Source organism: Rhizobium phaseoli, from assembly GCF_003985125.1.
GTDB classification, from domain to species: domain Bacteria; phylum Pseudomonadota; class Alphaproteobacteria; order Rhizobiales; family Rhizobiaceae; genus Rhizobium; species Rhizobium phaseoli.
In genome coordinates this window covers 112,235-222,827 of record NZ_ML133567.1, presented here as the reverse complement: position 1 = coordinate 222,827, position 110,593 = coordinate 112,235, and the positions used below count along the sequence as shown (strand labels likewise).

General features: G+C 62.1%; 113 protein-coding genes, 3 pseudogenes and 1 riboswitch (1 of these 117 only partly in view). Of the genes and pseudogenes, 72 read left to right on the top strand and 44 right to left on the bottom strand.

Annotation, left to right across the window (positions count from 1 at the left end; genetic code table 11):
• The 8 genes from EFD56_RS06710 to ffh all read right to left on the bottom strand — a co-directional run.
• Window positions 1-344 carry the 5' portion of an amino acid ABC transporter permease gene (locus EFD56_RS06710; protein ID WP_126904978.1) on the bottom strand. Its footprint begins 472 nt before the window's first position, so only the first 344 of its 816 coding nucleotides appear in the window; its start codon is at window positions 342-344; its stop codon lies off the left edge, out of view.
• 16 nt (window positions 345-360) lie between these two features.
• Window positions 361-1,158: a basic amino acid ABC transporter substrate-binding protein gene (locus EFD56_RS06705; RefSeq protein WP_096477767.1), complete on the bottom strand. Its 798-nt coding sequence runs from the start codon at window positions 1,156-1,158 to the stop codon at window positions 361-363.
• A 137-nt stretch (window positions 1,159-1,295) separates the two neighbouring features.
• The gene (gene rplS / locus EFD56_RS06700) at window positions 1,296-1,832 is read right to left on the bottom strand and encodes a 50S ribosomal protein L19 (protein ID WP_012485544.1); all 537 of its coding nucleotides are present in this window, start codon (window positions 1,830-1,832) and stop codon (window positions 1,296-1,298) included.
• Between the two features lie 212 nt (window positions 1,833-2,044).
• Window positions 2,045-2,746 carry a tRNA (guanosine(37)-N1)-methyltransferase TrmD gene (gene trmD / locus EFD56_RS06695; protein WP_126904977.1) on the bottom strand — a complete coding sequence of 234 codons (702 nt, stop codon included), beginning with the start codon at window positions 2,744-2,746 and terminating at the stop codon, window positions 2,045-2,047.
• Window positions 2,746-3,315: a ribosome maturation factor RimM gene (gene rimM, locus EFD56_RS06690; protein ID WP_085743719.1), complete on the bottom strand. Its 570-nt coding sequence runs from the start codon at window positions 3,313-3,315 to the stop codon at window positions 2,746-2,748. Before rimM ends, trmD begins: the two co-directional genes overlap by 1 nt.
• 113 nt (window positions 3,316-3,428) lie before the next feature.
• The gene (gene rpsP, locus EFD56_RS06685) at window positions 3,429-3,800 is read right to left on the bottom strand and encodes a 30S ribosomal protein S16 (protein ID WP_037116834.1); all 372 of its coding nucleotides are present in this window, start codon (window positions 3,798-3,800) and stop codon (window positions 3,429-3,431) included.
• 48 nt (window positions 3,801-3,848) lie between these two features.
• Window positions 3,849-4,169, bottom strand: a complete 321-nt coding sequence (locus tag EFD56_RS06680; protein ID WP_037116837.1) for a chorismate mutase — start codon at window positions 4,167-4,169, stop codon at window positions 3,849-3,851.
• Window positions 4,170-4,185: 16 nt separating this feature from the next.
• Window positions 4,186-5,763 carry a signal recognition particle protein gene (gene ffh, locus EFD56_RS06675; protein ID WP_126904976.1) on the bottom strand — a complete coding sequence of 526 codons (1,578 nt, stop codon included), beginning with the start codon at window positions 5,761-5,763 and terminating at the stop codon, window positions 4,186-4,188.
• Window positions 5,764-6,162: 399 nt separating this feature from the next.
• Between ffh and EFD56_RS06670 the strand changes: the two genes are divergently transcribed.
• The 6 genes from EFD56_RS06670 (at window position 6,163) to EFD56_RS06645 (ending at window position 11,557) form a co-directional block, all read left to right on the top strand.
• Window positions 6,163-6,387 (top strand): hypothetical protein, encoded by a 225-nt coding sequence (locus tag EFD56_RS06670; RefSeq protein WP_183818503.1) that lies wholly within the window; start codon window positions 6,163-6,165, stop codon window positions 6,385-6,387.
• Between the two features lie 112 nt (window positions 6,388-6,499).
• Window positions 6,500-7,405, top strand: coding sequence for a diaminopimelate epimerase (gene dapF, locus EFD56_RS06665; protein WP_126904975.1), 906 nt, complete (start codon window positions 6,500-6,502; stop codon window positions 7,403-7,405).
• Window positions 7,402-8,673, top strand: a complete 1,272-nt coding sequence (gene mtaB, locus EFD56_RS06660) for a tRNA (N(6)-L-threonylcarbamoyladenosine(37)-C(2))-methylthiotransferase MtaB (RefSeq protein ID WP_126904974.1) — start codon at window positions 7,402-7,404, stop codon at window positions 8,671-8,673. Before dapF ends, mtaB begins: the two co-directional genes overlap by 4 nt.
• A 16-nt stretch (window positions 8,674-8,689) precedes the next feature.
• On the top strand, window positions 8,690-10,252 hold the full coding sequence (gene ftsY / locus EFD56_RS06655; protein ID WP_126904973.1) for a signal recognition particle-docking protein FtsY: 1,563 nt from the start codon (window positions 8,690-8,692) through the stop codon (window positions 10,250-10,252).
• Window positions 10,253-10,328: 76 nt separating this feature from the next.
• Entirely contained in the window at window positions 10,329-10,973 is a 645-nt protein-coding gene (locus EFD56_RS06650; protein ID WP_126904972.1) for a septation protein A, read from the top strand.
• Entirely contained in the window at window positions 10,970-11,557 is a 588-nt protein-coding gene (locus EFD56_RS06645; RefSeq protein ID WP_064819207.1) for a DUF2585 domain-containing protein, read from the top strand. The genes EFD56_RS06650 and EFD56_RS06645 overlap by 4 nt, the downstream gene beginning before the upstream one ends.
• A gap of 39 nt (window positions 11,558-11,596) precedes the next feature.
• Here the strand turns inward: EFD56_RS06645 and EFD56_RS06640 are convergent, their stop codons facing one another.
• Genes EFD56_RS06640 through ccmA form a run of 5 tightly spaced genes read right to left on the bottom strand, consistent with a single transcriptional unit; the run spans window position 11,597 to window position 14,485 of the window.
• Entirely contained in the window at window positions 11,597-12,205 is a 609-nt protein-coding gene (locus EFD56_RS06640; RefSeq protein WP_126904971.1) for a DsbE family thiol:disulfide interchange protein, read from the bottom strand.
• Window positions 12,202-12,369: a heme exporter protein CcmD gene (ccmD, locus tag EFD56_RS06635; RefSeq protein ID WP_010013142.1), complete on the bottom strand. Its 168-nt coding sequence runs from the start codon at window positions 12,367-12,369 to the stop codon at window positions 12,202-12,204. Before ccmD ends, EFD56_RS06640 begins: the two co-directional genes overlap by 4 nt.
• 3 nt (window positions 12,370-12,372) lie before the next feature.
• A complete protein-coding gene (locus EFD56_RS06630; RefSeq protein ID WP_126904970.1) occupies window positions 12,373-13,134 on the bottom strand; it encodes a heme ABC transporter permease in 762 nt (253 codons plus the stop codon).
• Between the two features lie 47 nt (window positions 13,135-13,181).
• Complete coding sequence (gene ccmB / locus EFD56_RS06625) at window positions 13,182-13,841, bottom strand: heme exporter protein CcmB (RefSeq protein WP_012485530.1); 660 nt, start codon at window positions 13,839-13,841, stop codon at window positions 13,182-13,184.
• Window positions 13,838-14,485: a heme ABC exporter ATP-binding protein CcmA gene (gene ccmA, locus EFD56_RS06620; protein WP_126904969.1), complete on the bottom strand. Its 648-nt coding sequence runs from the start codon at window positions 14,483-14,485 to the stop codon at window positions 13,838-13,840. The genes ccmB and ccmA overlap by 4 nt, the downstream gene beginning before the upstream one ends.
• A gap of 262 nt (window positions 14,486-14,747) precedes the next feature.
• Here ccmA and acnA point away from each other — a divergent pair, with 262 nt between their 5' ends.
• The 3 genes from acnA to EFD56_RS06605 all read left to right on the top strand — a co-directional run bounded on the left by acnA (window position 14,748) and on the right by EFD56_RS06605 (window position 19,105).
• A complete protein-coding gene (gene acnA / locus EFD56_RS06615; protein WP_126904968.1) occupies window positions 14,748-17,438 on the top strand; it encodes an aconitate hydratase AcnA in 2,691 nt (896 codons plus the stop codon).
• Between the two features lie 234 nt (window positions 17,439-17,672).
• Window positions 17,673-18,413 (top strand): DUF1223 domain-containing protein, encoded by a 741-nt coding sequence (locus tag EFD56_RS06610; protein WP_004676869.1) that lies wholly within the window; start codon window positions 17,673-17,675, stop codon window positions 18,411-18,413.
• 290 nt (window positions 18,414-18,703) lie between these two features.
• Window positions 18,704-19,105, top strand: coding sequence for a DUF2794 domain-containing protein (locus EFD56_RS06605; protein WP_010011188.1), 402 nt, complete (start codon window positions 18,704-18,706; stop codon window positions 19,103-19,105).
• 6 nt (window positions 19,106-19,111) lie between these two features.
• On the opposite strand, the gene EFD56_RS06600 is transcribed toward EFD56_RS06605, so the two are convergent.
• The 4 genes from EFD56_RS06600 to EFD56_RS06585 all read right to left on the bottom strand — a co-directional run bounded on the left by EFD56_RS06600 (window position 19,112) and on the right by EFD56_RS06585 (window position 23,933).
• Window positions 19,112-19,669 (bottom strand): GNAT family N-acetyltransferase, encoded by a 558-nt coding sequence (locus tag EFD56_RS06600; protein WP_037142128.1) that lies wholly within the window; start codon window positions 19,667-19,669, stop codon window positions 19,112-19,114.
• 108 nt (window positions 19,670-19,777) lie between these two features.
• Complete coding sequence (locus EFD56_RS06595; RefSeq protein WP_004676875.1) at window positions 19,778-20,506, bottom strand: Bax inhibitor-1/YccA family protein; 729 nt, start codon at window positions 20,504-20,506, stop codon at window positions 19,778-19,780.
• Between the two features lie 179 nt (window positions 20,507-20,685).
• Window positions 20,686-23,229, bottom strand: coding sequence for an ABC transporter permease (locus tag EFD56_RS06590; RefSeq protein ID WP_126904967.1), 2,544 nt, complete (start codon window positions 23,227-23,229; stop codon window positions 20,686-20,688).
• Complete coding sequence (locus EFD56_RS06585; protein WP_012485524.1) at window positions 23,226-23,933, bottom strand: ABC transporter ATP-binding protein; 708 nt, start codon at window positions 23,931-23,933, stop codon at window positions 23,226-23,228. The genes EFD56_RS06590 and EFD56_RS06585 overlap by 4 nt, the downstream gene beginning before the upstream one ends.
• Before the next feature lie 72 nt (window positions 23,934-24,005).
• On the opposite strand from EFD56_RS06585, the gene EFD56_RS06580 reads away from it, so the two are divergent.
• Both EFD56_RS06580 and thpR read left to right on the top strand, forming a co-directional pair.
• Window positions 24,006-24,650, top strand: a complete 645-nt coding sequence (locus EFD56_RS06580; RefSeq protein WP_016736341.1) for an arylesterase — start codon at window positions 24,006-24,008, stop codon at window positions 24,648-24,650.
• Between the two features lie 68 nt (window positions 24,651-24,718).
• Window positions 24,719-25,312, top strand: a complete 594-nt coding sequence (gene thpR / locus EFD56_RS06575) for an RNA 2',3'-cyclic phosphodiesterase (protein WP_004676889.1) — start codon at window positions 24,719-24,721, stop codon at window positions 25,310-25,312.
• Here the strand turns inward: thpR and EFD56_RS06570 are convergent.
• On the bottom strand, window positions 25,219-25,719 hold the full coding sequence (locus tag EFD56_RS06570; protein WP_126904966.1) for a low molecular weight protein-tyrosine-phosphatase: 501 nt from the start codon (window positions 25,717-25,719) through the stop codon (window positions 25,219-25,221). The two genes, thpR and EFD56_RS06570, sit on opposite strands and share 94 nt — an antisense overlap.
• A gap of 35 nt (window positions 25,720-25,754) precedes the next feature.
• On the opposite strand from EFD56_RS06570, the gene EFD56_RS06565 reads away from it, so the two are divergent.
• Together EFD56_RS06565 and EFD56_RS06560 are read left to right on the top strand one after the other, a co-directional pair.
• Entirely contained in the window at window positions 25,755-26,057 is a 303-nt protein-coding gene (locus EFD56_RS06565; RefSeq protein ID WP_085743448.1) for a 4a-hydroxytetrahydrobiopterin dehydratase, read from the top strand.
• 93 nt (window positions 26,058-26,150) lie between these two features.
• The gene (locus EFD56_RS06560; protein ID WP_010024490.1) at window positions 26,151-26,543 is read left to right on the top strand and encodes a YkvA family protein; all 393 of its coding nucleotides are present in this window, start codon (window positions 26,151-26,153) and stop codon (window positions 26,541-26,543) included.
• Window positions 26,544-26,559: 16 nt separating this feature from the next.
• Here EFD56_RS06560 and EFD56_RS06555 read toward each other — a convergent pair whose 3' ends face one another.
• Window positions 26,560-27,120 carry a sigma-70 family RNA polymerase sigma factor gene (locus tag EFD56_RS06555; RefSeq protein WP_126905033.1) on the bottom strand — a complete coding sequence of 187 codons (561 nt, stop codon included), beginning with the start codon at window positions 27,118-27,120 and terminating at the stop codon, window positions 26,560-26,562.
• Window positions 27,121-27,455: 335 nt separating this feature from the next.
• Between EFD56_RS06555 and EFD56_RS06545 the strand changes: the two genes are divergently transcribed.
• The 5 genes from EFD56_RS06545 to EFD56_RS06525 all read left to right on the top strand — a co-directional run bounded on the left by EFD56_RS06545 (window position 27,456) and on the right by EFD56_RS06525 (window position 32,284).
• Complete coding sequence (locus tag EFD56_RS06545; RefSeq protein ID WP_012485519.1) at window positions 27,456-27,968, top strand: invasion associated locus B family protein; 513 nt, start codon at window positions 27,456-27,458, stop codon at window positions 27,966-27,968.
• Window positions 27,969-28,216: 248 nt separating this feature from the next.
• The gene (rlmN, locus tag EFD56_RS06540; protein ID WP_085743446.1) at window positions 28,217-29,446 is read left to right on the top strand and encodes a dual-specificity RNA methyltransferase RlmN; all 1,230 of its coding nucleotides are present in this window, start codon (window positions 28,217-28,219) and stop codon (window positions 29,444-29,446) included.
• A gap of 93 nt (window positions 29,447-29,539) precedes the next feature.
• Window positions 29,540-30,493 carry an ABC transporter substrate-binding protein gene (locus tag EFD56_RS06535; protein ID WP_085743445.1) on the top strand — a complete coding sequence of 318 codons (954 nt, stop codon included), beginning with the start codon at window positions 29,540-29,542 and terminating at the stop codon, window positions 30,491-30,493.
• 121 nt (window positions 30,494-30,614) lie between these two features.
• Window positions 30,615-31,493: an ABC transporter permease gene (locus EFD56_RS06530; protein ID WP_037116868.1), complete on the top strand. Its 879-nt coding sequence runs from the start codon at window positions 30,615-30,617 to the stop codon at window positions 31,491-31,493.
• Window positions 31,490-32,284 carry an ABC transporter ATP-binding protein gene (locus tag EFD56_RS06525; protein ID WP_037116869.1) on the top strand — a complete coding sequence of 265 codons (795 nt, stop codon included), beginning with the start codon at window positions 31,490-31,492 and terminating at the stop codon, window positions 32,282-32,284. Before EFD56_RS06530 ends, EFD56_RS06525 begins: the two co-directional genes overlap by 4 nt.
• A 31-nt stretch (window positions 32,285-32,315) precedes the next feature.
• On the opposite strand, the gene EFD56_RS06520 is transcribed toward EFD56_RS06525, so the two are convergent.
• Together EFD56_RS06520 and EFD56_RS06515 are read right to left on the bottom strand one after the other, a co-directional pair.
• Complete coding sequence (locus EFD56_RS06520) at window positions 32,316-32,957, bottom strand: LysE family translocator (protein WP_037143903.1); 642 nt, start codon at window positions 32,955-32,957, stop codon at window positions 32,316-32,318.
• 160 nt (window positions 32,958-33,117) lie between these two features.
• Entirely contained in the window at window positions 33,118-33,969 is an 852-nt protein-coding gene (locus EFD56_RS06515) for an SDR family NAD(P)-dependent oxidoreductase (RefSeq protein ID WP_085743718.1), read from the bottom strand.
• A gap of 175 nt (window positions 33,970-34,144) precedes the next feature.
• On the opposite strand from EFD56_RS06515, the gene EFD56_RS06510 reads away from it, so the two are divergent.
• Both EFD56_RS06510 and EFD56_RS06505 read left to right on the top strand, forming a co-directional pair.
• The gene (locus tag EFD56_RS06510) at window positions 34,145-35,368 is read left to right on the top strand and encodes an argininosuccinate synthase (protein WP_004679222.1); all 1,224 of its coding nucleotides are present in this window, start codon (window positions 34,145-34,147) and stop codon (window positions 35,366-35,368) included.
• A 343-nt stretch (window positions 35,369-35,711) separates the two neighbouring features.
• Window positions 35,712-37,010: a mechanosensitive ion channel family protein gene (locus EFD56_RS06505; RefSeq protein WP_085743444.1), complete on the top strand. Its 1,299-nt coding sequence runs from the start codon at window positions 35,712-35,714 to the stop codon at window positions 37,008-37,010.
• A 55-nt stretch (window positions 37,011-37,065) separates the two neighbouring features.
• Here EFD56_RS06505 and EFD56_RS06500 read toward each other — a convergent pair whose 3' ends face one another.
• A complete protein-coding gene (locus tag EFD56_RS06500) occupies window positions 37,066-38,277 on the bottom strand; it encodes an adenylosuccinate synthetase (RefSeq protein ID WP_085743717.1) in 1,212 nt (403 codons plus the stop codon).
• 56 nt (window positions 38,278-38,333) lie between these two features.
• The gene (locus EFD56_RS06495; RefSeq protein WP_085743443.1) at window positions 38,334-39,236 is read right to left on the bottom strand and encodes a hypothetical protein; all 903 of its coding nucleotides are present in this window, start codon (window positions 39,234-39,236) and stop codon (window positions 38,334-38,336) included.
• A 160-nt stretch (window positions 39,237-39,396) separates the two neighbouring features.
• Between EFD56_RS06495 and EFD56_RS06490 the strand changes: the two genes are divergently transcribed.
• Both EFD56_RS06490 and EFD56_RS06485 read left to right on the top strand, forming a co-directional pair.
• Window positions 39,397-40,065: an NUDIX hydrolase gene (locus tag EFD56_RS06490; protein WP_126904965.1), complete on the top strand. Its 669-nt coding sequence runs from the start codon at window positions 39,397-39,399 to the stop codon at window positions 40,063-40,065.
• Between the two features lie 135 nt (window positions 40,066-40,200).
• Window positions 40,201-40,842 (top strand): LysE family translocator, encoded by a 642-nt coding sequence (locus EFD56_RS06485; RefSeq protein ID WP_010009101.1) that lies wholly within the window; start codon window positions 40,201-40,203, stop codon window positions 40,840-40,842.
• Window position 40,843: 1 nt separating this feature from the next.
• On the opposite strand, the gene EFD56_RS06480 is transcribed toward EFD56_RS06485, so the two are convergent.
• Entirely contained in the window at window positions 40,844-41,275 is a 432-nt protein-coding gene (locus tag EFD56_RS06480) for a hypothetical protein (RefSeq protein WP_004679226.1), read from the bottom strand.
• Window positions 41,276-41,503: 228 nt separating this feature from the next.
• Between EFD56_RS06480 and EFD56_RS06475 the strand changes: the two genes are divergently transcribed.
• The 4 genes from EFD56_RS06475 (at window position 41,504) to ppa (ending at window position 46,960) form a co-directional block, all read left to right on the top strand.
• Entirely contained in the window at window positions 41,504-43,591 is a 2,088-nt protein-coding gene (locus tag EFD56_RS06475) for a M3 family metallopeptidase (protein ID WP_085743442.1), read from the top strand.
• Window positions 43,592-43,750: 159 nt separating this feature from the next.
• Window positions 43,751-45,571, top strand: coding sequence for a translational GTPase TypA (typA, locus tag EFD56_RS06470; protein WP_085743441.1), 1,821 nt, complete (start codon window positions 43,751-43,753; stop codon window positions 45,569-45,571).
• 197 nt (window positions 45,572-45,768) lie between these two features.
• The gene (locus tag EFD56_RS06465; RefSeq protein ID WP_010027368.1) at window positions 45,769-46,275 is read left to right on the top strand and encodes a GNAT family N-acetyltransferase; all 507 of its coding nucleotides are present in this window, start codon (window positions 45,769-45,771) and stop codon (window positions 46,273-46,275) included.
• Between the two features lie 148 nt (window positions 46,276-46,423).
• The gene (gene ppa, locus EFD56_RS06460; protein WP_012485505.1) at window positions 46,424-46,960 is read left to right on the top strand and encodes an inorganic diphosphatase; all 537 of its coding nucleotides are present in this window, start codon (window positions 46,424-46,426) and stop codon (window positions 46,958-46,960) included.
• Between the two features lie 4 nt (window positions 46,961-46,964).
• Here the strand turns inward: ppa and EFD56_RS06455 are convergent, their stop codons facing one another.
• The gene (locus EFD56_RS06455) at window positions 46,965-47,276 is read right to left on the bottom strand and encodes a DUF167 domain-containing protein (RefSeq protein ID WP_004679234.1); all 312 of its coding nucleotides are present in this window, start codon (window positions 47,274-47,276) and stop codon (window positions 46,965-46,967) included.
• The gene (locus EFD56_RS06450) at window positions 47,273-47,563 is read right to left on the bottom strand and encodes a YggT family protein (RefSeq protein ID WP_085743440.1); all 291 of its coding nucleotides are present in this window, start codon (window positions 47,561-47,563) and stop codon (window positions 47,273-47,275) included. Before EFD56_RS06450 ends, EFD56_RS06455 begins: the two co-directional genes overlap by 4 nt.
• A 139-nt stretch (window positions 47,564-47,702) precedes the next feature.
• On the opposite strand from EFD56_RS06450, the gene EFD56_RS06445 reads away from it, so the two are divergent.
• Window positions 47,703-48,935, top strand: coding sequence for an MFS transporter (locus tag EFD56_RS06445; protein WP_085743439.1), 1,233 nt, complete (start codon window positions 47,703-47,705; stop codon window positions 48,933-48,935).
• A 139-nt stretch (window positions 48,936-49,074) separates the two neighbouring features.
• Here EFD56_RS06445 and EFD56_RS06440 read toward each other — a convergent pair whose 3' ends face one another.
• The 6 genes from EFD56_RS06440 to hemC all read right to left on the bottom strand — a co-directional run bounded on the left by EFD56_RS06440 (window position 49,075) and on the right by hemC (window position 54,916).
• Entirely contained in the window at window positions 49,075-49,830 is a 756-nt protein-coding gene (locus EFD56_RS06440; RefSeq protein ID WP_183818493.1) for a glutamine amidotransferase, read from the bottom strand.
• Window positions 49,817-50,302, bottom strand: coding sequence for a tellurite resistance TerB family protein (locus EFD56_RS06435; RefSeq protein ID WP_004679241.1), 486 nt, complete (start codon window positions 50,300-50,302; stop codon window positions 49,817-49,819). The genes EFD56_RS06440 and EFD56_RS06435 overlap by 14 nt, the downstream gene beginning before the upstream one ends.
• A 17-nt stretch (window positions 50,303-50,319) precedes the next feature.
• A complete protein-coding gene (locus EFD56_RS06430) occupies window positions 50,320-51,927 on the bottom strand; it encodes a heme biosynthesis protein HemY (protein WP_081279144.1) in 1,608 nt (535 codons plus the stop codon).
• 4 nt (window positions 51,928-51,931) lie between these two features.
• Window positions 51,932-53,203, bottom strand: a complete 1,272-nt coding sequence (locus EFD56_RS06425) for a COG4223 family protein (RefSeq protein ID WP_183818491.1) — start codon at window positions 53,201-53,203, stop codon at window positions 51,932-51,934.
• Window positions 53,204-53,271: 68 nt separating this feature from the next.
• Window positions 53,272-53,979, bottom strand: coding sequence for a uroporphyrinogen-III synthase (locus tag EFD56_RS06420; protein ID WP_085743436.1), 708 nt, complete (start codon window positions 53,977-53,979; stop codon window positions 53,272-53,274).
• Between the two features lie 7 nt (window positions 53,980-53,986).
• The gene (gene hemC / locus EFD56_RS06415) at window positions 53,987-54,916 is read right to left on the bottom strand and encodes a hydroxymethylbilane synthase (protein ID WP_085743435.1); all 930 of its coding nucleotides are present in this window, start codon (window positions 54,914-54,916) and stop codon (window positions 53,987-53,989) included.
• Window positions 54,917-54,988: 72 nt separating this feature from the next.
• Between hemC and tsaD the strand changes: the two genes are divergently transcribed.
• From tsaD to EFD56_RS06390, 5 genes are read left to right on the top strand one after another with little or no spacing between them, the layout of a single operon-like run.
• The gene (gene tsaD / locus EFD56_RS06410; protein WP_085743434.1) at window positions 54,989-56,086 is read left to right on the top strand and encodes a tRNA (adenosine(37)-N6)-threonylcarbamoyltransferase complex transferase subunit TsaD; all 1,098 of its coding nucleotides are present in this window, start codon (window positions 54,989-54,991) and stop codon (window positions 56,084-56,086) included.
• Entirely contained in the window at window positions 56,083-57,066 is a 984-nt protein-coding gene (locus EFD56_RS06405; protein ID WP_126904964.1) for an NAD(P)H-dependent glycerol-3-phosphate dehydrogenase, read from the top strand. Before tsaD ends, EFD56_RS06405 begins: the two co-directional genes overlap by 4 nt.
• 10 nt (window positions 57,067-57,076) lie before the next feature.
• Window positions 57,077-57,370, top strand: coding sequence for a YciI-like protein (locus EFD56_RS06400; RefSeq protein ID WP_126904963.1), 294 nt, complete (start codon window positions 57,077-57,079; stop codon window positions 57,368-57,370).
• 2 nt (window positions 57,371-57,372) lie between these two features.
• Window positions 57,373-57,804 (top strand): EVE domain-containing protein, encoded by a 432-nt coding sequence (locus EFD56_RS06395; protein WP_004679247.1) that lies wholly within the window; start codon window positions 57,373-57,375, stop codon window positions 57,802-57,804.
• Window positions 57,801-58,454 (top strand): class I SAM-dependent methyltransferase, encoded by a 654-nt coding sequence (locus tag EFD56_RS06390; protein WP_037117967.1) that lies wholly within the window; start codon window positions 57,801-57,803, stop codon window positions 58,452-58,454. Before EFD56_RS06395 ends, EFD56_RS06390 begins: the two co-directional genes overlap by 4 nt.
• On the opposite strand, the gene EFD56_RS06385 is transcribed toward EFD56_RS06390, so the two are convergent.
• Window positions 58,451-58,957: a hypothetical protein gene (locus tag EFD56_RS06385; RefSeq protein WP_064819182.1), complete on the bottom strand. Its 507-nt coding sequence runs from the start codon at window positions 58,955-58,957 to the stop codon at window positions 58,451-58,453. The two genes, EFD56_RS06390 and EFD56_RS06385, sit on opposite strands and share 4 nt — an antisense overlap.
• 417 nt (window positions 58,958-59,374) lie before the next feature.
• Here EFD56_RS06385 and sdhC point away from each other — a divergent pair, with 417 nt between their 5' ends.
• The 20 genes from sdhC to EFD56_RS06285 all read left to right on the top strand — a co-directional run bounded on the left by sdhC (window position 59,375) and on the right by EFD56_RS06285 (window position 78,563).
• Window positions 59,375-59,770 carry a succinate dehydrogenase, cytochrome b556 subunit gene (gene sdhC, locus EFD56_RS06380; RefSeq protein ID WP_037117968.1) on the top strand — a complete coding sequence of 132 codons (396 nt, stop codon included), beginning with the start codon at window positions 59,375-59,377 and terminating at the stop codon, window positions 59,768-59,770.
• Between the two features lie 10 nt (window positions 59,771-59,780).
• Window positions 59,781-60,161 (top strand): succinate dehydrogenase, hydrophobic membrane anchor protein, encoded by a 381-nt coding sequence (gene sdhD, locus EFD56_RS06375; protein WP_010020712.1) that lies wholly within the window; start codon window positions 59,781-59,783, stop codon window positions 60,159-60,161.
• A gap of 7 nt (window positions 60,162-60,168) precedes the next feature.
• Window positions 60,169-62,010, top strand: a complete 1,842-nt coding sequence (gene sdhA, locus EFD56_RS06370; RefSeq protein ID WP_126904962.1) for a succinate dehydrogenase flavoprotein subunit — start codon at window positions 60,169-60,171, stop codon at window positions 62,008-62,010.
• 1 nt (window position 62,011) lies between these two features.
• Window positions 62,012-62,353: a succinate dehydrogenase gene (locus EFD56_RS06365; RefSeq protein ID WP_126904961.1), complete on the top strand. Its 342-nt coding sequence runs from the start codon at window positions 62,012-62,014 to the stop codon at window positions 62,351-62,353.
• A 9-nt stretch (window positions 62,354-62,362) separates the two neighbouring features.
• A complete protein-coding gene (locus tag EFD56_RS06360) occupies window positions 62,363-63,142 on the top strand; it encodes a succinate dehydrogenase iron-sulfur subunit (RefSeq protein ID WP_004679254.1) in 780 nt (259 codons plus the stop codon).
• Between the two features lie 5 nt (window positions 63,143-63,147).
• A complete protein-coding gene (locus tag EFD56_RS06355; RefSeq protein ID WP_245440576.1) occupies window positions 63,148-63,966 on the top strand; it encodes a nucleotidyltransferase domain-containing protein in 819 nt (272 codons plus the stop codon).
• A gap of 136 nt (window positions 63,967-64,102) precedes the next feature.
• The gene (locus EFD56_RS06350; RefSeq protein ID WP_012485487.1) at window positions 64,103-64,618 is read left to right on the top strand and encodes a protease inhibitor Inh/omp19 family protein; all 516 of its coding nucleotides are present in this window, start codon (window positions 64,103-64,105) and stop codon (window positions 64,616-64,618) included.
• A 65-nt stretch (window positions 64,619-64,683) separates the two neighbouring features.
• Complete coding sequence (gene zapE, locus EFD56_RS06345; protein ID WP_126904959.1) at window positions 64,684-65,847, top strand: cell division protein ZapE; 1,164 nt, start codon at window positions 64,684-64,686, stop codon at window positions 65,845-65,847.
• 174 nt (window positions 65,848-66,021) lie between these two features.
• Window positions 66,022-66,984, top strand: coding sequence for a malate dehydrogenase (gene mdh / locus EFD56_RS06340; protein ID WP_004679265.1), 963 nt, complete (start codon window positions 66,022-66,024; stop codon window positions 66,982-66,984).
• A 35-nt stretch (window positions 66,985-67,019) separates the two neighbouring features.
• Window positions 67,020-68,213, top strand: coding sequence for an ADP-forming succinate--CoA ligase subunit beta (sucC, locus tag EFD56_RS06335; RefSeq protein ID WP_126904958.1), 1,194 nt, complete (start codon window positions 67,020-67,022; stop codon window positions 68,211-68,213).
• An 8-nt stretch (window positions 68,214-68,221) separates the two neighbouring features.
• On the top strand, window positions 68,222-68,713 hold the full coding sequence (locus EFD56_RS06330; RefSeq protein ID WP_010004599.1) for a DUF1579 family protein: 492 nt from the start codon (window positions 68,222-68,224) through the stop codon (window positions 68,711-68,713).
• A 13-nt stretch (window positions 68,714-68,726) separates the two neighbouring features.
• A complete protein-coding gene (gene sucD / locus EFD56_RS06325) occupies window positions 68,727-69,629 on the top strand; it encodes a succinate--CoA ligase subunit alpha (protein WP_016736377.1) in 903 nt (300 codons plus the stop codon).
• Between the two features lie 168 nt (window positions 69,630-69,797).
• The gene (locus EFD56_RS06320) at window positions 69,798-72,782 is read left to right on the top strand and encodes a 2-oxoglutarate dehydrogenase E1 component (RefSeq protein ID WP_037118018.1); all 2,985 of its coding nucleotides are present in this window, start codon (window positions 69,798-69,800) and stop codon (window positions 72,780-72,782) included.
• Window positions 72,783-72,798: 16 nt separating this feature from the next.
• The gene (locus tag EFD56_RS06315; protein ID WP_037117975.1) at window positions 72,799-73,107 is read left to right on the top strand and encodes a YciI family protein; all 309 of its coding nucleotides are present in this window, start codon (window positions 72,799-72,801) and stop codon (window positions 73,105-73,107) included.
• Window positions 73,108-73,147: 40 nt separating this feature from the next.
• Window positions 73,148-74,398, top strand: a complete 1,251-nt coding sequence (gene odhB / locus EFD56_RS06310; protein WP_126904957.1) for a 2-oxoglutarate dehydrogenase complex dihydrolipoyllysine-residue succinyltransferase — start codon at window positions 73,148-73,150, stop codon at window positions 74,396-74,398.
• Between the two features lie 11 nt (window positions 74,399-74,409).
• A complete protein-coding gene (locus EFD56_RS06305) occupies window positions 74,410-75,159 on the top strand; it encodes a DUF4241 domain-containing protein (protein WP_126904956.1) in 750 nt (249 codons plus the stop codon).
• Window positions 75,156-75,686 carry a hypothetical protein gene (locus tag EFD56_RS06300; RefSeq protein WP_085743426.1) on the top strand — a complete coding sequence of 177 codons (531 nt, stop codon included), beginning with the start codon at window positions 75,156-75,158 and terminating at the stop codon, window positions 75,684-75,686. Before EFD56_RS06305 ends, EFD56_RS06300 begins: the two co-directional genes overlap by 4 nt.
• Window positions 75,683-76,435 carry an SDR family oxidoreductase gene (locus tag EFD56_RS06295; RefSeq protein ID WP_126904955.1) on the top strand — a complete coding sequence of 251 codons (753 nt, stop codon included), beginning with the start codon at window positions 75,683-75,685 and terminating at the stop codon, window positions 76,433-76,435. Before EFD56_RS06300 ends, EFD56_RS06295 begins: the two co-directional genes overlap by 4 nt.
• A 118-nt stretch (window positions 76,436-76,553) precedes the next feature.
• A complete protein-coding gene (lpdA, locus tag EFD56_RS06290; RefSeq protein ID WP_126904954.1) occupies window positions 76,554-77,960 on the top strand; it encodes a dihydrolipoyl dehydrogenase in 1,407 nt (468 codons plus the stop codon).
• A 102-nt stretch (window positions 77,961-78,062) separates the two neighbouring features.
• Window positions 78,063-78,563, top strand: a complete 501-nt coding sequence (locus EFD56_RS06285) for a cytochrome b (RefSeq protein WP_085743424.1) — start codon at window positions 78,063-78,065, stop codon at window positions 78,561-78,563.
• Window positions 78,564-78,640: 77 nt separating this feature from the next.
• On the opposite strand, the gene EFD56_RS06280 is transcribed toward EFD56_RS06285, so the two are convergent.
• Both EFD56_RS06280 and EFD56_RS06275 read right to left on the bottom strand, forming a co-directional pair.
• Window positions 78,641-79,717: a TraB/GumN family protein gene (locus EFD56_RS06280; protein WP_037117988.1), complete on the bottom strand. Its 1,077-nt coding sequence runs from the start codon at window positions 79,715-79,717 to the stop codon at window positions 78,641-78,643.
• 159 nt (window positions 79,718-79,876) lie between these two features.
• Window positions 79,877-80,812 carry a tyrosine recombinase XerC gene (locus EFD56_RS06275; RefSeq protein ID WP_126904953.1) on the bottom strand — a complete coding sequence of 312 codons (936 nt, stop codon included), beginning with the start codon at window positions 80,810-80,812 and terminating at the stop codon, window positions 79,877-79,879.
• Window positions 80,813-80,951: 139 nt separating this feature from the next.
• Here EFD56_RS06275 and EFD56_RS06270 point away from each other — a divergent pair, with 139 nt between their 5' ends.
• Both EFD56_RS06270 and EFD56_RS06265 read left to right on the top strand, forming a co-directional pair.
• Window positions 80,952-81,902 (top strand): GNAT family N-acetyltransferase, encoded by a 951-nt coding sequence (locus tag EFD56_RS06270; protein ID WP_126904952.1) that lies wholly within the window; start codon window positions 80,952-80,954, stop codon window positions 81,900-81,902.
• Between the two features lie 16 nt (window positions 81,903-81,918).
• On the top strand, window positions 81,919-82,398 hold the full coding sequence (locus EFD56_RS06265) for a GNAT family N-acetyltransferase (RefSeq protein ID WP_126904951.1): 480 nt from the start codon (window positions 81,919-81,921) through the stop codon (window positions 82,396-82,398).
• Between the two features lie 21 nt (window positions 82,399-82,419).
• Here the strand turns inward: EFD56_RS06265 and EFD56_RS06260 are convergent, their stop codons facing one another.
• Window positions 82,420-84,045 (bottom strand): GMC family oxidoreductase, encoded by a 1,626-nt coding sequence (locus tag EFD56_RS06260; RefSeq protein ID WP_126904950.1) that lies wholly within the window; start codon window positions 84,043-84,045, stop codon window positions 82,420-82,422.
• Window positions 84,042-84,975 (bottom strand): annotated as a pseudogene (locus tag EFD56_RS06255) (dihydrodipicolinate synthase family protein). The gene EFD56_RS06260 and the pseudogene EFD56_RS06255 overlap by 4 nt, the downstream one beginning before the upstream one ends.
• 187 nt (window positions 84,976-85,162) lie before the next feature.
• Here EFD56_RS06255 and EFD56_RS06250 point away from each other — a divergent pair.
• The 8 genes from EFD56_RS06250 to EFD56_RS06215 all read left to right on the top strand — a co-directional run bounded on the left by EFD56_RS06250 (window position 85,163) and on the right by EFD56_RS06215 (window position 93,204).
• Window positions 85,163-87,379, top strand: a complete 2,217-nt coding sequence (locus tag EFD56_RS06250; RefSeq protein WP_126904949.1) for a primosomal protein N' — start codon at window positions 85,163-85,165, stop codon at window positions 87,377-87,379.
• Window positions 87,380-87,458: 79 nt separating this feature from the next.
• Window positions 87,459-87,848, top strand: coding sequence for an AGROH133_08824 family phage infection protein (locus EFD56_RS06245; RefSeq protein WP_126904948.1), 390 nt, complete (start codon window positions 87,459-87,461; stop codon window positions 87,846-87,848).
• Between the two features lie 253 nt (window positions 87,849-88,101).
• Entirely contained in the window at window positions 88,102-88,668 is a 567-nt protein-coding gene (locus EFD56_RS06240; protein WP_170965670.1) for a F0F1 ATP synthase subunit delta, read from the top strand.
• Window positions 88,668-90,197: a F0F1 ATP synthase subunit alpha gene (gene atpA / locus EFD56_RS06235; protein WP_126904947.1), complete on the top strand. Its 1,530-nt coding sequence runs from the start codon at window positions 88,668-88,670 to the stop codon at window positions 90,195-90,197. The genes EFD56_RS06240 and atpA overlap by 1 nt, the downstream gene beginning before the upstream one ends.
• A 26-nt stretch (window positions 90,198-90,223) precedes the next feature.
• Window positions 90,224-91,108 (top strand): F0F1 ATP synthase subunit gamma, encoded by an 885-nt coding sequence (locus EFD56_RS06230; RefSeq protein ID WP_004679289.1) that lies wholly within the window; start codon window positions 90,224-90,226, stop codon window positions 91,106-91,108.
• Window positions 91,109-91,130: 22 nt separating this feature from the next.
• Window positions 91,131-92,558 carry a F0F1 ATP synthase subunit beta gene (atpD, locus tag EFD56_RS06225; RefSeq protein WP_012485464.1) on the top strand — a complete coding sequence of 476 codons (1,428 nt, stop codon included), beginning with the start codon at window positions 91,131-91,133 and terminating at the stop codon, window positions 92,556-92,558.
• Window positions 92,558-92,797 (top strand): hypothetical protein, encoded by a 240-nt coding sequence (locus EFD56_RS06220; protein WP_004679291.1) that lies wholly within the window; start codon window positions 92,558-92,560, stop codon window positions 92,795-92,797. The genes atpD and EFD56_RS06220 overlap by 1 nt, the downstream gene beginning before the upstream one ends.
• The gene (locus tag EFD56_RS06215; protein WP_012485463.1) at window positions 92,797-93,204 is read left to right on the top strand and encodes a F0F1 ATP synthase subunit epsilon; all 408 of its coding nucleotides are present in this window, start codon (window positions 92,797-92,799) and stop codon (window positions 93,202-93,204) included. Before EFD56_RS06220 ends, EFD56_RS06215 begins: the two co-directional genes overlap by 1 nt.
• A gap of 217 nt (window positions 93,205-93,421) precedes the next feature.
• On the opposite strand, the gene EFD56_RS06210 is transcribed toward EFD56_RS06215, so the two are convergent.
• The 6 genes and pseudogenes from EFD56_RS06210 to EFD56_RS06185 form a co-directional block, all read right to left on the bottom strand.
• Entirely contained in the window at window positions 93,422-94,159 is a 738-nt protein-coding gene (locus EFD56_RS06210) for a sugar transferase (RefSeq protein WP_064819164.1), read from the bottom strand.
• 166 nt (window positions 94,160-94,325) lie between these two features.
• Window positions 94,326-95,546: an acyltransferase family protein gene (locus tag EFD56_RS06205; protein WP_004679296.1), complete on the bottom strand. Its 1,221-nt coding sequence runs from the start codon at window positions 95,544-95,546 to the stop codon at window positions 94,326-94,328.
• A gap of 89 nt (window positions 95,547-95,635) precedes the next feature.
• A complete protein-coding gene (locus tag EFD56_RS06200; RefSeq protein ID WP_126904946.1) occupies window positions 95,636-96,646 on the bottom strand; it encodes an ABC transporter substrate-binding protein in 1,011 nt (336 codons plus the stop codon).
• 67 nt (window positions 96,647-96,713) lie between these two features.
• Window positions 96,714-97,525: pseudogene (locus EFD56_RS06195) on the bottom strand (ABC transporter ATP-binding protein).
• The gene (locus tag EFD56_RS06190; protein WP_097602700.1) at window positions 97,522-98,328 is read right to left on the bottom strand and encodes an ABC transporter permease; all 807 of its coding nucleotides are present in this window, start codon (window positions 98,326-98,328) and stop codon (window positions 97,522-97,524) included. Before EFD56_RS06190 ends, EFD56_RS06195 begins: the two are co-directional and overlap by 4 nt.
• A gap of 11 nt (window positions 98,329-98,339) precedes the next feature.
• Window positions 98,340-98,543 (bottom strand): hypothetical protein, encoded by a 204-nt coding sequence (locus tag EFD56_RS06185; protein WP_064828625.1) that lies wholly within the window; start codon window positions 98,541-98,543, stop codon window positions 98,340-98,342.
• Window positions 98,534-98,647: riboswitch (TPP riboswitch) on the bottom strand. Its footprint overlaps the gene before it by 10 nt.
• A gap of 330 nt (window positions 98,648-98,977) precedes the next feature.
• On the opposite strand from EFD56_RS06185, the gene soxR reads away from it, so the two are divergent.
• From soxR to EFD56_RS06135, 10 genes and pseudogenes are all read left to right on the top strand, one after another.
• Window positions 98,978-99,448: a redox-sensitive transcriptional activator SoxR gene (gene soxR / locus EFD56_RS06180; protein ID WP_037142063.1), complete on the top strand. Its 471-nt coding sequence runs from the start codon at window positions 98,978-98,980 to the stop codon at window positions 99,446-99,448.
• A 121-nt stretch (window positions 99,449-99,569) separates the two neighbouring features.
• Entirely contained in the window at window positions 99,570-100,340 is a 771-nt protein-coding gene (locus EFD56_RS06175; RefSeq protein ID WP_126905032.1) for an SDR family NAD(P)-dependent oxidoreductase, read from the top strand.
• 103 nt (window positions 100,341-100,443) lie between these two features.
• Window positions 100,444-100,785 (top strand): ArsR/SmtB family transcription factor, encoded by a 342-nt coding sequence (locus EFD56_RS06170; RefSeq protein WP_037118026.1) that lies wholly within the window; start codon window positions 100,444-100,446, stop codon window positions 100,783-100,785.
• 75 nt (window positions 100,786-100,860) lie between these two features.
• Window positions 100,861-101,754, top strand: coding sequence for a LysR family transcriptional regulator (locus EFD56_RS06165; RefSeq protein WP_012485454.1), 894 nt, complete (start codon window positions 100,861-100,863; stop codon window positions 101,752-101,754).
• 134 nt (window positions 101,755-101,888) lie between these two features.
• Window positions 101,889-102,368: a formate dehydrogenase subunit gamma gene (locus EFD56_RS06160; RefSeq protein WP_126904944.1), complete on the top strand. Its 480-nt coding sequence runs from the start codon at window positions 101,889-101,891 to the stop codon at window positions 102,366-102,368.
• Window positions 102,365-103,921 (top strand): formate dehydrogenase beta subunit, encoded by a 1,557-nt coding sequence (locus EFD56_RS06155; protein ID WP_126904943.1) that lies wholly within the window; start codon window positions 102,365-102,367, stop codon window positions 103,919-103,921. Before EFD56_RS06160 ends, EFD56_RS06155 begins: the two co-directional genes overlap by 4 nt.
• A gap of 69 nt (window positions 103,922-103,990) precedes the next feature.
• Window positions 103,991-106,870, top strand: a complete 2,880-nt coding sequence (fdhF, locus tag EFD56_RS06150) for a formate dehydrogenase subunit alpha (protein WP_064828623.1) — start codon at window positions 103,991-103,993, stop codon at window positions 106,868-106,870.
• Window positions 106,871-106,934: 64 nt separating this feature from the next.
• Window positions 106,935-107,762, top strand: coding sequence for a formate dehydrogenase accessory sulfurtransferase FdhD (fdhD, locus tag EFD56_RS06145; RefSeq protein ID WP_126904942.1), 828 nt, complete (start codon window positions 106,935-106,937; stop codon window positions 107,760-107,762).
• Entirely contained in the window at window positions 107,752-107,997 is a 246-nt protein-coding gene (locus EFD56_RS06140) for a formate dehydrogenase subunit delta (RefSeq protein ID WP_126904941.1), read from the top strand. The genes fdhD and EFD56_RS06140 overlap by 11 nt, the downstream gene beginning before the upstream one ends.
• A gap of 59 nt (window positions 107,998-108,056) precedes the next feature.
• Window positions 108,057-108,525: pseudogene (locus EFD56_RS06135) on the top strand (MFS transporter small subunit); the annotation flags it as partial.
• Between the two features lie 95 nt (window positions 108,526-108,620).
• Here EFD56_RS06135 and EFD56_RS06130 read toward each other — a convergent pair.
• Window positions 108,621-110,381 (bottom strand): methyl-accepting chemotaxis protein, encoded by a 1,761-nt coding sequence (locus EFD56_RS06130; RefSeq protein ID WP_037142055.1) that lies wholly within the window; start codon window positions 110,379-110,381, stop codon window positions 108,621-108,623.
• Between the last annotated feature and the right edge of the window lie 212 nt (window positions 110,382-110,593).

Here is a 110,593-nt window from a genome sequence, read left to right as displayed (position 1 = left end):
GCCGCGACGAGACCCGGCGCGCCGACAAAGGCGACGTAGAACAGCAGCACCAGGATCGGAATGCCGCGGATGATCTCGATGTAGAAACGGGCGATCTGGCGCAGCACGATGCTGTCGGCCAGGCCAAGCAGGGCGATGCCGAGACCGAGCACTGTCGCCAGCACGAAGGCGACGAGTGTCACGAATATGGTGATGCCGGCGCCATTCACGACGGTCCGGAAGACCTGCGCGTAAATGTCGTTGGTGATAATGACGACGGCGAGAATGATGCCGATCAGGACAAGGACGGCCAGCCACCAGGGACGGTCGTCCTTCTCGTGTCGCGGGGATGGTTGTGGCGCCATCTGCGATCGCTCGGGACTATTCGCCCATCTTGTAGTCGAGGAACCACTTCTTGTTCAGCGCATCAAAGGTACCGTCCGCTTTGAGAGCGGCGATGGCGGCATTGACGGGAGCGACGAGATCGGAGCCCTTCGGGAAGATAAAGCCGAAATCCTCGGTGCCGAGCGCTTCGCCGACCACTTTCAGCCCGCCATTCGAGGAATCGACATAGCCCTTGGCAGCGACGCTGTCGGTCAGTACGAGGTCGACGTCGCCGGTCTTCAGCGCCTGCACGGTTGCGCCGAAGGTTTCGAAGAGCTTGATGCGCGGGTTCTGTTCGTTGCCATCGAGGATTTCATAGACGGCGGTATAAAAAGGCGAGGTACCGGGCTGGGCGCCAATCAGGCCGTCGTTGAAGGCGGCAAAGCTCTTGGCGTCGGTGAAGCGCTTCTCGTCGCCGCGCACCAGCATGAATTGCTGCGAACGCATATAGGGATCGGAGAAGTCGACCTTCTGTTTGCGGTCGTCCTTGATGGTGATGCCGGTCATGCCGATGTTGTACTGGCCGTCGGAAACCGCCTGGATCATTGCGTCCCAGCTGGTGTTCTGGTATTCGACCTTGAAGTTCAGCCGCTTGGCGATCTCGTTCATCGCATCATATTCCCAGCCGATCGCCTTGCCGGATTTCGGATCGACGAACTGCAGCGGCGGATAGGCATTCTCGGTGACGACGACGACGCTCTTGCCGCCGAGATCGGGCAGCTCGGCAGCCGATACGGCCAGTGACGAAAGCGCAAGAGCGGCGAAGCTCGCAAGAACGGTGCGGCGAAACAGCATGGGGTGGCTCCAAAATTGACAGCGAAAATTGTCACGGAAGATAGGTTCGAGGCAAGGCCGCCGGCTGCGCGGGTGCGCAAAAAAGAGAAAAGGCGATCCGAAGACCGCCTTTCCAGAAATAGAATTTTTCGCAGATCTTATTCTGCTGCCGTTTCCGCGGCGGCTGCTGCTTCAGCGGCGGCCTTGGCTTCGGCAGCTTCTGCCGCTGCCTTTTCGGCGGCGAGCGCCTGAGCGGCGGCAACCTTTTCAGCTTCGATGCGTGCCTTTTCCTCGGCAACGGCGGCGCGTTCGGCGTCGTTGAGCTTGCGGGCGCGAACGCCGGTGTCTTCAACGATACGGGCAGACTTGCCGCGACGGTCGCGGAGGTAATAGAGCTTGGCGCGACGGACCTTACCGCGGCGGACGACGTCGACGCTTTCGATCAGCGGCGAGTAGACCGGGAATACGCGCTCGACGCCTTCGCCGTAGGAGATCTTGCGAACGGTGAAGTTTTCCTGCAGGCCGCCGCCTGAGCGGGCGATGCAGACGCCTTCATAGGCCTGAACGCGGGTACGGTTGCCTTCCGTGACCTTCACGTTGACGCGGACGGTGTCGCCCGGGGAGAATTCGGGGAGGGTGCGCTTGGCTTCGATCTTGGCGGCCTGTTCGGCCTCGAGCTGCTGAATGATGTTCATCGTCTTAACCTTTGGTTCTTCTGAAACAGCCAGAGCGCTCGACACGGATCCCTTGGAGCAGCCTCAGGATTTTGCCCCTTTGGGGCGGGAGCGGATTCGCCATTCTTTGTTTGCTGGCAGACGGGGCTAACCCCATTTCCGCGTGCGCCAATACACGAAAGGCCGGGGCTTGTCATCCCTCGCACGACATTTTTGTGAAGGGGAGGGTGGAATCAGCCGTTTTTCTCGGATTCAGCCTTTTCGAAGAGATCCGGCCGCCGCTCCCGCGTCAGCTGCACCGCCTCCTCGTGGCGCCACTTTTCGATGGCGCCGTGGTTGCCCGATGTCAGGATGGAAGGAATTTCCCGGCCTTCCCACTCCTGCGGCCTCGTATAATGCGGATGTTCCAGCAGTCCGCCTTCAAAGCTTTCATGCAGGCCGGAAAGATCGTTGCCCATCACGCCGGGCAGGATGCGGATGATCGCATCGAGCACGATCAGCGCCGCCGGCTCGCCGCCGGACAGCACGTAGTCACCGACCGAGACTTCTTCCAGTCCGCGTGCTTCGATCACCCGCTGGTCGACGCCCTCGAAGCGGCCGCAGACGATAACGACGCCTTCGCCTGCCGCAAGTTCGCGCACGCGCTGCTGCGTCAGCGGCCGGCCGCGCGGGCTCATCAGCAGGCGCGGGCGGGTATCGTTTTGACACGTGCTGTCGATGGCGCGGGCGAGAACGTCGGGTTTCAGCACCATGCCGGCGCCGCCGCCGGCCGGCGTGTCGTCGACGGTGCGGTGTTTATCGGTGGCGAAATCGCGGATCTGCACCGCGTCCAGCGACCATTGCCCGCGCTGCATTGCCTTGCCGGCGAGGGAAAAGCCCAGATGTCCCGGAAACATCTCCGGATAGAGTGTCAGCACGCTCGCCCGGAAAGCCATCACTTCTTCTTTTTCGGCTTGTCCGGGGTGAATTTCGACAGCTCTTCGGGATCGTCGACCAGCCCCGCCGCCAGCGGATCGATCAGCAGCGTGCCGGCTTCCAAATCGATTTCCAGCACAGAGGCTTCCGAGAAGGGGATCAGCACCGGGCGCTTGCCCGGACCCTTGAGCTCCAGGAGATCGCCGGCGCCGAAATCGAAGACGCCGGTAACCGTGCCGTAGCTGACGCCCTGGTCGTCTCGCGCCTCGAGCCCTTCGAGATCGGCATAGTAGAACTCGTCGTCCTCCAGCTCCTCGTCGGGCAGATTGTCGCGCTCGATGTAAAGTTCCAGCCCGTTCAGGGCCTCGGCGGCGTTGCGGTCGTTGATGCCGCGGAAACGGACGACAACGACATTCTTCATCTCGCGGATTTCGAGGATTTCGAAGCTGCGTCCATCCATGCTGTGCAGATGACCGTAGTCGCCGAGCGCGACCGGGTCGGCGGTGTAGGCCTTGGCGCGCACTTCGCCGCGCAGGCCCTGTGCGCCGCCGATCGTCGCCATCAGAACGGGGTTTTCGAGCTTTGTCATGGGTTCCTTCATGTGCCGGAAAGACAGGTTTCTCATAGCCGAAGTGCGGGTAATTGGAAACGAAAACGGGCGGCATGTCGCCATGCCGCCCGTTCGATTGGGGAAGGTCCCGATTATTCCGCGGCGTCGGCAGCAGCAGCGGCGGCGTCAGCGGCCTTCTGAGCCTTTTCGGCGGCGCGTTCCTGGGCGCGCTTGCCCGGCTTTGCCTTGACCGGGTTGTTCTTGGCTTCGCGCTTGGCAACGCCGGCTTCATCGAGGAAGCGCAGAACGCGGTCGGTCGGCTGGGCGCCGTTGTCGAGCCAGTGCTTGATGCGCTCGGCGTTCAGCTGAACGCGCTTCTCGTCGTCCTTGGCGAGCATCGGGTTCCAGGAACCGAGGTTTTCGAGGAAGCGGCCGTCACGCGGGCTGCGCGCATCGGCGAGAACGACGTGGTAATACGGGCGCTTCTTGGAGCCACCGCGGGCGAGACGAATTTTCAGTGCCATGTTCTTTACTCCTTAGGCTTTTCTTGACCGCTTCGTGAGGCGGTAGGGTTATCGGGCTGCGGCGCTCTGTTCAGCGTGGTCCGCAGCGATCTGCTCATGATGCCGGATGACTTCCTTGATGACGAAGTTCAGGAACTTCTCGGCGAAATCCGGGTCCAGATTGGCGGCTTTCGCCAACTGGCGAAGGCGTTCGATCTGGTATTCCTCGCGCGCCGGATCGGCCGGCGGCAGATTGTATTTGGCCTTCAGCACGCCGACCTCTTTGGTGCAGCGGAAGCGTTCGGCCAGCATGTGCACGAGAGCGGCGTCGATATTGTCGATCGACTGGCGATAGCTCGTGAGCTGGGCTTTGACGGCTGGATCAATCATGGGGCAAGCGATCCTTTCACTTCTTCTTCGGCAAGCCGGGCAATCCCGGGAAACCACCGCCGAGGCCCGGCAGCTTGGCGCCGCCGAGACCAGGCAAACCACCCGGCAGACCGCCGAGACCGGGCATGCCCCCACCCGGCTTTCCAAGCCCCGCCGCTTCGGCCTGCTTCTGCAGGGCCTCGAGCTGCCGGGGATCGATATTCGAGAGATCGGGCATGCCGCCACCCATGCCGCCGCCAAGCCCCATCTTGCCGGCAAGGCCGCTCATCATCTGCTTCATCATGCCGCCTTTGCCCTTGCCGCCCATCATCTTCATCATGTCGGCCATCTGGCGGTGCATCTTCAGAAGCTTGTTGATGGCGGCGGCATCGGTGCCGGAGCCGGCGGCGATGCGCTTCTTGCGCGAATGCTTGAGCAGGTCGGGATTAGCGCGCTCGGCCTTGGTCATCGACTGGATGATGGCGATCTGGCGGCCGAAAAGCTTGTCGTCGAGGCCGGCGGTGGCCATCTTGTCCTTCATACCAGCCATGCCGGGCATCATGCCCATAATGCCGCCCATGCCGCCCATCTTCTGCATCTGGCGCAGCTGATCGGCGAGATCGTCGAGATCGAACTTGCCCTTGGCCATCTTGGCGGCCATGGCGGCCGCCTTCTCAGCGTCGATATTCTCGGCGGCACGCTCGACCAGCGAGACGATGTCGCCCATGCCGAGGATGCGGTCGGCGATGCGGCGGGGATGGAACTCCTCGAGCTCGCTCATCTTCTCGCCGACGCCGATCAGCTTGATCGGTTTGCCGGTGACGGCGCGCATCGAAAGCGCCGCGCCGCCGCGGCCGTCGCCGTCCATGCGGGTCAGCACGAGGCCGGTGATGCCGACGCGTTCGTCGAAATTGCGGGCGAGGTTGACGGCGTCCTGACCGGTCAGCGAGTCGGCGACCAGCAGGATTTCATGCGGGTTCGAACGCTTCTTGATGTCGGCCATCTCGACCATCAAGGGCTCGTCGATATGGGTGCGGCCGGCGGTGTCGAGGATGACGACGTCATGGCCGCCGAGCTTCGCCGCCTGTACCGCACGGGCGGCGATATCCGTCGGCGACTGGCCTGATATAACAGGCAGCGTGTCGATGCTGGCTTGGGCGCCGAGCTGGCGAAGCTGCTCCTGGGCTGCCGGACGGCGCGTGTCGAGCGACGCCATCAGCACTTTCTTCTTCTCGCGCGTCGACAGGCGATGGGCGATCTTGGCAGTTGTCGTCGTCTTGCCGGAGCCCTGCAGGCCGACCATCATGACGACGACGGGAGCGGGCGCGTGCAGGTCGATGCCAACGCCTTCGCCACCGAGCATCTCGATCAGTTCGTCATGGACGATCTTGACGACCATCTGACCGGGCTTGATCGACTTCAGGATCTCGGCGCCGACAGCCTTTTCACGCACGCGGTCGGTGAAGGAGCGCACGACATCGAGGGCGACGTCGGCCTCCAGCAGCGCACGGCGAACCTCGCGCAGCGCTGCGGAAACATCGGCTTCCGAAAGCGCGCCACGGCCTGTCAGTCCATTCAGAATGGATCCAAGACGGTCCTGGAGGTTTTCAAACATCGGCTCTTCCTTGATACGTTTCGGGCGGTTCGATCTGCCCGGAAACGTCGTGCTTTTCCTTGACGAAAACAAGACGCAAAGCCAAAAAGCACCCGAGGGCGCATCGCGCTGTCGGGTGTTGACCTCCGGGATCTCAGGTCCCGGTCGGCGGCTCGGAGTCATGCGGCTCGTCGCGGATTGGGCGCGATAAACAGGAAAGCGGCGCGAAAGTCAAGGCGAATGCGTGGAATGGCCGCCTGGCGGAAGGTCGGATGCCCTCTCGCCTATAGGTTAGCCGTCAAAATTCCGGCTGATGGCCTAAAATCACGATATCGGCCAGTTGCAAAATATTCCACTTGTGATTCTACTTTCTACTTAAGTGCATCCTGTAAAATGATTCGTGAATATCCTTGATGCCGGATGATCCGGCGGAGATATCGAATGATAGATCCTGATATTGAGAGCTGGGCACTGGCGCGGGCTCATCATATTGTTCTGAACGAAGGCCTTAGTCTTGCAAAGGCGGCACAGGATCTGGATCGCAAGCGATCCCGCTCGCTGGTCTATGAGCTGAGAAAGGTCATCACCGCCGCCATCGTCGAGGCGCATGCGGCGTCTTTCCATTCTAACGGTGCTGAGCGGTAAAACCGGACTGCCTGGCAAGGACGGCCGGCGGCAGTGGCTGCCCGGCACTCACCCACTGGTAATTCCTTCGCATTTCCGCCATATACAGCGGAAACACGGACGGAATGATACGATGAGCGCAACGGTCGAATTCGCGAGGATGAACGGGCTTGGCAACAAGATCCTGGTCGTCGACATGCGCGGCCGGCCCGACAAGGTGACGCCCGCGGCAGCCGTCGCGCTCAATGCCGATCCTGAAACCGAGTTCGATCAGATCATGGCGATCCATGATCCCAAGGCCGACGGCACCGATGCCTTCATCGATATCCTGAATTCCGACGGCTCGAAGGCGCAGGCCTGCGGCAACGGCACACGCTGCGTCGTGCAGGCGCTCGCGGCCGAGACCGGCCGGAAGGCCTTCACCTTCCAGACGGTCGCCGGCATTCTCAACGCCGTCGAGCACGAGGACGGGACGATCTCCGTCGATATGGGAAAGCCGGTGTTCGATTGGAACAGGATCCCGCTCTCGGAAGAATTCCACGATACCAGCCGCATCGAACTGCAGATCGGCCCGATCGACAATCCCGTGCTGCATTCGCCGTCTGCCATGTCGATGGGCAATCCGCATGCGATCTTCTGGGTGGACAAAGACGTGATGTCCTACGATCTCGCCCGCTTCGGGCCGCTGCTCGAAAACCATCCGATGTTTCCCGAGCGCGCCAATATCACCTTGGCGCAGGTCACCTCGCCGACATCGATGACGACGCGCACCTGGGAGCGCGGCGCCGGCCTGACGCTTGCCTGTGGCTCGGCCGCCTGTTCCGCCGCCGTCAGCGCCGCGCGCACTGGGCGTACCGGCCGCACGGTGACGATCAATGTGGCAAGCGCCAAGCCGCCGGCGACACTTTCGATCGAATGGCGCGAGCGCGACGATCACGTCATCATGACCGGTCCGGCCGAGTGGGAATGGTCGGGCAGGCTCAATCCTGCGACCGGCCTCTGGTCGCGCGATGCGGACCGGGGAGCCGAGGCGCAGTGAGCGGCATCGAGGTCATTACCTTCGGCTGCCGCCTCAACACATATGAATCCGAAGTGATGAAGGCGCAGGCCGAGAAGGCCGGGCTCAACAATGCCGTGCTGGTCAACACCTGTGCGGTGACCGGCGAGGCCGTTCGTCAGGCCCGCCAAGCGATCCGCCGGGCGCGGCGCGACAATCCGCATGCCCGCATCATCGTCACCGGGTGTGCCGCGCAGACGGAAAAACAGACCTTCGCCGCCATGCCGGAGGTCGACGCCGTGCTCGGCAATGAGGAGAAGCTTTCGAGCGCCTCCTATCGCAGCCTACCGGATTTCGGCGTTTCGGCCGAGGAGAAGCTGCGCGTCAACGACATCATGAGCGTCAAGGCGACGGCGCCGCAGATGGTGAGGCACATCGACGCCCATGTGCGCGCCTTCATCCAGGTGCAGAACGGCTGCGACCACCGCTGCACCTTCTGCATCATCCCCTATGGCCGCGGCAATTCCCGCTCCGTGCCGATGGGAGCCGTCGTCGACCAGGCCCGCAGGCTGGCCGACAGCGGCTATCGCGAGATCGTGCTGACCGGGGTCGACGCCACCAGCTACGGCGGCGACCTGCCGGGCGCCCCGACGCTCGGGCTTCTGGCCAAGACCCTCCTGAAGCAGGTTCCGGATATCCGCCGCCTCAGGCTTTCCTCGATCGACAGCATCGAGGCCGATGCGCATCTGATGGATCTGATCGCCGAAGAACCGCGCTTCATGCCGCATCTGCATCTGTCGCTGCAGCATGGCGACGACATGATCCTGAAGCGGATGAAGCGCCGACATTTACGCGCCGATGCGCTGCGCTTCATCGCGGATGCGCGCAGCCTGCGCCCAGAAATGAGCTTCGGCGCCGATATGATCGCCGGCTTCCCGACAGAGACGGAAGAGATGTTCGACAATGCCGTGCGGCTCGCCGAAGAGGCCGGCATCGCGCATCTGCACGTCTTTCCCTACAGCCCGCGTCCCGGCACGCCCGCCGCTCGCATGCCGCAGCTCGACCGGTCGCTGGTCAAGGATCGCGCCGCCCGGCTGCGCGCCACTGGACATAGGCTCCATCTGTCCCATCTCGATGGCATGGTCGGAACCCGGCAATGGCTGCTTGTCGAAAACAACGGCCTGGCGCATACGGAGAACTTCACGTTGGTCGCAGCAGCCGACCTTCGCCCCGGCGAACTTGTGCCGGTCACCATCACCGGCCACAATGGCAAGCATCTCGACATGCAATTGACGGCCGCAGCGGCCTGACTTTCACGGAATCCTCATGGCGCTCAGTTTCATCAAAAAGGTCTTCACCTTCGGCAAGCCGGCTGAAGAGCCCGTGCCTGAGGCCGTGGAAAGGGAGCTCGAGCCGCGCTCGCGTGACGAAGATCTGCCGATCGCGGACGATCCCGTTCTTCCCGAGGAAATGGATACGGCCGGCGGACCAGCGGCCGATGTCGGCGAGGGTGAGGCCGAGGAAGCGGACATCGTCGACGAGACCTTGCCTTTGCCTCCCGCGGATCAGATGAGCGATTTCGGCTTGGTGCCGCTTTCACTGCTGCAAGCTGAAGCAGAGACGCGGGCAATTTCAGAGAGCGAGGCGGAAGAAACCCTCTCTGTCCCTTCGGGATATCTTCCCCACCAGGGGGTAGATCGTTCGGAGGCTGACGCGCCGGTTTCGATCGAAGAGGCCGCTGAGGTAACAGAAGCGCTCTCGGAAGAAATTCCTGCTGAGATCGATGTAAAAGAAGACATCTCCATTCAGCCGATCTCGCCCCCTGTGGGGGAGATGCCCGGCAGGACAGCGGACGGTATCTCCTCCGAAACTGCGGCGGAACAGCCGACGCTGGAATCTCCCGTTCTTCCCAAAGGCTTCGCCACCGGCCCGGCAATCGTCGAACCGCAGCCCATTGCCCCGCAGCCGAAACTCAGCTGGTTCCAGCGGCTGCGAAACGGTCTGGCGCGCACCTCCTCGCAGCTGACCGGTCAGATCACCGCGCTCTTTACCAAGCGCAAGCTTGACGACGAGACGCTGCAGGATCTCGAAGACCTGTTGATCCAGGCCGATCTCGGCGTCGAGACGGCGCTGCGCGTCACCGATACCCTGGCTTCCGAGCGCTACGGCAAGGACGTCACCGGCGAGGATGTCAGCAGGATCATGGCGTCCGAAATCGCCAAGGTTTTGAAACCGGTCGCCAAGCCGCTGCAGCTCGATCTCTCGCACAAGCCGCATGTCATCCTCGTCGTCGGCGTCAACGGCACCGGCAAGACGACGACGATCGGCAAGCTGGCGGCGAAGCTTTCCGGCGCCGGGCTGAAGGTGATGGTGGCTGCCGGCGATACGTTCCGCGCGGCAGCGATCGAGCAGCTGAAGATCTGGGCCGAGCGGACGAACTCGGAATTCGTCGGCACCAAGCTTGGCGCCGATGCTGCCGGCCTTGCCTATGACGCCTTCGAACAGGCGAAAGCGAAAAAATGCGACGTGCTGATCGTCGATACGGCCGGCCGCCTGCAGAACAAGGCCGAGCTGATGGCCGAGCTCGAGAAGATCGTGCGCGTTCTCGGCAAGCTCGATCCCGATGCGCCGCATACCGTGCTGCAGACGCTCGACGCGACGACGGGACAGAATGCGCTGAGCCAGGTCGAGATCTTCCGCAATGTCGCCGGCGTCAACGGCCTGATCATGACCAAGCTCGACGGCACGGCGCGTGGCGGCATCCTGGTGGCCATCTCCGCCAAGCACAAGCTGCCGGTTTATTTCATCGGCGTGGGCGAAGGCGTCGACGATCTGGAGCCGTTCGAGGCCGAGGACTTCGCGCACGCCATTGCCGGACTTCCCCAATGATGCCACAGATATGCCGCCGAAAGCCTGCAGGGCATGACGGGAACAGGTTTTCAGGAACAGCAGGTTTGACGAACGCATGACCACCGAAAGCGATATCATCCCGAGCGCGGCCGACCGGCATCATCCGCTGTTGAAGCTGGCGCTGGAGCTCGGGCCGCTGTTGATTTTCTTCTTTGCCAATCTGCGCGGCCAGTGGCTGGTGGAGCGGTTTCCTGCTCTTTCGGAGCTTGGCGGTCCGTTGTTCGTCGCAACCGGGCTCTTCATGGCGGCGACGGTTTTTTCGCTGATCGTTTCGAAGATCGTGCTCGGCCATCTGCCGATCATGCCCTTCGTCTCCGGCATCGTCGTCGTTATCTTTGGCTCGCTGTCGATCTGGCTGCAGAACGAGACCTTCATCAAGATGAAGCCGACCATCGTCAACACGCTCTTCGGCGTCGCGCTGCTCGGCGGGCTCGCCTTCGGCCGGTCGCTGCTCGGCTACGTCTTCAACGCCGCTTTTCAGCTCGATGCCGAAGGCTGGCGAAAGCTCACCATCCGCTGGGGCATCTTCTTTCTGTTCCTCGCCGTGCTGAACGAAGTCGTCTGGCGCAATTTTTCCGACGATACCTGGGTCGCCTTCAAGGTCTGGGGCACGATGCCGATCACCATCATCTTCACGCTGGCGCAGATGCCGTTGGTGCTGAAACACAGTATCAATCTGGAAACGGACGGCGAGAAGTGAGTGCCGCAGACGCCGAATATCGTGTCAGACACCAGAGTTTCTGGTTCGTCGCCTGCGTTGCGGTGCTGGTCGCGCAGATCGTCACCGAATATTTGATGGGCCGCGTGCCGATCTGCGCCTGCGGATATGTCAAGCTGTGGGAAGGCGGGGTCAATACCAGCGGCAATTCGCAGCATCTGTCCGACTGGTACACGCCGTCGCATATCATCCACGGCTTCCTGTTTTACGGCCTCGGCCATCTCGTCCTGCGCCGCAAGCCGCTGGCGGCACGGCTGCTCCTGGCGCTGGTGATCGAATCCGGCTGGGAGCTGCTGGAGAATTCGCCCCTCATCATCGACCGCTACCGCACGGCGACGATCGCGCTCGATTATTACGGCGACAGCATTTTGAATTCGGCGATGGACACCGTTTTCATGTGCGTCGGCTTCTTCTTTGCATCGCGGGCGCCGGTGGCGCTGACGGTGGCGATCGCCATCTTCTTCGAGATTTTCACCGGCTACGTGATCCGCGATAATCTGACGCTCAACGTGCTGATGCTGATCTGGCCGGTGGAGGCGATCAAGGTCTGGCAGGGTGGGGTTTAGGCCCACGTCGTTGCAAAGACCCCTCACCCGGAATAATGCTTACGAAGCCGGCTTCGCCAGCGCCTTTTCCATCGCCGGAAACAGCCCTTCCTTCAGGCTGATATCGTCGAAGGGGCCGACGCGTTTGTAGAGGATGGTGCCGTCGGGGGCGACCAGATAACTTTCCGGGATCCCGTAGACGCCCCAGTCGATCGCCGCCTTGCCGTTCGGGTCGACGCCGATCGCCCGATAGGGATTTCCGAGCTCGCCGAGGAAACGCAGGGCGTTGTCGTTCTTGTCCTTGTAATTGATGGCGACGATGTTCAGCCGACCGTCCTTCGCCAGTTCCTTCAAGATCGGGTGTTCGTCCCGGCAGGGGATGCACCAGGAGGCAAAGACGTTGACCAGGGTCAGCTTGCCCGTGATCGCCGCATCGGTCAGCGCCGGCAGATTTGCGCCGTCGAGCGGCGGAAGGTTCAGCGCCGGCGCTTTGGTGCCGATCAGGGCCGACGGGATTTCGGCGATGTTCTTGCCATGGAAATCCTGGTCATAGAGCATCTTTGCGGCCGTCGCGGCAATGGCGCCAAAGACGAACAGCGGCAGAAGCGCCAGGGCGTAGCGGCTGAGTCCGCTCGGCTTGCCGGGCTTGGCTTCGGGTGTTTCGCTCATTCGCCGTCCCTCGCGGACGCCGAGCGGCGGCGAATGCCCGCGGCTTCGAGGGCTGCGAGCTCACGCCGGCGCGCCCGGCCGTCGGCCCAGGTCCAGAGCGTGACCGCGATCGTCACGAGCGCCGCAAAGCCGTAGGAGGCGTAGACGTAGAAGGCATGCGTCATGATCTACTCCTCCCGGCTCGCCATCCGGGCGGCGAGACGGCGCTGCGCGGCGATCCGGCGGCGCCAGATCTCGTTCCTCATCGCCATGATGTGCAGGGTGAAGAAGAGGAGGGTGAAGGCGATCGCCATGACGAGCAGCGGGCGCAGGAATTCCGGATCGATCGCCGGACCGCCGATCCTGAGCACGCTCGCCGACTGGTGCAGCGTGTTCCACCATTCGACGGAGAACTTGATGATCGGAATGTTGACGAAGCCGACAAGGATGAGCACGGCCGAGACCCGCGCCGCCCTCGACGGATCGTCGATGGCGCGGCTCAGCGCAATCAGGCCGAGATACATCAGAAAGAGCACGAAGACCGAGGTCAGGCGCGCGTCCCACACCCACCAGGTACCCCACATCGGCTTTCCCCAGAGCGAGCCGGTGACCAGCGCGAGCAAGGTGAAGGCGGCGCCGAGCGGGGCTGCGGCCTTGGCGGAGACGTCGGCCAGCGGGTGGCGCCAGACGAGCGTGCCGATCGCCGAGGCGCTCATGATGGTGTAGCACATCATCGAAAGCCAGGCGGCAGGCACGTGGATATACATGATCCGAACGGTCTCGCCCTGTTGGTAATCGCCTTCGGTCGAGAAGCTGAGATAGAGGCCGGCCGCGAAACACAGCGCGGTGATGCAAGCCAGCCAAGGAATGACGCGGGCCGCCAGCGCCAGAAATCGCGTCGGATTGGCGAGATCGCTGAATTTACGGATGGCAAGGCTTATGTCGTTCATGGCCGCTTCCTTATCCCTATCCGGCTGTTCCCGCAATCGAGTGACATTCAATCCGACGTGTTTCGCAGCGCGAGCGCAGCGGCGGCCGGGCCGATCACCGCAAAGAACAGCGTCAGCGCAGTCAGGATGAGGAAGGGCGGCAGGAAAGGGGCGGGATCCTCGACCGCGGCATAGGTGGCGCTGACGCCGAAGATCAGCACCGGGATGGTCAGCGGCAGGACCAGGATCGAAACCAGCAGGCCGCCGCGGGGCAGGGCGACGGCAACGGCAGCGCCGACGGCGCCGATGAAGGTAATGGCCGGCGAGCCGACAAGAAGCGTCAGCATGGTCGCGCCGATCGCTGCCTCGTCCATATTCATGAAGAGGCCGAGCAGCGGTGAGGCGATCACCAGCGGCAGGCTGGTGGCGGCCCAATGGGCGAAGCATTTGACCAGCACGGTCAGGACAAGCGGTGTTTCCTGCATCAGCATCAGGTCGAGCGATCCGTCGTCGCGCTCGGCCTGGAACAGGCGGTCCAGGCCGAGAAGGGCGGCAAGCAGCGCGCCGATCCAGACGATGGCCGGGCCGATGCGCGAAAGCAGCTTGAGATCCGGCCCGACGCCGAAGGGGATGACGGCGACGACGGTCAGGAAGAACAGCACGCCGATCAGCGCACCGCCGCCGGCGCGGATGGAAAGTTTCAGGTCGCGGAGGAAGAGGGCAGTCATCCCCACACTCCCTGATCCACGCCGGCAAAGCCCGTCATCTTCAATTCCTGCATATTCTTCAAGCCCAGCGGCTGATGTGTCGCCGCCAGAAGAATGCCACCCTTTGCCAGATGCGTTTCGATCAATCCGGCGAACAGCCGGTCGGCGCTGGCATCGAGCGCCGCTGTGGGCTCGTCGAGGATCCAGACGGGGCGATGGGCGACGAGCAGCTTGGCGAAGGCGAATCGGCGCTGCTGGCCGGCGGAGAGATAACCGAAGGGAAGGTGGGTTATTCCCGAGAGGCCGACGGCTTCGGCTGCCTCCTCAAGGGACAGGCCGGCAGAAGCTTCCGTTTCGTCGAGAAAGGTGCGCCAGAAATCGAGATTCTCTGCAACCGTAAGTTCATTCTTCATTGCGTTTCGATGGCCGAGGTAGTGGCTGACCTCGCCGGGATGCCGGCCTTCCCGGCTGCTGTCGCCATGAAAGACGACAGTGCCTTTTTCCGGCCGCAGGAGGCCGGCAACAACACGCAGCAAAGTGGACTTTCCGGATCCATTTCTCCCAGTCAGCACAAGCGCCTCGCCGGCCGCCAAGTGAAAGGAAAGATTAACGAAAATCAGATCGTCACCGCGCCTTGCGGCCAGATTTTCGGCGGTGAGATGCATGCATCGGTTCTTTCTTCGTTTCGGCTTCCGGATGGGTCAAAAAATGTCCGATTTTGCTCGTTTCCGGGTATGGCAAGTTTTTAGGAAATTATCTATAAGACCTGCAACCACGCCAGCGGTCGGCGTGAATTTCATCCTTGCGCCGAACTTGGAGCGTCTGCTCCACGTGCGGACAGCGGAAATGGCCGTACCCGCATCCTGATGTGCATTAAGTGCATAGGCGTTCGCACGACTGTGTTGGCTATCAGAAACGGGGTCTCTCGTGTCTAAATCTCTTGACAGTTTCAATTGTCGTTCCACGCTTTCCGTGAACGCGAAGGACTATGTCTATTACAGCCTGCCCAAGGCTGAGGCAAACGGTCTGCCCGGCGTTTCCAAGCTGCCCTATTCGATGAAGGTGCTGCTGGAAAATCTGCTGCGCTTCGAAGATGGCCAGTCGGTCACCAAGGAGCATATCCTGGCCGTTGCCGAATGGTTGAACAACAAGGGCGCGGTCGAAAACGAGATTGCCTATCGCCCGGCGCGCGTGCTGATGCAGGACTTCACCGGCGTTCCCGCCGTCGTCGACCTTGCCGCGATGCGCGACGCGATGGTGTCGCTCGGCGGCGATCCCGAAAAGATCAACCCGCTCGTTCCCGTCGACCTCGTCATCGACCACTCCGTCATCGTCGATGAATTCGGCACGCCGCAGGCTTTCGCCAAGAACGTCGAGCTGGAATATCAGCGCAACGGTGAGCGTTACCGCTTCCTGAAGTGGGGCCAGCAGGCCTTCAAGAATTTCCGCGTCGTTCCTCCGGGCACCGGCATCTGTCACCAGGTCAATCTCGAATATCTCGGCCAGACCGTCTGGACGAAGGAAGAAGACGGCGAGACGATCGCCTATCCCGATACCTGCGTCGGCACCGACAGCCACACGACGATGATCAACGGTCTCGGCGTTCTCGGCTGGGGCGTGGGCGGTATCGAAGCGGAAGCGGCGATGCTCGGCCAGCCGGTCTCGATGCTGCTGCCCGAAGTCATCGGCTTCAAGCTGACCGGCAAGCTCAAGGAAGGCGTGACCGCGACCGACCTCGTTCTGACCGTCGTGCAGATGCTGCGCAAGAAGGGCGTCGTTTCCAAATTCGTCGAATTCTTCGGCCCCGGCATGGACAACATGCCGCTCGCCGACCGTGCGACGATCGGCAACATGGGTCCGGAATACGGCGCTACCTGCGGCTTCTTCCCGGTTGACGGCGAAACGATCAACTATCTCACCATGTCCGGCCGCACGCATGACCGGATCGCGCTGGTCGAAGCCTATTCGAAGGCCCAGGGCATGTGGCGTGAAGGCGACGGTTCCGATCTGGTCTTCACCGACACCCTGGAACTCGACCTCGGCGACGTCGTGCCGTCGATGGCCGGCCCTAAGCGTCCGGAAGGCCGCATCGCGCTCGAAAACATCGCTTCCGGTTTCGCCGGCTCGATGGATGCCGATTACAAGAAGCCCGGTCAGCTCAGCAACCGCTATGCGGTCGAAGGCACGGATTTCGATCTCGGCCATGGCGACGTGGCGATTGCCGCCATCACCTCGTGCACCAACACCTCCAACCCGTCGGTACTGATCGCTGCCGGCCTTCTGGCCCGCAACGCCGTTGCCAAGGGCCTGAAGACCAAGCCGTGGGTCAAGACCTCGCTGGCGCCAGGATCGCAGGTCGTCGGCGAATATCTCGCCAAGTCCGGCTTGCAGGCCGATCTCGACAAGCTCGGCTTCAATCTCGTCGGCTTCGGCTGCACGACCTGCATCGGCAATTCCGGCCCGCTGCCGGCGCCGATCTCGAAGACGATCAACGACAAGGGCCTGATCGTATCGGGCGTGCTCTCCGGCAACCGCAACTTCGAAGGCCGTATCTCGCCCGACGTCCAAGCGAACTACCTCGCTTCGCCGCCGCTCGTCGTCGCTTACGCGCTCGCCGGCACCGTGCAGAAGGATCTCACCAAGGAGCCGATCGGCGAAGACCAGAACGGCAATCCGGTTTATCTCAAGGATATCTGGCCGACCTCGCATGAGGTGCAGGAATTCATCCAGAAATACGTCACCCGCGAGCTCTATGAATCCAAGTACGCCGACGTCTTCAAGGGCGACGTCAACTGGCAGGCCGTTCAGGTTCCGCCGGGCCAGACCTATGCCTGGGACGACAACTCGACCTATGTCCAGAACCCGCCCTACTTCGTCGGCATGGGCAAGAAGGGCACCGGCGTCGCTGATATCAAGGGCGCGCGCGTCCTCGGCCTGTTCGGCGACAAGATCACCACCGACCACATCTCGCCGGCCGGTTCGATCAAGGCGGCTTCGCCGGCAGGCGCCTACCTCATCGGCCATGACGTTGCAGTTGCCGACTTCAACCAGTACGGCACACGCCGCGGCAATCATGAAGTGATGATGCGCGGCACCTTCGCCAACATCCGCATCCGCAACCACATGCTCGGCCCGAACGGCAAGGAAGGTGGCTACACCATCCACTACCCGTCGAAGGAGGAGACCTCGATCTACGACGCGGCCATGCAGTACAAGTCCGAAGGCGTGCCGCTCGTCATCTTCGCCGGTGTCGAATACGGCAACGGCTCCTCGCGCGACTGGGCTGCCAAGGGTACCAACCTGCTCGGCGTCAAGGCGGTGATCGCCCAGTCCTTCGAGCGCATCCATCGCTCGAACCTGGTCGGCATGGGCGTCATCCCCTTTGTCTTCGAAGAGGGCACGACCTGGCAGAGCCTCGGCCTGAAGGGCGACGAACTCGTCACCATCGAGGGCCTGGACAAGATCAAGCCGCGCGAGCGGAAGATTGCCAAGATCACCTATAGCGACGGCACCGTTAAGGACGTTCCGCTGCTGTCGCGCGTCGATACGCTCGACGAGGTGATCTACCTCAACAATGGCGGCATCCTGCAGACGGTGCTGCGCGATCTCGCTGCCTGATCGTTAAGAGCCTGAGATGATTGTGGCCGCCGGAGAGCAATTTCCGGCGGCTTTTCTTTTGCGGCGGCAGCATTCGAGCGGGCTCACGATGATTTGTTTTCTGCGGCTTCCGGTCGAGCTACGTCTCACCCGTTCGTGACTTTTCGTTTGGACCCGGAAGGATTATTCGTACGTTCATATCTCAGAGCCTCCGGTACCAGTCCGCCGTCGGCGCTGAAAAAGAGGTGCAGGTGAATGTCCCCCCGTTTCTTGATCCCGCTGTTCGCCGGTGTTGTTCTCGCAGGCCCGTTGCATGCCGAAGACGGCACCCCGAAAGGCGTCGTCGAGCTGTTCACGGCGCAGGGCTGCTCCTCCTGTCCCCCTGCTGACGCGGCCTTCCGCAAGCTGGTGAACCAGGGCAATGTCATCGCGCTCGCCTATCACGTCGATTACTGGAATTATCTCGGCTGGGCCGATACGCTGAGCTCGAAGGAAAACACCGAGCGGCAGTACGGCTATGCCAGGACAATGGGCCGCAGCAACGTCTACACGCCGCAGGCCATCGTCAATGGGCGCAGTCATCTGGCCGGCTCCGATCTCACCGGCATCAACAGCAAGATCGACATTTACAGCAGCGAAGGCAACGGACTGACCGTTCCCATCAGCGCATCGATGCGCGGCGACGAACTGGAAATCAAGATCGGCGCCGGGCAGGGTAAAGCCAATGTCGTCATGGTCTATTTCGACAAGGAGAAGACGATCGACGTCGAGAAGGGTGAAAACAGCGGCAAGAAGATCTCCTATCTGCACAGCGTCACCAATGTCGAAACCGTCGGCATGTGGGATGGCAAGGCGACCAATCTGACGCTGCCGGCAAGCGTCCTGCAGCGGCCGCAGCTCGAGGGTTGCGCTATCCTGCTGCAGTCGGCGACCGCGGACGGCGATCCGGCCGCGATCCTTGGCGCGACCGTGGTGATGGCAGGCAAAAATATTTGAGATTCATCCGCTTGCGGATGTAGGGTCCGGGCGGCCCGGCTGAGCGTATTCGGGGCTGGGGTTAAGGTCGATACGCTCCGCCGGGCCCTTTGGCGCGCTGGCGCCAAACCGGGATGCATAATTCCCCTGCAAATGAGGCGCTGTTTTGACTGAAATGCGGCGCTGCCGAGAAAGCGTCGGCTCTGTCCACAGTCCACTGCGGCCGAATGTGACGGGCCGCACTCTTGCAATTTGTGGCGGCTCGGGCAAACTGTCATTCTCCTGTCACAAGCGGAGGCCTCGGGAGACTGATGACAGATCAGCCGGATTTGCGACACGGCGAAAGCCGCTCCGTCGACAACACTTCCTCAGTCGTCGTCGATCTCAGGGAATACAAGCAAAGCAAAGATCCGCTTCCGGTGACTTTCCATAGGCGCGAACTCGACGCGATCCTCTGGATCTACGGCCGCATGGTCGGCGAGGGCGAATGGCGCGATTACGCCATCGATCACCTGAAAGACAGGGCGGTGTTTTCCGTCTTCAAGCGCTCCGGCGAAATGCCGTTCTTCCGAATCGAAAAGAACCCGAAGCTCGCGGCCAAGCAAGGCGCCTATTCCGTCATCAACGTCAACGGTATGATCCTGAAGCGCGGACACGAGCTCAACCAAGTGCTCAAGGTATTCGACAAGGCCTTGAAGCTGGTCGACAAGTAAGCCTGATCAGCCGGCAAACAGTGTCCCGGGATAGGTGGATGGATCCGGATCCGTCGTCGTGCCCGCGCCGAGGCTGCGCTGCATGAGCATCGTATCGAGCCAGCGACCATGCTTGTAGCCTGTGCCCTGCATCAGGCCGACCTCTACGAAACCCGCCTTGAGATGAAGCGCGATCGAGGCAGGGCTCGCACCGCCGATGACGGCCACCATCTGACGGAAGCCGAGGGCGGTGCAGCGGTCGATCAACTCACTCATCAGCGCTTTGCCGATGCCTTGACCGCGGGCTTGGGGCGCCAGGTAGATCGAATCCTCCACCATCCAGCGATAGGCCGGGCGGGTGCGGAAGGCCGAGGCATAGGCGTAGCCGAGGAAGTTTCCGTCGTCATCGATGGCGGCGATATAAGGATATTGCTGGCCGACGATCGCGGCAAAACGCTGCGCCATCTCGGCCTCGGGGGGCGGTGTGATTTCGTAGCTTGCAACGCCGTTCAGGACGGAGTCGCGATAGATCCCGGTAATGGCGGGGATATCGGCCTCAGAGGCGTCACGCAGAAGGAAGGACATCGAGCAGTTGGTCCAGCGGCGGGGCAGAACTCCTCTAAAACCATTCCTCCGAAAACGGCGCAACAAAAAAGGCGGCCGAAGCCGCCTTTTCGATCTTGATGGACCTGCTTATTTACGGTTGCCCATGAACTGCAGCAGGAACATGAAGAGGTTGATGAAGTCGAGATAGAGCGTCAGTGCGCCCATGATCGCCTTGCGGCCGGCAACAGCGACGTCATCAGCTTCATAGTAGAGCTCCTTGATCCGCTGCGTGTCGTAGGCGGTGAGGCCTGCGAAGATCAGCACGCCGATCACCGAGATGGCGAACTGCATTGCGGACGAAGCCAGGAAGACGTTGACGAGCGAGGCGATGATCAGGCCGAAGAGACCCATGATCAGGAACGAGCCGATTGCCGACAGGTCACGCTTCGTCGTGTAGCCGTACAGCGACAGCGCGCCGAAGGAGGCGGCGGTGACGAAGAAGGTCTGAACGACGCTCTGACCGGTATAGATCAGGAAGATCGACGAGAGTGACAGACCGACGAGCGCGGCATAGATCGCGAAGGTCGTCTGGGCGGCGCTCACCGTCATGCTATGGATCCGGAAGCTCAGGAAGAACACCAGAGCCAGCGGCGCCAGAATGACCACCCATTTCAGCGGGCTCAGATAGATCGCTTGGCCGAAAGCGGTGATCTCGCCATTGGAGAACGCGAGTTGGAACGACAGATATGCGGCCACACCGGTGATTGCCAGACCCAGCGCCATCAGGTTGTAGACCTTGAGCATATAAGCGCGCAGGCCTTGATCAATCATCTCGCCGGTCTGAGCGCGGCTTTGATAGTTACGAAGGTCAGCCATAGTTTCCTCTTACAAGCTCCGATGGAGATACGGTGTCGGGGTTTTCGACCCGGGCGCCGCTGCGGAGCTCCAGCATGCCTGCAGACAATATGAGGCCTTCGCTCTTTGCAAACAAGAGGGTTGCAAAGGCCCGGCCGGTTAAATCGCCGTAAGGTGAAGGGTTTGGCGTACCCCTTCGGTCAAAGTTCGCGCAGAACCGGGGCCGCCTTCTGGCCGAGGATGCGCCAGGTGCCGATCAGGCCGATACCGACGGTCAGGACGAGCGCCGTCACCAGCGTCAGCCCCGCCACATCGGGCAGAAAGGCCGAGGGCAGGCGCATGATGCGGGCGACGATGAACCAGGCGGCGACGGCGCCGGCGAATAGCGCGAAAATCGCGGTTGCGAGCCCGAGGATCAGATATTCGTAACTGAAGGCGCGGATCAGCATGGCCCGGGTGGCGCCCAGCGTCTTCAGCACTACTGCATCGTGGGTGCGCGCCCGGTTGCCGGCGGCAAGGGCTCCGGCGAGGACGAGGATCGAGGCGATCAGAGCCACCGATGCCGCGGCGCGGATCGCAGTCGCAAGCTGCGCAACGAGCTGGTTGACGATGTCGATCGCATCCTTGACGCGCACGCTGGTGATCGTGGGATAGGTGTTGGTGACAGATCTCAAGATCGCCGCATCTTCGGCCGGCGTCGAGGCGGGATCGGTCAGGGTCGCGAGCCAAGCATGCGGAGCGCCGCGGAAGGTGTTCGGCGAGAAGACCATGACGAAATTGATCGACAGCGATTCCCACTGGACGCGGCGCAGATTGGCGATCTTGGCCGTGATGTTGCGTCCGAGCACATTGACGGCGACGGTGTCGCCGATCTTCAGGCCGAGTTCGTGCGCTTCTTCCGAGGAGAAGGAGACGAGCGGCTCGCCGCTGTAATCCTTGTCCCACCAGCTGCCTTCGGTCAGCGCCGCATTTTCCGGCAAGGTGTCGTCGTAGGTGATGCCGCGATCGCCGTTCAGCACCCAGCGGCCGGCGGGCGGCACATTCATCTTGGTGACGTCTTCGCCGTTGAAGGCAACGATGCGGCCGCGCAGCATCGGCACTTCCATGAGCTTGCCATTCGGCGCCTGCGTCTGGACGAGATTGCGGAACGCGTCGACCTCGGCGCTCTGGATATCGACGAAGAAGAAGTTCGGCGCGCCCTCGTTCATGCGGCCGGTCAGCTGCTGGCGCAGGTTTCCGTCGATCAGGGTCAGCGTCACCAGCAATGCCAGGCCGAGGCCGAGCGACAGCACTACCGAGGGCGTCAGGGCGCCGGGACGGTGGATGTTGCCGATCGCAAGCCTGAGCGCCGGCGAGTTGACGCGCGGGCTGCGGCGCGCGAGCCAGGCAATCAGGGCGGCGACAAGACGCAGCACGACAAAGGCGAAGACGATCGCACCGACGAAGACAATGGCGATGTAGCGATCATAGGCGGTGAGGACGGCGAGACCGGCAAGGGCCGCCATGAAGAGGGCGGCCAGCAGGATGTAGGGCCAAGACGGCAGGCGGCGGGCCTCGAAGCCCTGCTCGCGGAAGAGGGCCGTCGCCGGCACTTCGCGGGCATGGCCGAGCGGCAGGATGGCGAAGGCGAGCGTCGTCAGGATGCCAAAGAGCGCCGCAAGCAGCAGGGCGTCGGGATAGAGCGCCGGCGCGGTGGATACCGGCAGGAATTGCGCCAGGAACTGGGCGGCGAAGATCGGCGACAGGGCGCCGATGACGAGGCCGATCATGATGCCGCCAAGGGCGATGATGGCGATCTGGAAGAGATAGATCAGAACCACGACCTGGGCCGGTGCGCCGAGGCATTTGAAGCTGGCGATGGTGGTGCGCTTGGAATCGAGGAAGGCGCGCACGGCATTGGCGACGCCGACGCCGCCGACGATCAGCGCGGTGAGGCCGACCAGCGTCAGGAACTGCGAGAATCGGGTGATGTTTTCGGTAAGCGAGGGGGCGGCGCGGTCGCTGGTGCGGACAGCCCAGCCGGCGGAGGGAAATTCCTTGGCGGCGCGCGCCTGGATGCCCTGCATTGCGCTCTTGTTCTCCAGCCGGATCTTGTAGGCATGTTCGACCAGGCTTCCGGTCTGGATCAGGCCCGAGGCCTCGAGCGCCCGGCGGCTGACGAGCAGGCGCGGCGCAAAGCCAAAACCTTCCGAGAGGGCGTCCGGCTCGGTCTTGACGGTGCCGGTAATGCTGAGTTTGACGTTGCCGAGCAGCAATTCGTCACCGACCGCAAGGCCAAGCCGGTCGAGCAGCAGGGGCGCTGCGACCGCGCCATAGGTGCCGCTTTGGGCCGACAGCAGGGCGGCAAGCGGATAATCCGGCTCGGCCGCGAAGCTGCCATAGAGCGGGTAGGCGTCGTCGACGGCCTTGACTTCGACCAGCGCCTGGTCGGAACCATCAGGCTTGCGGGCCATCGAACGCAGGCCGGTCGACACCGAGACGGTGCCTAGACTTTCGAGGAAGGCCATTTCCTCAGCTGTGGCCTCGCGGTTGTTGAGCTCGAAGCGGACGTCGCCGGCCAAGAGCTCCTGTCCCTGCGAGGCGATCGTGTCGGTGATCGACTGCGAAACCGAATTGACGGCGGCAATCGCGCCTGTACCGAGGGCGATGCAGGCGAGGAAGATGTAGAAGCCGCGAATGCCGCCGCGCAGCTCACGGAGCGCCAGGCGAAAAGCAAGTGCGGTGCGCGGCGCGATCATTCTCATGCGATTGCCGCCTCGCTGCGGCGGGCGGCGCTGTCGCCTTCGATCCGGCCGGAGCGGACGCGAATCTGGCGCGAGCAGCGGTTCGCAAGGGAGACGTCGTGGGTGACGAGCAGCAGGGTCATGCCGCGTTCGGCCTGTTTGGAAAACAGCAGGTCGGCGATCTGGCGGCCGGTCTCGGTATCGAGATTGCCCGTGGGCTCGTCGGCGATCAGCAGAGCGGGCGAGGGGGCGAGCGCCCTGGCGATCGCGACGCGCTGCTGTTCGCCGCCGGAAAGCTGGCCGGGATAGTGGTTCAACCGTTCGCCGAGGCCGACCGAATTCAGCTCGCGGCGGGCGATTTCGAAGGCGTTGCGGACATTGGCGAGCTCCAGTGGCACGGCGACGTTTTCCAGCGCCGTCATATTGGCAATCAGGTGGAAGGACTGGAAGACGATGCCGATGTTACGGCCGCGGAAGTCGGCGACCTCGTCCTCGCTGAGCGCATGGAGCGGCGTGTCGTTGATGTTGATTTCGCCGCTGTCGAGCTTCTCCAACCCGGCAAGTACCATCAGCAGAGTCGACTTGCCGGAACCGGAAGGGCCGACGATTCCGACGGATTCGCCGGCTGATATATCGAGGTCGATGCCCTTCAGCACATGGACGGAAGCGGCTGCACTGCCAAGGGTCAGATCGGCGCCCTTCAACTCGATGATGGTTTTTGCCAACAGAAATCGCCCTATATAAATCTCTAACCGAATGGCCGCATGACGGCACCTCGCCAATCTAGGGAAGCCAGAATGAGATTTAAAGTTGCCGCCCTTCAATTCACCGTCATTGCCGTCTCGCTGATTTTTACCGGTGCCGCCGCGGCCCGGACGATCAATCTCGTCGGGTTCGGGGACAGCCTGATGGCAGGCTATCAGCTACCGCCCGGGAGCGGCTTTCCGGAGAAGCTGCAGGCCGCCTTGAAGGCGAAGGGGCTCGACGTCGCCATTGCCAATGCCGGCGTCTCGGGCGACACGACGACCGGGGGGCTTGCCCGGATCGACTGGTCGGTGCCCGACGGCACCGACGGCGTCATCCTGGAGCTCGGCGCCAACGATGCGCTGCGCGGCATCCCGCCGGAAGAGAGCGAGAAGAACCTCGACCAGATGATTGGCCGGCTGAAGCAGCGCGGCATCGCCGTGCTGCTCGTCGGCATGATGGCGCCGCCCAATATGGGGGCGGACTATGCCGCACGCTTCAATCCGATTTATCGGAAACTTTCCGAGAAACATGGAGTTCGGCTGTATGATTTCTTCCTAGACGGGGTGGCGCTCGATGCCGGGCTGAAACTCGACGACGGGATGCATCCGAATGCAAGGGGTGTCGACGTCATGGTCGAAAAGATGGAAGCCGATGTCACAAATTTCGTCGGGACGATTTCTAGTGTGAAGAAATAGGGGCTTGCGCGGTCATTGATTGCGTGATTCCGTGTAAGCACCTGCAAAAGATTCGGGGAGTGCTCGTTATGCCGAGACTGTTTACCGCCCTCGAAATTCCGCGCAATGCGGCGATGAGCCTTTCATTGCTGCGCGGTGGCCTCCCCGGAGCACGATGGATCGATGTGGAGAATTACCACATCACCCTGCGCTTCATCGGTGATGTCGACGGCCGCACGGCCGATGAAATCGTCGAACGGCTCGACCGGATCGACCGGCCGGAATTCCAGTTCCGGCTCGAAGGCATTGGTTCCTTCGGCTCGAAGAAACCGCATTCGGTCTGGGCCGGCGTCTCGCAATCGCCGGAGATGTATGCTCTGCAGGGTGAGATCGAGCGCATCTGCCAGCGCATCGGCTTGCCGCCGGACCCGCGCAAATTCATGCCGCATGTGACGCTGGCACGGCTGAAATCCTCGCGGCTCGACGATGTCGTGCAATATCTGGCCGGACGCGGCAACTTCCACACCGCGACCTTCACGGCACCCCGCTTCGTGCTGCTTTCGTCGCGCGAATCAGTTGGCGGCGGACCCTATCTGACAGAGGAAGTGTTCCCGCTGCACGAGGCGCGTTCGACGCCCAGCGCTTCGAGCAGGCTGCTGCAGCCGGTCAAGAGCCTGGTATAGACCAGCTCGAAACCATCAGGGCCGCCATAATAGGGATCGGGAATATCCTCTCCCGTTCCGAGCGCGGCATCTCCAAACAGGCGGATATTCGCCTCGGGCGGCGCGATCTTGCCAAGCGTCGCCAGATTGTCGCGGTCCATGGCGAGGATCATATCGAAACCATTGAAATCAGTTGGCCGGATGCGACGGGCGCGCTGCCCTGATATGTCGATGCCATGGGGTTGCGCGATGGCGATCGATCGCCGGTCGGGCGACTCGCCCTCATGCCAGCCGCCGGTGCCGGCGGAATCGATGGTGAAACGGCCGGTGAGGCCAGCCTCGGTGACAAGATGCCGAAAAATTCCCTCGGCAAGCGGAGAACGGCATATATTGCCCATGCAAACGAAAAGGATACTGATAGGCGTCATCGGTGGACCTGTCGGAAGAGCCAGAGGAGCATGGCATGAAATGGGAAAGACTGGAACGGGCAGCGGTTGAGGCGGAACTGGCGGGGCTTGCCGGCTGGGCGCTCAATGACGCGGCCTCTTCGATCTCGAAGACATTCAAGTTTTCGAATTTCATCGAAGCCTTCGGCTTCATGACGGAGGCAGCGATCACGGCCGAGAAGCTCAACCATCATCCCGAATGGTTCAACGTCTATTCCCGGGTGGATGTGACGTTGAATACGCATGACTCCGGCGGACTGACGGAGCTGGATTTCAAGCTCGCCAAGGCGATGGAGAAGGCTGCGGCGCGACGTCGCTGAAGGCGACCCAATTGAAAGGGGCCGATTGAAAGGGGTCGATTGAAAGCCTGGGCGCCATCACCATATGTGCGCAGGGACGAAAGGATGTCAGGGATGGACGAGGTCAAGTTCGGGGAAATCCTGCTGCCGGGCGACGAGGACACACAGAGCCGGCGGGAGAAGACGGTGCGGCAGAAGTTCTGGCCGACGTTTCGCCGGGCCGTGCGGCAGATCCCGTTCTCGCGCGACGTCGTTGCCGGCTTCTACTGCGCGCTCGATCCGCAAACGCCGACCAAGGTGCGCGGTGTGCTGCTCGCAGCACTCGCTTATTTCGTCATGCCGGTCGACATCATCCCGGATATTTTCGCCGTCATCGGCTTTTCTGACGACGTCGCCGTGCTTTCGGCCGCCTTCGCCATGGTGCGCGGCCATATCCGGCCAAGCCATTACGACGCGGCGGACCGCGTCCTCGCCGACCCCCCTGCGGATACGATGAAAACGATTTGAAGGTCCCGCGCGGGGTTCAGCCGCGTTCCTGTTCCAGCACTTTGCGGAGTTTGCCGAAGGCAAGTCGGATCCGTGATTTCACCGTGCCGAGCGGCAGCCCGGTCGCTTCGGCGATCTCGGAATGAGATTGGCCGAGAAAAAAGGCAGCACGCAGCAACTCGCGCTGTTCCTGCGGTAGCTGGCCGACCGCGGCACGGATTATGGCGTCGCGATCGTCATTGACGATGATTTCTTCGGCGCCAATATCAGCCGGCGGCTGCAGGGCCGGGTCCGTCTCGTCGAAGATGCGGGCGTTAGCGCGGCGCTGCAGATCGATACGGCGGTTGCGGGCAATGCGAAAGAGCCAGGTCGAGAGCGAGGATCGCGTGGCGTCGTAGAGATCCGCCTTATGCCAGAGCACGATCATGATCTCCTGAACCAGCTCTTCGGCCTCGCCCGATGTCATCTTCCGGCGCATCAGCCAGCTCTTCAGGCGCGGGGCGAAATAGTCGAACAGGATGGAAAAGGCCTGCTGGTCGCGATCGTCTGCGACAGCCTTTGCGAGGGCAGCGAAACGCCGTCTTTCCTCGGCATCCATGTGTCTCACGAGCCCCCTGCGGCGAAAATTTCGTCCCGGATTTCCAAAGTCTTAATGAGGTACAACGGATTTTTGCAAGGTCAAACTCTTGCCTGAATCTTTGTGTCTTAGATTCACCCGAACGGCCGGCCGGTGCCATAGGCGCACCGGCATCGCAGCCGATTTCAGCAAGGGGCAAAAATCGTGGTCGAGCTGAAATGACACAGGCACATACAAATCGCAGCTATTGTTGACCATTTGGTAACCTGAATTAAGTCAAAATAAAGCAGATCGTGATTATGCGCCGCCCGCTATGATCGCTTCGGGCCTTGAATCGCAAGAACCGGCAGGAATCCATGTTTGTGAAAAGTATCGTATCCGCCCTCGCACTCACCCTTGGTATGGCCGGAGTTGCGACAGCGCAGCAAGCCGCGGCGCCAACCCGCATACAGCAGTTTCAGGCATGGGGCGCTTATTCCTACAAGTCGGGCGCCAGCACCGTCTGCTACGTGCTGTCCGTGCCGACGGCAAAGCAACCGGCCAGCGTCGACCACGGCGACAATTTCTTCATCGTCTCGCAGCGTCCCGGCCAGAACATCTCCTACGAGCCGCAGGCGATGATGGGCTATACAGTGAAGGAAAATTCGAAGATCAACGTCGTCATCGACAACAAGACCTTCGTGATGTTCACCAAGGACAAGGCCGGCTGGGTCGAGAACGCGGCGCAGGAGCCCGCCCTCGTCGCAGCGATGAAGACCGGTCATTCGATGACGGTCAATGCCGTTTCCCGCAAGGGTACCGGCACCTCCTACAGCTATTCGCTCTCGGGCATCTCGGCTGCGCTGAAGCAGATCGAAAGCTGCAAGTAAGCGGTCTCCCAACCGCAGAATTTCGACGGGGCCGGCCTTGCGCCGGCCCTTGCCGTTTCTATCTCTAGTGACGCGCGGGCAAAATGATGCTAAAGCCCGCGCCAACAGCGGACAGAGCGCGGTATCCGTCGCCGTTCCGCATTCAATTTCTGCCCATGTGCCGTCATGCGCCTCACGTCTTCCGGTTTGCTCCTGAAGTCCGCGAGGCTTGCGAGGCGGTTACGTGTTCGAATTCGGGATGAATGCCTATGTCCGTCATGGATGCGATAGATATCACCAAGCCGCAGGCGCCAGGCGCCGCTTCCGGCGCAGAGAAGCCTTCCCTGATCGGGCTGTCGCGCGAGGAGATGGCGGCGGCGCTCAGGGAAAAAGGCGTGGCCGAGAAGCAGATCAAGATGCGCGTCGCGCAGCTCTGGAACTGGATCTATGTGCGCGGCGTCTCCGATTTCGATCACATGACGAATGTCGCCAAGGACATGCGTGAAATGCTGAAGCAGCATTTCACCATCGCCCGTCCTGAGATCGTCGAAGAGCAGGTCTCCAACGATGGCACCCGCAAATGGCTGCTGCGCTTTCCCGCGCGGGGCGCCGGCCGGCCGGTCGAGATCGAAGCCGTCTACATTCCGGAAGAGGGCCGCGGCACGCTGTGCATTTCCAGCCAGGTCGGCTGCACGCTGACCTGTTCCTTCTGTCACACCGGCACGCAGCGGCTGGTGCGCAACCTGACGGCGGAGGAAATCCTGTCGCAGCTGCTGCTCGCCCGCGACCGGCTCGGCGACTTTCCCGATCGCGAAGCGCCGCAAGGCACGATCATGCCGGCCGAAGGCCGCAAGGTCAGCAATATCGTGATGATGGGCATGGGCGAGCCGCTCTATAATTTCGATGCCGTCAAGCAGGCGCTGCTGATCGCCACGGATGGCGACGGCCTGTCGCTGTCCAGGCGCCGGGTGACGCTTTCGACCTCGGGCGTCGTGCCGGAGATCTTCCGCACCGGCGAGGAGATCGGCGTCATGCTGGCGATTTCGCTGCATGCGGTGCGCGACGACCTGCGCGATATTCTGGTGCCGATCAACAAAAAGTATCCGCTCAAGGAACTGATCGACGCCTGCAAGGCCTATCCCGGCCTTTCCAATGCGCGGCGCATCACCTTCGAATATGTGATGCTGAAGGACGTCAATGACAGCCTGGAAGACGCCAAGGGGCTGATCAAGCTCCTGAAAGGCGTGCCGGCGAAGATCAACCTCATTCCGTTCAATCCCTGGCCCGGCACCAACTACCAGTGTTCGGACTGGGAGCAGATCGAGAAGTTCGCCGATTTCATCAATTCGGCAGGTTATGCCTCGCCGATCCGTACGCCGCGCGGCCGCGACATTCTTGCGGCCTGCGGTCAGCTGAAATCGGAATCCGAACGCATGCGCAAGACCGAGCGCCTGGCCTTCGAGGCGATGATGATCGCCAATCACGGCGCCGACGACTGATCAGCAAGTTTGATCCTCGCTACAATTCTCCTGCATTGATTTAAGCATGCGCTTTTCCTAATAGTGCCGCCAAAATCAATCAGGAGGAAATAAATGCGCCCGATTCTGCTCGCTCTTGCCGCCACTTTGGCGCTTTCGCTGCCTGCAAGGGCCGATAACGTGACCGTTGCCGTAACGGCGATCGTCGAACATCCGGCGCTGGATGCGGCTCGCAAGGGCGTTCTCGATGTGCTGACGGCCGCCGGCTACAGGGAAGGCGAGAACCTGAAATTCGTGTTCGAATCGGCGCAGGGCAATCCGGCGACGGCAGCCCAGATCGCCCGCCAGTTCGCCGGCGACGAACCGAATGTCATCGTGCCGATCTCCACGCCGTCCGCCCAGGCCGTCGTCTCCGCGACGCGCGACATTCCTGTCGTCTTCACCGCCGTGTCCGATCCGCTCGGCGCCCAGCTCGTCAAGAACATGGACAAGCCCGGCGGCAACGTCACCGGCCTCTCCGACATGTCGCCCGTCGGCGAGCACCTGGCGCTGATCAAGGAAATTCTGCCGAAGGTGAAAACCATCGGCTATCTCTACAACTCCGGTGAGGCGAATTCGGTTTCGCTGCTCGCCGTGCTGAAGGCCGAAGCCGAAAAGGCCGGCCTGACGGTGGTCGAATCGGCCGCCACCAAGTCGGCCGAGGTTCAGGGTGCGGCGCGCGCCCTCGTCGGCCGCGCCGATGCGATCTACGTCCCGACCGACAACACGATTATCTCGGCGCTCGAAGGCGCCGTTGCGGTTGCCGAGGAAAGCAAGCTGCCGCTTTTCACCGCCGATACGGATTCAGTGTCGCGCGGCTCGATCGCCGCGCTCGGCTTCAACTATTACGATGTCGGCAAGCAGACGGGCGAAATTGTCGTGCGCGTTCTGAAGGGCGAAAACCCGGGCGATATTGCGGTCAAGACCGCCGCCGGCAGCGACCTCGTCGTCAACAAGGCGGCGGCTGCCAAGATGGGCGTCACTCTGCCTGAGAGCGTGCTTTCGCGCGCCAACAAAGTCATCGAATAATCGGCCGCAGGTCCATCGACCGTTCACATTCAGCCGCTCCCGTTTGCGCGGGGGCGGCTGTAGTATTACAAGGCTCCGGTTTCGCGACGGGCGGAACGGAAACAAAAAGGGGCTGAAAGCCTTGAGCCAAATCGCATTCTGGGGGGCCGTCGAGCTCGGCCTGGTCTATTCCTTCGTCGCCCTCGGCGTCTATCTCGCCTTCCGCGTCCTCGATTTTCCCGACCTGACGGTCGACGGTTCCTTTCCGCTCGGAGCAGCGGTGACCGCTGTGCTGATCATCGCCGGCGTCAATGCCTGGCTTGCGGCGCTGATTGCCATGGCGGCCGGTGCCGCCGCCGGCATGGTGACGGCGCTGCTCAATGTGCGCTTCAAGATCCTCAACCTGCTTGCCTCGATCCTGACGATGATCGCGCTGTTTTCCGTCAACCTCAGAGTGATGGGCAAACCCAATGTCGCGCTCATCAATGCCGATACGATGATCAGCCCGTTCTTCGGCCATGGCCTGCGCGATTTCTACGTGCGGCCGCTCTTCGTCGGCGTTCTCGTCATCGTCGCGCTCGTCCTGGTCTGGCGGTTCCTCGAAAGCGACGCCGGACTTGCCATGCGCGCAACCGGCGCGAATGCACGCATGGCTCGCGCCCAGGGCGTCGACACCAGCCGGCAGATCTATCTCGGCATGGCGATCTCGAATGCGCTGGTCGCTTTCGGCGGCGCCCTGTTTGCCCAGACCAACGGCTTTGCCGACGTCACCTCGGGCGTCGGCACGATCGTCGTCGGGCTTGCTGCCGTCATCATCGGCGAGACATTGCTCGGGCGCCGCGGCCTGCTGATTGCGCTCATCGGCTGCGTGCTCGGCTCGATCCTCTATCGCATCGCCATCCAGTTGGCGCTGTCGAGCGACGTCATCGGCCTGCAGGCCTCCGACCTCAATTTCGTGACGGCGGTTCTGGTGACCTTCGCGCTCATTCTTCCCCGCCTTCGCAGAGGTGCCGCGTCATGATCAGCGTCAAGGACATCAAGGTCGTTTTCGGGCGCGGCACGCCGCTGCAGAAGCAGGCGCTGAACGGCGTCAGCCTGACCATCGAGCAGGGCTCCTTCGTTACCGTCATCGGCTCCAACGGCGCCGGCAAATCGACGTTGCTCGGCGTGCTCGCGGGAGATGTCATTCCGAGCGAGGGACAGGTGCTGATCGGCAAGACTGAAGTGACGCGCAAGTCGACGGCGGCGCGTGCCGGCCTGGTGGCGCGCGTCTTCCAGGATCCGCTGACGGGAAGCTGCGGCTCATTGTCGATCGAGGAAAATCTCGCTCTCGCCGCCCGCCGCGGCGAAAGGCGCGGGCTTGCGCCGGCGCTCGCCGGCAAGAGGCGCGATTATTTCAAGGAGCGGATCGCCGAACTCAATCTCGGGCTGGAAAACCGGCTGAAGGACCGCATGGATCTGCTCTCCGGCGGGCAGCGGCAGGCCGTTTCGCTCGTCATGGCCACACTTGCCGGTTCCGAGGTGCTGCTGCTCGACGAACATACCGCAGCGCTCGATCCCGGGATGGCCGAATTCGTGATGAATCTCACGCAGAAGATCGTTGCCGAGCGCAAGCTGACGACGATGATGGTGACGCATTCCATGCGCCAGGCGCTAGATTACGGCCACCGCACGATCATGCTGCACGGCGGCGAGATCGTTCTCGACGTGGCGGGCGACAACCGAAAGAACCTGCAGGTCGAGGATCTGATCGCCATGTTCCGCAAGATGCGCGGCCAGACGCTCGACGACGATGCTTTGCTGATTGGCTAAACCAACAGCGGGCTGATCGGCTGAATTCGGCCTATCGAGCCTGCGTGAGCAGGATCTTGGCGGCGAAGATCGAGAAGACGCCGGCGAACGTATAGTCCATGCCGCGCAGCACCTTCCTGTTGTTCTGCAGCCAGGAGGCCAGCCAGTCGGCGGCAAGGACCACCGCGACATTGACCGGCATGCCGATCAGGATGAAGCAAAGCCCGAGGAACAGCAGCTTCTGGGTGACGGCGGGATCGCCTGCGCTGACGAATTGCGGCAGGAAGGTCATGAAGAAGATGATGACCTTCGGGTTCAGAAGGTTGACCCAGAAGCCCGATGAGATGTTCGAAAGGGCGGTGCCCTTTTGCTCCTCGACCTTGGCAACGGTCAGCTTCGAACCAAAGCGGATCGCCTGCACCGCGAGCCAGAGCAGATAGCCGGCGCCACCGGTCTTCAGGATCAGGAAGGCGGTCGGCGAGGCGGTGATCAGCGCCGAGATGCCGAAAGCGACCAGCATGGTGTGGACGACGATGCCGAGGCTGGTGCCGACGACAACGAAGAGAGCCGCCTTCTTGCCCTGCGCCAACGAACGGCTGATCGACAGCGTCATGTCGGGACCCGGCGTCGCCGCGAGCAGCAGCGTTGCGGCGGCAAAGGCGAGAAGGGTCGACAGGCTCGGCAGGAAATCCATGGCACGCTCGGAAAGCCGGACGGAAAGGATAATTTCCTACCCGGCTTTCCAAAAATTACCAATCAAACCTTCTCATGCTCGTCGCATTAAACTTGATTGATGCGACGCGCATTCGCTGTTGGTTTTATGCATATGGCCTGATGATATGCAGTACTGCCAATCACTTCTGTTCGAGGAAGGTTTTGAACTTGTCGGCATAGTCCTTGTGCCAGCGCGACAGCGGCGGGCGGTTTTCGATGATATCGCCGGCGGCCCAGGCCATGCGGCGCTCATCGACCGGCCGGGCAACATCATTGTCGGGGCAGAGGATATAGAAATCGCCGCGCTCGAGGCTTTCGACCATGAAGTCGACGGTCTGCTCCGGTGTCCAGGCGGCGGCCGGTTTTTCCGCGCGGTCGCCCTTGGTCAGGCCGGTGAAGACGAAGCCCGGGATGAGCAGATGGGCGGAGATTTTTCCACCTTCGATATTGCGCAGTTCGTGCTCGAGTGCTTCGGTGAAGACTTTCACCCCTGATTTCGAGATATTGTAGGCGGGATTGCCGGGCGGCGTGGTGATGCCCTGCTTCGAGCCGGTGTTGATGATCAGGCCAGGCTCGCCGTGCGACAGCATCTTCGGGCCGAAGGTGCGCGTGCCGTTGATGACCCCCATCAGGTTGACGGCGAAGATATGATCCCAGTTTGCCTGCGAGCTGAAGATCGAGGTCTCGGGGCCGATACCGGCATTGTTCATCAGCACGTGCACCCGGCCGAAACGCTGGAGCACGGCGCGTTCGAGCGCCTCAAGAGAGTCTCTAGTGGCGACATCGGTCTCGACCGCCATCACATCTTCTTCGCCGGCAATGGCCTTGAGTTCGTCGGCGGCAGCGGCCAGCCGATCGCCGCCGAGATCGCCGATGACGACACTCATGCCGCGTCCGGCGAAATATTTCGCTGCCGCCAGGCCGATGCCGGACGCGCCGCCGGTGACGACGGCAACATTGGATTTTTTGAAAATGTCTTGAATATTGGTCACGGGGAGCCTCTCCTCGATCATTGCTAGGACGTTGGCGAATATGGGCTCCGCTTTGGCGCTGTCAACGCTATCGCGCCGGCGGCTTAGCACTTGCCCTTGCGTCACGCGCCAATCTCGCTAAAAGTGCCGCGATACCGGGTTTTCGCCGGCCTTTTATGCAACGGACCTCATCATCATGGCATCATACAAAGACGTGAAGAAAGTCGTTCTCGCCTATTCCGGCGGTCTCGACACCTCGATCATCCTGAAGTGGCTGCAGACCGAGCTCGGCGCCGAAGTCGTCACCTTCACCGCCGATCTCGGCCAGGGCGAAGAGCTGGAGCCGGCGCGCAAGAAGGCCGAGATGCTCGGCATCAAGGAGATCTACATCGAGGACGTGCGCGAGGAATTCGTGCGCGATTTCGTCTTCCCGATGTTTCGTGCCAATGCCGTTTACGAAGGCGTCTACCTGCTCGGCACCTCGATCGCCCGGCCGCTGATTTCCAAGCACCTGATCGATATCGCGCGCAAGACGGGTGCGGATGCGATCGCCCATGGCGCGACCGGCAAGGGCAACGACCAGGTTCGTTTCGAGCTGTCCGCCTATGCTTTGAACCCCGACATCAAGATCATCGCGCCGTGGCGCGACTGGGCGTTCAAGAGCCGCACCGACCTGCTCGCCTTCGCCGAGCAGCATCAGATCCCCGTTGCCAAGGATAAGAAGGGCGAGGCACCGTTCTCCGTCGACGCCAACCTGCTGCATTCCTCCTCCGAGGGCAAGGTTCTCGAGGACCCCGCCCAGGAGGCGCCGGAATATGTGCACATGCGCACCATCTCGCCTGAGGCCGCGCCCGACAAGGCGACGGTGATCAAGGTCGGGTTCCGCAAGGGCGACGCCGTCTCGATCAACGGCGTCGAGATGTCGCCGGCGACGCTGCTGGCCACCCTCAACACCTATGGCCGCGACAACGGCATCGGCCGTCTCGACCTCGTCGAGAACCGCTTTGTCGGCATGAAGTCGCGCGGCGTCTACGAAACGCCCGGCGGCACGATCCTGCTCTCGGCGCATCGCGCCATCGAATCGATCACCCTCGACCGCGGTGCCGCCCATCTCAAGGATGAGATCATGCCGCGTTACGCCGAGCTGATCTATTACGGTTTCTGGTTCTCGCCGGAGCGCGAGATGCTGCAGGCGCTGATCGACAAGAGCCAGGAGCATGTCGAAGGCGAAGTGACGCTGAAGCTCTACAAGGGCAACGTCATGGTCATCGGCCGCGAAAGCGAAAAGTCGCTCTACTCCGACAAGCTCGTCACTTTCGAGGATGACCAGGGCGCCTACGATCAGAAGGACGCAGCCGGCTTCATCAAGCTCAACGCGCTGCGCCTGCGCACGCTCGGCAAGCGGAACCTCGCGAAGTAATCACGCTTCGTTTTTCGAACTGGATATGCGCCCGCCGGCTTTGCCGCGCGGGCGTTTTCGTGGGAGCGTAGCAAGCCTCAGTAAACTGTAGCCGCCGGAATGGCGGGCTCCCCATCACGCCACACGCCCCGCTGAATACTGAGGAAAGGTCGGTGCTGCACATCTTATCGTCGTCCCGCTCTCGTCCTCGAAATCCGCGACAACGATCTCAAAAATAGTAAATGGCAGCTATCGCCCTTGGCTCCCCCTACGGCGGAACTTCATCACTGGCTATCGTCGGATAATTGAACAAAAATCGTGTCGACGCCTTTATCTGCCTTGAAGGGCTACAAAGGCCGGGACCATGGACGTCAGGCAGACAATCGACGCGTTCGAACTGTGGTTCCGAACGTTTGTCTTCAGTGAATGGACGCTCTACCAATTCGGGATTATCGCCGTCGGTTACGTCGCAGCGTCGTTCCTGGCATCACGCACGGAACCTGCGTTGGAAGCGAGAGCCAGGCGCATCAAAGGGAATCCGGACCTCCTGCGCGTCATAATCGCCTTCATGCGGCGCTTGAAGTGGCTCTTTCTTGCGGTCTGGCTGTGGCTTGCAAATGTCGCTCTCACGCAAAACACCTGGCCGTCGCAACGGTGGCTCGTCTCGACTGCCCTGACGCTGACGGCGGCGTGGTTCATCATCTCCGTGCTGACCAAGATTATTCATAATCCCACTTTGTCGCGCACGGTCGCAATCGCCAGCTGGAGCTATGTCGCGCTGTACGCGCTCCGGCTTGACGGTCCGGTGCTCTCCGCGCTCGATGGCCTGGCTGTCAATCTGGGGGCCGTGCGCCTGTCACTCTTTCTTGTGCTGAAAGCGGCCGTCTTGGCTGTCGCGCTCATCTGGGTGGCGGTTCTCGTCGGCAATGTCCTGTCCCGTTGGGTGCAGAGGTCGGGCGATCTTTCGCCGTCGATCAAGGTCCTGATCAGCAAGTTCATCAAAATTGGATTGATCATGATCGCCGGCGCGATTGCCTTGTCGGCGACCGGCATCGACCTTACCGCATTGACCATTTTTTCCGGCGCAGTCGGCGTGGGCATAGGTTTCGGCCTTCAGAAAGTCGTATCGAACTTCATCTCGGGCATCATCATCCTGCTCGATAAATCCATCAAGCCGGGCGACACGATCACGCTCGGAGATACCTTCGGTTCGATCCGCGATTTGCGCTCGCGGTTCGTCTCGGTCATCACGCGTGACGGCAAAGAATACCTGATCCCCAACGAGGACTTCATCTCCCAACAGGTCGTCAACTGGTCGTTCTCCAGTGATTACGTCAGGATCGATGTCGACTTCGGCACGGCTTATGACAGCGATCCACATGAAGTCGCCAGAATCGCAATCGCGACTGCCTCAATGGTGGATCGCGTTGCAAATAACTACAGGGCGCCGGTATGCTGGCTTACCTGCTTTGGCGCTTCGTCGCTTGATTTCCGGCTCCGCTTCTGGATCTCCGATCCGGCAAATGGTCTGACGAATGTCAGGGGCCAGGTGCTGATGGCGCTTTGGGATGCGTTCAAGGAAGCCGGCGTGTCGATCCCGTTCCCGCATCGGGAAATCATCATGAGGACGCCTGTCGAGATCAAGCAGTCGCGCCAAGACTGAGTGACAATATCGAGCCCACCGGCAAACGCCGAAGGGGCTTCTATTGGTGCGCGAATTACGCTGCGGCTGCTTCGACATGGAGCCTGACGTCACGGCGACGCGGTCCCCAGCTCTCGGCCCAGAGCGGCAGACCGACGAAATCGGCAATCTCAGGCGCGGCCTTGGCAGGATCAAGCCGCAATACTTGCTCCTGATCGGTGACGGCGAAGCCGTCTTCCGTCTGATCGAGACAGGTTACCGCCAGCCCGGCTTTGACGGCAATACCGCTGTGATCCGACGTCAGATCATCTGCGATGGCCTTGCGGAGCATAAAGAGATCGAGTGGGGCGAGCCTGAGGCTACCCTGCCATTCGTTCGGCGCATTGGTCGGGTCGACGACATTGACGCCGGAGAGCGTGGGAACCTCCCCCTTGAGGGGTCCTGCGCCGTGGCGGGTGGTGTAGCAGCGCGTCACATAGAGCGCGTCCAGCTCTGTGACACCGGCCTCGGCGGCGATCGCGCGTATATTTGCAAGCCCGGTATTCGAACGGGTGACGTGCGGAAATACGCCACGGTGCTGATCGAGGCAGAGGCCTTGTGCCGCCTCGAAGATGACAGCGCCGCGTTCGCACAGTCGTCGGTCGGGCCAGAGCGTGACGTGGTCGAGGTAAGCGGCACAATCTGCTTCGAATCCGGCGATGGTGATGTCGTCGGCCAGTACGGCAGCCAGTTCTTCGGGTAAAGCGCTGATCCCGAGCGCGGCGAGCCGTCCAGGCACCCAGCTGTCGCGGATCGCAACAAGGCGAGCGTGCAGATCGGAGCGGAACAGGTCCATCGTCGAAAGGACGAATTCCGGGTGCAGGTTACGCTCGATGGTCTCGCCGAAGCCGAGGCCGCAGCTTCCGTGGCGGCCAGCGCCCCGCCTCAGTTCTATGGCCTGGTTGATCAGAACGTCGAAAGGCGTGGTGATCAGGGCGCGCGGGTCGCTGCTGATCTCAGGCTTCGCACCCCGCTCATTGAGAGCAGACAACTCGCCGAGAAACAGCATCGGGTGAGCGACGAAGAAGCGACTGAAGTGGGTGGCAGCTCCGGCAAAGCTGCCGGAGCCGATATGGTGGAAAACGTGGCGAATGCCGGCGGGATCGACCACGGTATGGCCGGCTTGAGCACCGCCATTGCTGCGAACCACCACGGCTCCCGGCGTGGCTGCGGCAAGGCGATCGACCATCAGTCCCTTGCCTTCGTCGCCGTAAAGCGCGCCGATTACGGTCTGTGCTTGAATACTCATCATTCTGCTCCTCGACGGCGCCCGGACGATCGCGCCGGGGCTTTCAAATATCTGGCTTAGAAGAGGGGCAGAAGGCGCCGATTTTGGCGTTCGCCAATGGCCTTGGCCACCACTGCCGCCGCCGAATCCGGCCAACTGGCGGCCACCTCGCTGGCATCCCGGCCCTCGGTGATTTCGATGATCGAAACCACCAACTCGGCGATGCGCCTGTGGTCATCGAGCACGAAGGTGCGGCCGGGCAGCAGCGGCTGCCAGCTCCGCAGCACCCGGTCAAGTCCCGTGGCTGCATAGCCCTCGCGGATAACGATGTGGAAGACCTCGTAAGATCTCTGGGCCATCGCGAGGCATTCCCGGGCGCTCAAACCGCGCGGTGGTTCGACGCCGAAGATGCGGGCGATCTGGTCGGCGGACAGGCCGTTGTGAACCGGCTCGTCACCGATGGTGAAGAGATAGCCCTTGCGGCCACGTCTTTCGAAGGCGTCGGTCGAGGTTTTGAGGGCTGCCAGAAGGTGGGCGGCGCTGTAGCTCTCGCCGTTATTGCCACCGCCATTCCCTTCCAGCCACAAGGCGCGGATCTGGCCGGCAAGCGAGATGTCGGCCTCGAATTGGGTGGCCTGCAGGGGGGCGGCATCGGTGAATGCATCTCCGACCGCCGCTACCATGATGTGCGGATCGGACACCGGCCGACGATCGTAGATCTCCGATGTCAGGGTGATGAGCCCGCCGCGCATAAGCTCGTGGGCGATCATGCCCATCGATCCGGTGACATCCGCGGCCAGAATAATCGGGGTCGATTGCGGGTTGTGAGCGCTGTCGCGGCTCTCTCGAGTGGAAAAGCGCGCCGGGTCGAACCGCGGATCGATGCCGGTAGCGCCGAATATTTCCGACCGGCTGCGGCCGTCCACATGGCGTGCATTGTAGGCCGCCCAGTCGGCGGTGCTGAAACGTCCCATACCCATGGCATCACTCCTTTGCTGCTTGGCAATTCGGCTCGGGCGCTCCGCCCGCCGCCATTACCAAATATATAGACTTGCAATTTGCATTTTGCAAGTTGCTAATTGCGAATTGTCTTTTTTTCGGTTGGCGGCTATGAGGGCTGAAAGGACGGCAGGGATTGTCATGGCAGAGGCTGAATTCGCACGACCGATCGTGACGGTCGACATCGTCTTGTTGACCCTGCACGAAGGAAAGCTATGCGTGGCGTTGCTTCAGCGTCCTGCCGAGCCGTTTGCCGGCGTTCCGGCGTTGATCGGCGGCTATGTGCACAGGGACGAGGATCCAGACGCCGAGGCGGCGGCCCGGCGCATCCTTCGTTCCAAGGCGGGGCTCGAGGGCATATTCTTCGAGCAGCTCCGAACCTTCGCGTCGGCGCGACGAGATCCTCGCGATTGGTCGGTATCGATCGCCTATTTTGCGCTGGTCCCGCGGGGCGCTTTAGAAGGCAGCGCCAGTCTGCTGGAGCTGCGGCCAGTCGAGGCCGCCGGTAAGTTGCCCTTCGACCACAATGAAATTGTGGACGCCGCATTGGAGCGGCTGCGCGGCAAAGGCGCCTATTCGACCATTCCGGCGAGGCTGCTTCCTGCCGTCTTTACGATGTCAGAACTGCAGGCGGTTTATGAAACGGTGATGGGCGAACGGCTGGACCCAAGTGCCTTTCGCCGCAAGATCAACGATCTGGATCTGCTCGAAGTGGTCGAGGGCGAAAAGCGACAGACCGAGCGGGCCCGGCGGCCAACGACGCTCTACCGGCTGAAAACGCCGATTGCCGTATTCGACCGAAGAATTTGAACGGATCGGCCGCCACCCATTGGATCGTGGGAACGATAATGGTGAAAAATATCGGCTCCTGGCGGGGACGCTGCAGTCCCTTGACCGGCGTCGCGGATGGCTTACTCTGCGATCAATATCCTCCGGAGCATTCCTATGACGCAGTCTCTGCTGTTCGGCGCCTTCCTGGCGGCGCTTTTCTACGTGCTCATCCCCGGACCCGCTTTCCTGCAGCTGCTCGGTATCGGCGCGGGGCAGGGGCGCAAGGCCGGGGCCTTCTTCATGATGGGGCATCTGGTCGGGGATCTGATCTGGTCGTCGCTGGCGCTGATCGCGATCGTCGGCGCGAAGACGATCGGGACTTTCGTCTTCGACCTGCTCGGCCTCGCCTGCGGTTTCTATCTTGCCTGGATCGGCTGGGGCGCCGTCAATGCCAAGCCGAAAGCGGATGGGCAGGCGCTTGTCATGGTCGAGCGGCCGTTTCGGCGCGGCCTGATCTTCGGCGTCACCAATCCGAAGGGTTATCCGGTGGCGCTCGCCACCTTCACCGCCCTGGTTGCGGGCTCCGCCGGCGCGCTCGATTTCGAGGCGCTGCCGGTGCTTCTCGGCGTGTCCTTCGTCGGTTTCGTGACTGCCGACATCATCCTGATCGGCATTATCGGCGCCGGCGCGGTGCGGCGCTTCTATCGCGCCCATGAACGGCTGATCGTGCGCTGCTCCGGCGTTCTGTTCATGGGGTTTGCCGCCGAGGCGCTGTGGCACGCAACCCCCGGCCTCATCGGCTGGCGCAAGGCGTGATTCAGCCGTCCAGGAAGTTGACCACCGATTTCAGCGTCTGAACGTCACTAGGATTGCCGATCGACATGGCGACCTGCAGCTGGTTCTTGTAATAATCGAGGAAATTGAAGCTCGTGCCGTCGGTCACGTTGGAGAGGTCGATAACGTTGCCGAGCGGATCGATTGCATGCATCGGCAACGGCTCGGAGATCGCGGCGTAGGTGTTCTGATCGATCACGCCGCTGTCAAAGCTTTGGCGCGCATAAGAGCGCAACTCTCCGGGGCTGACCGCGGTAAAATCAGGCCCCTCATCGAGGCTGTCTTCGATCTGGAACGAGACGGGGGCCGGAGCTTTGGTCTCGATGTGAATATCGGCAGTCTTCGAATTTTTTGCGTTATTAGGATTGTTTTTAAATAGCAAACTCTGAGAAGACCGCAGGGAAAAAATTTCCATGGCGCATGTCCCCTGGCAGGAAGATCACCTGGAAGCTAGCGCTCGTGCCTGATTCGCGTCAACCGTTAACAAATGGTTAATTTTCACGCGTCAGATTTTGTCCACCAGATTTTACGGATGTCCACCGGATTTGGCGGGCGAGGCAAAAGGCCCCGCCTGCGACATACCAATTCTCCGGCCGCTCTCCTATATTGACGATCCATTCGCATGCCAAAAAGGAATTCTCCGATGCCTTCTCCCCATGATTTCAATCCGGCGCTCACCAACTGGGACGGCCCCCACGGCCTGCCGCGTTTCGACGCCATCGATGACGGCGATTTTGCTGCCGCCTTCGAGGCGGCGCTGGCCGCGCATGAACAGGAGATCGACGAGATTGCCGGAAACAGCGATGCGCCGACCTTCGACAATACCGTCACGGCGCTGGAGATCGCCGGCGATGCGCTGTCGCGCGTTTCGGCGCTGTTCTGGAACAAGGCGGGTGCGCATACCAATGACGTGATCCAGCTGCTGGAGCGGGAGATCTCACCGAAGATGTCGCGCCACTATTCGAAGATCGGCATGAATGCCGCGCTTTTTGCCCGCATCGACACGCTCTGGGAGAAGCGCGAGAGCCTTGGTCTGACGCTGGAACAGACGCGGGTGCTGGAACGCCATTGGAAGGGCTTCGTCAAATCGGGCGCCAAGCTTGACAAGGCCGAGCAGGAGAAGCTCGCCGAAATCAATGAAAGGCTTGCCGGCCTCGGGACGCAATTCGGCCAGAACGTGCTCGCCGATGAAAAGGCCTGGGCCTTGGTGCTTTCCGAGGGATCCGAGCTCGATGGGTTGCCGGAATTCCTGCGCGACGCAATGGCTGCGGCAGCACGCGAGCGTGGCGAGGAGGGCAAATTTGCGGTGACGCTGTCACGTTCGATCATCGAGCCGTTCCTCACCTTCTCAGAGCGCCGGGATTTGCGCGAGCAGGCCTTCAAGGCGTGGGTGGCGCGCGGCGAAAACGGCGGAGAGACGGACAATCGCGCCGTCATCCGGGAAACGCTGGCGCTGCGCCATCAGGTGGCGAGCTTGCTGGGCTACGGCAATTTTGCCGAGCTGAAGCTCGACAACACCATGGCGAAGACGGCGGAAGCGGTGAACGGCCTGCTGAAAGCGGTCTGGGCGCGGGCGGTGAAGCGTGCCGGCGAGGAGGAGATCGACATCGCGGCGCTGATCGCCGAGGAGGGTCGGAACCACGAGGTCATGCCCTGGGACTGGCGCCATTACGCCGAAAAGATTCGGGCGCGGAAGTTCGATTTCTCCGAGGCTGAACTGAAGCCCTATCTGCAGCTGGAGAAGATCATCGACGCCTGCTTCGACGTGGCGGAAAGGCTGTTCGGCATCCGCGCGGTCGAAAAGAAAGGCGTGCCGGCCTATCACCCCGATGTCAGGGTTTTCGAAATCAGGGACCGCGACAACAGGCTGGTCGCCCTTTTCCTCGGCGATTATTTCGCCCGCGGTTCGAAACGATCCGGCGCCTGGATGAGCTCGCTGCAGTCGCAGCATAAGCTCAAACTGAAGAACGGCCGTCACGGCGAATTGCCGATCATCTACAACGTCTGCAACTTCGCCAAACCGGCCGAGGGCAAGCCGGCGCTGCTGTCGCTCGACGATGCGCGCACGCTGTTCCACGAGTTCGGCCACGCGCTGCACGGCATGCTTTCGAACGTCACCTATCCCTCTGTTTCCGGCACCGGCGTCTCGCGCGATTTCGTCGAATTGCCGTCGCAGCTCTACGAGCACTGGCTGACGGTACCCGCCATCCTGAAGCACTATGCCGTGCATTTCGAAACGGGTGAGCCGATGCCGCAGGCGCTGCTCGACAAGGTGCTCGCCGCCCGCACCTTCAACGCCGGCTTCAACACCGTCGAATTCACCTCGTCGGCGCTGGTCGACATGGCGTTCCATACGCGGGAGGCCGTCGAGGACCCGATGGCGGTGCAGGCCGAGGTGCTGGCCGAGATCGGCATGCCGAAATCGATCGTCATGCGCCACGCCACGCCGCACTTCCAGCACGTCTTCTCCGGCGGCTATTCGGCCGGCTATTATTCCTACATGTGGTCCGAGGTGCTTGACGCCGACGCCTTTGCCGCCTTCGAGGAGACGGGCGACGCCTTCAATGCCGAGATGGCGAAAAAGCTCAAGGAAAATATCTATTCCACCGGCGGCTCGGTCGATCCGGAGGATGCTTATAAGGGCTTCCGCGGCAAGCTGCCGAGGCCGGATGCGATGCTCGTCAAGAAGGGACTTGCGACCTTCGAGGAATTGACAGGCAGCGACGCTTAAGACAGTTTGATGACATCAAGCAAAGCGGCATGGTGAAAGCCATGCCGCAGCTTTCGCGCGCGACCCCCTTTCGCAATCGCGAAAAAAACGGTAAGAGCGCGCCAAACGTAAATGGCGCGTCCACTTGGCGTAGCGCCCTAGCCTCAGAGATTATGACATATGGCACTTCGCAACATCGCGATCATCGCGCACGTTGACCATGGCAAGACCACTCTCGTTGACGAGCTTCTGAAACAGTCCGGCTCGTTCCGCGAGAACCAGCGCGTCATGGAACGCGTGATGGACTCAAACGACATCGAAAAAGAGCGCGGCATCACCATTCTCGCCAAGGCGACCTCGATCGAGTGGAAGGATACCCGCATCAACATCGTCGACACGCCCGGCCACGCCGACTTCGGCGGTGAAGTCGAGCGTATCCTGTCGATGGTGGACGGCGCGATCGTTCTCGTGGACGCCGCCGAAGGCCCGATGCCGCAGACCAAGTTCGTCGTCGGCAAGGCCCTCAAGGTCGGCCTGCGCCCGATCGTCGCCATCAACAAGATCGACCGTCCCGACGCCCGCGCCGACGAAGTGGTCAACGAAGTGTTCGACCTTTTCGCCGCGCTCGATGCGACCGACGAGCAGCTCGACTTCCCCATCCTCTACGGTTCCGGCCGCGCCGGCTGGATGAACTACGATCCGGCAGGCCCGACCGACGAAGGCCTGGCGCCGCTGCTCGACCTCGTCGTCAAGCACGTGCCCGAGCCGAAGGTCGAGGAAGGTCCGTTCCGCATGATCGGCACGATCCTCGAGGCCAACAATTTCCTCGGCCGCATCATCACCGGCCGTATCGCTTCCGGTTCGATCAAGCCGAACCAGGCCGTCAAGGTTCTCGGCCAGGACGGCAAGCTGATCGAACAGGGCCGCATTTCCAAGATCCTCGCCTTCCGCGGCATCGAGCGCCAGCCGATCGAAGAGGCGCATGCGGGCGACATCGTCGCGATCGCCGGCCTCTCCAAGGGCACCGTCGCCGATACCTTCTGTGATCCGGCGGTGACGGAAGCGCTGAAGGCGCAGCCGATCGACCCGCCGACCGTCACCATGTCCTTCATCGTCAACGACTCGCCGCTGGCGGGCACCGAAGGCGACAAGGTCACCAGCCGCGTCATCCGCGACCGTCTGTTCAAGGAGGCTGAAGGGAACGTTGCGCTGAAGATTGAAGAAAGCGCCGACAAGGATAGTTTCTTCGTCTCCGGCCGCGGCGAACTTCAGCTTGCCGTTCTGATCGAAAACATGCGCCGCGAAGGCTTCGAGCTTGCCGTATCGCGTCCCCGCGTGGTCATGCACAAGGATGAGAGCGGCCAGCTCCTGGAGCCGATCGAAGAAGTCCTCATCGACGTCGACGAAGAGCATTCCGGCGTCGTCGTGCAGAAGATGTCGGAGCGCAAGGCCGAAATGGTCGAGCTTCGTCCGTCGGGAGGCAATCGCGTCCGTCTGGTGTTCTACGCGCCGACCCGCGGCCTGATCGGCTACCAGTCGGAACTGCTGACGGATACGCGCGGCACGGCGATCATGAACCGCCTGTTCCACAGCTACCAGCCCTACAAGGGTGAGATCGGCGGCCGCGTCAACGGCGTGCTGCTCGCCAACGAACCCGGTGAAGCCGTGGCCTACGCTCTGTTCAACCTGGAAGACCGCGGCCCGATGATCATCGACGCCGGCGAAAAGGTCTATATGGGCATGATCATCGGCATCCATACGCGCGACAACGACCTTGAGGTCAATGTGCTGAAGGGCAAGAAGCTGACCAACATCCGTGCCGCCGGCAAGGACGAAGCTGTCAAGCTCACCCCGCCGATCCGCATGACGCTCGAGCGCGCGCTCTCCTGGATCCAGGAAGACGAACTGGTCGAGGTGACGCCGAAGTCCATTCGCCTGCGCAAGATGTACCTCGACGCCAACGACCGCAAGCGGTTCGAAAAGACCAAGGCGGCTCTCTGAGCGTCTGGCGTTACTCCTCAAAACCCCGGCCTTCGCGCCGGGGTTTTTTATTGTGCGCTGCGCCGATTCCGACTTGTGACAATCGTTAAAAAAGCGTTAAATTTTGACTGTCGTCCACATGTTAAGTCTGTGGGCAATCGAGCCGAATGCGTCATCGCGTATGGTTAATTGCCCCCGGCAGGACCAGAGTAAACGTTATGAAGACGTTGTCGATCGATGTCCGGCGGGCCGAACCGCACGATGCCCGAGCCATTTCGGAAACGCACAGGCTCGCCTGGCAGCACACCTATGCGGGGATTATTCCGCATCGCGCCCTGACGCAGATGATCGAGCGGCGCGGTGAAAACTGGTGGCGCAAGGCAACGCGCGGACCTGCGACATTGCTGGTCCTCGACGTGGCTGGCACGGTCGCCGGCTATGCGACGCTCGGCCTCAATCGCGCCCGCGCCCTGCCGCAGGAAGGCGAAATCTACGAGCTCTATCTTCGTCCCGAATATCAGGGCATCGGTCTCGGCAGGATGCTGTTCGGTGAGGCGCGCCGGCTGTTGAAGTCGCTCGGCTGCAACGGGCTGGTCGTCTGGTGCCTCGAGGAAAACGAGACCGCCAGCCGCTTCTACCGCCATCACGGCGGGATCGATTTCTGCGAAGGCATGGAAAATTTCGACCACAAGCAGTTGAAGAAAATCGGTTTCATCTGGAACTGAGCGATCCGGCCGCCGTGTGCTCATCTCCTGCTAGAATTTTGATGTGGTCGCTTGCTGTCGCCATCACGCATTGGTGATGTCAAATGTTGCGTTGCCGCATGAAACTGATTATCTGGCTGCGAGCAATTCAACCTCGCAGGAGTTTCGTATGCGCATCGACGCCGTTTCAATCGGTAAGAATCCCCCTGAAGACGTCAACGTTATTGTCGAGGTTCCGGTCGGCGGTCATCCCATCAAGTATGAAATGGACAAGGACGCCGGCACCCTGGTCGTCGATCGTTTCCTCTATACGCCGATGACCTATCCGGGCAATTACGGCTTCGTGCCGCACACGCTGTCCGAAGACGGCGACCCGATCGACGTCCTGATCGCCAGCACCCGCCCGCTGGTTCCGGGCTGCGTCATCAACGTGCGCCCGATCGGCGTCCTGAAGATGGAAGACAATTCGGGCAAGGACGAGAAGATCATCGCCGTGCCGTCGCCGAAGCTGACGCTGCGCTATGAGAAGGTGAAGGACTATACGGACCTTCCGGAGATCACGCTGAAGCAGATCGAGCACTTCTTCGAGCACTACAAGGATCTGGAGCCCGGCAAGTGGGTGAAGATCTTCGGCTGGGGCGATTCCGGCGAAGCCGGCGCGCTTATCCTCGAGGCCATCGAGCGTGCCAAGAAGGCGAAAGGCTGATCGTTCAGCCTGAAAGCGTTTCGAGCTTTTTTGCCAAATCCTCCGGGTCGCCCTCGATCCGGAGGATTTTTTTGCGCGCGGTTTCGCCGGAAACGAGAGTGATGCTGGATTTGGCAACGCCGACGGATTTGGAAACGAGCGCGATCAGGGCCTTATTGGCCTTTCCCTTTTCCGGAACGGCGGTGACGCGAGCCTTCAGATAGGTCTCGCCTTCGCTGTCCGTCTCAATGCCGTCGAACGCGTCTCGCCCGCCATTCGGCGTCAGCCGAACAGTCAGGCGCAGATGATCAGCGAAGAGCTTCCAGGGAGGGCTCAAGCGACCAGCGGGTAAAGGGTGGTCCAGAGGAAGGTGCGCAGGAAGAAGATGATCACCAGCAGGATGATCGGCGAAATGTCGATGCCGCCGAGGTTCGGCAGCCGACGACGGATCGGCTTCAGCACCGGCTCGGTGACATTATAGAGGAACGTGCCGACCGAATTGACCAACTGGTTGCTGGAATTGATGACGTTGAACGCATAGAGCCAGGAGAAAACGGCACTGGCAATCAGAATCCACGTATAAATATTCAAAACCAAATCAATGGTTTGAAACAAGGCAAACATCGTCGTCTCCAATTGGTTGTTGACAGACATGTAGACATTGGCAACTAAACGAGCAAGTGCCGTGTGGGAACGCAGGGCAAATCATGTTTAACGGGCGGCCTCGCAACCAGTCCGGCGCCCGCTTCCTCGGACAAGGCTCATGTCGTTTTCGCCCACCGGAGACCGTTTTGCCGCGTTCCGGCATTCGTCTTACACCCGCTTCTTCTTTGCCCGCTTTCTGCTCTCCTTCTCGCAGCAGATCGTCAGCGTCGCCGTCGGTTGGCAGATGTACGACCAGACGGGCAGGGCGATCTATCTCGGCCTGATCGGCCTCGTGCAGTTCCTGCCGTCGCTGCTGCTCATCCTCGTCACCGGCTCGGTGGCCGACCGGCACAATCGCCGGGTCATCGCAGCGCTGTGCTCGCTGGTGAGCGCGCTCTGCACGCTGGCGCTGCTCATCATGACGGCGACGGATACTTTCGCGCCCTGGCCAGTGTTTGCGGTGCTTCTGATCTTCGGTATCGAACGCGCCTTCATGTCGCCGGCGGTACAGTCTCTCGCGCCCAATCTCGTTCCCGAGCATGCGCTTTCGAATGCGATCGCCTGGAATTCATCGTCCTGGCAGCTCGCGGCGATCACCGGGCCGGTGATCGGCGGCCTGCTTTATGGTGTCAGCGCGACGACCGCCTATACGGTGGCGGTGATCTTTTCCATCCTCGGCGCGGGCCTTCTCTTCATGATCCCGAAGCCGGAGCAGAAGACGGTGGGTGAGGCCAAGAGCTGGGCGATGATCCTCGGCGGCTTCAGCTTCATCCGCGCCGAAAAGGTGGTGCTCGGCGCGATTTCGCTCGATCTCTTTGCCGTGCTGCTCGGCGGCGCCACGGCGCTGATGCCGATCTTCGCCCGGGATATTCTGACCCTTGGCCCCTGGGGCCTCGGACTGTTGCGTGCGGCACCGGGGCTCGGCGCCATCGTCATGGCGATTTTTCTGGCCGCCTATCCGCTGAAGCACCGTGCCGGCATCTACATGTTCATCGGCGTCGCCCTGTTCGGTCTGGGAACCATCATCTTCGGGGTGTCGACCAACACCGAAGTCTCGATCGCAGCACTGGCGCTGATGGGGGCGGCGGACATGGTGTCGGTCTATGTGCGCGAAAGCCTGATCGCGCTGTGGACGCCGGATCAGCTGCGCGGCCGCGTCAATGCGGTCAACATGGTCTTCGTCGGCGCTTCGAACGAGCTCGGGGAATTCAGGGCCGGCACGATGGCTTCGATCTTCGGCGCGGTGCCGGCGGTCGTCATCGGCGGCATCGGAACCCTTATTGTCGCCGCGATCTGGGCTTCGAGCTTCCCGAAATTGCGCAGGATCGATACGCTCGACGCGCCGGCTTAATGCATGTCGCCCGGAAGTGTGCAGCGGTTCCGGGACAACGACATGCATCAAAACAAAGGGCTGAAGCGCGTCGCATGAATCAAATTTGATGCGACGCGCTTTACCGTGACAAGGTCGCTTCCTGCCGGGAGGCGCGCTCCTATGCAGGAAGCGTGATCGGGTGCGCCGCTTTTGCGGCCTTTCCCTCGAAGACGAGATCGAGGAATTCTGTGAGCCAGACTCGCAGCGGCGCGTCGAACAGCATGCGGCCTTCGAGATGTTCGCGGCCCTGCTGGGCGTTCGGCAGGATGAAGCGATGCGCGCCATGCACGACCCAGCGATGCATCATCACCCGGGTGAGCTCGGCGTGGAATTGCAGGCCCCAGGCGTTGCCGTCGTAGCGGAAGGCCTGGTTCGGATAGGCATCGCCTTCGGCCAGAAGGTCGGCGCCGCGCGGCAGCTCGAAACCCTCGCGGTGGAAGTGATAGACCATCTTCGGCCAGTGCATCAGCAGCCGGCCCTTCTCGGTCGGGTGCAGTGGATACCAGCCGATCTCGGTCGAGCCGTCGGTATTCGCCTGCACCTTGCCGCCAAGGTGATGCACCAACATCTGGGCACCGAGGCAGATGCCGAGATAGGGGCGTTTCTCCCGCAACGGAACCTCGATCCAGTCGATCTCCTTCTTGATGAAGTCATCCGGATCATTGGCGCTCATCGGCCCGCCGAAGACGACGGCGCCGGCATGATCTTCGAGCGTTGCCGGAAGCGGTTCGCCGAGCACCGGTCGGCGGATGTCGAGGCGATAGCCCTTTTCGACGAGCAACTGACCGACGCGACCGGGGCTCGATCGCTCCTGATGCAGGACGATGAGGATCGGCCGCTCGTCGCGGTGCTGAATTCGCTCAGTCGGAATCATCTTGCAAAACCTGGACATCCGTCACCCTGGCGGCGGCCTCCTGCCGTTTCTGGATGCGCTCGCGCGCTGAAACGCCGAGCAGATCGGCGATACGCCAGATCACATGATCCTCCATCTCGCTGCGTTCGCCATCGGCATAGACGATATCCCAGAGGATGCCGATCAGCTCCAGACGTTGCTCGGTGTTCAGGTGGCGCTTCAGGTCGGATGTGAAGCGATAATAGTCGACCGCGGAGCTCTCGGCTTCGAGGCCGGCGGCCATCAGGGCGTCGAGCTGTTTGCCGTCGAGCGCATACTGTTCCTTCAACAGCTTGCGCAGCCGCTTCTTCTCGCTGGCCTTGATCTGCCCGTCGGCCTCCATGACCTGCATGCACAGCGCCGCCACCGCGATGCGAGGATCATCCGGGGCGAAACCCTTCCTGGGGTGATCGGCGGTGAGCTTCTGAAAGAATGCCTGAAAGCGTTCGAACATGCGGTTTTCGTTCCATTTCAGAAAAGGCGAAGCCGGGTCTTGGGTTCCGGTTCCGCCCTGGAATCGCGAACGCCGGGATCGTCCGGCAGTCCGCCAAAGAAAGGCTTTGCTTCGTTCGGGACCGGCGCTTTGTCGCCGGCGGCCGGTTCGACGGGTTTCGGCTTTGCCGGCGCCGGCGCGGGGCGCACAGCCTCGGCGATCGTCGCGGCGCGCTCCAGCTCGATGATGCGATGATCATTGACCGGGCTTTCCGGCCTGACGTCACGCAGCGGCGGCAGGGTCTTCAGGGCAGTTTCGATCGCGGCGGGCGCCGAGCCGTCTTCGAGCGGACCTTCGATCTGGCCGAAGGGTGCCTTCCATTCGAAGGCGTCAATGCGACCCGTCACCGGGGACACCGGTAGCCATTTGTCGGAGACGAAGCCGTCCGCCACCCAGGCGGGATCGCGCGGAGCCTTCAGCGCCTGGGCCAGCCAGTGGCGCACGCGGCCCTGATCGCCGGTCTCGGCCTCCTCAATGTCGGCGAGCAGCAGGAAGGCGGCTTCACGCGGCTCGATACGCGCCGCCGCTTCCGCCTTGGCCCGAGCCTTGGCGAATTCCTGCGCGTCGAGTGCGGCCTGGGCAACGACAAGAAGGGATTCGACATTGTTCGGGCGCAGCGCCTCCAGCCGCTCGGCGCGCTTCAGCCGGTCGAGTGTGGAATCGCCGCTGCGGGCTTTGACATAGGTCTGGCCGATCTCGGGATGCGGCTTCGATTTCCATGCCTGTTCGAGGATCGAAGCGGCCTTGCGTAGGCCGCCTTCGCGGAACAAGGCCTTGGCGGCAATGAGGGCGGCGGGAACAAGATCGGCGGCGAGCTTCAGCGCCTGCAGCGCGTCGTCCCGGGCGCCGGCCGGATCGCCTTCCAGCTTCTCGGCGGCGCGTGCCGTCAGCAGCACGGCGTGCAGGCGGTTGGCTTCGGCCTTCTCGACGACGCGGGCGGCCTTCTGCTGTTCGAGCAGCCGGATCGCATCGTCCCAGTGGCCTGCCTGGCTGCGATATTCGAGCGTCGCCTGGGCGGCCCAGGGCAGGTAAGGCGCGTTGTCGGCGGCCTTTTCGGCATATTGGCGGGCGGCCTCGTTGGCGCCGAGACGGCGGGCTTCGAGATAGAGGCCACGCAGGCCAAGCTCGCGGGTTTCCGGATCGTTGGCCATGGCCTCGAATTTGGCGCGGGCCTCATCATGGCGGCCTTCGATCAGGGCGGCCTGAGCCTCGAGCAGGTTGATCAGCGGCTCCTGATCGGCGCGGATGAGGCCACGCGAGCGCGCCGCCATCTTGCGGGCAAGGAGCGCATTGCCGGCGCCGGCGGCGATCAGGCCGGTCGACAGCGCCTGATAGCCGCGGTCGCGCTTGCGGGCGCGGAAATAACGCGTCACCGAATGCGGCGAGGTCCAGATCAGGCGAACGAACCACCAGACGATCATCACGGCGGCGATCAGAGCGATGATCGCGCTCACCGCGACGATCAGCTTCGTCTGGTAAATCTGACCCTCCCAGATCAGCGAGAGGTCGCCGGGACGATCGGCGAACCAGGAGAAGCCATAGGCGAGAAGCAATACGAGCAGGGCGAAGACGACGAGTCTGATCATGGTCTTACCCTTCCTTGCCGGCGCCGCTGACCGCTTTCGACAGCGCCCCGCCGACCAGCTCCTCGACGCGGATGCGCGCCTCCAGCGACTGCTTGAAGGCAGCGGACGCCTGTTTTCCGAGAGCCGGCAGGGCATTCCATTCGGCGGAAGCACCGAGCAGGTCGCCGTTCTTCACCTTATCCTCCATGCGGGCGGCGATCGCCTCGACGCTTTCGCCCTCGATATTGCCGACGGGACGGACAGTCACCAGCGATTTGGCGCTCGCCATCAGCCGATCCGACCAGTTCTGGTTCGGATCCGGCTGATTGACAGCCTCGACGACCGCGGTCGCAACCTCCGGAACCTGACGCACGAGCTCGGCGCGCGAGGGAATGCCGGTCTCGGCAAAGCTGCGCAGGTCGGCGACGGCTGGATCGTCGGGTGCGACACCGGCGAAAGTGTCGAGTTCCGCGACGAACGGGCCGCCGCGATCGATCGCCGCCTTGAGGGCGGCTGCCGCGATCGCCCGTGCGACGGCGACATCCTGGCGCGGTTCGTTCAGCTTCTTTTCGGCCTCGTCGAGGCGCTTGGCGATATCGGCTCCGTTACTCGTCTGCTGCTCGGAAGACTGGGCAAGCGTCGAACGCAGCTGCTCGACCTGGCCGCTCAGCTCGGCAATCTTCTGGTTGAGCGCTTCGACATTTGCCGGCTCGCCCGTTGGTGCCGCTGCAGGGTTCTTCGCAGCCGTTTCCAGCGCCGCAACGCGCGTCTCAAGCGCGCTGTCGCCGGTGCTTGCGGGATTGGCGGCGAGGTTGGCGACGGTCTGTTTCAAACCGTCGATCTCGCCGGAGAGATCGGCGATCTCAGGCGAGGCCGTCTGCGGTGCCGAGGCGCCCGGGAGGTATCCGGCGTATTGGATGGCGCCTGCGCCAAGCAGCGCCACGAGACCGCCGAAGATGCCGGCGGCGATCAGACCGGAGGTGCCGGCGCCCTTTGACGCGGGCTGGTCGGTACGAGGGGTGAAAGAAGGCTCGGCGGCTGCCGGCGTCTCCTCGGCTGCCGCCGCTTCGGGCTCGCTTTCCTGCTCGGGCTGCGACGCCGCTTCGGTTTCGGGCGGCAGATCCACATCGGCGGTGGTCGTGCTGTCGGTCTCACCGGCATCAGTGTCCACCGGCTTTTCGGTATCGGCTACGGAGGCGAAATCCTGAGAATCGAGGTCGATCGTGACTGGCTCGTCGGCGCTCTTGGAATGGCGTGGCGGGGTTCCCGATACCATGAGGTCCTCTTTATCCTGCATTGCAACGAAACTAGACAGTGATGCCAGTTAAGGGAAGAGGTTAGATCAAATTTGGGCGGCAGGAGCACTCAAAGCAGCGACAAAAGGCTTATCTCATCCGGCATCGACGAAATCGTCACGGTCTCTTTCAGGAGGGTCGGAATGGCCTGCGCTACCGCCTCGCTGAGGCAGAGAAGGCGGATTCTCCCCTGTTCCGACAGGGCCGATCGCAGCTCCGCCACCTGAAAGAAGTCCTCGGCCGTCTGCCGGGAATAGAAAAGAACGGCATCCGGGTGACTGCCGGAAAAAATCGCCGCGATGTCGGCCGCGCCGGGAGCAACGGGCAGCATGCGATAACATTCGGCGACGGAAAAGCGGATCCCGAGTTCGCGCAATTTGCCTTCGAAGGTTTCGGCGCGCGGCCTGCCGGCGAGGTATAGCAAGTCCTCCACGCTTTGCGCGCTGACGAGATCGGCGAGATCGCGGCCATTGCCCGAGGATGCGGTGACGGAGCGGAAGCCAAGACGCCGCGCCGCCTGCGCCGTCATCTCGCCGACCGCAAAAATCGGACGGTCAAGGTGTGGACGAAGTGTCTCGCCGAGAGCCGACAGCACCCTGACGGCTTCGCCGCTGGTGACCGCGATCGCGGCGCGGGTGGCTGCAAGCGCACCGGCGGCTGCGGCACTGTCATGTTCTGGCCGACGCAGCGGCAGCAGCAGCGGCTCGTGGCCCATCTCGCGCAGACGTTGTGCGGTTTTCTCGGCCGAATGCGCGGGGCGGGTGACGAGCACGCGCATGGTCGTTTCAGTGCCAGTCGTCGAAGAAGGCGCTGCCGGCCCTTGCGCGCACGTCCTGGCCGGCGCGGGTGCCGAGGGCGGCCGCATCGCGGCGGTGTCCGTCGGTCGTCACCGCATGCTGGCTGCGGCCATCGGGCGTGATGATCAGGCCGGAGAAGCGGATGAGGTCGCCCTCACAGACGGCATAGCCGCCGATCGGCGTGCGGCAGGAACCATCGAGGGCGGCGAGGAAAGCGCGTTCGCAGGAGACGGTGTCGGAGGTCGCGGCATCGTTGACCGCCGCCAGCAGATCGTCGATCCTCGTATCGCCGATCCGGCTTTCGATGCAGATCGCTCCTTGCGCCGGCGCCGGCGGGAAGGTGTCGGGATCGAGGATATCGGTCAGCACTTCGACCTTGCCGAGGCGCTTGAGGCCGGCGAGCGCCAGCAGCGTCGCATCCACCTGGCCTTCTTCGAGCTTGCGCAGCCGGGTTTCGACCGAACCGCGGAAGATTATGACGTTGATGTCGGGTCGCATACGGCGGATCAACGCCTGGCGGCGCAGCGACGAGGAGCCGACGGTGGCGCCATGCGGCAGGTCGATCAGTTTGGGCGCGGTGCGGCCGATGACGGCGTCGCGGATATCCTCGCGCGGCAAATAAGCAGAGAGATGCAGGCCGTCCGGCAGGTGCGTCGGCATGTCCTTGGCGGAGTGCACGGCGAAATCCAGCTCGCCCGAGACAAGTTTCTGTTCGAGCTCCTCGGTGAAGAGGCCTTTGCCGCCGATCTCGGCCAGCGACCGATCGGTGATGCGATCGCCCTTGGTCGACAGCACGACGATCTCGAACATCTCTTCAGGCAGGTGATGCGCCGCCATCAGCCTGTCGCGGGCCTCATGCGCCTGGGCGAGCGCCAGCGGGCTGCCCCGCGTGCCGATCCGGAAAGGTTTTGTTTGCATCCGCTCTGTTCCGTTGTTACCGGAGTTCTCGTAAACGGGTTTCGGCCCCATCGCAATGAACGAACAGGCCTTATGGTTCCCTTTCTGCGCATCCTTGGCATCGAGACGAGCTGCGACGAGACCGCCGCGGCTGTCGTCGAGCGCGATGCGGAGGGCCATGCCAGGATACTCTCCGACGTCGTGCTTTCCCAGCTCGACGAGCACAGCGCCTATGGCGGGGTGGTGCCGGAGATCGCCGCGCGCGCTCATGTCGAGGCGCTGGACGAGCTGATCGAGGAAGCGCTGATGCGCGCCAATGTGTCGCTAGCCGATGTCGACGCTATCGCCGCGACGTCGGGCCCGGGGTTGATCGGTGGGCTGCTGGTGGGATTGATGACCGGCAAGGCGATCGCCAAGGCCGCCGGCAAGCCGCTTTATGCGGTCAACCATCTCGAGGGTCATGCGCTGACGGCGCGGCTGACCGACGGGCTCTCCTTTCCCTATCTGATGCTGCTCGTCTCCGGCGGTCATACGCAGCTCATCCTGGTGCGCGGCGTCGGCGATTACGAGCGCTGGGGCACGACGATCGACGATGCGCTCGGCGAAGCCTTCGACAAGACGGCGAAACTGCTCGGCCTGCCCTATCCCGGCGGCCCGGCGGTGGAACGGATGGCGCGGGATGGCAATGCCGGTCGCTTCGATTTCCCGCGGCCGCTGGTCGGCGAGGCAAGGCTGGATTTCTCCTTCTCCGGCTTGAAGACGGCGGTGCGGCAGGCGGCGCAGGAGATCGCGCCGCTCAGCGACCAGGACGTGGCGGATATCTGCGCCTCGTTCCAGCGGGCGATTTCGCGCACGCTGAAGGACCGCATCGGCCGCGGTCTGCAGCGGTTCAAGAGGGAGTTCCCTTCGATCGCAGAGACGCCGGCGCTTGTTGTTGCCGGCGGCGTCGCCGCCAATCTCGAACTGCGGGCGACGCTGCAGGGGCTTTGCGACAAGAACGGCTTCCGCTTCATTGCGCCGCCGCTCAGCCTCTGCACCGACAATGCGGTGATGATAGCCTGGGCGGGGCTGGAGCGGATGGCCATAGGTGTTGCGCCGGATGCGCTCGACGTGCAGCCGCGCTCGCGTTGGCCGCTCGATGCCAATGCGGAAAGGCTGATCGGCTTTGGAAAGAGAGGAGCCAAGGCATGAGCGAAAGGATCGCCGTCATCGGATCGGGCGCTTTCGGAACGGCGCTTGCCGCCGTCATCGCCCTTGCCGGCCGCAACCCGGTGATACTCGTCGGACGCAATCCCTCGCTGATGGCCGATCTGAAGGCCGAGCGTCTGCATGATGCCGTGCTGCCCGGCATTGCCCTGCCGGAATTGCTCGAATTTTCCGCCGAGGCGGAGGCGATTGCCGGCGCCTCCATCGTGCTTTTTGCGATGCCATCGCAGGCCCAGGCCGATGCGGCGCGGCAATATGGCCCTTATCTATCTCGGGATGCCGTTGTCGTCACCTGTGCCAAGGGCATCGAGCGGACAACGGGCAATCTGTTGACCGACATGCTGGAGCGGGAACTGCCGGACCATCCGGTGGCGGTGCTCTCCGGTCCGGGCTTTGCGGCCGATATCGCCAAAGGCTTGCCAACGGCGATGGCGATCGCGGCGGCCGATATGGAGACTGCCGAGCGGCTCGCCCAAGCGATATCAGGCCAGACCTTCCGGCTTTACGCCTCCGATGACCGTATCGGCGTCCAGCTCGGCGGTGCGCTGAAGAATGTGCTGGCAATCGCCTGCGGCATCGTCGAGGGCCGCGGCATCGGCGAATCCGCCCGCGCGGCGCTGATTGCCCGCGGGCTTGCGGAAATGTCGCGTTTCGTCGTCGCCAAAGGCGGCCAGGCGGATACCGTGCGGGGGCTTTCCGGTCTCGGCGATCTGGTGCTGACGGGAACAAGCCATCAATCACGAAATCTGCGCTTCGGCATTGCGCTCGGGCGCGGCGAGAAGGCTGATCCGCTGCACGGCGCGCTGGTGGAAGGCGCGCTTGCTGCCTCGGTCGCCTCGCGGCTTGCCGCGGCGCTTTCGATCAGCATGCCAATCACCGACGCCGTTTCCGCCATCATCGATGGCAGGCTCGAAATATCGGATGCCATCGAGCAGTTGATGACGCGTCCCATCACCACCGAATAGGAGAACAGACATGCTTTTCGCCCTGCTCTGCAAGGACAAGCCGGGACATTTGGACGTGCGCATGGATACGCGGCCGACGCATCTCGAATATCTAAACAGGCTGAATGCCAAGGGCACGCTGAAGATCGCCGGTCCGTTTCTCGATGACGAGGGTAAGGCCTGCGGCAGCCTGATCATCGTGGAAGCGGAATCGAAAGAGGCGGCACGTGCGCTCGCCGATGCCGACCCTTACGCCAAGGCCGGGCTGTTCGAAAGCGTCGAGGTCAAGGCCTACAACTGGGTCTTCAATAAACCGGAAGCGTAATCATGGCGCATTGGCTCTATAAATCAGAACCCGCCTCCTGGTCCTGGGAGCAGCAGAAGGCCGCCGGCGACAAGGGCACGGAATGGACCGGTGTGCGCAACTATCTGGCGCGTAACAATATGCGGGCGATGCAGGTGGGCGACAAAGGCTTCTTCTACCACTCGAATGACGGGCTGGAGATCGTCGGCATTGTCGAAGTCTGCGCCTTGTCGCATCCCGATTCCACCGCCAAGGGTGATCCGAAGTGGGATTGCGTCGATATCCGCGCCGTCATGGACATGCCGAAGCCGGTGACCCTGAAGGACATCAAGGCAAACGAGACGCTGTCCAAGATGTCGCTCGTTACCTCCATGCGCCTTTCCGTGCAGCCGGTGACCGATGACGAATGGGCCGAAGTCTGCCGCATGGGCGGGCTCGACAATCCCCCGCGTTGAAAACCGATCCTGAAACCTTCATCCGCGCCAACACCAGTTTGATGGCGCCGCCGCATGTGCCGGAGATTTCGCTTCATCTCGCCAGCGAGGCGCATGAGCTCTGGCTGAAGACCGAGGAGGAGCTGGAAGCGATCGGCCTGCCGCCGCCCTTCTGGGCTTTCGCCTGGGCGGGCGGACAGGGATTGGCACGCTACATCCTCGATCACCCGGAGATGGTGCGCGGCAAGCGCGTGCTGGATTTTGCCAGCGGCTCCGGCCTCGTCGGCATTGCCGCGATGATGGCCGGTGCGCGTGAGGTGACGGCCGCCGATATCGATCCCTGGGCGGAGACGGCGATCCGGCTGAACGCCAAAGCGAACGGCGTTTTTCTCGGATTTACCGGCGCCGACCTAATCGGACAGGATGTCGACGCCGATATCGTGCTTGCCGGCGACGTCTTCTATGACCGTGCCTTCGCCGAAGCGCTCGTTCCCTGGCTGACGAGGCTGACGGGGCAAGACATACTGGTTCTGGTCGGCGATCCCGGGAGAAGCTATCTGCCACGCGAGCAGCTGGAATTCTGTGCGGCCTATCAGGTACCGGTGACGCGGGCGCTGGAGGACAGCGAAATCAAGAAGACGACGGTCTGGCGCTTCGGCTTAAGGTCTTAAGGCCGGATCACGCAGACATTGGCCTCGTAGCTGCAGGGATCGTCCTGGACGGCGACGTCGATGACCTTCGCTTTCGGCGCCTGGGGCGCGAGCCGTGCGGCCGGATAATACCCGTAGCCATTGCCGCCGACATAAGTCCCGCCATCGATGTGATAGGCATAGGAGCCGGCATAGGTGTCGCCGCTGTCGCCACCCGGCGGCTGGGGCGCGAAGATGACCAGGCTGCTGCGGGCGACACGATTTGTCGCGGGGGACGAAAACTGTTTCAGGAACGGCATCCGCCCCCTGTCGTGTCGGCGAATATAGGCATTGTCGAAACGGATGCCGCGATCGCGCCAGCCAAGGCGTTGTCCGAGAAGCAAGCCGTTGTGCAAGGCGTGGCGGTGGCCAAGGAAACGGTGATCGCCGAAGCGATGATCAAAACGGCGCTCGCCGGCGGCGGCAGGCAAGGCGACAAGCGCGGCGAGCGCAAGCAGGGCGACTGCAGACAGACTGCGAAACATGGATGCCGGCCTCCGGGATTCCTGATCGTTAACAAATCGTTAACGCCAGATTGCGCCAAAAGCCGTGGCTTGTCCATGCGCCTGGAAAGAACGGCATGAATATTGAGCCGAAAAGACCAGTTTCGGTGGCGCGGTTCCGCTTTTCGCCGAAGCGCAGAACCGCTCTAACCTTCTGTTCTTACGCAATTCCGGGCGGAAAGGCGCTTCGCAGCTTCTCCGGAGCTTCTCCCGTCCGGAAACTTCGCGGTAACCCGAATCGATTAAATTAAAGGCTCACAGCGATTGTGCTTGTCGTCGGGCTTTGCGGTGAGTAAACGTCGCAATTGATGCAACGCACACAGAGAATTTTGTCATTCGTGTGGTTGACTGAGCATGCTCCGAAAACCGGGAGCGCAGAGAAGCCGCCGCGAGGTTCTGATGGCGAACGTGACAAATAACCGGCCCCTGTCGCCGCATTTGCAAGTCTACAAACTCATTCCCACCATGGTCATGTCCATCGTCCACCGCATTACCGGCGGTGCGCTCTATGTCGGCACGTTGCTCGTCGCCTGGTGGCTGATCGCGGCGGCAAGCGGCCAAGCGTCGTATGATTGGGCGAATTGGGTACTCGGCAGCCTTCTCGGCAAGCTCGTGCTGCTCGGTTATACCTGGGCATTGCTGCACCACATGCTCGGCGGTTTCCGCCATCTCATGTGGGATCTCGGCTACGGCTTCGAGAAGGAAGTCTCGACCAAGCTCGCCATCGCCAACATCATCGGGTCGCTCTGTCTGACCGTACTGGTCTGGGTGGTCGGCTTCCTCATTCGCTTCTGAAGGTCCTCTCATGGATATGCGCACCCCCCTCGGCAAGGTTCGCGGGCTCGGCTCCGCCAAGGAAGGCACCAGCCATTTCTGGCGTCAGCGGCTGACCGCCGTCTCCAACATTCCGTTGATCCTGTTCTTCGTCATCTTCATGATCGCCTATGCCGGCGCGCCCTATGCGGATGTGGTCCGCGCGCTGTCGAACCCGTTCGTCGCCGTGGTCATGGGTCTGATGGTGATCTCGGGCGTCATCCATATGAAGCTCGGCATGCAGGTCATCATCGAGGACTACGTGCATGGCGAGTTCGGCAAGATCGCGCTGCTGATGCTGAACACCTTCTTCGCGATCGTCATCGCCGGCCTCTGTCTCTTCGCCATTCTGAAAATCGCATTCGTAGGATAAGCTCGCTATGGCACCGACTTCACCCGCCCAGAATGGCAAGGCCTACAACTATGTCGATCACTCGTACGACGTGATCGTCGTCGGCGCCGGCGGCGCCGGGCTGCGCGCGACACTCGGCATGGCCGAACAGGGTTTCCGCACCGCCTGCATCACCAAGGTTTTCCCGACCCGTTCGCACACGGTCGCGGCGCAAGGCGGCATCGCCGCCTCGCTGCGCAACATGACGCCGGACAGCTGGCAGTGGCACCTTTACGACACGGTCAAGGGTTCCGACTGGCTCGGCGATGTCGACGCCATGCAGTATCTGACCATGGAAGCGCCGAAGGCGGTCTATGAGCTCGAACATTACGGCGTGCCGTTCTCGCGCAACGAGGAAGGCAAGATCTACCAGCGTCCGTTCGGCGGCCACATGCAGAATTACGGCGAAGGCCCGCCGGTGCAGCGCACCTGCGCCGTCGCCGACCGGACCGGCCACGCCATCCTGCACACGCTCTACGGCCAGTCGCTGCGCCACAACGCCGAATTCTTCATCGAATATTTTGCGCTCGACCTGATCATGTCGGAAGACGGCAGCCGTTGCACCGGCGTCGTCGCCTGGTGCCTCGATGACGGCACGATCCATCGCTTTGCCGCCAAGATGGTGGTGCTCGCGACCGGCGGCTACGGCCGCGCCTATTTCTCGGCGACCTCGGCCCATACCTGCACCGGCGACGGCGGCGGCATGGTGGCGCGCGCCGGCCTGCCGCTGCAGGACATGGAATTCGTGCAGTTCCACCCGACCGGCATCTACGGTTCGGGCTGTCTGATCACCGAAGGCGCGCGCGGCGAAGGCGGCTACCTCGTCAATTCCGAGGGCGAGCGCTTCATGGAGCGTTATGCGCCTTCGGCCAAGGATCTTGCCTCGCGCGACGTGGTATCGCGCTGCATGACGCTGGAGATCCGCGAAGGCCGCGGCGTCGGCAAGAACAAGGATCACATCTTCCTGCATCTCGACCATCTCGATCCGGCGGTTCTGCACGAACGGCTGCCGGGGATTTCCGAGAGCGCCAAGATCTTTGCCGGCGTCGACGTCACGCGCGAGCCGATCCCGGTTCTGCCGACCGTCCATTACAATATGGGCGGGATTCCCACCAATTATTGGGGTGAAGTGCTGAACGCCGACGGCGCCAATCCCGAGCGGATCATCCCCGGCCTGATGGCTGTGGGCGAAGCAGGCTGCGCCTCGGTGCACGGCGCCAACCGCCTCGGCTCCAACTCGCTGATCGACCTCGTGGTCTTCGGCCGTGCTGCCGCGATCCGCGCCGGCGAGGTGATCGACCGCGCAGCGCCGGTCCCGCATCTCAACGTTGCGGCCTGCGACAAGATCATGGACCGCTTCGATGGTCTGCGCCACGCCAGCGGCGGCACGCCGACGGCTGAACTGCGCGAGAAGATGCAGCGCGCCATGCAGGAAGACGCCGCCGTCTTCCGCACGCAGGAATCGCTGGAATCCGGTTGCCGGCGCATTTCGGCGATCTGGCAGGAAATGCGCGACATCAAGGTCACAGACCGGTCGATGGTCTGGAACTCGGATCTGGTGGAAACGCTGGAGCTGCAGAACCTGATGGCCAACGCCATCACGACGATCTACGGCGCCGAGGCCCGCAAGGAGAGCCGCGGTTCGCATGCCCGCGAGGATTATACCGAGGGCGCATTCGCCGGCCGCGACGACGTCAACTGGCGCAAGCATACGCTTGCCTGGGTCAACGACGCAGGCGACGTCAAGCTCGATTACCGGCCGGTGCACACCGAGCTGATCGCCGAGGGCATCGATCCGTACAAGATCGAGCCGAAGGCGCGCGTCTATTAAGATGAGAAACGCTATCCTTCTTTCAATTGTCGCGGTTACATTGACGGTGTCGTCCTCTGTCTCGGCGGCTGATCGCTACAAGCTGCGGGCTCCGGGCGGTGTCGGTGCCGCCGTCAGTAACGAAGTCGGAGTGTGGAATTCGGCCAACGCGGCCAAAGCTGCCCATACTTCCCTGGTTGTCGGCAACCAGTTCATGTCCAAGGACCTCGCTTGCATAGTCAAACCCGGGACTAAAGCAGAGGTTTTAGAACGTTCTGGTGCAGTGGCCTTCGTTCGTGCCAGCAACGCTGTGTTCGGCGGTTGCAAGGGTTATGTGAAGACAGAATTCCTGTCGGCAAACTAGGATCTTACTATGGTTGAACTCGCTCTCCCCAAAAACTCGCAGATGCGCGAAGGCAAGGTCTGGCCGAAGCCGGCGGGTGCGACGAACACCCGCGAGTTCCGCGTCTACCGCTGGAGCCCGGATGACGGCCAGAACCCGTCGATCGATACCTTTTACATCGATGTCGACGACTGTGGCCCGATGGTGCTCGATGGCCTGCTCTACATCAAGAACAAGATCGACCCGACGCTGACGCTGCGCCGGTCCTGTCGCGAAGGCATCTGCGGCTCATGCGCGATGAATATCGACGGCACCAACACGCTCGCCTGCACCAAGGGTCTCGACGATATCAAGGGCGCGGTGAAGGTCTATCCGCTGCCGCATATGCCCGTCGTCAAGGATCTTGTGCCCGATCTCAGCAACTTCTACGCCCAGCATCGTTCGATCGAGCCCTGGCTGAAGACGGTGTCGCCGACGCCGGCCAAGGAATGGAAGCAGAGCCATGAGGACAGGCAGAAGCTTGACGGCCTCTATGAATGCATCCTGTGTGCCTGCTGCTCGACATCCTGTCCGAGCTACTGGTGGAACGGCGACCGTTATCTCGGCCCGGCCGTGCTGCTGCAGGCCTATCGCTGGCTGATCGATTCCAGAGACGAGGCGACCGGCGAGCGTCTCGACAACCTCGAGGATCCGTTCCGCCTCTATCGCTGCCACACGATCATGAACTGTGCGCAGACCTGCCCCAAGGGCCTCAACCCGGCCAAAGCAATCGCCGAAATCAAGAAGATGATGGTTGAGCGCCGGGTCTGATCGCGGTGCATGCCGATGGCGCAATAGACGGTTTCGATCCGGAAGCCGTCAGAGAAATCAGGTCGCAGCTCACTGCGGTGCGCGAGCCGGGCATTCGAATCGGTTTTGCGATTGAAAGCGGCAGCCGCGCCTGGGGATTTCCCTCTCCCGACAGCGATTATGATTGCCGCTTCGTCTACATCCGTCCCGTCGAGCATCATCTCGCCCTTTCTGCGGCGCGCGATGTCATAGAGTTTCCAATTGTTGGCGATATCGATACGGGCGGTTGGGATTTGCGAAAGGCGTTGCGGCTTGCGCTCAAGGGAAACGCGGTCGTGGTCGAATGGCTGAAATCGCCGATCGCTTATGAAGAGGAAGTCGGCTTTCGTTCGCGTCTCGGCGGGCTGCTTGATCTCATCATGGTGCCGGAAAAGGTCGCCGCCCATTATGTCGGGCTCCTGCGGCAGCATTTTCAGAGTCAGGGAGAGGGAGCGATCAAGCTGAAGAAGCTCCTTTATGCCGTGCGCCCGGCCATCGCCTTCGAATGGATGCGGCAGCGTTCGTTTCAGGCCCTGCCGCCGATGAATATGCTGGAATGCCTCGAGGCGATCTCGATCGCCTCAGACCTTCGCACGGCGATACTCGATCTCGTACAGGTCAAAAAGCAGACGCGGGAAATGGGAGAGGGGTTGCCGCCGATGCTGGTGCAATCTTTTCTCAGCAACGCGTTCCAGCGTTATTCGGAGATATCGCGGGAGTTCAGCCGGGACCCCGACGGAGATCGGCGCGCGCAACACCTTGCTGACAAATTCTACGTGCAGGAAGTTTTGTACCGGAGCAGTTGAACTGTATCGTTTTTCGATTAGGTGTTGTTACGGGCAATTTATGCAGTCCGACTTGATTAACCAAAGCGAATTACGGTAATCGAAATTGTCTCACGCCCTTTTCTCTGCGGCGACAGCCGAATTCAGGAGTATGATGATGCAGTTGCGATATGCGATGACAGGTTTGGTAGTGACTCTCGCGCTAGCCGGTTGTCAGCGTACGGCATATGATTACAGCTCCAACTCTCCCAGTGCCGCGCCGGCGCCACTGACGGCGCAGCCAGTTCCTTCCGTGCAAGGTGGGCAACTTCCGCCCCCGACCGGCAGCTCGCAGTTCCCGGCCGCGCCGGCGTCGGCTTCGTCGATGCCGGGTGCGCAGCCGGCTGTCGCGGCGAATGCGCTCGACGTCACGAAGGAATCGATGGTCGGAAGCTGGCGCGTCAACGGCAGCTGCGACATGTTCCTGACGCTCACCAATCTCGGCAGCGGTTCGCGCGGCGGCACACGCGGCTGCGTCGGCGAGCTGACGGCGATGGGTTCGTGGGAGGTTGCCGGTAAGCAGGTTCTGCTCAAGGATCGCTCGGGCAACGCGATCGGCAGCGTCTACAAGACGGCCGACAATCGCTTCCAGGGCCAGACGAATACAGGTCAGCCGATCAGCCTCAGCCGGTAAAGGAACCGGAGCGGTAAACGATCCGGCGGCGCCCCGCCGGTGACTGACAGGCGGACATGCCCCTCATGCAGCCAATGCCAGATTATGCGCTCAGCGTCTGCGAACAGCTTAAAACGCTGACGCTTTCCGGTGCGTTGCAAGTCGATTCCGCCCAGATGGATGTGGCCAAAAGCCTGGATCGGGTGCTCGCTGGGTTGAAACAGCAACGACCGGCGGCGAAATCGAGCGCGCTCGGTTGGCTGTTTGCCTCAAAGAAGAAAGCCGCAGGCAGCATCAAGGGGCTCTATATCCACGGCAGTGTCGGACGCGGCAAGACCATGCTGATGGACATGTTCTTCTCGATGGCGCCGTGCAAGAAGAAGCGCCGGGCGCATTTCCACGAATTCATGGCGGATGTGCACAACCGCATCGCCGCCCACCGGCTGAAGCTCAAGAACGGTGAGACGAAGCAGGCCGATCCGATGCCGCCGGTGGCCGCAGCGCTTTACGAGGAAGCGGAATTGCTCTGCTTCGATGAGTTCACCGTCACCGACATTGCCGATGCAATGATCCTGTCGCGGCTGTTTTCCGAGCTCTTCGCGCGAGGATGCGTGCTTGTCGCAACGTCGAATGTCGAGCCCGATAATCTCTACAGGGACGGTCTCAATCGCGGTCTGTTTCTGCCCTTCGTCGCACTGCTGAAACAGCATGTCGATGTCGTCACACTGGATTCGCCGACCGACTACCGGATGGAGAAGCTGAACAGCCAGCCCGTCTATCTCGTTCCGATCAACGATCATAACGACATGGCGATGGAGGCGTCCTGGACGCAGGCGCTGCATGGGCGCAAGGCGCAGCCGCTCGACATTCCGATGAAGGGGCGATCCATCCATGTGCCGCTTGCCGCCGACCGCATGGCCCGGTTCTCCTTCGCCGATCTTTGCGAGAAGCCGCTTGGAGCGGCCGATTTCCTCGCCATCGCCGAACGCTTCGATACGATCTTTCTCGATCACGTTCCCTTGCTCGGGCCGGAGAAGCGGAACCAGATCAAGCGTTTCATCATTCTGGTCGATACGCTCTACGATCACGCCGTGCGACTTTATATCTCGGCGGCTGCGATGCCGGAGGAACTGCTCGTCCACCGCCGGGGCACGGAAGGCTTCGAATTTGACCGCACGGCATCGCGCCTGTTCGAAATGCGCAGCACGGAATATCTTGCGCTGCACCATGAGAAACGGGCCGCCGAGTAACAATCCGGTGACAGTTTATCTTACGTTTACGTAAGAATTTTAGTATCTAAACGATTGAAAATGCTGCATCAAAATTAATGGATTGCCATTTTTAGGCTTTGGGTCTATGCGATTGCGTCATTGAGCGGTGCCTTAGCGTCGTTCGACGAATTTGATCGCAAAGGAAACAGCGAAATGGCGCGTAACAAGATCGCACTCATTGGTTCTGGCATGATTGGTGGCACGCTGGCGCATCTCGCCGGCCTGAAGGAGTTGGGCGACATCGTTCTCTTCGACATTGCCGACGGCATTCCCCAGGGCAAGGGCCTCGATATCGCACAGTCCTCCCCGGTCGAAGGATTCGATGCCAACCTGACCGGCGCCAGCGACTATTCGGCGATCGAAGGCGCCGATGTCTGCATCGTCACCGCCGGCGTTCCGCGCAAGCCCGGCATGAGCCGCGACGATCTTCTCGGCATCAACCTGAAGGTCATGGAACAGGTGGGGGCCGGCATCAAGAAGTATGCGCCGAATGCTTTCGTCATCTGCATCACCAATCCGCTCGACGCCATGGTCTGGGCCTTGCAGAAGTTTTCCGGCCTGCCGGCCAACAAGGTCGTCGGCATGGCCGGCGTTCTCGACTCCTCGCGCTTCCGTCTCTTCCTTGCCAAGGAGTTCAACGTCTCCGTCCAGGACGTGACGGCCTTCGTTCTCGGCGGTCACGGCGACACGATGGTGCCGCTCGCCCGCTATTCGACGGTCGGCGGCATCCCGCTCACCGATCTCGTCACCATGGGCTGGGTCACCAAGGAGCGCCTGGAAGAGATCATTCAGCGCACCCGTGACGGCGGCGCCGAAATCGTCGGCCTGCTGAAGACCGGCTCGGCGTATTACGCGCCGGCCGCTTCGGCCATCGAGATGGCCGAATCCTACCTGAAGGACAAGAAGCGCGTTCTGCCCTGCGCTGCCCATCTCACCGGTCAGTACGGCGTCAAGGACATGTATGTCGGCGTTCCCACCGTCATCGGCGCCGGCGGCGTTGAGCGCGTCATCGAGATCGACCTCAACAAGACCGAAAAGGAGGCCTTCGATAAGTCGGTGGCTGCCGTCGCCGGTCTTTGCGAAGCCTGCATCAATATCGCGCCTGCCCTCAAGTAATTGGGCGCTGAAGCAATCGAAACAGGGATAAACCCATGAACATTCATGAATATCAGGCCAAGGCTCTGCTGAAGGGCTATGGCGCGCCGGTTGCCGAAGGCGTCGCGATCCTCAAGGCTGAGGAAGCCGAAGCGGCCGCCAAGTCGCTTCCCGGTCCGCTCTACGTGGTCAAGAGCCAGATCCATGCCGGTGGCCGCGGCAAGGGCAAGTTCAAGGAGCTGTCGCCGGAAGCCAAGGGCGGCGTGCGCCTCGCCAAGTCGGTCGAGGACGTCGTTGCCAACGTCAAGGACATGCTCGGCAACACGTTGGTGACCGCGCAGACCGGCGAAGCCGGCAAGCAGGTCAACCGCCTCTATATCGAGGACGGCGCCGACATCGACCGCGAACTCTATTGCTCGCTGCTGGTCGACCGCTCGGTCGGCAAGGTGGCCTTCGTCGTCTCCACAGAAGGCGGCATGGACATCGAGGCCGTCGCCCACGATACGCCCGAGAAGATCCAGACGATCGCCATCGATCCGGAAACCGGCGTGACGGCTGCAGACGTCGCCAAGATCTCCTCCGCCCTCAAGCTCGACGGCGCTGCCGCAGAAGACGCCAAGTCGCTCTTCCCGCTGCTCTACAAGGCCTTCAACGAGAAGGACATGTCGCTTCTCGAAATCAATCCGCTGATCGTCATGAAGAATGGCCACCTTCGCGTTCTCGACGCGAAGATGTCGTTCGACGGCAATGCGCTCTTCCGTCACGACGACGTCCGGGCGCTGCGCGATGAGACCGAAGAAGACGCCAAGGAAATCGAGGCTTCCAAGTGGGACCTCGCCTATGTCGCGCTCGACGGCAATATCGGCTGCATGGTCAACGGCGCAGGCCTTGCCATGGCGACGATGGACATCATCAAGCTCTATGGCAAGGAGCCGGCCAACTTCTGCGACGTCGGTGGTGGCGCCGGCAAGGAGAAGGTGGCGGCCGCCTTCAAGATCATCACCGCCGATCCCAAGGTCGAAGGCATTCTCGTCAACATCTTCGGCGGCATCATGAAGTGTGATGTCATCGCCGAGGGCGTCATTGCCGCGGTCAAGGAAGTCGGCCTCAAGGTTCCGCTCGTCGTGCGCCTCGAAGGTACGAATGTCGAGCTCGGCAAGAAGATCCTGAACGAGTCGGGTCTTGCGATCACTGCGGCCGACGATCTGGACGATGCGGCCAAAAAGATCGTCGCGGCGATCAACGGCTGAGAACAATCATGGCCTTCCAGTCCACACCATCCGCCGCTCATTTCCGTCTCAGCGCCTTTGCCGGTGTCTGGGAAGGAGAGGAGCATGTGGCGGCGTCGGCGTGGACGAGTGAAGGCAAGGCCAGCGCCGCGCTTTCCGGCGAGGCGCTGTTCGGCGGGTTCTTCCTGGAGCAGCGCTATCGCCAGATGCGCGACGGCGCGGTCTCTTTCGAAGCCCGCAATGTCTTCGGCTTCGATGGATCGGGTCAGGCTTACAAGCTTTACCAGTTCGATAGCGTCGGTTTTGCACCGCCTTCGCCGGCTTCGGGCGAATGGAATGGCAATGAACTCGTGCTGACGAAGACTTCGCCGCGCGGCAGACAGCGCACTGCATTCACATTTGAAAATGAAGACTGCTACCGGATGGGCGTCAGCTTTTCGCCTGCAGGCAGCGATACTTGGCAGGAGGTGGTCAGCGGTATCTATCGTCGCGCCGCCCTCACGTCTTCCAACCTCTCCTAAACAAAGGCCTCGCATGTCCATTCTCGTCAACAAAGACACCAAGGTTCTCGTTCAGGGCCTGACCGGCAAGACCGGAACCTTCCACACCGAACAGGCGCTTGCCTATTACGGCACGCAGATGGTCGGGGGTATCCACCCGAAGAAGGGTGGCGAAACCTGGACCGGCGCAAAGGGCGAAAGCCTGCCGATCTTCGCCACTGTCGCCGAAGGCAAGGAAAAGACCGGCGCCGACGCGACCGTCATCTATGTTCCGCCGGCCGGCGCCGCCGACGCGATCATCGAGGCGATCGACGCCGAGATCCCGTTCATCACCTGCATCACCGAAGGCATCCCTGTCATGGACATGGTGCGCGTCAAGGCCCGCCTCGACCGCTCCAAGTCGCGACTGCTTGGGCCCAACTGCCCTGGTATCCTGACGCCGGAAGAATGCAAGATCGGCATCATGCCGGGCTCGATCTTCCGCAAGGGTTCGGTCGGCATTGTGTCGCGCTCGGGCACGCTGACCTATGAAGCCGTCTTCCAGACCTCCAACGAAGGTCTCGGCCAGACGACGGCCGTCGGCATCGGCGGCGACCCGGTCAAGGGCACCGAGTTCATCGATGTGCTCGAGATGTTCCTCGCCGACGACGCCACGACCTCGATCATCATGATCGGCGAAATCGGCGGCTCGGCCGAGGAAGACGCTGCGCAGTTCCTGAAGGATGAAGCCAAGAAGGGTCGCAAGAAGCCGATGGCCGGCTTCATCGCCGGGCGCACGGCGCCGAAGGGCCGCACCATGGGCCATGCCGGCGCTGTTGTCTCCGGCGGCAAGGGCGACGCGGAATCGAAGATCGCGGCAATGGAGTCGGCAGGTATCAAGGTGTCGCCCTCTCCGGCCCGCCTCGGCAAGACGCTGGTCGAAGTTCTCAAGGGCTAAGCCACGTATCGACCGGGCGGAGGATGGCATCTGCGCCTTCCGCCCGGCTTGACAACATCAGACGAGCAGATGCGCCGCGGACAGGCGGCGATCGGAATGCGGCAGCCGGCGATCAAACCGGCAAAATCATCAAAGTCAGGAGGCGGACGGAAGCGTCCGCATATCACCATGGCACGGCAAGAAGCCAACGAGCAGTTTCAGATCACCTCGTTTCTGGATGGCGCGAACGCGGCCTATATCGAGCAGCTCTATGCGCGCTACGAAGAGGATCCTGCATCGGTCGACGATCAATGGCGCGCCTTCTTCAAGGCGCTGGAGGAGGATCCTGCCGATGTGAAGAAGGCAGCCAAGGGAGCTTCCTGGCGCAAGAAGAACTGGCCGCTGCCGGCCAGCGGCGATCTGGTGTCGGCTCTCGATGGCAATTGGGGCATCGTCGAAAAGGCGATCGAAACCAAGGTGAAGGCGAAGGCCGAAGCCGCGGGCAAGCCCGCCGACAGCACTGACGTGCTGCAGGCGACACGCGATTCGGTCCGCGCCATCATGATGATCCGCGCCTATCGCATGCGCGGCCATCTGCATGCCAAGCTCGATCCGCTCGGCATCGCCGCGGCCGTCGACGACTATCATGAGCTGTCGCCGGAAAATTACGGCTTCACCGCTGCCGACTATGACCGCAAGATCTTTATCGACAACGTGCTCGGCCTTGAATACGCGACCATCCGCGAGATGATCGAGATCCTTGAGCGGACCTACTGCTCGACGCTCGGCGTCGAATTCATGCACATCTCCAATCCGGAGGAGAAGGCCTGGATCCAGGAGCGCATCGAAGGTCCCGACAAAGGCGTGGCTTTCTCGGCCGAAGGCAAGAAGGCGATCCTTGCCAAGCTCGTCGAAGCCGAGGGTTACGAGCAGTTCCTCGACGTCAAGTTCAAGGGCACCAAGCGCTTCGGTCTCGACGGCGGTGAATCGCTGATCCCCGCGCTCGAACAGATCCTGAAGCGCGGCGGCCATCTCGGCCTGAAGGAAGCGGTGTTCGGCATGGCCCATCGCGGCCGTCTGAACGTGCTCTCCCAGGTGATGGGCAAGCCGCACCGCGCCATCTTCCACGAATTCAAGGGCGGCTCCTATGCGCCCGACGAAGTCGAGGGTTCTGGCGACGTCAAGTACCATCTTGGCGCTTCCTCCGACCGCGAATTCGACGGCAACAAGGTGCACGTTTCGCTGACGGCAAATCCGTCGCATCTCGAAATCGTCGACCCTGTCGTCATGGGCAAGGCTCGCGCCAAGCAGGATATGAGCGCGACGGTATGGGAAGGCGACATCATTCCGCTGTCCGAACGCTCCAAGGTTCTGCCGCTTTTGATCCACGGCGACGCGGCCTTCGCTGGCCAAGGCGTCATTGCGGAAATTCTCGGTCTGTCCGGTCTGCGTGGCCACCGTGTCGCCGGCACGATGCACGTCATCATCAACAACCAGATCGGTTTCACCACGAACCCGGCCTTCTCGCGTTCGTCGCCCTATCCATCCGACGTCGCCAAGATGATCGAGGCGCCGATCCTGCACGTCAACGGCGACGACCCGGAAGCCGTCGTCTACGCCGCCAAGGTCGCGACCGAATTCCGCATGAAGTTCCACAAGCCTGTGGTGCTCGACATGTTCTGCTACCGCCGCTACGGCCACAACGAAGGCGACGAGCCGTCCTTCACGCAGCCGAAAATGTACAAGGTCATCCGCGGTCACAAGACGGTGCTGCAGCTCTATGCGGAGCGTCTCGTGCGCGAAGGCCTCGTCACCGACGGCGAAGTCGAGAAGATGAAGGCCGACTGGCGCGCCCATCTCGAACAGGAATTCGACGCCGGCCAGCACTACAAGCCGAACAAGGCCGACTGGCTGGACGGCGAGTGGTCCGGCCTGCGCACGGCCGACAATCAGGACGAACAGCGCCGCGGCAAGACCGCCGTGCCGATGAAGACGCTGAAGGAGATCGGCCGCAAGCTCTCCGAGATCCCGGCAGGCTTCAACGCCCATCGCACGATCCAGCGCTTCATGGAAAACCGCTCCAACATGATCCAGAGCGGCGAAGGCCTCGACTGGGCGATGGCGGAAGCGCTTGCGTTCGGATCGCTCGTCGTCGAAGGCCACAAGATCCGTCTGTCCGGACAGGATTGCGAACGCGGCACTTTCTCGCAGCGCCACTCGGTTCTCTACGATCAGGAGACCGAAGAACGCTACATTCCGCTCGCGAACCTGGCGCCGACGCAGGCCCGTTACGAAGTCATCAATTCGATGCTTTCGGAAGAGGCCGTCCTCGGTTTCGAATATGGCTACTCGCTCGCCCGCCCGAATGCGCTGACGCTTTGGGAAGCCCAGTTCGGCGATTTCGCTAACGGCGCGCAGGTGGTCTTCGACCAGTTCATCTCGTCGGGCGAACGCAAGTGGCTGCGCATGTCGGGCCTCGTCTGCCTGCTGCCGCACGGCTATGAGGGCCAGGGTCCGGAGCACTCCTCGGCTCGCCTGGAACGCTTCCTGCAGCTTTGCGCGGAAGACAACATGCAGGTCGCCAACGTCACGACGCCGGCGAACTACTTCCACATCCTGCGCCGGCAGCTGAAGCGCGACTTCCGCAAGCCGCTGATCCTGATGACGCCGAAGTCGCTGCTGCGCCACAAGCGGGCGGTCTCGACGCTGGCCGAGCTGGCCGGCGAATCCGCCTTCCACCGCTTGCTCTGGGATGATGCCGAGGTGATCAAGGACGGCCCGATCAAGCTGCAGAAGGACAGCAAGATCCGCCGCGTCGTCATGTGCTCTGGCAAGGTCTATTACGATCTTCTCGAAGAGCGCGAAAAGCGCGGTATCGACGACATCTACCTGCTGCGCGTCGAACAGCTTTATCCTTTCCCGGCCAAGGCGCTCATCAACGAGCTGTCGCGCTTCCGCAATGCCGAAATGGTCTGGTGCCAGGAAGAGCCGAAGAACATGGGCGCATGGTCGTTCATCGACCCCTTCCTCGAATGGGTGCTTGCCCATATCGATGCGAAGTACCAGCGCGTCCGCTATACCGGCCGTCCGGCCGCCGCCTCTCCGGCGACGGGCCTGATGTCGAAGCACCTGTCACAGCTCGCCGCATTCCTCGAGGATGCCTTGGGCGGTTGAAATCAAGGGGGGCGCAATGGCTTATTTCTTTCTGAGACTGCTGCCGCCGCGCCCCACCTTCCCGCATGACGGGACCGGAGAGGAAATGGCGGCGATGAAACGCCACGTCGAATACTGGCATCGGCAAGCCCTTGCGGGATCGGCAATCGTCGTCGGTCCGGTGTTCGAGGGTGCAGGCGCCTTCGGCATGGCGGTCGTCGAAGTCGAAGATCAGGCGGCGGCGCGGGCTCTTGCCGACGGCGATCCGATCATCGCCTCCGGCTTCGGTTTCCGTTTCGATATCCTGCCGATGCCCTCGATCATCTTGCGGCCGCCCGCCGTCTGAAACGCTTAAAACGAACACACACGAAATCAGGATCTGAACAATGGCCACAGAAATCCGCGTTCCAACTCTCGGTGAATCCGTCAGCGAGGCAACCGTCGGCACCTGGTTCAAGAAGGTCGGCGACGCCATCAAGGCCGACGAGCCGATTCTCGAGCTTGAAACCGACAAGGTGACCATCGAAGTTCCGGCACCCGTCTCCGGCACGCTTTCGGAAATCGTCGCTGCCGCCGGCGAAACCGTCGGTCTCGGCGCGCTGCTCGGCCAGATCGCCGAAGGTGCCGTCGCTGCCGCCGCGCCGGCCGCCGCTCCTGCCCAGGCAGCTCCGGCTGCTCCCGCTCAGCCGACGCCGGTTGCCGCTGCGGCTGCATCCTCGTCGAGCGCTTCCGTTTCCACGATGCCGCCGGCACCGGCGGCTGCAAAGATGCTGGCCGAAAGCAACCTTTCCGCCGATCAGGTCGACGGCAGCGGCAAACGCGGCCAGGTGCTGAAGGGCGATGTCATTGCTGCCGTCGCCAGGGGTATTTCAGCTCCGGCAGCCGCCCCGGCGGCAGCGCCCGCCGCTGCGCGCGGCCCGTCGACGGTCGAGGATGCCTCGCGCGAAGAGCGCGTGAAGATGACGCGCCTGCGCCAGACGATCGCCAAGCGCCTCAAGGACGCGCAGAACACCGCCGCCATGCTCACCACCTATAACGAGGTGGACATGAAGGCAGTCATGGACCTGCGCAACAAGTACAAGGACATTTTCGAGAAGAAGCACGGCGTCAAGCTCGGCTTCATGGGCTTCTTCACCAAGGCAGTAACGCACGCGCTGAAGGAATTGCCGGCGGTCAATGCCGAGATCGACGGCACCGACGTCATCTACAAGAACTACTGCCATGTCGGCATGGCCGTCGGCACCGACAAGGGCCTGGTCGTTCCTGTCATCCGCGATGCCGACCAGATGTCGATCGCCGAAATCGAGAAGGACCTCGGCCGTCTTGCCAAGGCAGCCCGTGACGGCTCGCTCTCCATGGCCGACATGCAGGGCGGCACCTTCACCATCACCAATGGCGGGGTTTACGGCTCGCTGATGTCCTCGCCGATCCTCAACGCGCCGCAGTCCGGCATTCTCGGCATGCACAAGATCCAGGAACGGCCGGTTGCCATCGGCGGCCAGGTGGTCATCCGTCCGATGATGTATCTGGCGCTTTCCTACGATCACCGCATCGTCGACGGCAAGGAAGCAGTGACCTTCCTCGTGCGCGTCAAGGAAAGCCTGGAAGATCCGGAACGCCTGGTCCTCGATCTCTGAGGAGCTTTTCGATGCGGAACCGGATGATGCGAGCGGCGCGCCTTGTTCTTTGCGCTGCCGCCGCGCATGTCCCGGTTTCCGCATCGGCGGCCGGCTGGGACGTCAGCAAGGCAAGCAGCAATTTCGAGCTGGTGACGCTCGGTGACACCGAACTCTCCGGACGGTCGATCAACGCGATCCATATGGGCAATGTCGAGCTGACCTCGGGGCGCATCGTCGCTGCCGACCCGCTCGCCCAGCCCGATCGGCCGGCGCTCGCCAGGACGGTTGCGCCGGGCGACTATCCGGTGACGCTCTACCAGGCGTTCGGTCGCATCGCCGCCGCCAGCATGCGGTTTGCCGAGGGCAAGCCGGATCATTGGGAGCTCGCCGTCCTGCCCGGACAAGATCCAGCAACGCTGAAGGACGACGAAATCTTCGGCTACCCCGTCGACGCCGGCGTCGGCTGCTACATGGATGCGCAGACGCTTGATCGGATCGACGAGCGTCAAGCGCAGGTGCAGGCGCAAAAACCGGACGCCGACATCAATTATTACGACGACGTGCTGGCCGCGGATCTGGATGCCACCAAGGGCCATTATGCGCTGCACCGGCCGGTCGCCGGCAAGAAGGGCAATGTCGCGGTGTTCTGGAGCGGCTGGGGTGACGGCATCTATCCAGTTTTCTGGGGACTCGACAGGGACGGTCACGCGCTGGTGCTGCTGACGGATTTCGCTGTGATCGAGAATGCCGACGGGCGAAGGGAGCCGAAGCTGCAATGAGCGGTCGGGTCGGTATCACCGCGGGGCGGAAAGGCGTGGCGGCAATCGCAGCCGCTGCGGTTTTCAGCATTCCCGCGACCGTCTTGGGCACCGACTGCAAGCAGGAACAAGCCGTCTATGTCGATCGCGACGGTGCCTATGAATTGCGTTTCGCGCCGTTGAATTCGGCGTCGGCCGCCGCCAACAACCAGTTCAAGATGAGCGCGCTGAAGACGGCGGTGGTGATGGAAGGCTATGTCATGCCATCGCAGGATCCGGTGCGCGCCATCGGTATCCTGATGTTCAACTGTCCGGAAGGCGATGTGACCGGCGCCGATCTCGATGCCTGCACGGTCTGGCAGGGCGCCGTCTATGGGATGGATGCCAAGGGCGAGATCGCTAATCTGCAGCCGGAGGGGACTGCGGCCGCCGAAAAGCTGGTGCTTCCCGGGCTTGGTCCCGCCATTCGCGAATCCAGCGCCTGGGGCGAGGGCAAGGCCTCGGTGGCGCCTTGGGACGTGCTGACATTCAAGGAGTGTGCGACATGAGCGATACACCTGTTGTTCTCGTCACCGGCGGAAGCCGGGGCATCGGCGCGGCGGTCTGCCGGCTTGCTGCGCGCGGGGGTTGGCGCGTCGCGGTGAATTATGCCACCAGCCGCGAAGCGGCGGACGCCGTCGTTGCCGCGATCACCGAAGGCGGTGGCGAGGCTTTGGCAATTGAGGGCGATGTCGGCAAGGCCGCGGATATCGCCGCGATGTTTTCGGCGGTTGATCGTCAGTTCGGGCGGCTCGACGGACTGGTCAACAATGCCGGTATCGTCGACTATCCGCAGCGGATCGACGAAATGTCGGTCGAGCGGATCGAGCGCATGCTGCGCGTCAATGTGACCGGCTCGATCCTCTGCGCCGCCGAGGCCGTGCGCCGCATGTCGCGCCGATATGGTGGGCAGGGCGGGGCGATCGTCAACGTCTCCTCAATGGCGGCGGTCCTCGGTTCGGCAACGCAGTATGTCGATTATGCGGCCTCGAAAGCGGCGATTGACACCTTCACCATCGGCCTTGCGCGCGAAGTCGCCGCGGAAGGGATTCGCGTCAATGCCGTCCGGCCCGGCATCATCGAAACCGATCTCCATGCATCGGGCGGCTTGCCGGACCGGGCGCGCGAAATGGCGCCATCGGTCCCGATGCAGCGGGCCGGCATGCCGGAGGAGGTGGCGGATGCAATCCTCTATCTCCTGTCATCTTCAGCGTCCTATGTCAGCGGATCGATCCTCAATGTGAGCGGCGGCCGTTAGAAAGACAAGGCTAAACCAATATGAGCTACATCTTCGAATTCCTCGGCCTGATGGCCGTCTCCCGCCTCGCGCTGTCGCGCGCCGCCGACTAATTGAAAAATCCAAAGGGAAAGAAGCAATGTCTTATGATGTGATCGTTATCGGAACCGGCCCGGGCGGCTATGTCTGCGCCGTCAAGGCAGCCCAACTCGGCCTCAAGGTCGCCGTTGTCGAAAAGCGCGCCACCTATGGCGGCACCTGCCTGAACGTCGGCTGCATTCCGTCGAAGGCGCTGCTGCATGCCTCCGAAATGTTCCATCAGGCCGGTCACGGCATGAGCGCGCTCGGCATCGACATTCCGGCGCCGACGCTCAACCTTAGCAATATGATGGCGCACAAGGATGCGACGGTGAAGGCGAATGTCGACGGCGTCGCCTTCCTGTTCAAGAAGAACAAGATCGATGCCTTCCAGGGCACCGGCAAGATCGTCTCGGCCGGCAAGGTTGCCGTTACCGCCGCGGACGGCCAGGTGCAGGAGATCGAAGGCAAGAACATCGTCATCGCCACCGGTTCGGATGTCGCCGGCATTCCCGGCGTGCAGGTCGAGATCGATGAAAAGACCATCATCTCGTCCACCGGCGGCATCGCGGTTGACAAGGTGCCGGAAACGCTGATCGTCGTCGGCGGCGGCGTCATCGGGCTCGAACTCGGCTCGGTCTGGTCGCGGCTCGGCGCTAAGGTCACCGTCGTCGAATATCTCGACACCATCCTCGGCGGCATGGACGGCGAAGTCTCCAAACAGTTTCAGCGCATGCTCGCCAAGCAGGGCATCGATTTCCATCTCGGCGCCAAGGTCACCGGCGTCGAAAAGGGCGACAAGGGCGCCAAGGTCACCTTCGAGCCGGTCAAGGGCGGCGACAAGGTGGTGCTCGATGCCGAAGTCGTGCTGATCGCCACCGGCCGCAAGCCCTATACGGCGGGGCTCGGCCTCGAAGAAGCGGGTGTTGCACTCGACAATCGCGGCCGCGTCGAGATCGACGGTCACTTCAAGACCAATGTCGCCGGCATCTATGCGATCGGTGATGTGGTCAAGGGTCCGATGCTGGCGCACAAGGCGGAAGACGAGGGCGTGGCGCTGGCCGAAATCCTCGCCGGCCAGCATGGTCACGTCAATTACGAGGTCATTCCGAGCGTCGTCTACACGCAGCCGGAGATCGCTTCGGTCGGCAAGACCGAGGAAGAGCTGAAGGCGGCGGGTATCGCCTATAAGGTCGGCAAGTTCCCGTTCACGGCGAACGGGCGCGCCCGCGCGATGCTGGCGACCGACGGTTTCGTCAAGATCCTCGCCGCCAAGGACACCGACCGCGTGCTCGGCGGCCATATCGTCGGTTTCGGCGCCGGCGAGATGATCCACGAGATTGCCGTGCTGATGGAGTTCGGCGGTTCGTCGGAAGATCTCGGCCGCAGCTGCCACGCGCATCCGACGATGTCGGAAGCGGTCAAGGAAGCTGCGCTCGCGACCTTCTTCAAGCCGATCCACATGTAATCTTACATGTTCGTAATGAAGCGTTCAGCCGCTTGCCGTGAGGCAGGCGGCTGTTTTAATTTTGGCACATCGCAGACATCGGCACGTGACGAAGGTTAGAAAATGCAAAAGCCGTCCACCAAGGGTTACAGCCTCAGCCAGCGCGCGCTTCATTGGACGGTGGCGCTTTTGATCTTCTTCAATCTGCTGTTTCCTGACGGCATGAACATATGGCATCGGCTCATGCGCAGAGGCGAGGTGCCGACGCCGGAGCAGATTGCATCGGCCAACATCCATGCCTATGTCGGTATCGCTATCCTGCTGCTCGCCGTCGTGAGACTCGGGCTGCGTTTCGTCAACGGCGTGCCGGTCGAAGTCGCGGAGGAGCCGGCGATCTTCCGTCTTGCGGCGAAGCTTGCGCATGCCGGTCTCTATATCCTGATCTTCGCCATGCCGCTGACGGGCATCGCCGCCTATTATTTTGGGGTCAATCCCGCGGGTTCGCTGCACGCGGATATCCTGAAGATCATTCTCTGGGCGCTGATCGCGGCGCATGTCGCGGGCGCGCTTGCCCATCAGTTCTATTGGAAAAGCAATGTGCTGCGCCGGATGACGCTCGGCTGAGCGCCATCTAACGTATGCAAACTGAGGTTATCAATCTCGCCAGTTGCCATTGCGGCTGACTATTGGGGCGACGTGCTTCAGTTTACGACAGTCACCGTAAAACCCTGCTTGCGCAGCAGTTCGATGACGCCGCCCTGGCCGGGCAGGTGCAGGGCGCCAACGGCCATGAACACGTTGCCGCCGTCGAGAATGGGAGCGGCGCGCTCGGCCATCACCTTGTTGCGATCGAGGATGACGCGCTGTTCGAAGGCGGCGTAGTCGCCGGCCTCGTCTTCATTCGTCGGCGTCACGGTCTTCAGCATCGGCATTGTCATGCCGATATCGCCGGAGAGGTAGAGATCGGTCATCGTTTCGACGACGTCGCTCATCTTGTCGCCGAGTTCCAGCGTCTCGATCAGCGACTTCATATGGAATTCGACCGGCAGGTCGGCCATGGCCTGGATCTGTTCGGCAAGGGTCTCCAGCCCCTTGACCTGCTTGCCCTGAGCAACGGCGTCGGTGGCGATCTTCTGGTCGAGAAACTGCACGCCCTTGGCCTTGCGGGCGAGTTCGCAGGCCGGGAGCGCGACGGCGCTCGAGATCATCCATGGCCGCATACGGGAGACGGCGCTGAGCGGGATGCCGCGTTGCTTGAGGCCGGCTTCCAGCCGCTTGTAATCTTCGGCAGACAGGAGCTTGTCGATCGTCGTGCCGTCGGTGAACATCGTCAGCTCCGGCCGCGCCAGCAGGGCGGCGGTCGCCTTGCGTTCGTCGAGGATCTCGTCGGATTCGATGATGATCGTATCGGCGGCGTCGTGGGCTGCCTGGGCGCGCGGCGGCAGGGCCAGCACCCGCGGATCGGTGACATGCATGCTGCCGAGCAGCCATGACGGCGCAAGTCCTGCTTTTTCGATCTTCCAGAAGATGCCCTTGCCGTTCGGCACCGCCTCGGCTTCCTTGACCGCCTCGGCGTACCGCGTGGGGTCGCTCTGCTGCAGGTCGATCATCAGATTGCGGCCGGTGCAGGCCCCGTCTTCGGCCGACGCCGGCCGCGCCGCCAGAAGCGCGATAAACAGCGCCGCAAGAAGCAGCATGTGGAAGGCTGCAATCAACCAGAGCAGCAGGTTGCCGGATGCTGCGAGGAAAGAGGTCCGGCGGCCGATTGATGTCGTCATGATGATGTTCCGGTCATATGCCTTATGCTTCATGCTCTACGCTCGGCTTGCGCACAATCCTTTAAGAGAATGCGTTAACGAAAACTTAGCGCATCGCATTCCGTCGAATTCATGGGCTGAGCTTGCCGATGAGCTGCGTGCCGCCGCCACAGGCATGCCTCAGGCGCGCGGATGGGCCCGATCATACACCTCGAGCAGGCGCGACGCATCGACGCCGGTATAGACCTGCGTCGTCGAAAGGCTGGCATGGCCGAGCAGCTCCTGGATGGTGCGCAGATCGCCGCCGCCGGCAAGCAGGTGGGTGGCGAAGGAGTGGCGAAGCGCGTGGGGTGTTGCCGTCTCCGGCAGGCCGAAGGCGCTGCGCAGCTTCTGCATGGAGCGCTGGATGATCGCCGCCTGCAGCTTGCCGCCGCGGGCGCCGCGAAACAGCGGCGCGTCGTTTTCAAGATGATAGGGGCAGAGCGCGCGATATTTCTCGACCGCCTCGAAAACCACGGGCAGCAGCGGCACCAGCCGCGTCTTGTTGCCCTTACCGGTGATGCGCAGCGTCGCAGCGCCCTTCGGCAGGTCTGCAGGAACGAGATCCAGCGCCTCGGAGATGCGCAGGCCGCAGCCGTAGAGCAGCGTCATGACCGCCGCATCGCGCGCGGCGATCCAAGGCTCGTCGTGGAGCTGGGCCTCGTTGCTGACGACGGTGATCGCCTGCGTGTCCGACAGCGGCTTGGGAAGCGATTTCGGCTGTTTCGGCGAGCGGATCGCGGCAGCACCCGCGGCATTGACCAGGCCCTTCTTTTCGAGATGGCGCAACAGCGAGCGAAGGCCGGCCAGGTTGCGCCCGAGCGAACGGGCGCCGGAGCCTTGCTTGCGCCGTGCGGCAAGGAAGGCGCGGAAGTCGGCGGGGCGCAATTCCCTTATATCACTGAGGGTCACCGGGCCGGCGAGGTGGCCGGTCAGGAAGGTCAGGAACTGGCGGGTGTCGCGCTCATAAGCGTCCAGCGTATGCTCGGAAAGACGACGTTCCCGGGCGAGATTTTCGAGCCAGGCGGCCCTTTCCGCCATCAGGCGCGGATCGGCGATAACAAGCAGTTCGTTCACGTCGCTGGCCTTGAATTTGCCTTCAAGTCCGCCAATTTGAAACAGGAACGGTTATGGAATTGCTAATGCCGGCCAAGCCTTTGTCATCCTTAGATCATATTCCACTGCGATAGCTTATAGCCCAGAGACAGGATCTTTCATGGCACGGCGTGACTCCATGACGGCTTTCGGACAACTCGCGGAAGCGATCGCTCTCGTTTCACAGGGAAAGCCGGGTCATATCGTCGACACGCTGATTGCCGAACGCGGCCAGAGGATCGTGAAACATCCGCTCTGGCCGGTCATGCGGCCGTTCCTCTACACCCTTCTGCGCTATAACAAGGCGATCGAATTCGCCAATGCGGTCGCCAAGATGCCGGGCTTCCAGTCGTTCGAATATCTGAGCAGCGTGCTGAAGCTCGATATCGGCATCGCCAATGGCGAGCGCATCCCGGAGACTGGCGGCTTCATCCTCGTCAGCAACCATCCGACCGGCATTGCCGACGGTGTCGCCGTATTCGACCTGCTGAAGACGCGCCGGCCCGATATGATGTTTTTTGCCAATCGCGATGCGATCCGCGTCAATCCGCGTTTCGCCGAGATGGTTATCCCGGTCGAGTGGCGGGAGGAGCACAAGAGCAAACTCAAGGCGCGTGAGACGCTGCAATTGACCAACCACGCGGTGAGGGAAGGCAAGGCCACGGTGCTCTTTCCATCAGGCCGTATCGCCTATTGGGCGAACGGCCGGCTGAACGAACGCCCATGGAAGACGTCGGCTGTCGGACTGGCGCGCAAATACAATCTGCCGATCCTTCCCGTCCACATGACGGCGCGCAATTCCGGCCTGTTCTACTGGCTGGCGAAGTGGTCCACGGAACTGCGCGACATGACTGTCTTTCATGAACTGTTGAACAAATGCGGCGACCGTTTCGATTTCGTCATCGGCAACCTCATCCCCGCCGAGCATCTCGACGGAGATCTCAACGAGGTGACGAAGGCGCTGGAGAAACATACGTTGTATGATCTGGCCAGCGACGGCGATGTCACCTTCGTGCCGGTCGGCATGCCGGCCGCGGCGTTGCCGCGCGAGATTCCAGTACCTGCGGTCTAGATGCGTTGGCATCGCCATGACAACCGATATCCGCATTCTCCGCGATGAATTGCCCGGTCAGATCACGTGGCTTGCGCGCGAAGCCCGGCAGGAAGGCCATTTCCATGTTGCCCGTCTCGTCGATGAATGGTCGGCTGGCGACAACAGGTTTGCGCGTGACGGCGAAAGGCTGCTTGGTGCTTTTGTGGACGAGGCACTCGTGGGTATCGGGGGTATGACCCTCGAACCGGCCATCCCGGCAGCCTTGCGGATGCGGCGCTTTTACGTTCGTCCTGACATGCGCGGTCGCGGCGTCGGCCATATGCTGGCGCTGGCTTTGCTGGAGCACGCTCGGCGCTTCCGCAGTTTCGTGACCGTCCATGCGGGAAACGACGGGGCGGCGAAATTCTGGGAGTCGCTCGGATTTCAGCCCGTCGGGCAGGATTGCTACAGCCACATTCTCGAGCTTCCTGGAGCTTGCCGAAATGGCCTGGGGTCGGATGACACGGTCAGGTAGCGGGGCGAAGTCGCCGCCGCATCATTGGTGATCCTCGGCAATCATGCTTGCCGCCTTCGATCCGATCGCCATCGCCGGTGCATTGGTGTTGCCTGACGGTATAAAGGGAATGATCGAGCAATCGATCACCCTCAGCCCGTCGACGCCGCGCACCCTCAGCCTGCCGTCGACCACCGACATGGGATCGGCTGCCGGCCCCATCCTCAGGCTGCCGGACGGATGGTAGTTGGTCTTGACCGTCTGGCCGGCGAATTTGACCAGTGAGGCCTCATCCTGAAGCAATCGTCCCGGCAGGATCTCCTCGGCGATCTTGCTCTTGAAAGGTTCCGTCTCAAGGAGCCGGCGCGCCGTCTTCAGCGAGGCGAGCGTCAGGCGGAGGTCGTCGGGATCGCCGAAGAAATTGCAATCGACCAGCGGCTGTTCAGCAGGGTTTGCCGAGCGCAGCCTGACGCTGCCGCGCGCCTTCGGCCGCAGCAGGCAGGAGGTGAAGGTGACCCCATAGGTCGGCTTTGCCGACGAGACGTCGCGGTCGAGATAAACGATCGGCGCGCAATACAGCTGGATCGTCGGACGGTCGCCGCCATCGGGATCATAGAAGAGGCAGGATTCGATGCCCGTCGTGGTGACGGGGCCGGAATTGAACAGCAGATATTGCAGGCCGTTGCGGATCATCGGCCAGCCGCGATCCTGGCCGAAATAGCCGGATTTCGATTTCGTCGAGGCGATGACCGGAACTTCGTGGTGATCCTGGAGATTGGCACCGACACCGGAAAGATCGGCGGCAACGGCGATGCCGTGTTCGCGAAGGTGGTCGGCCGGGCCGATGCCGGAAAGCATCATCAGCTTGGCGCTGTTGTAGGTACCGGCCGCGATGAGCACCTCGCGTCCGGCCAGGGCTCTGCGGCTTTCGCCGTTGCTGGTATAAATGACGCCGACGGCCCGCCCGTTCTCGATCAGAATGCGATCGACGCGAGCCTGCGTGACGATCTCCAGCCTGGTGTCGCCTGCAAGCGGATCGAGAAACGCCTTTTTGGCATCCGATCGCTCTATGCGCCGGCCCCATGGCGCGAAAGTATGCTGCATTATGCCGACGCCGTTCTGCCGCGCGCCGTTGAAATCGGGATTATAGGGATGACCAAGCCCCTGTGCCGCCAAAATGAAATCCTCCGTCGTATCGGAGATGTGGCGCGGTTCGGAAACACGCAGACTGCCTGATATGCCGTGGTACCGGTCGTTGAAGCGGCTATTGGCCTCGAGACCCTTGAAATGCGGCAGCATGTCTTCGTAAGACCATTCACCCTCATTGCCGAGATAGGCGGCCCAGCCGTCATAATCCTCCTTCTGGCCACGCATATAGACCATGGCGTTGACGGCGCTGCCGCCGCCGAGAGCCTTTGCAACGGGCACGATCGGTCCGCGCCCACCGAGCTGTGATTGCGGCACCGTATGGTGCATCTCGAGAAAATCGTCGCGGGCGAGATATTTCATATAGCCGGCGGGGAAGGCCATCAGCCTTGCCGTGTCGCGCGGTCCGCGCTCGATGACGAGCACCGAAAAACCAAAGTCACGCACCAGCCGCATGGCGGCAACACAGGCCGCCGATCCGCCGCCTGCTATGATGAAATCGAAATTCCTGTCCGGCGTCATGCCTCGATCTCCTTGAGGCGGATGGCCTGGCGAGCCAAAAGCCGCTCGATATCGGCGATGTCGAGCGCCGAAAGCCTGGCGCCCGGTTTGCGCAAGGCGGCCGACTTGATGACGCCGCGCTTGGCGAGGACATATTTGCGGCAGGCGAGCCCGATGCCCTGCTGCTGTTCATAGCGGGCGAGCGGCAGGTAGGCATCGAAGATCTCATGGGCGCGATCGGGATTTCCGGCCGCATAAGCCGCGACGACGCCGACCATCATTTCCGGATAACAAAAGCCGGTCATGGCGCCATCGGCGCCGCGGCCCATTTCTTCGGGCAGGAAAAGTCCGCCATTGCCGCAGAGGATGGAGATACGCCGCATGCCGCCTGTGTCGCTGGCGGCGCGCAGCGCCGTGATTTTCGACAGGCCCGGCCAATCCTCATGCTTGAGCATGACGCAGCTCGCCACCTCCCTGACGATGCGCTCGATGACGGCGGGCGCGATCGTCACATTGGTGGTAAGGGGATAGTCCTGCAGCACGAAAGGCGTATCGCCCAGGGCTTCACCGACCAACTGGTAGAAGGCGAACACCTGGTCGTCGGTCTTGACGGTCCAGGGCGGCGCGACCATGACGCCGGCAGCACCTTCGCCGATGACGGTTTCGGCAAGCTCACGCATCGGGGCAAGTCCGGGCGCCGATACACCGACCACCACCGGCAGACGCCCGTCAAGCCGCTGCAACACGCGTTCGACCACGGCGCGCGATTCTTCGGCGGTCAGCTTCGGGGCCTCGCCGAGTTGGCCAAGCACCGTCAGGCCGGTGACGCCGGCGCCCTCGTAGAAATCGACCATCCTGTCGATACTTTCGAGATCGAGCGCGCCGTTATCGGCAAAGGGAGTTACGGCGCATCACATAGACGCCCTTGGCATCCGCGGTCAGTCTGGCCATTCCTGCGCTCCGATTCAGCGGTCGAATACATCTTCAGGCAATCTATGCGGCCAATCGCTTGCCGAGCAACCATTTCGTGAGGGTGTTGCCAATCTCGGCAAAGCCTCGTCATCCGCATTTCTGCCCGATGCGGCGCCCTCGTCTTTGCGGTTTCAATTCCGTCGATTTGCGGGCATGGTCTCGCCCGATGAGCACAGATTCGTCCGATCTCTTTGGCGCGCTGTTGGAAGCACCGCCCCTGAACCGAACGGTTCCGGTGCTGGTGCCGATGCCGGCGCCGAAACCCTATTCCTACTCGGTGCCGGAGGGCATGGCGGTCGAGCCCGGCTCGGTCGTGCAGGTGCCGCTTGGACCGCGACAGGTGATCGGCGTTGTCTGGGATGGCGGCGAGGATGGCGTCGATCCGAAGAAGCTCCGTCCGATCAGCCATGTCTTCGACTGCCCGCCGCTTTCCAGGGAGATGCGGGATTTCATCGACTGGGTGGCGGCCTATACGCTCTCCCCACCCGGCCTCGTCGCACGCATGGCGCTGAGGGCACCGAACGCCTTCGAGCCCGAGCCGATGGTCGAGGGGCTGAAGTTCGTCGGCGGCGTACCGGAGCGACTGACACCGGCGCGGGCGCGCGTGCTCGAGACCGCTTCCGACGGCTTGTCCTGGACGCGCAGCGGCCTGGCGCATGCGGCGGGTGTTTCGACCAGCGTCGTCGACGGGCTGGTCACGCTGGGCATCTTCGAGACGATATTCCTGCCGCCGCCGCCGGTGGTGGCGGTGCCCGATCCCGATTTTGCCGCCGCACATCTCGAAGGGCCGCAGAAAGAGGCGGCCGCGGAGCTCGTCGCCGACGTTCGTAAGGGCGAATTTGCCGTATCGCTGATCGACGGCGTCACCGGCTCCGGCAAGACCGAGGTCTATTTCGAGGCGATCGCCGAGACGCTGAAACGTGGCAGGCAGGTGCTGATCCTGCTGCCGGAGATCGCGCTGACGGCCAGTTTCATGGAGCGTTTTCAGGACCGCTTCGGGGCAAAACCGGCCGAATGGCATTCCGATCTGGCGCCGCGCATGCGTGAAAAAGTCTGGCGCCAGGCGGTGACCGGTGAAGTGCGCGTCGTGGCCGGCGCCCGCTCGGCGCTCTTCCTGCCTTTCGAGGATCTCGGCCTCATCATCGTCGACGAGGAGCATGACCCTGCCTACAAGCAGGAAGATCGCGTCTTCTACAATGCCCGTGACATGGCCGTGGTGCGCGGCCGCATCGGTGATTTTCCCGTTGTCCTGGTGTCGGCGACACCATCGGTCGAGAGCCAGGTCAACGGGCAAAGCGGGCGCTACAGCACCGTCCACCTGCCGACGCGTTTCGGCGATGCGGCGCTGCCGGACCTGCATCTCATCGACATGCGCAGGCACGCGCCGGAGCGCGGCGGCTTCCTGTCGCCGGTGCTGATCCGGGCGATCGGCAAGACGGTGGAGGGGCGCGAACAGGCGCTGCTGTTTCTCAACCGGCGTGGTTATGCGCCGCTGACGCTCTGCCGTGTCTGCGGCCACCGCTTCCAATGCCCGCAATGTTCGAGCTGGCTGGTCGAGCATCGCTTCCGCAAGCAGCTGCAGTGTCATCAATGCGGTCATGCCGAGCGCACGCCAGAAGCATGCCCGGAATGCGGCACGCTCGACCATCTCGTTGCCTGCGGGCCTGGCGTCGAACGGATCGCCGAAGAGGTGGAGCGACATTTCCCGGAGGCGCGGACGATCGTCCTTTCCTCGGATATCATGGGTGGGGTGAAGCGGCTGCGGCTGGAACTCGACGCCATCGCCAAGGGCGAGGCCGATATCGTCATCGGCACCCAGCTCGTCGCCAAGGGCCATAATTTTCCGCTGATGACGCTGGTCGGCATCATCGACGCCGATCTCGGCCTCGCCAATGGCGACCCGCGTGCCGCCGAACGCACCTTCCAGCTTCTGTCGCAGGTGACCGGCCGGGCCGGGCGCACCGGGCTCAAGAGCCATGGGCTGCTGCAGACCTACCAGCCGCAGCATCCCGTGATGCAGGCGATTGTATCAGGCGATTCCGATGCCTTTTACGAGCGTGAGATCACCGAGCGCGAACGCGCGGCGCTGCCGCCCTTCGGCCGGCTGGCCTCGATCATCGTCTCGGCCGAAACCCGTCACGACGCCGAAAACCATGCGCGCGGCATGCGCAACGCCGCACCCCAGGTGTCCGGCATCTCGGTGCTCGGCCCGGCGGAGGCGCCGCTGGCGCTGGTGCGTGGCCGCCACCGCTTCCGGCTTCTGGTGCACGGACGGCGCAATTCCGACATGCAGGGCTTCCTGCGGGCGATGCTGTCGCAATCGCCGAAGGAGCGCGGATCGGTGCAGGTGCAGCTCGATATCGATCCGCAGAGCTTTCTGTAGATCGTTCCGCGCGCTGCGTTTCCGGATGCGGCCGATCATGGCATAAACGCAGAATCAGCGGATCATTTGGGGTCGAGGCATGGAATTTGAATTTCCGACGGAATTTGGTGAGCAGCTTGCCTTCGGCGCAGCCGCCTTCACGGCCTTTGCCGGCTTCGTCATCATGTTTGCGCCCGGTCTTGCGATGCGGGTCTTCGGCCTGGCGCCGTGCGGCGAGCGGCCTGAAGGTTTCAGCGAGCTCCGGTCGATGGGCGGCTTCTATCTCGGTCTTGGCCTCGCTGCCGTCGTGCTGGCTCAGCCGCTGATTTATACGGCCTTCGGCGCGGCGTTCGCCATGGCCGCGTTCGCCCGCATCGTCTCCATCCTGTCAGATAAGGGGAGTACGTATCTCAACTATTTACTTCTGGTTGTACAGGTGAGTATCGCGGCACTGCCGCTGCTGTATGTTTTCGGCTTCCTCCAGACATAATTTTCGCCGCGGCGGCGGCTTGCGCGGCCCACTTTCAGGCCATTGCGCAATTTTGCGAACAGAAATTCATGCGAAAGGCGTATTCGGGCATTACGCGTGTTGCGAGTCCGAACATCCTATGTTAGACGGACCCCGAATTTCGGAAGAAGCAAGAGGCTTCTCTTGTGATTTCTGGGGGAAATCAAAACGAATTCAAGATCATAGGTTCGGCGTCCGCCGAGAGCCGGATTTTGGATTGAAATCAGGGAAATTTGTGCCAGTGGCAGACACGTCCCAGCTTACTTCTGGTGTTGCCGAGCGCTATGCCTCGTCGCTTTTCGAGTTGGCGCTCGAACACGGCGCCGTCGACAGCGTAACCGCCGATCTTGACCGTTTCCAGGCGATGCTGGATGAGAGCGCCGAACTGAAGCGCTTTGTCGCAAGCCCGGTTTTCTCCGCTGAAGATCAGCTGAAGGCGATTGTCGCCATCAGCGAGAGAGCCGGCATCAGCGGCTTCTTCGCCAATTTTCTGAAGGTCGTGGCGCGCAACCGCCGCCTGTTTGCCCTGCCGGGCATGATCAGGGCCTTCCGTCTCATCGCCGCGAATCATCGCGGTGAAATCTCCGCCGAGGTCACCTCGGCGCATGCGCTCTCCCAGGCGCAGGAAACCGAATTGAAGGCGGCACTCAAGAGCGTCACCGGCAAAGACGTGACGATCTCAGTCACGGTTGATCCGTCAATTCTTGGTGGTCTGATCGTGAAGGTCGGGTCCCGTCAGATTGATACGTCTCTTCGTACCAAACTCTCTACCCTTAAGCTCGCATTGAAAGAGGTTGGCTGATGGATATCCGCGCCGCGGAAATTTCCGCAATTCTCAAAGACCAGATCAAAAATTTCGGCAAAGAGGCAGAAGTCTCGGAAGTCGGCCAGGTTCTCTCCGTCGGTGACGGTATCGCTCGCGTTTACGGCCTGGACAATGTCCAGGCTGGTGAAATGGTCGAGTTCCCCGGCGGCATCCGCGGCATGGCCCTGAACCTTGAATCCGACAACGTCGGTGTCGTTATTTTCGGCTCCGACCGCGATATCAAGGAAGGCGACACCGTCAAGCGGACCGGCGCCATCGTCGACGTCCCGGTTGGTCCGGAGTTGCTCGGCCGCGTCGTCGACGCGCTCGGCAATCCGATCGACGGCAAGGGCCCGATCAATGCGACCCGCCGTTCGCGCGTCGACGTCAAGGCGCCCGGCATCATTCCGCGCAAGTCGGTTCATGAGCCGATGTCGACCGGCCTCAAGGCCATCGATGCGCTGATCCCGGTCGGCCGCGGCCAGCGCGAGCTCGTCATCGGCGACCGCCAGACCGGCAAGACCGCCATCCTGCTCGATGCCTTCCTCAACCAGAAGGCCATTCACGAGAGCGGTCCGGAAGGCGAGAAGCTTTACTGCGTCTACGTCGCCGTCGGCCAGAAGCGCTCGACCGTTGCCCAGTTCGTCAAGATTCTCGAAGAACGCGGCGCCCTGAAGTACTCGATCATCGTCGCCGCCACGGCTTCCGATCCGGCGCCGATGCAGTTCCTCGCTCCGTTTGCCGGCTGCGCCATGGGCGAATATTTCCGCGACAACGGCATGCACGCGCTTATCGGTTACGACGACCTGTCCAAGCAGGCCGTGTCCTACCGCCAGATGTCGCTGCTGCTGCGCCGCCCGCCGGGCCGCGAAGCCTATCCGGGCGACGTTTTCTATCTGCACTCGCGCCTGCTCGAGCGCGCCGCGAAGATGAACGACGACAAGGGCGCCGGTTCGCTCACCGCTCTGCCGGTCATCGAAACGCAGGGCAACGACGTTTCGGCCTTCATTCCGACCAACGTGATCTCGATCACCGACGGTCAGATCTTCCTCGAAACGGACCTGTTCTATCAGGGTATCCGCCCGGCCGTTAACGTCGGTCTGTCGGTTTCCCGCGTCGGTTCTTCGGCGCAGATCAAGGCGATGAAGCAGGTTGCCGGCTCGATCAAGGGCGAACTCGCCCAGTATCGCGAAATGGCCGCCTTCGCCCAGTTCGGTTCGGACCTCGACGCTGCGACGCAGCGCCTGCTGAACCGCGGCGCCCGCCTGACCGAACTCCTGAAGCAGCCGCAGTTCTCGCCGCTGAAGACGGAAGAGCAGGTCGCCGTGATCTTCGCAGGCGTCAACGGTTACCTCGACAAGCTGCCGGTCGCATCGGTCGGCAAGTTCGAACAGGGCCTGTTGTCCTATCTGCGTTCGGAAGGCTCTGCCATCCTCGACGCGATCCGCACGGAAAAGGCTATCAGCGACGGCACCAAGGGCAAGCTCACCGCTGCTCTCGACAGCTTCGCCAAGTCTTTCCAGTAATCGGGCCAGGTTAGGACGGATAACGGATGCCTTCACTTAAGGATCTGAAAAACCGGATCGCCTCCGTCAAGGCGACGCAGAAGATCACCAAGGCGATGAAGATGGTCGCCGCGGCGAAGCTTCGGCGTGCGCAGGAGGCGGCCGAGGCCGCCCGGCCTTACTCGCAGCGTATGAATGCGGTCCTGGCGAACATCGCCAAGGCCGTTACCGATGCGGACGGGGCGCCGGTCTTGATGACCGGCACCGGCAAGGACCAGGTACACCTGCTCGTCGTCTGCACGGCCGAACGCGGCCTGTGCGGCGGCTTCAACTCGCAGATCGCCCGCTTCGCCCGCGACCATGTCCGCAAATTGGTCGCCGAAGGCAAGACGGTGAAGATCTTCACCGTCGGCAAGAAGGGTTATGACATTCTGCGCCGCGAATTCGCGTCGCTGATCGTCGAGCGCAAGGAGTTGCGCGAGGTCAAGAAGATCGGTTTCGAGAATGCCGACCAGATCGGCAAGCGCATCATCGAGATGTTCGAAGCCGGTGAATTCGACGTCTGCACGCTGTTCTATTCCGAGTTCAAGTCGGTGATCAGCCAGGTTCCGACCGCCCAGCAGCTCATTCCCGCCAAGGCTCCTGAGGCCGTCGCCGAGGATGCAGACCATGCCGGCGCGGTTTACGAATACGAGCCGGATCCGGCGTCGATCCTTGACGATCTGATCCCGCGCAACATCTCGGTCCAGATTTTCCGCGCTCTCCTCGAGAATGTCGCGGGTGAAATGGGCGCCAAGATGAGCGCGATGGACAATGCGACGCGCAATGCTGGTGAGATGATCAATAAGCTGACACTGAGCTACAACCGCCAGCGTCAGGCGCAGATCACCAAGGAACTGATTGAAATCATTTCGGGCGCGGAAGCGCTCTGAGTTAGGAAAAGAGGGTAAGAAAATGGCTGAGGCAGCTACCCGCTCTGTCGGCAAAGTCACCCAGGTTATCGGCGCCGTCGTGGACGTCGCTTTCGAAGGCGAACTGCCGGCGATCCTGAACGCGCTCGAAACCGATAACAACGGCAACCGCCTTGTTCTCGAAGTCGCTCAGCATCTGGGCGAAAACGAAGTCCGCACCATCGCCATGGACTCGAGCGAAGGTCTCGTTCGCGGCCAGCAGGTCATCGATACCGGCGCTCCGATCTCGGTTCCGGTCGGCGACGAAACGCTCGGCCGCATCATGAACGTCATCGGCGAGCCGGTCGACGAAGCAGGCCCGCTCAACACCGCCCACAAGCGCGCCATCCACCAGGATGCTCCGGCTTATGTCGAGCAGTCGACGGAAGCGCAGATCCTCGTCACCGGCATCAAGGTCGTCGACCTTCTGGCTCCCTATGCACGCGGCGGCAAGATCGGCCTGTTCGGCGGCGCCGGCGTCGGCAAGACCGTTCTGATCATGGAACTGATCAACAACGTCGCCAAGGCGCATGGTGGTTACTCGGTCTTCGCTGGCGTGGGTGAACGTACCCGCGAAGGCAACGACCTTTACCACGAAATGATCGAATCGGGCGTCAACAAGCATGGCGGCGGCGAAGGCTCGAAGGCTGCTCTCGTTTACGGCCAGATGAACGAACCGCCGGGCGCACGTGCTCGCGTCGCTCTGACCGGTCTGACCGTCGCAGAACATTTCCGCGACCAGGGCCAGGACGTTCTGTTCTTCGTCGACAACATCTTCCGCTTCACGCAGGCAGGTTCCGAAGTGTCGGCTCTGCTCGGCCGTATTCCTTCGGCCGTGGGCTATCAGCCGACGCTCGCAACCGACATGGGTCAGATGCAGGAACGCATCACCACGACGACCACGGGTTCGATCACTTCGGTCCAGGCTATTTACGTTCCGGCCGACGACTTGACCGACCCGGCGCCGGCGACCTCGTTCGCCCACCTTGACGCAACGACCGTTCTGTCGCGTTCGATCGCTGAAAAGGGCATCTACCCGGCCGTCGACCCGCTCGACTCCACCTCGCGCATGCTCGACCCCATGGTTGTCGGCGAAGAGCATTACGAAGTTGCCCGTAAGGTTCAGTCGACGCTGCAGCGTTACAAGGCCCTGCAGGACATCATCGCCATCCTGGGCATGGACGAACTGTCGGAAGAGGACAAGCTGGCCGTCGCCCGCGCCCGCAAGATCGAGCGCTTCCTGTCGCAGCCGTTCTTCGTCGCCGAAGTCTTCACCGGCTCGCCGGGCAAGCTGGTCGCTCTCGAAGACACCATCAAGGGCTTCAAAGGCCTCGTGAACGGCGAATACGACAACCTGCCGGAAGCCGCCTTCTACATGGTCGGCTCGATCGATGAAGCCATCGAGAAGGCCAAGAAGCTCGCCGCTGCTTAATGAGCGACGCTCAGGACGAGATATTCTGCTGCGACTCCCTCAAGGGAGTCGTGGCGGAACTTCCAGAGCCGGCAGCGCCGACCGTCTACCGTGCCGATAACGGCGTGATCATGATGGTCGTGGGGCTGGTTCAGACCGAGGAAGGTCTCGGATATCTTGACCAGGCGATACTGCACTGCCCGTTCTGCGGGACTAAATTGCAAGATGCAAAAGCCATAGCCGAGAAGGTAAGTCACTGATGGCTGACAATTTCAACTTTGAGCTCGTTTCGCCGGAGCGTCTGCTGCTGTCGGAGATGGTGACCGAGGTCGTCATTCCCGCAACCGAAGGCGAGATGACGGTTATGGCGCATCATGCGCCGACGATGACGACGATCAAGCCGGGTATCGTGAGCGTCCGCTCCGGCTCCGGCAAGAAGCAAGACTATGTCGTGTTCGGCGGTTTTGCCGATATTCTGCCGACGGGTTGCACATTGCTTGCCGAGTCCGCCGTTCCGGTTGAAGAGCTCAACAAGGACGAGCTGACCCGCCGCATCGAAGCTGCGAAGAAGGAACTCGAGGATGCCGTGCATCACGAGCACAAGTCCAAGCTTGAGCACTTCATCCTGGAATTGACCCATCTGCGTGGTGTCGTCCAGCAGGACTGATGGCCACGACGGCATCAATGAAAGGCGGCCTTCCAGGCCCCTTTTTTTATTTCTGCCTGTTTTCGCGGCTCGGTGGAACACGGCATTTCGCTTGAAAGCGAATAGGCGAGTGCCTTGCCGCAACATGCGTGTTGGCAGACTTGTTCGTCTGGTTGAGCAGGCAGAAGAGTTCAGCCGGCCGGAAAAGCGGAAGCCGCCGCCGGGTTGTCGCGGTGCCTCAGAAGCCGGTGCCGCCGCGCAGCTCGATGAGCAGTGTCTTGTACAGGATCTTCAGGTCGAGCAGCAGGCTGAAATTCCTGACATAATAGATATCACAGGCGATGCGGGCCCGGGCTGCCAATGGCTTAGTCGTCGGGCCGCGCCAGCCGCGTGTCTGCGCCAGGCCGGTGATACCGGGGCGCATGACGTGTCGATGGTGGTAGTTCGGCACCACTTCCTCGTAGAGCCTGCCGGCTGCGCGCATGTTGATGGCATGGCAGCGCGGGCCGACCAGAGACATCTCGCCTTTCAGGACGTTCAGGAGCTGCGGCAGTTCGTCGATATTGGTCCTGCGGAGCATTGCGCCGATGGCGGTCATCCTGGAGTCGCCCTTGACGGTCTGCTGGATGCCGCTGGGATCGCATGCCTCCGCCCGCATTGAACGGAATTTGAAGACATTGATCTTACGGCCGTTCAACCCCCAGCGGATCTGGCGGAAGAACACCGGACCGCCATCGTCGAGCTTGATGAGAAGAGCGATCGCCAGAAAAAGCGGCGCCAGTACGAGGAGGGCGTTGGCGGAGATGACGATGTCGATCAGCCGCTTCACGGCCAATCGCAGTGCCGGCTTTGCTTCGCCATTGGCAAAGCTCTCCGGCTGGCGAATGTTGGAATTCGCTACGAGCAGGGTCCTGGTTTTGGTCTGACGCTGAGACGGATCGAAGCGTGAACTCGTCTTCGAAGTAAAAGCATTCATTACGCAAGGCCCACAAGTTTAGATGCAATTCTGAACTGTGCGGAGACAAATACATGCTCACGTAAGGTTTGTCATCGATATAATTGAGAATCGCTACCCCTAAAGACACCAAAAATGGGAGTATTCCCTTTTCATCTTAATGCCTGTAGTTGAGGTGAAAACGAAATTATACTTTAAAAGGAGTAGCCCGTTCGGGTGGACGCGATGTCAGACGGTTTCCAAAGTCGATCGCCGGTCGCTCCAGTAGGTGATAGCTGAGACTGGCCACAAGAAGGACGAGAGCCGCCGTCAGTCCGCAAGATTGCAGCCAGCCGGTGACGACATTGTCCGAGGAAGCGCCGAACGAACCGGGGTCGAGTCTCTGGATCAATGTCAGGATGATCTCCTGCCAGATATAGATGCCGAACGAGATCTTGGCGAGGTAGCGGACGGGAGCGTTGTCGAGCAGCCTGCCTAGGCGATGCGAATGGCAGAGCGATACGAGCGCGGTTGCGATTGCCAGCGGAAAGACCGGAAATCCGTAGGGAATGTCGAGCCAGCCGTAAGCCTCGGCCGAACCGCCGGGCGATATGGCGAGGCGGTAGCCGGCGATGGAAAAAGCGAGAAGTGCTGTCGCATCGAACCAGAGGGAACGCCGTGCAGCCAGCATGACTTCTATGCCGGCGGCAAGCGCGCCGAGGGCGAAGACGGCGAAGAAGCCGATTGGATTGTAGTTGGGCATCCATTCCTTCGCCCCGCCCTGCAGGCCATAGGCCCAGCCGCGCCCGATGTCGTCGAGCGCAAAGAGCCTCAGGATCGCCAGGTGGGCAATGAGGACGCCGGCAAGGACGCAGAGCCAGGCGAAACGGGCCAGGAACAGGCGCTGCCGCAGCCCGGGCAGGCGAAACAGCAGGAAAAAGCAGGCCGGCAGGAGCACATAGCTGGTGACCTCAAAGGGGATGGACCAGAGCGGCCCGTCGGACTCGACGGGGAAAAACGTGCGCCAATGCCATTGGCTCATGAACAGCAGTCCGGAAACGTAGCGAAGTGCAAGCTCCGGCGTCAGCGGCAGGGCAAGCAGCGTCAGGCTGACAACGAAGCTGACGGTGGCAGCGACCCAGAAGCCGGGGGCAATACGCGCCGCCCTGCGGATGGCGTAGTTCGCAACGCTCGGCATGCCGCTGCCGGCATCGAGCGCGCGCCAGAAGGGGCGGGCCAGAAGAAAGCCGCTGAGCACGAAGAAAATGGCAACGCCGAAGTTGCCGAAGCGGAGGATATGCGCCGTCGGCGCCAATTCATCCGGAATTCGGCGCATATCCAGCCGGAGCGTGAGATGGTGAGCAAGCACCAGCAGGCAGGCCATCGCGCGCAGAAAGTCCGCTCCGGCCAGTCTCTCCTGTGGTCGCATGTCGTTTCTCACCCTGCCCGATCCGGCTCAAATCACACCAACCAAAAGCTTGCCGTGGAAGGCCGCCTCGGGCAAGGGCGGGGGCGGATTCAGCCGAGGAGTTCGTTGGTATAATAGGTGGAAAAGTCGGGTTTCTCCTTGAGCGCTGCGCCGTTCGCATCGACCAGGATGCCGTTCTCGAGCAGGAAGCCGCCGATGGCATCGGCCTTCGCCGGGTCGATGGTGCCGATGACGCCGGCCTCGGATTTGAGGAAGTGCCCCTCGATCAAAGCCTTCTGGGACGCTTTTACCAGTTCCGTATTCATTAGTGCGCCATTGCTGTTGGAAATCAGCAGGTCGCAGGCCTCGTCAGGATGGTCGACGGAATAGGCATACCCCTGGCGCGTGGCCTGGATGAAGGCGCGCGCCTGTTCTCGACTCGCTGCGAGATAGGCGTCGCTGGAAACGATGACGGTCGTCTGCTCGTCGGGAATGCCGTAATCGGAATAGTGGAAGCGGCTGATCTTGCGGTTTTCCAGCTCGGCGGCGATGCCTTCCCAGGTGTAGATCTCCAGCGTGAAATCGACCGAGCCATTGTCCAGCGCCTCGTAGGCGGAGGTGCCGAGGGTTACGGTCTTGACGTCACCCGTGCCGCCGTCGTTGCGGATCATCGCCGAGACCAGCGCGCTCTCCCAGGTGCCGCCAAAGCCGCCATAGGTCTTGCCGTCGAGATCCCTGGGGCTCTTGATGTCGTCGCGTCCGCCCTTGTAGATCAGGCGCGCGGTTTCGGTCTGGACGACGCCGTAGACCATCTTCACGTCACCACCGCCGGCGCGCTGGGTCAGAGCCTCGATCTCGCTGCTGATGCCGAAATCGGCAACCCCGTTCGACACCAGCGTGCCGGCACTGGTATCGGTAAAGGGTAGAATTTCGACATCGAGGCCGGCGGCGGCATAGAAGCCCTTCGCCTTGGCGACATAGATGCCGATATGGTTGGTGTTGGGCGTCCAGTCGAGCGCAATGCGAACCTTTGCCGGTGCCGACTGGGCGAAGGTGTTGCTGCCGGCGAGACTTGTCGCGAGGGCGGCGAGAATCGTCTGTCGACGGGTGAGAAGCAGCATGGTGACCTCCTCAGGTCTCTGAAGCATGATGCCGAAAAGTGTAAGCAGTTTCGGACGGCATCATGCTCTAACTCTTTAAATGAGAACAGGATTCAGATTTTAGGCCGGCGGCCCAAAATCATCCTGTTCTTGCGGATGAAGCAGGGTTTGCAGAATTTCGGTCTCGATCGCCTGGGCCGCCGGCGAGCCGAGATCGGCGATGCTTCTCGGGCGGGGCAAGGGAACGCGGAATTGGCGGATGATACGCGCCGGGCGGGCTGATAGCACATAGATCCGGTCGGAGAGGAACACCGCCTCGCGCACGTCGTGGGTGATCAACAAGGCCGTCCAACGATGTTGCGTCCACATGCCCTGCAGCCATTCCTGGATCTGCGTGCGTGTCAGCGCGTCCAGTGCGCCGAAAGGCTCGTCGAGCAGCAGCATGTCCTGGCTCTGGACGACGGTGCGCAATAGCGCGGCGCGCTGGCGCATGCCGCCGGAAAGTTGGGCGGGATAATGCTGTTCGAAGCCGGCAAGGCCGAAGTGCTCGAACAGCGGCGCCACAGTGGCGCGGGCCGCGCGACGGCTCATGCCGCGCACCTCCAGGCCGAGTGCGGCATTGTCGATAATCCGGCGCCAGGGCATCAGCGCATCGCGTTGCGGCATGAAGGCGAAGGAATGCGGCGCCTGTTCCAGCGGGGCGCCTTTAAAGAGCAAGGCGCCGGAATCGGGGCGCAGCGCTTGCGTCAGCAATCGCAGCACCGTCGATTTTCCGGAGCCGGAGGGACCGACGATCGAGACGAACTCGCCGGTTGCGACAGCGAGCGAAATATCGCCGAGCACCTGCATGCCGTCGAAGGATTTCGAAATCCTGCGCAGCTCGACCAGTTCATCAGTCATCGGCGGCGCTCCCCGGACGGTTGCCAAGGCATGACGAGGCGCTCGATCATCAGCGTCACTCCGAAGAGGCAGAGTGTCAGCACGGCGCTGACGACAACGGCGGCGAGGACAAGATCCGGCCGGAAATTGTTCTTGGCGTTGAGGATATAGATGCCGAGGCCGCGCGCGGCTCCCGCATATTCGGCAAAGATCGCGCCGACGACGGCATAGGTGATCGAGATTCTGAGGCCGGCGAAGAAATAGGGCAGCGACGAGGGAAGCCGGGCCAGGCGGAAAATGCGCCAGCGGCTTGCCTTCATCGAGTTCAAGAGTTCAGCGATGTCGCGGTCGGTCGCCTCATAACCCTGCAACAGGGCGACGAGCAGCGGGAAGAAGGTGACGAGCGCTACCAGCAATATCTTGGGCAACAGGCCGAAACCGAACCAGAGAACGACAAGGGGCGCGATCGCCACCAGCGGCAGGGTCTGGCTGCCAATGAAGATCGGCAGCAATGCCCGGCGCATGAAGGGCATGAAATCCATCAGGATCGACGACACGAAAGCGAAGGCGAGCGACAGGGCGAAGCCGCCGAGCGTGGCGCCGAGCGTCGGCCAGGTGTTGGATATCAGCGCTTCGCGGTTCAGCCAGCCCTGGGTAAGGATGCGCCAAGGTGCCGGCAGGATGGACGGTTTGATGCCGGAAAGATCGACATAGAGTTCCCATGCGGCCAGAAAGGCAAACCCGGCGAGCAGGGCGGGGCTCGCCCGGTACAGGGCGCCACTGAGCGCGGCAAGGCGCGAATCCGATGGTGGTGGCGATGTCATCAGCGTCGATTTCAGGCTTTCGTCCGGCTGCATGCTTCAAATCGGAAGCGGTCCAAGGATAAAATCATGCAGCAATCCAAAATGCCGCAGCCCTCATTGCGCGCTTGCAAAGTCGCGCGGCGCCACAGAGGCACAAAGCTGTTGAAGGCATCGAGCATGGCGCCGACGAAACGGCCGGACATCGGAAAGGGTGACACTTGTGCGCCGGAAAACATCTGAACCTCGCTCCGCTGGCATTACCCAGATCAGCTTTGAAGGGTCCGGAGGCTTGCGCTTCTCATCTCAGCCCCGGCAACACGGAGCTCCCCTGTTATTTCAGCGAAAATATCATCGGGATTCTCTTACCGCAACCGCAAAATCACGCATCCGTCCGTCCGGTCGGAACGGAACCGCGGACACGAAAAAACACCCGGACGGAGTCGCGTCCGGGTGTTTTCAGAGGTTCCGTACCTGCCGGGAACGGACCCCGAGCTCGTCTCCAGGCGACCTATCGCAGGACGCGGCCGGTGCGAGGACGGCAAATGCCGGCGCCGCGATTTCAGCCGGTTATCGGCCGGGGGGATCTGGCCGTCGTATCTTATGTCCTTGGGCTTTACGATCGTCGGAGCAGGCGTTATAAAACCTCAACCAATATTGAGGTCAAGAGACGATGGATGCGATTTCTGCAACGCCGTTCGGCAGGCTTCTGACGGTTGGCGAAGTGGCGGAACGCAGTGGTCTTGCCGTCTCGGCGCTGCATTTCTATGAGGCCAAGGGGCTGATTTCCAGCATCCGCACCCGCGGCAATCAGCGGCGCTACGGACGTGATGTGCTTCGCCGGCTCGGCATCATCAAGGTGGCGCAACGTGTCGGCATTCCGCTCTCAGAAATCCAGACGGCGTTCGCCTCCCTGCCGCAGGGGCGCACCCCGACGGTTGCTGACTGGCAGACGCTGTCGGCGCGCTGGAAGAACGAACTCGACGATCGAATCAGACGGCTCAGCCTGCTGCGCGACCGTCTGACCGGCTGCATCGGCTGCGGCTGTCTGTCGATCGAAAGCTGTCCGTTGCGCAATCCCTGCGATCGGCTCGGCGAGGAAGGGCCGGGGGCGCGGCTTCTGGAGATCGAGAACGAAAGCTGAGCTTCCCGCAGCCCTGGTCTCCGGCGGAAAGATCAATGCGTGCCTTTCTTTCGGCCGGCGCGCTCATATGTTAAGGGCGAAGGGCGCAACCGGCGGCATTGTCCGCGAGGAGGACGGCTTCGTGTTCCATCCGAGACTATTCGAAAATCGCAATGTCGTCGTTACCGGCGGCGGGCGGGGCATCGGCCTCGAGGTGGCCCGGCAGTTCCTGGACTGTGGCGCGAAGGTGATCGTCCATACCGGGCGCAAACCGGGACGGGATCTGCCGGATTTCCTGCTGACGGCCGAATCGGAAAGACGGGCGCTGTTGCTGCATGCCGATTTCACCGCCGCCGGCGGCGCTGCGCAATTTGCAGAGGACGCCCTCGCCTTCTTCGACAAGGTGCATGTGCTCGTCAACAATGCCGGCACCATGCTCGGCCGTTTTCCGGCCGCGACACTGACCGACGCGGATTATGAAGCGATCGTGCGGTTGAACCAGACGTCGGTGGTGGCGCTGACCCGGGCGCTGCTGCCGGCATTGAAGGCAGCCGAAGGCGCGGCCATCGTCAACACGGTTTCGATTTCAGCGCTGACCGGCGGCAGTCCCGGCTCTTCGGTCTATTCGGCCTCGAAAGCATTCGTTTCCACCTATTCCAAGGCGCTTGCCCGTGAGCTGGCGCCGGATGGCATCCGGGTCAATTGCGTCTCGCCGGGAACGATCGAAACGGATTTCCATGAGCGCTATTCCTCCCGCGAAAAGCTGGAGCAGACGAGAAAATCCATTCCCCTGCAGCGTCTCGGCACGGCCGAGGATTGTGCTCCCGCCTATCTCTTCCTGGCGGCTCCTTCCCTCTCCGGATACATTACGGGCCAAGTCCTCGAGATCAACGGCGGTCAGCTTATCTGCTGATTTACTTGGACCTTTTTTGGCATTTCGCCACAATTGACGAATTCGCTTGTGCGAATATGCTATTGTGCTGATCTACCTTTTGCTTCCCTTCCGAGATGCCGAAATGCCGTTGCCTAAACCGGAGCCGGGAATGACCGGCCAGGACTTGCACAAACTCGCTTCAAAAGCCCATGAAGCGAGCGGTCTACTGAAGGCGCTGGCGCATCAGACCCGACTTCTGATCCTCTGCATCCTCGCGAATGAGGAGCGGACGGTGGGTGAAATCGAGAATATTCTCGGCATACAACAGGCAATGGTCTCGCAGCAGCTCGCGCGTCTGAGGCTCGAAGGGCTGGTCAACACGCGCCGTCAGGGCAGGCTGGTTTATTACAGCATCGGCAATCTCAGCGTGCCTGCCTTCCTCGAATCGCTGTTCGATCTTTTTCCGGCTGTCGAAAACGGTTAAGCATGTCGGGTCGCGCGGTGGCTGCGCAGAAGATGGGCTGGATCCGGATGAAATCATACCGGGTCGGGAGACCGGATGATCGACAAGCTGGAATTCTTCATCGCCCTTGCCAATGAAAAGCATTTCGGCCGCGCTGCGGAGGAATGCGGGATTTCGCAGCCGACGCTCTCGGCCGCCATCCGCCAGCTGGAGGATCAGCTCGGTGTCATGCTCGTGCAGCGCGGGTCGCGGTTTCAGGGGCTGACGCCGGAGGGGCAGCGCGTGCTCGAGTGGGCGCGGCGCATCGTCGGCGATGCCCGCACCATGCGAGAGGAAATGCGCGCGGCGCGGCGCGGTCTTTCCGGCCACATTCGTCTCGCCGCCATTCCGACGGCCCTCGCCATGCTTTCGCGCATCACCACGCCCTTTCAGGAACGACATCCCGGCGTCACCTTCTCGATCGTCTCGCGCAATTCGCTGCAGGTGCTGAGCATGCTCGAAAATCTCGAGATCGACGCCGGCATCACCTATCTTGAAAATGAGCCGCTCGGGCGTGTGACCAGTGTTCCGCTCTATGCCGAGCGCTATCATCTGATCACGGCTGCGGGCAGCCCGCTGTCAGATCGCGACAGCGTGACCTGGAAAGAGGTCGGCGATCTTCGGCTTTGTCTATTGACTGCCGACATGCAGAACCGGCGCATCATCAACCGACACCTGACGGAAGCAGGTGCCACCGTGCATCCAACGCTCGAATCCAACTCGATGATCGTGCTGTTCTCGCATGTCAGAACTGGGCGCTGGGCAAGCATCATGCCGCGCAACGTTGCGAAATCATTTGGATTCCCAATAGAAATCCGCATGATTCCGATCGTTGAACCGGAGGCCCACCATCTGGTCGGCCTCGTCGCGCCCTATCGCGAGCCCTTCACGCCGCTCGTTTCGGCCTTGCTGCATGAAGCGCGCGTGCTCGTGCGGGATGAAGAGCTCTGATAGAAAAAACCTATCAATCCACGAGATAGCTTTATTGATCGTCGCCGGCTTCCCTGAGATGCTGCATGAGGGGATGGCCTCATGCTGGGGAGAGCGCCGTTCCGCAACGAGCAAGCGGCTGGGAGGGCTGCCTTATGACCATTCATATCGCCGGAGGCGATATCGCAGCGCGCACGCGTACCATTGTCGCCGACCTTCGCTTCCTTGAAGGACCGCTGCTTCCCATTTTGCATGAGGTTCAGCAGGAATTCGGATATGTGCCGCAGGAAGCCCTGCCCGTGATCGCGGAGGAACTGAACCTCTCGCGCGCCGAAGTGCATGGGGTGATGACCTTTTATCACGATTATCGCGATCACCCCGCCGGGCGGCATGTGCTGAAGCTCTGTCGCGCCGAGGCCTGTCAGTCGATGGGCGGCGACGCGCTGGCTGAACGTGTTAAGGCGCTGCTCGGCATCGATTTTCACCAGACGACGCTCGACGGCAGCGTGACGCTGGAGGCGGTCTATTGCCTCGGGCTCTGCGCCTGCGCCCCGTCGGCGATGCTCGACGGCGAGGTTTATGGCCGGGTCGACGATCAGCTGGCGACGGAGCTCGTTGCGGAGGCGCGCCGATGACAGTCAAGATATATGTTCCGCGCGATGCCGCTGCGCTGGCGCTCGGGGCCGAAAAGGTGGCAAAGACGATTGCCCAGGAGATCGTCGCCCGCGGCCTCGATGCCGAGATCGTGCGCAACGGCTCGCGCGGAATGTTCTGGCTGGAGCCGCTGGTCGAGGTCGAGCTTGCCGGCAAGCGCATCGGCTACGGACCGGTGAAGGCCAAGGATGTGTCCGTGCTTTTCGATGCCGGCATCGTCAATGGCGGCGATCACCCGCTCTGTCTCGGGGAGGTTGAAGACCTCCCGTTCCTGAAGCAACAGACCCGCCTGACCTTCGCCCGCTGCGGCGTCATCGATCCGCTCTCGCTTTCGGATTACGAGGCGCATGGCGGTCTTGCCGGCCTTCGCCGCGCCGTTTCGATGGCACCCGCCGAAATCGTCAAGGAAGTGACCGACTCCGGCCTGCGTGGACGCGGCGGCGCGGGTTTCCCCACAGGCATCAAGTGGAAGACCGTTCTCGATGCGCCCGGCGAACGCAAATATATCGTCTGCAATGCCGATGAGGGCGACAGCGGTACCTTTGCCGACCGGATGATCATGGAGGGTGATCCCTTCGTGCTGATCGAGGGCATGGCGATATCGGGCCTTGCGACCGGCGCCACGAAGGGCTTCATCTACACGCGTTCGGAATATCCGCATGCGATCGCTGCGATGAGTGAGGCGGTCGGCATCGCGCGGCAGGCCGGGATCCTCGGCCCGTCGGTGCTCGGCTCGGGCCGCGCTTTCGATATCGAGGTGCGCACCGGCGCCGGCGCCTATGTCTGCGGCGAGGAGACGGCCCTGCTGAACAGCCTCGAAGGCAAGCGCGGCGTCGTGCGCGCCAAGCCACCGCTGCCGGCGCATAAGGGACTATTCGACTGTCCGACCGTCATCAACAACGTGATCTCGCTCGCTTCCGTGCCCGTGATCATGGAGAAGGGTGCCGCCTTCTATCGCGATTTCGGTATGGGCCGCTCGCGCGGCACCATCCCGCTGCAGATCGCCGGTAATGTCAGATATGGCGGTCTCTACGAAACAGCCTTCGGCCTTTCGCTCGGCGATATCGTCGACAGGATCGGCGGCGGCACGGCGACGGGACGGCCGGTCAAGGCCGTGCAGGTCGGTGGGCCGCTCGGCGCCTATTTTCCGCGGACGCTGTTCGATACGCCGTTCGATTACGAAGCCTTCGCCGCCCGGGACGGGCTGATCGGCCATGCCGGCATCGTCGTGTTCGACGACACCGCCGACATGCTGAAGCAGGCACGTTTCGCGATGGAGTTTTGCGCCGTCGAAAGCTGCGGAAAGTGCACGCCCTGCCGCATCGGCTCGACGCGCGGCGTCGAGACGGCCGACAAGATCGCCCAGGGCATCGAGCCGGAGAAGAACCGCGAGCTGCTGGCCGATCTCTGCAACACGATGAAATTCGGCTCGCTTTGCGCGCTCGGCGGTTTCACGCCCTATCCCGTCATGAGTGCGATGACGCATTTCCCGGAGGATTTTTCGCGGGCGCCGATCGCGGAGGCTGCCGAGTGATGACATCCCACATGCCAGCCCGCTTCTCGCCCGACTTGCTCAATTCCATTTCCATACAGGAGACCGACCATGTCTCTCATTCATGAAATCGACTACGGCACTCCCGCTTCGAAATCGGAAACGATGGTGACGCTGACCATCGACGGGCAGCAAATCAGCGTGCCGGAGGGCACGTCCATCATGCGGGCCTCGATGGAGGCCGGGATTACGGTGCCGAAGCTCTGCGCCAGCGACATGATGGATGCCTTCGGTTCCTGCCGGCTCTGTCTCGTCGAGATCGAGGGCCGGGCCGGCACGCCTGCCTCCTGCACAACGCCGGTGGCGGCCAATATGGTGGTGCACACGCAGACGGGACGGCTGACGGACATCCGCCGCGGCGTGATGGAACTCTATATTTCCGACCACCCGCTCGACTGTCTCACCTGTGCTGCCAACGGCGACTGCGAATTGCAGGACATGGCAGGCGCCGTCGGCCTGCGCGACGTGCGCTACGGCTACGACGGCGACAACCATGTCAAAGCCCGCAACAATGGCGAGATCAATCTGAAATGGACACCGAAGGACGAGTCCAATCCCTATTTCACCTTTGACCCCTCCAAGTGCATCGTCTGTTCGCGCTGCGTGCGCGCCTGCGAGGAGGTGCAAGGCACCTTCGCGCTGACGATCGAGGGGCGCGGTTTCGGCTCCAAGGTTTCCGCGGGTGCACATGAAGCCTTTATCGATTCCGAATGTGTCTCTTGCGGCGCCTGCGTCCAGGCCTGCCCGACGGCGACGCTGACCGAGAAATCGGTGATTGCGATCGGCCAGCCCGAGCATTCGGCCATCACCACCTGCGCCTATTGCGGCGTCGGCTGTTCCTTCAAGGCGGAAATGCGCGGCGAGGAGCTGGTGCGCATGGTTCCCTGGAAGGACGGCCAGGCCAATCGTGGCCATTCCTGCGTCAAGGGTCGCTTCGCCTACGGCTATTCCAACCATAAGGATCGCATCCTCAACCCGATGATTCGCGAAAAGGTCAGCGATCCCTGGCGGGAGGTGAGCTGGGACGAGGCCTTCGCGCATGTGGCCTCGGAGTTCCGCCGCATCCAGTATCAGTATGGCCGCGAGGCGATCGGCGGCATCACCTCGTCGCGCTGCACCAACGAGGAAACCTATCTGGTGCAGAAGCTGGTCCGCGCCGGTTTCGGCAACAACAATGTCGATACCTGCGCCCGCGTTTGCCACTCGCCGACCGGCTACGGCCTCGGCCAGACATTCGGCACCTCGGCCGGCACGCAGGATTTCGACAGCGTCGAACAGTCCGATGTCGTGGTCATCATCGGCGCCAACCCGACCGACGGCCATCCGGTGTTCGCCTCACGGCTGAAGAAGCGGCTGCGCCAGGGGGCCAAGCTGATCGTTATCGATCCGCGCCGCACCGATATCGTCCGGTCGCCGCATATCGAGGCTTCCTACCACCTGCCGCTGAAACCCGGCACAAATGTCGCCGTCATGACGGCGCTGGCGCATGTAATCGTCACCGAAGGGCTCTATGACGAGACCTTCATCCGGGAGCGTTGCGACTGGTCGGAATTCGAGGACTGGGCCGCCTTCGTCGCCGAACCGGCGCACAGCCCCGAACAGACCGAGATCTTCACCGGCGTGCCGGCGGCGGATCTGCGCGGCGCGGCGAGGCTCTATGCCAAGGGCGGCAACGGCGCGATCTATTACGGTCTCGGCGTTACCGAACACAGCCAGGGTTCGACCACGGTCATCGCGATCGCCAATCTGGCAATGGCGACCGGCAATATCGGCCGTCCCGGCGTCGGCGTAAATCCGCTGCGCGGCCAGAACAACGTGCAAGGCTCCTGCGACATGGGGTCCTTCCCGCACGAGCTGCCGGGCTACCGACACATTTCCGACGATGCGACCCGTGATATCTTCGAAAAGCTCTGGGGTGTGAAGCTCAACAACGAGCCGGGCCTGCGTATTCCCAATATGCTGGATGCGGCGGTCGACGGTTCCTTCAAGGGCCTCTACGTCCAGGGCGAGGATATTCTCCAGTCCGATCCCGATACGAAACATGTCGCGGCCGGCCTTGCGGCGATGGAATGCGTCGTCGTTCAGGACCTGTTCCTCAACGAGACCGCCAACTACGCCCATGTCTTCCTGCCGGGCTCGACCTTCCTCGAGAAGGACGGCACCTTCACCAATGCCGAGCGCCGCATCAACCGCGTTCGCAAGGTGATGACGCCGCGCAACGGTTATGGCGACTGGGAGGTGACGCAGAAGCTTGCCCAGACCATGGGGCTCGACTGGAGCTACAATCATCCGTCGGAGATCATGGACGAGATCGCGGCGACGACGCCGAGTTTCGCCCTGGTCTCCTACGACTATCTCGACAAGATCGGCTCGGTGCAGTGGCCCTGCAACGAGAAGAACCCGCTCGGCTCGCCGATCATGCATGTCGACGGCTTCGTGCGCGGCAAGGGCAAGTTCATCCGCACCGAATATGTGGCGACCGACGAACGTACCGGTCCGCGTTTCCCGCTGCTGCTCACCACCGGCCGCATCCTCAGCCAATACAATGTCGGGGCGCAGACGCGGCGGACGGAGAACGTCGTCTGGCACGCGGAAGACCGGCTGGAAATCCATCCGCACGATGCCGAACAGCGCGGCGTGCGCGATGGCGACTGGGTGAAGCTCATGAGCCGCTCCGGCGACACGACGCTCCGGGCGTTGATCACCGATCGTGTTGCGCCGGGCGTCGTCTATACGACCTTCCATCATCCCAATACGCAGGCGAACGTCATCACCACCGATTTCTCCGACTGGGCGACGAACTGCCCGGAATATAAGGTGACGGCAGTCCAGGTCTCGCCTTCCAACGGGCCGAGCGACTGGCAGATGGAATATGACGAACAGGCGCGGCAATCCCGCCGCATCGCCGGCAAACTCGAGGCCGCGGAGTGATGATGGGGTGGTGGACTGGCGTCGACGGTGAGGCGGAGGCGGATGTATTTCGTCCTGTTGCCGCATGGTAGATTTCGCCACCACCGCCCGTGCCTCCGAAACCGCCCGCCGCAACGGCCTCATGCACGCCGGCTTTCGTATCGTGCCGGAGGAAGTGCCGATTGCCTTTTCCTATGGCGGCAGCGCCCATGCGGTGATGATGGCGACACCAGCCGACCTCGAGGACTTTGCCATCGGCTTCAGTCTGACCGAAGGGATCATTGCCGAGCGAGCGGAAATATCGGGCATCGAGGTCGTTGCCGGTGAGCAGGGGATCGATGTGCAGGTCAGCCTGGTCGACGACGTCGCCGACCGGCTGCGGGCACGGCGCCGCAGCATGGCGGGGCCGGTCGGCTGCGGCCTCTGCGGCATCGAATCGATCGAACAGGCGGTGCGCCCCGTGCCCGATGTCTCGGCATCACCATTGACGCTGTCGCATGCCGATATCGTTCGCGCCGTTTCGCTTCTGAACGAGGCGCAGCCGCTGCATCGCGAGACGCGGGCGGTGCATGGCGCCGCCTTCTATCGTCCCGGCAAGGGATTGCTTGCCGTGCGCGAAGATGTCGGCCGGCACAATGCGCTGGACAAGCTTTGCGGCGCCGTCATCGGCTGCGGTGAAAGTGGCGATGACGGTGCCGTCGTCGTCACCAGCCGGCTTTCCGTCGAGATGGTGCAGAAGGCTGCTATCCTCGGCAGCCCGGTGCTTGTCGCCATTTCAGCGCCGACGGCTCTGGCCATCCGTACGGCCGAAGAGGCCGGCATGACGCTCGTCGCGCTGGTGCGCGGCGAGGACTTCGAGATTTTCACCCACCCGCACCGCATCTCGTCCGGAAGCATCGCCGATGTCGCATGATACCAAGACCAAACTCGTCTATATGGCAAACCAGATCGCCACATTCTTCAAGAGCCAGCCGGCAAGCGAGGCCGTGGAGGGCGTCGCCAATCATATCAATAAATTCTGGGAGCCGCGGATGCGGCGGCAATTGTTCGAAATTCTCGAGAAGCAGGAAAACGGCCTGGATCCGCTCGTGCTTGAGGCCGTTCCCATGATCCGCAAACCGGAAGCGGAAACACACCAGATCCGGTAATCCAAAGTGGCGTATGCCGGAGGGGAGGCAGCAGCATACTGCCTGCGCCCGCGCCACCGTTCGTTCTCTCCCTCGGCATCATCCTGTCGATGTGCGGCGGCGGCTTTGCGACCATCCCCCGATATTTCGGCACCCACTTCGTCGGCGCCATTCATGGCCGGCTGCTGACGGCTTGGGCAACGGCCGGCATCGTCGGCCCCGGCGTGGTGAACGATATCCGCGAAGCACAGATCGCCGCCGGCGTACCCGGTCCGACCCTCTATACCGGCACCATGTATGTCCGCCGGCATTCGGGCTGATCGCCAATGCACTGGTCAAGCCGCTTCTCTACAAGTGTTCATGTCGGAGACGAGGTCGCGGCGCTGCAGGCGAAATCGGCGGCCATCAATGCCGGGCCGACAGGCTCCTTCGGCATCGGCTCGGGTGGGCTCGACGCCAAGGCGATGCTTTGCCTGGGCGGTTGTCGGCATTCCGCCGCTATGGGGTGTGTGGGTGACGCTGCGGGCGACCTTCGCGCTGTTCGGATAACCGCTTGGAGCGCGCCAAGGCGATATGCTGCGGCGCGCTTCCTGGTGGTCCTAAGGCGCATTGCCGGACTTGATTTTATCGAAAAGGCTCCAGGATTAGAACGCTTCCCAGCTCTCGGCGCTTGCAGCGGCAGCGCCGTGCGCCCTGGCGACGCGTGAAACGAGATGCCGCGCCGGTGAGCCGGTCGGCCTTGCCTCCTGCCTGACGGAGGGCTGGGACTGGCCCGGGAGACGAAACTTCGTCAGCAGCACACGCAGCGTCTCGGCCTCCCGTGCAAGGCTGTGGCTGGCGGCCGTGCTTTCCTCGACCATGGCGGCATTCTGCTGGGTTGCCTGATCCAGCGTGTTGACCGCCTGATTGATTTCGCTCAGTCCGGTCGCCTGTTCTCTCGACGCCTCGACGATCGCCTCGACATTACCGTTGATATCGCCGACCTGGGCGACGATCTCCTCGAGCGCCTTGCCGGTCTCGCCGACTAGACCGACACCGTTCTTGACGAGTTGGCTTGACGTGTTGATGAGCGCCTTGATCTCCTTGGCGGCGTTGGCAGAGCGCTGGGCGAGTTCACGAACCTCCTGGGCGACGACCGCGAAACCCTTGCCGGCTTCACCGGCGCGCGCCGCCTCAACGCCGGCATTCAAGGCCAGAAGATTGGTCTGGAAGGCGATATCGTCGATGACGCCGATGATGTTGTTGATTTCGCGCGAAGACTGCTCGATCTGGTCCATGGCCGCGACGGCATTGCGAACGACGGCGCCGGACTGTTCGGCGCCCTGTTTTGTCTTGGCGATGAGGCGTCCCGCCTCCCCGGCGCGGCGGCTCGAATCGTTGACCGTCGTGGTGATTTCCTCCAGGGCGGCTGCGGTTTCCTCGATCGACGCGGCCTGTTGCTCGGTCCGTTTGGAAAACGAGTCCGCCGATGATCCGATCTCGCGCGAGCCCGCGGCGATCGCTGCGGCATTTTCTCCAATCGTCTTGATGGTTTCGGCAAGGCCCGCGACCGCGGCGTTGAAATCGTGGCGCAACTGCTCCATCGAAGGAACGAAAGCCGTATCCACCGTCCTTGTCAGATCGCCTTCGGAGAGCTGATGCAACGCGCCGCCGAGCATGGAAATGGCGCTCATGCGCTGGGTGACATCGGTCGCGAATTTTACGACCTTGTAAACGTTGCCGTCGGCATCGACGATCGGATTGTAGGCTGCCTGGATCCAGATTTGCCGGCCGCCCTTGCCGAAACGCACAAATTCGTTGGCGATGAATTCGCCGCGCGCCAGCCGTCTCCAGAAGTCGGCATAATCCCCGGTGCTGGTATAGGCGGGATCGCAGAACATGCTGTGGTGCCTGCCGGTGATTTCGGCCAGCGAATATCCCATGGCGTTGCAGAAATTCTCGTTGGCGGTCAGGATTTCGCCCGTCGGAGTAAATTCAATCACAGCCTGGGAGCGTGAAATCGCCTCAAGCTTGCCAGAATCTTCGACCGCCTTCTTTTTGGCGGCGGTGATGTCGGCCGCGAATTTCACCACTTTGAAGGGTTTTCCGCCCTTGAGAACAGGATTATAGGACGCCTGGATCCATATTTCCCTATTGCCCTTGGCAAAGCGCTTGTAGGCACCGGCATCATGTTCGCCTCGTCCCAGTCGCGCCCAGAATTCGCGGTATTCCGCAGTGGCCGCATAGGCCGGCTCGCAGAACATGCTGTGATGCTTGCCAAGGATTTCGCTCAGGCTGTAGCCAAGCGCGTTGCAGAAATTCTCGTTGGCCGCCAGGATTTTTCCCTTAAGGTCGAACTCGATGATCGCCTGCGATTTGGAAATGGCGTCAAGAATGTATTTCGAATCGGGGGCTAGACCAAACATTCCTGTCCCTTTGAGATGTGCAGCTTTTGCTGCTTCGGGCTGCTAGAACGAAGCCATCGGGGTGAGGAATGCCCTGTGCCGGGGAGTTAACCCCCACCGATCGGAAACCATGTCATCCTTGTGCTTCGCATTCCATAGTGATGGAGCGTGGTTAATTTTCGATATATAAAAGCGATCGCTTATATTTCAGAAGTTGAAAATAATGACTGATG

Excerpts from the sequence above, each read along its gene's own strand:
- EFD56_RS06155 (WP_126904943.1), top strand. The coding sequence starts at position 102,365 with ATGACAGTCAAGATATATGTTCCGCGCGATGCCGCTGCGCTGGCGCTC.
- mdh (WP_004679265.1), top strand. The coding sequence starts at position 66,022 with ATGGCGCGTAACAAGATCGCACTCATTGGTTCTGGCATGATTGGTGGC.
- EFD56_RS06650 (WP_126904972.1), top strand. The coding sequence starts at position 10,329 with ATGACCACCGAAAGCGATATCATCCCGAGCGCGGCCGACCGGCATCAT.
- sdhA (WP_126904962.1), top strand. The coding sequence starts at position 60,169 with ATGGCACCGACTTCACCCGCCCAGAATGGCAAGGCCTACAACTATGTC.
- EFD56_RS06485 (WP_010009101.1), top strand. The coding sequence starts at position 40,201 with ATGACGCAGTCTCTGCTGTTCGGCGCCTTCCTGGCGGCGCTTTTCTAC.
- EFD56_RS06285 (WP_085743424.1), top strand. The coding sequence starts at position 78,063 with ATGCAAAAGCCGTCCACCAAGGGTTACAGCCTCAGCCAGCGCGCGCTT.
- EFD56_RS06705 (WP_096477767.1), bottom strand. The coding sequence starts at position 1,158 with ATGCTGTTTCGCCGCACCGTTCTTGCGAGCTTCGCCGCTCTTGCGCTT.
- ccmD (WP_010013142.1), bottom strand. The coding sequence starts at position 12,369 with ATGACGCATGCCTTCTACGTCTACGCCTCCTACGGCTTTGCGGCGCTC.
- EFD56_RS06640 (WP_126904971.1), bottom strand. The coding sequence starts at position 12,205 with ATGAGCGAAACACCCGAAGCCAAGCCCGGCAAGCCGAGCGGACTCAGC.
- EFD56_RS06395 (WP_004679247.1), top strand. The coding sequence starts at position 57,373 with ATGGCGCATTGGCTCTATAAATCAGAACCCGCCTCCTGGTCCTGGGAG.
- ppa (WP_012485505.1), top strand. The coding sequence starts at position 46,424 with ATGCGCATCGACGCCGTTTCAATCGGTAAGAATCCCCCTGAAGACGTC.
- EFD56_RS06220 (WP_004679291.1), top strand. The coding sequence starts at position 92,558 with ATGAGCGACGCTCAGGACGAGATATTCTGCTGCGACTCCCTCAAGGGA.
- EFD56_RS06140 (WP_126904941.1), top strand. The coding sequence starts at position 107,752 with ATGTCGCATGATACCAAGACCAAACTCGTCTATATGGCAAACCAGATC.
- EFD56_RS06205 (WP_004679296.1), bottom strand. The coding sequence starts at position 95,546 with ATGCGACCACAGGAGAGACTGGCCGGAGCGGACTTTCTGCGCGCGATG.
- EFD56_RS06270 (WP_126904952.1), top strand. The coding sequence starts at position 80,952 with ATGGCACGGCGTGACTCCATGACGGCTTTCGGACAACTCGCGGAAGCG.
- EFD56_RS06505 (WP_085743444.1), top strand. The coding sequence starts at position 35,712 with ATGGACGTCAGGCAGACAATCGACGCGTTCGAACTGTGGTTCCGAACG.
- EFD56_RS06480 (WP_004679226.1), bottom strand. The coding sequence starts at position 41,275 with ATGGAAATTTTTTCCCTGCGGTCTTCTCAGAGTTTGCTATTTAAAAAC.
- trmD (WP_126904977.1), bottom strand. The coding sequence starts at position 2,746 with ATGGCTTTCCGGGCGAGCGTGCTGACACTCTATCCGGAGATGTTTCCG.
- atpD (WP_012485464.1), top strand. The coding sequence starts at position 91,131 with ATGGCTGAGGCAGCTACCCGCTCTGTCGGCAAAGTCACCCAGGTTATC.
- EFD56_RS06440 (WP_183818493.1), bottom strand. The coding sequence starts at position 49,830 with ATGATTCCGACTGAGCGAATTCAGCACCGCGACGAGCGGCCGATCCTC.
- EFD56_RS06595 (WP_004676875.1), bottom strand. The coding sequence starts at position 20,506 with ATGGCTGACCTTCGTAACTATCAAAGCCGCGCTCAGACCGGCGAGATG.
- EFD56_RS06250 (WP_126904949.1), top strand. The coding sequence starts at position 85,163 with ATGAGCACAGATTCGTCCGATCTCTTTGGCGCGCTGTTGGAAGCACCG.
- EFD56_RS06590 (WP_126904967.1), bottom strand. The coding sequence starts at position 23,229 with ATGAGAATGATCGCGCCGCGCACCGCACTTGCTTTTCGCCTGGCGCTC.
- EFD56_RS06555 (WP_126905033.1), bottom strand. The coding sequence starts at position 27,120 with ATGGATGCCGAGGAAAGACGGCGTTTCGCTGCCCTCGCAAAGGCTGTC.
- ccmB (WP_012485530.1), bottom strand. The coding sequence starts at position 13,841 with ATGACTGCCCTCTTCCTCCGCGACCTGAAACTTTCCATCCGCGCCGGC.
- EFD56_RS06500 (WP_085743717.1), bottom strand. The coding sequence starts at position 38,277 with ATGAGTATTCAAGCACAGACCGTAATCGGCGCGCTTTACGGCGACGAA.
- EFD56_RS06160 (WP_126904944.1), top strand. The coding sequence starts at position 101,889 with ATGACCATTCATATCGCCGGAGGCGATATCGCAGCGCGCACGCGTACC.
- lpdA (WP_126904954.1), top strand. The coding sequence starts at position 76,554 with ATGTCTTATGATGTGATCGTTATCGGAACCGGCCCGGGCGGCTATGTC.
- EFD56_RS06420 (WP_085743436.1), bottom strand. The coding sequence starts at position 53,979 with ATGCGCGTGCTCGTCACCCGCCCCGCGCATTCGGCCGAGAAAACCGCA.
- EFD56_RS06320 (WP_037118018.1), top strand. The coding sequence starts at position 69,798 with ATGGCACGGCAAGAAGCCAACGAGCAGTTTCAGATCACCTCGTTTCTG.
- ccmA (WP_126904969.1), bottom strand. The coding sequence starts at position 14,485 with ATGCATCTCACCGCCGAAAATCTGGCCGCAAGGCGCGGTGACGATCTG.
- EFD56_RS06435 (WP_004679241.1), bottom strand. The coding sequence starts at position 50,302 with ATGTTCGAACGCTTTCAGGCATTCTTTCAGAAGCTCACCGCCGATCAC.
- EFD56_RS06510 (WP_004679222.1), top strand. The coding sequence starts at position 34,145 with ATGGCATCATACAAAGACGTGAAGAAAGTCGTTCTCGCCTATTCCGGC.
- EFD56_RS06560 (WP_010024490.1), top strand. The coding sequence starts at position 26,151 with ATGGACGAGGTCAAGTTCGGGGAAATCCTGCTGCCGGGCGACGAGGAC.
- EFD56_RS06535 (WP_085743445.1), top strand. The coding sequence starts at position 29,540 with ATGCGCCCGATTCTGCTCGCTCTTGCCGCCACTTTGGCGCTTTCGCTG.
- EFD56_RS06610 (WP_004676869.1), top strand. The coding sequence starts at position 17,673 with ATGTCCCCCCGTTTCTTGATCCCGCTGTTCGCCGGTGTTGTTCTCGCA.
- zapE (WP_126904959.1), top strand. The coding sequence starts at position 64,684 with ATGCAGCCAATGCCAGATTATGCGCTCAGCGTCTGCGAACAGCTTAAA.
- ffh (WP_126904976.1), bottom strand. The coding sequence starts at position 5,763 with ATGTTTGAAAACCTCCAGGACCGTCTTGGATCCATTCTGAATGGACTG.
- EFD56_RS06565 (WP_085743448.1), top strand. The coding sequence starts at position 25,755 with ATGAAATGGGAAAGACTGGAACGGGCAGCGGTTGAGGCGGAACTGGCG.
- EFD56_RS06185 (WP_064828625.1), bottom strand. The coding sequence starts at position 98,543 with ATGTTTTCCGGCGCACAAGTGTCACCCTTTCCGATGTCCGGCCGTTTC.
- dapF (WP_126904975.1), top strand. The coding sequence starts at position 6,500 with ATGAGCGCAACGGTCGAATTCGCGAGGATGAACGGGCTTGGCAACAAG.
- EFD56_RS06425 (WP_183818491.1), bottom strand. The coding sequence starts at position 53,203 with ATGCAGGATAAAGAGGACCTCATGGTATCGGGAACCCCGCCACGCCAT.
- rplS (WP_012485544.1), bottom strand. The coding sequence starts at position 1,832 with ATGAACATCATTCAGCAGCTCGAGGCCGAACAGGCCGCCAAGATCGAA.
- sucC (WP_126904958.1), top strand. The coding sequence starts at position 67,020 with ATGAACATTCATGAATATCAGGCCAAGGCTCTGCTGAAGGGCTATGGC.
- EFD56_RS06210 (WP_064819164.1), bottom strand. The coding sequence starts at position 94,159 with ATGAATGCTTTTACTTCGAAGACGAGTTCACGCTTCGATCCGTCTCAG.
- EFD56_RS06495 (WP_085743443.1), bottom strand. The coding sequence starts at position 39,236 with ATGGGTATGGGACGTTTCAGCACCGCCGACTGGGCGGCCTACAATGCA.
- EFD56_RS06170 (WP_037118026.1), top strand. The coding sequence starts at position 100,444 with ATGCCGTTGCCTAAACCGGAGCCGGGAATGACCGGCCAGGACTTGCAC.
- EFD56_RS06450 (WP_085743440.1), bottom strand. The coding sequence starts at position 47,563 with ATGTTTGCCTTGTTTCAAACCATTGATTTGGTTTTGAATATTTATACG.
- EFD56_RS06315 (WP_037117975.1), top strand. The coding sequence starts at position 72,799 with ATGGCTTATTTCTTTCTGAGACTGCTGCCGCCGCGCCCCACCTTCCCG.
- EFD56_RS06445 (WP_085743439.1), top strand. The coding sequence starts at position 47,703 with ATGTCGTTTTCGCCCACCGGAGACCGTTTTGCCGCGTTCCGGCATTCG.
- EFD56_RS06280 (WP_037117988.1), bottom strand. The coding sequence starts at position 79,717 with ATGACGACATCAATCGGCCGCCGGACCTCTTTCCTCGCAGCATCCGGC.
- atpA (WP_126904947.1), top strand. The coding sequence starts at position 88,668 with ATGGATATCCGCGCCGCGGAAATTTCCGCAATTCTCAAAGACCAGATC.
- EFD56_RS06400 (WP_126904963.1), top strand. The coding sequence starts at position 57,077 with ATGCTTTTCGCCCTGCTCTGCAAGGACAAGCCGGGACATTTGGACGTG.
- EFD56_RS06245 (WP_126904948.1), top strand. The coding sequence starts at position 87,459 with ATGGAATTTGAATTTCCGACGGAATTTGGTGAGCAGCTTGCCTTCGGC.
- EFD56_RS06260 (WP_126904950.1), bottom strand. The coding sequence starts at position 84,045 with ATGACGCCGGACAGGAATTTCGATTTCATCATAGCAGGCGGCGGATCG.
- fdhD (WP_126904942.1), top strand. The coding sequence starts at position 106,935 with ATGGTAGATTTCGCCACCACCGCCCGTGCCTCCGAAACCGCCCGCCGC.
- sdhD (WP_010020712.1), top strand. The coding sequence starts at position 59,781 with ATGGATATGCGCACCCCCCTCGGCAAGGTTCGCGGGCTCGGCTCCGCC.
- EFD56_RS06430 (WP_081279144.1), bottom strand. The coding sequence starts at position 51,927 with ATGATCAGACTCGTCGTCTTCGCCCTGCTCGTATTGCTTCTCGCCTAT.
- EFD56_RS06190 (WP_097602700.1), bottom strand. The coding sequence starts at position 98,328 with ATGACATCGCCACCACCATCGGATTCGCGCCTTGCCGCGCTCAGTGGC.
- rimM (WP_085743719.1), bottom strand. The coding sequence starts at position 3,315 with ATGACAAAGCTCGAAAACCCCGTTCTGATGGCGACGATCGGCGGCGCA.
- EFD56_RS06630 (WP_126904970.1), bottom strand. The coding sequence starts at position 13,134 with ATGAACGACATAAGCCTTGCCATCCGTAAATTCAGCGATCTCGCCAAT.
- EFD56_RS06405 (WP_126904964.1), top strand. The coding sequence starts at position 56,083 with ATGAGCGAAAGGATCGCCGTCATCGGATCGGGCGCTTTCGGAACGGCG.
- typA (WP_085743441.1), top strand. The coding sequence starts at position 43,751 with ATGGCACTTCGCAACATCGCGATCATCGCGCACGTTGACCATGGCAAG.
- fdhF (WP_064828623.1), top strand. The coding sequence starts at position 103,991 with ATGTCTCTCATTCATGAAATCGACTACGGCACTCCCGCTTCGAAATCG.
- EFD56_RS06330 (WP_010004599.1), top strand. The coding sequence starts at position 68,222 with ATGGCCTTCCAGTCCACACCATCCGCCGCTCATTTCCGTCTCAGCGCC.
- EFD56_RS06680 (WP_037116837.1), bottom strand. The coding sequence starts at position 4,169 with ATGATTGATCCAGCCGTCAAAGCCCAGCTCACGAGCTATCGCCAGTCG.
- EFD56_RS06230 (WP_004679289.1), top strand. The coding sequence starts at position 90,224 with ATGCCTTCACTTAAGGATCTGAAAAACCGGATCGCCTCCGTCAAGGCG.
- EFD56_RS06490 (WP_126904965.1), top strand. The coding sequence starts at position 39,397 with ATGGCAGAGGCTGAATTCGCACGACCGATCGTGACGGTCGACATCGTC.
- EFD56_RS06350 (WP_012485487.1), top strand. The coding sequence starts at position 64,103 with ATGCAGTTGCGATATGCGATGACAGGTTTGGTAGTGACTCTCGCGCTA.
- EFD56_RS06130 (WP_037142055.1), bottom strand. The coding sequence starts at position 110,381 with ATGTTTGGTCTAGCCCCCGATTCGAAATACATTCTTGACGCCATTTCC.
- ftsY (WP_126904973.1), top strand. The coding sequence starts at position 8,690 with ATGGCGCTCAGTTTCATCAAAAAGGTCTTCACCTTCGGCAAGCCGGCT.
- EFD56_RS06525 (WP_037116869.1), top strand. The coding sequence starts at position 31,490 with ATGATCAGCGTCAAGGACATCAAGGTCGTTTTCGGGCGCGGCACGCCG.
- EFD56_RS06365 (WP_126904961.1), top strand. The coding sequence starts at position 62,012 with ATGAGAAACGCTATCCTTCTTTCAATTGTCGCGGTTACATTGACGGTG.
- EFD56_RS06545 (WP_012485519.1), top strand. The coding sequence starts at position 27,456 with ATGTTTGTGAAAAGTATCGTATCCGCCCTCGCACTCACCCTTGGTATG.
- odhB (WP_126904957.1), top strand. The coding sequence starts at position 73,148 with ATGGCCACAGAAATCCGCGTTCCAACTCTCGGTGAATCCGTCAGCGAG.
- EFD56_RS06465 (WP_010027368.1), top strand. The coding sequence starts at position 45,769 with ATGAAGACGTTGTCGATCGATGTCCGGCGGGCCGAACCGCACGATGCC.
- EFD56_RS06165 (WP_012485454.1), top strand. The coding sequence starts at position 100,861 with ATGATCGACAAGCTGGAATTCTTCATCGCCCTTGCCAATGAAAAGCAT.
- EFD56_RS06200 (WP_126904946.1), bottom strand. The coding sequence starts at position 96,646 with ATGCTGCTTCTCACCCGTCGACAGACGATTCTCGCCGCCCTCGCGACA.
- EFD56_RS06305 (WP_126904956.1), top strand. The coding sequence starts at position 74,410 with ATGCGGAACCGGATGATGCGAGCGGCGCGCCTTGTTCTTTGCGCTGCC.
- soxR (WP_037142063.1), top strand. The coding sequence starts at position 98,978 with ATGGATGCGATTTCTGCAACGCCGTTCGGCAGGCTTCTGACGGTTGGC.
- EFD56_RS06475 (WP_085743442.1), top strand. The coding sequence starts at position 41,504 with ATGCCTTCTCCCCATGATTTCAATCCGGCGCTCACCAACTGGGACGGC.
- tsaD (WP_085743434.1), top strand. The coding sequence starts at position 54,989 with ATGGTTCCCTTTCTGCGCATCCTTGGCATCGAGACGAGCTGCGACGAG.
- EFD56_RS06520 (WP_037143903.1), bottom strand. The coding sequence starts at position 32,957 with ATGGATTTCCTGCCGAGCCTGTCGACCCTTCTCGCCTTTGCCGCCGCA.
- thpR (WP_004676889.1), top strand. The coding sequence starts at position 24,719 with ATGCCGAGACTGTTTACCGCCCTCGAAATTCCGCGCAATGCGGCGATG.
- EFD56_RS06300 (WP_085743426.1), top strand. The coding sequence starts at position 75,156 with ATGAGCGGTCGGGTCGGTATCACCGCGGGGCGGAAAGGCGTGGCGGCA.
- sdhC (WP_037117968.1), top strand. The coding sequence starts at position 59,375 with ATGGCGAACGTGACAAATAACCGGCCCCTGTCGCCGCATTTGCAAGTC.
- EFD56_RS06600 (WP_037142128.1), bottom strand. The coding sequence starts at position 19,669 with ATGTCCTTCCTTCTGCGTGACGCCTCTGAGGCCGATATCCCCGCCATT.
- EFD56_RS06295 (WP_126904955.1), top strand. The coding sequence starts at position 75,683 with ATGAGCGATACACCTGTTGTTCTCGTCACCGGCGGAAGCCGGGGCATC.
- EFD56_RS06605 (WP_010011188.1), top strand. The coding sequence starts at position 18,704 with ATGACAGATCAGCCGGATTTGCGACACGGCGAAAGCCGCTCCGTCGAC.
- rlmN (WP_085743446.1), top strand. The coding sequence starts at position 28,217 with ATGTCCGTCATGGATGCGATAGATATCACCAAGCCGCAGGCGCCAGGC.
- EFD56_RS06265 (WP_126904951.1), top strand. The coding sequence starts at position 81,919 with ATGACAACCGATATCCGCATTCTCCGCGATGAATTGCCCGGTCAGATC.
- hemC (WP_085743435.1), bottom strand. The coding sequence starts at position 54,916 with ATGCAAACAAAACCTTTCCGGATCGGCACGCGGGGCAGCCCGCTGGCG.
- rpsP (WP_037116834.1), bottom strand. The coding sequence starts at position 3,800 with ATGGCACTGAAAATTCGTCTCGCCCGCGGTGGCTCCAAGAAGCGCCCG.
- EFD56_RS06670 (WP_183818503.1), top strand. The coding sequence starts at position 6,163 with ATGATCCGGCGGAGATATCGAATGATAGATCCTGATATTGAGAGCTGG.
- EFD56_RS06570 (WP_126904966.1), bottom strand. The coding sequence starts at position 25,719 with ATGACGCCTATCAGTATCCTTTTCGTTTGCATGGGCAATATATGCCGT.
- sucD (WP_016736377.1), top strand. The coding sequence starts at position 68,727 with ATGTCCATTCTCGTCAACAAAGACACCAAGGTTCTCGTTCAGGGCCTG.
- EFD56_RS06580 (WP_016736341.1), top strand. The coding sequence starts at position 24,006 with ATGAGATTTAAAGTTGCCGCCCTTCAATTCACCGTCATTGCCGTCTCG.
- EFD56_RS06385 (WP_064819182.1), bottom strand. The coding sequence starts at position 58,957 with ATGTTTCGCAGTCTGTCTGCAGTCGCCCTGCTTGCGCTCGCCGCGCTT.
- EFD56_RS06215 (WP_012485463.1), top strand. The coding sequence starts at position 92,797 with ATGGCTGACAATTTCAACTTTGAGCTCGTTTCGCCGGAGCGTCTGCTG.
- EFD56_RS06360 (WP_004679254.1), top strand. The coding sequence starts at position 62,363 with ATGGTTGAACTCGCTCTCCCCAAAAACTCGCAGATGCGCGAAGGCAAG.